100 protein-coding genes and 1 riboswitch (1 of these 101 cut by a window edge) are annotated in these 114394 nt (G+C 73.1%); of the genes, 38 read left to right on the top strand and 62 right to left on the bottom strand.

Annotated features, from left to right (window positions below; all coding sequences use genetic code 11):
- On the top strand, positions 1–24 hold the 3' end of the coding sequence (locus FLX08_RS11005) for an IclR family transcriptional regulator (RefSeq protein WP_142618519.1). The gene continues 741 nt to the left of window position 1, outside the view; only the last 24 of its 765 coding nucleotides appear in the window; its start codon lies off the left edge, out of view; its stop codon occupies positions 22–24.
- On the opposite strand, the gene FLX08_RS11000 is transcribed toward FLX08_RS11005, so the two are convergent.
- Positions 11–445 carry an OsmC family protein gene (locus FLX08_RS11000; RefSeq protein ID WP_142618517.1) on the bottom strand — a complete coding sequence of 145 codons (435 nt, stop codon included), beginning with the start codon at positions 443–445 and terminating at the stop codon, positions 11–13. The two genes, FLX08_RS11005 and FLX08_RS11000, sit on opposite strands and share 14 nt — an antisense overlap.
- 192 nt (positions 446–637) lie before the next feature.
- Between FLX08_RS11000 and FLX08_RS10995 the strand changes: the two genes are divergently transcribed.
- The gene (locus FLX08_RS10995) at positions 638–2317 is read left to right on the top strand and encodes a sensor histidine kinase (RefSeq protein ID WP_142618515.1); all 1680 of its coding nucleotides are present in this window, start codon (positions 638–640) and stop codon (positions 2315–2317) included.
- A 15-nt stretch (positions 2318–2332) separates the two neighbouring features.
- Entirely contained in the window at positions 2333–3223 is an 891-nt protein-coding gene (locus tag FLX08_RS10990; RefSeq protein ID WP_142618513.1) for a universal stress protein, read from the top strand.
- A 54-nt stretch (positions 3224–3277) separates the two neighbouring features.
- Here FLX08_RS10990 and FLX08_RS10985 read toward each other — a convergent pair whose 3' ends face one another.
- Positions 3278–3886, bottom strand: coding sequence for a CBS domain-containing protein (locus tag FLX08_RS10985; RefSeq protein ID WP_167530357.1), 609 nt, complete (start codon positions 3884–3886; stop codon positions 3278–3280).
- A 115-nt stretch (positions 3887–4001) separates the two neighbouring features.
- Here FLX08_RS10985 and FLX08_RS10980 point away from each other — a divergent pair, with 115 nt between their 5' ends.
- The 3 genes from FLX08_RS10980 to FLX08_RS10970 all read left to right on the top strand — a co-directional run bounded on the left by FLX08_RS10980 (position 4002) and on the right by FLX08_RS10970 (position 8290).
- Positions 4002–4508 carry a CBS domain-containing protein gene (locus FLX08_RS10980; protein WP_142618508.1) on the top strand — a complete coding sequence of 169 codons (507 nt, stop codon included), beginning with the start codon at positions 4002–4004 and terminating at the stop codon, positions 4506–4508.
- Between the two features lie 69 nt (positions 4509–4577).
- Positions 4578–5207, top strand: coding sequence for an MBL fold metallo-hydrolase (locus tag FLX08_RS10975; protein WP_142618506.1), 630 nt, complete (start codon positions 4578–4580; stop codon positions 5205–5207).
- A 185-nt stretch (positions 5208–5392) separates the two neighbouring features.
- Positions 5393–8290, top strand: a complete 2898-nt coding sequence (locus FLX08_RS10970; RefSeq protein WP_142618504.1) for a family 43 glycosylhydrolase — start codon at positions 5393–5395, stop codon at positions 8288–8290.
- An 8-nt stretch (positions 8291–8298) separates the two neighbouring features.
- Here the strand turns inward: FLX08_RS10970 and FLX08_RS41315 are convergent, their stop codons facing one another.
- Positions 8299–9258: a hypothetical protein gene (locus FLX08_RS41315; protein ID WP_208761382.1), complete on the bottom strand. Its 960-nt coding sequence runs from the start codon at positions 9256–9258 to the stop codon at positions 8299–8301.
- 104 nt (positions 9259–9362) lie between these two features.
- On the opposite strand from FLX08_RS41315, the gene FLX08_RS10960 reads away from it, so the two are divergent.
- Entirely contained in the window at positions 9363–9836 is a 474-nt protein-coding gene (locus FLX08_RS10960) for a GNAT family N-acetyltransferase (protein WP_142618501.1), read from the top strand.
- Between the two features lie 211 nt (positions 9837–10047).
- Positions 10048–11556: an arabinosylfuranosidase ArfA gene (gene arfA / locus FLX08_RS10955; RefSeq protein WP_142618499.1), complete on the top strand. Its 1509-nt coding sequence runs from the start codon at positions 10048–10050 to the stop codon at positions 11554–11556.
- Positions 11557–11620: 64 nt separating this feature from the next.
- On the opposite strand, the gene FLX08_RS10950 is transcribed toward arfA, so the two are convergent.
- From FLX08_RS10950 to FLX08_RS10935, 4 genes are read right to left on the bottom strand one after another with little or no spacing between them, the layout of a single operon-like run.
- The gene (locus tag FLX08_RS10950; protein WP_142618496.1) at positions 11621–12343 is read right to left on the bottom strand and encodes an ABC transporter permease; all 723 of its coding nucleotides are present in this window, start codon (positions 12341–12343) and stop codon (positions 11621–11623) included.
- Positions 12340–13293 carry an ABC transporter ATP-binding protein gene (locus FLX08_RS10945; RefSeq protein WP_142618494.1) on the bottom strand — a complete coding sequence of 318 codons (954 nt, stop codon included), beginning with the start codon at positions 13291–13293 and terminating at the stop codon, positions 12340–12342. Before FLX08_RS10945 ends, FLX08_RS10950 begins: the two co-directional genes overlap by 4 nt.
- A 33-nt stretch (positions 13294–13326) precedes the next feature.
- Positions 13327–13959 carry a hypothetical protein gene (locus FLX08_RS10940; protein WP_142618492.1) on the bottom strand — a complete coding sequence of 211 codons (633 nt, stop codon included), beginning with the start codon at positions 13957–13959 and terminating at the stop codon, positions 13327–13329.
- The gene (locus FLX08_RS10935; protein ID WP_244312548.1) at positions 13956–14291 is read right to left on the bottom strand and encodes a PadR family transcriptional regulator; all 336 of its coding nucleotides are present in this window, start codon (positions 14289–14291) and stop codon (positions 13956–13958) included. The genes FLX08_RS10940 and FLX08_RS10935 overlap by 4 nt, the downstream gene beginning before the upstream one ends.
- 184 nt (positions 14292–14475) lie before the next feature.
- On the opposite strand from FLX08_RS10935, the gene FLX08_RS10930 reads away from it, so the two are divergent.
- Positions 14476–15351, top strand: coding sequence for a universal stress protein (locus tag FLX08_RS10930; protein ID WP_142618490.1), 876 nt, complete (start codon positions 14476–14478; stop codon positions 15349–15351).
- A 71-nt stretch (positions 15352–15422) separates the two neighbouring features.
- On the opposite strand, the gene FLX08_RS10925 is transcribed toward FLX08_RS10930, so the two are convergent.
- Entirely contained in the window at positions 15423–18251 is a 2829-nt protein-coding gene (locus FLX08_RS10925; protein ID WP_142618488.1) for a glycosyl hydrolase family 95 catalytic domain-containing protein, read from the bottom strand.
- A gap of 1233 nt (positions 18252–19484) precedes the next feature.
- On the opposite strand from FLX08_RS10925, the gene FLX08_RS10920 reads away from it, so the two are divergent.
- Complete coding sequence (locus tag FLX08_RS10920) at positions 19485–22121, top strand: HNH endonuclease signature motif containing protein (protein WP_142618486.1); 2637 nt, start codon at positions 19485–19487, stop codon at positions 22119–22121.
- Between the two features lie 17 nt (positions 22122–22138).
- Here FLX08_RS10920 and tsaA read toward each other — a convergent pair whose 3' ends face one another.
- The gene (gene tsaA / locus FLX08_RS10915) at positions 22139–22558 is read right to left on the bottom strand and encodes a tRNA (N6-threonylcarbamoyladenosine(37)-N6)-methyltransferase TrmO (protein ID WP_142618484.1); all 420 of its coding nucleotides are present in this window, start codon (positions 22556–22558) and stop codon (positions 22139–22141) included.
- A gap of 86 nt (positions 22559–22644) precedes the next feature.
- Between tsaA and FLX08_RS10910 the strand changes: the two genes are divergently transcribed.
- Positions 22645–23202, top strand: coding sequence for a YceI family protein (locus FLX08_RS10910; protein WP_142618482.1), 558 nt, complete (start codon positions 22645–22647; stop codon positions 23200–23202).
- A 30-nt stretch (positions 23203–23232) separates the two neighbouring features.
- On the top strand, positions 23233–24078 hold the full coding sequence (locus tag FLX08_RS10905) for an NAD-dependent protein deacetylase (RefSeq protein ID WP_244312547.1): 846 nt from the start codon (positions 23233–23235) through the stop codon (positions 24076–24078).
- A 47-nt stretch (positions 24079–24125) separates the two neighbouring features.
- On the opposite strand, the gene FLX08_RS10900 is transcribed toward FLX08_RS10905, so the two are convergent.
- The 14 genes from FLX08_RS10900 to FLX08_RS10835 form a co-directional block, all read right to left on the bottom strand.
- The gene (locus FLX08_RS10900; protein ID WP_142618480.1) at positions 24126–24995 is read right to left on the bottom strand and encodes a sirohydrochlorin chelatase; all 870 of its coding nucleotides are present in this window, start codon (positions 24993–24995) and stop codon (positions 24126–24128) included.
- Positions 24992–25603, bottom strand: a complete 612-nt coding sequence (locus FLX08_RS10895; RefSeq protein ID WP_142618478.1) for a precorrin-8X methylmutase — start codon at positions 25601–25603, stop codon at positions 24992–24994. Before FLX08_RS10895 ends, FLX08_RS10900 begins: the two co-directional genes overlap by 4 nt.
- Positions 25564–26679: a HoxN/HupN/NixA family nickel/cobalt transporter gene (locus FLX08_RS10890; protein WP_208761381.1), complete on the bottom strand. Its 1116-nt coding sequence runs from the start codon at positions 26677–26679 to the stop codon at positions 25564–25566. The genes FLX08_RS10895 and FLX08_RS10890 overlap by 40 nt, the downstream gene beginning before the upstream one ends.
- A complete protein-coding gene (locus FLX08_RS10885; RefSeq protein WP_142618474.1) occupies positions 26676–26900 on the bottom strand; it encodes a 4Fe-4S binding protein in 225 nt (74 codons plus the stop codon). The genes FLX08_RS10890 and FLX08_RS10885 overlap by 4 nt, the downstream gene beginning before the upstream one ends.
- Entirely contained in the window at positions 26879–28651 is a 1773-nt protein-coding gene (gene cobJ / locus FLX08_RS10880; protein ID WP_142618472.1) for a precorrin-3B C(17)-methyltransferase, read from the bottom strand. The genes FLX08_RS10885 and cobJ overlap by 22 nt, the downstream gene beginning before the upstream one ends.
- Complete coding sequence (cbiE, locus tag FLX08_RS10875; protein ID WP_142618651.1) at positions 28648–29823, bottom strand: precorrin-6y C5,15-methyltransferase (decarboxylating) subunit CbiE; 1176 nt, start codon at positions 29821–29823, stop codon at positions 28648–28650. Before cbiE ends, cobJ begins: the two co-directional genes overlap by 4 nt.
- Positions 29824–29828: 5 nt before the next feature.
- On the bottom strand, positions 29829–31046 hold the full coding sequence (locus FLX08_RS10870) for a cobalt-precorrin-5B (C(1))-methyltransferase (protein WP_142618470.1): 1218 nt from the start codon (positions 31044–31046) through the stop codon (positions 29829–29831).
- Entirely contained in the window at positions 31043–31828 is a 786-nt protein-coding gene (cobM, locus tag FLX08_RS10865) for a precorrin-4 C(11)-methyltransferase (RefSeq protein WP_244312545.1), read from the bottom strand. Before cobM ends, FLX08_RS10870 begins: the two co-directional genes overlap by 4 nt.
- 83 nt (positions 31829–31911) lie before the next feature.
- Positions 31912–32646: a precorrin-2 C(20)-methyltransferase gene (gene cobI / locus FLX08_RS10860; protein ID WP_142618468.1), complete on the bottom strand. Its 735-nt coding sequence runs from the start codon at positions 32644–32646 to the stop codon at positions 31912–31914.
- Entirely contained in the window at positions 32643–33986 is a 1344-nt protein-coding gene (locus tag FLX08_RS10855; RefSeq protein WP_142618466.1) for a cobyrinic acid a,c-diamide synthase CobB, read from the bottom strand. Before FLX08_RS10855 ends, cobI begins: the two co-directional genes overlap by 4 nt.
- Before the next feature lie 7 nt (positions 33987–33993).
- Positions 33994–34608 carry a cob(I)yrinic acid a,c-diamide adenosyltransferase gene (gene cobO / locus FLX08_RS10850; RefSeq protein WP_142618464.1) on the bottom strand — a complete coding sequence of 205 codons (615 nt, stop codon included), beginning with the start codon at positions 34606–34608 and terminating at the stop codon, positions 33994–33996.
- Positions 34609–36597 carry a putative cobaltochelatase gene (locus FLX08_RS10845; protein WP_142618462.1) on the bottom strand — a complete coding sequence of 663 codons (1989 nt, stop codon included), beginning with the start codon at positions 36595–36597 and terminating at the stop codon, positions 34609–34611.
- On the bottom strand, positions 36594–40145 hold the full coding sequence (gene cobN, locus FLX08_RS10840) for a cobaltochelatase subunit CobN (RefSeq protein WP_244312544.1): 3552 nt from the start codon (positions 40143–40145) through the stop codon (positions 36594–36596). Before cobN ends, FLX08_RS10845 begins: the two co-directional genes overlap by 4 nt.
- Positions 40142–41641, bottom strand: coding sequence for a cobyric acid synthase (locus tag FLX08_RS10835; RefSeq protein ID WP_244312543.1), 1500 nt, complete (start codon positions 41639–41641; stop codon positions 40142–40144). Before FLX08_RS10835 ends, cobN begins: the two co-directional genes overlap by 4 nt.
- Before the next feature lie 111 nt (positions 41642–41752).
- Positions 41753–41876, bottom strand: a riboswitch (cobalamin riboswitch).
- A 137-nt stretch (positions 41877–42013) separates the two neighbouring features.
- Here FLX08_RS10835 and FLX08_RS10830 point away from each other — a divergent pair.
- The 4 genes from FLX08_RS10830 to FLX08_RS10815 are packed head-to-tail and all read left to right on the top strand — an operon-like array spanning position 42014 to position 48767.
- A complete protein-coding gene (locus tag FLX08_RS10830) occupies positions 42014–44710 on the top strand; it encodes an FtsX-like permease family protein (RefSeq protein WP_142618458.1) in 2697 nt (898 codons plus the stop codon).
- Entirely contained in the window at positions 44710–47169 is a 2460-nt protein-coding gene (locus FLX08_RS10825) for an FtsX-like permease family protein (RefSeq protein WP_167530354.1), read from the top strand. Before FLX08_RS10830 ends, FLX08_RS10825 begins: the two co-directional genes overlap by 1 nt.
- Positions 47153–48106 (top strand): ABC transporter ATP-binding protein, encoded by a 954-nt coding sequence (locus tag FLX08_RS10820; protein ID WP_142618454.1) that lies wholly within the window; start codon positions 47153–47155, stop codon positions 48104–48106. Before FLX08_RS10825 ends, FLX08_RS10820 begins: the two co-directional genes overlap by 17 nt.
- Positions 48099–48767, top strand: coding sequence for an ABC transporter ATP-binding protein (locus tag FLX08_RS10815; RefSeq protein ID WP_142618452.1), 669 nt, complete (start codon positions 48099–48101; stop codon positions 48765–48767). Before FLX08_RS10820 ends, FLX08_RS10815 begins: the two co-directional genes overlap by 8 nt.
- Positions 48768–48810: 43 nt before the next feature.
- Here the strand turns inward: FLX08_RS10815 and FLX08_RS10810 are convergent, their stop codons facing one another.
- Complete coding sequence (locus tag FLX08_RS10810; RefSeq protein WP_142618450.1) at positions 48811–49746, bottom strand: aldo/keto reductase; 936 nt, start codon at positions 49744–49746, stop codon at positions 48811–48813.
- 109 nt (positions 49747–49855) lie between these two features.
- Here FLX08_RS10810 and FLX08_RS10805 point away from each other — a divergent pair, with 109 nt between their 5' ends.
- The gene (locus tag FLX08_RS10805; protein WP_244312542.1) at positions 49856–50899 is read left to right on the top strand and encodes a family 2 encapsulin nanocompartment cargo protein polyprenyl transferase; all 1044 of its coding nucleotides are present in this window, start codon (positions 49856–49858) and stop codon (positions 50897–50899) included.
- On the opposite strand, the gene FLX08_RS10800 is transcribed toward FLX08_RS10805, so the two are convergent.
- Complete coding sequence (locus FLX08_RS10800; protein WP_142618446.1) at positions 50896–53898, bottom strand: FAD-binding and (Fe-S)-binding domain-containing protein; 3003 nt, start codon at positions 53896–53898, stop codon at positions 50896–50898. The genes FLX08_RS10805 and FLX08_RS10800 overlap by 4 nt on opposite strands.
- A 4-nt stretch (positions 53899–53902) precedes the next feature.
- Positions 53903–55669, bottom strand: coding sequence for a thiamine pyrophosphate-dependent enzyme (locus FLX08_RS10795; protein ID WP_142618444.1), 1767 nt, complete (start codon positions 55667–55669; stop codon positions 53903–53905).
- A 103-nt stretch (positions 55670–55772) separates the two neighbouring features.
- On the opposite strand from FLX08_RS10795, the gene FLX08_RS10790 reads away from it, so the two are divergent.
- Positions 55773–56876 carry an enolase C-terminal domain-like protein gene (locus FLX08_RS10790; protein ID WP_244312541.1) on the top strand — a complete coding sequence of 368 codons (1104 nt, stop codon included), beginning with the start codon at positions 55773–55775 and terminating at the stop codon, positions 56874–56876.
- On the opposite strand, the gene FLX08_RS10785 is transcribed toward FLX08_RS10790, so the two are convergent.
- The 3 genes from FLX08_RS10785 to FLX08_RS10775 all read right to left on the bottom strand — a co-directional run bounded on the left by FLX08_RS10785 (position 56861) and on the right by FLX08_RS10775 (position 59510).
- Positions 56861–57184 carry a hypothetical protein gene (locus FLX08_RS10785; protein WP_142618440.1) on the bottom strand — a complete coding sequence of 108 codons (324 nt, stop codon included), beginning with the start codon at positions 57182–57184 and terminating at the stop codon, positions 56861–56863. The two genes, FLX08_RS10790 and FLX08_RS10785, sit on opposite strands and share 16 nt — an antisense overlap.
- A gap of 395 nt (positions 57185–57579) precedes the next feature.
- Positions 57580–58284, bottom strand: a complete 705-nt coding sequence (locus tag FLX08_RS10780) for a response regulator transcription factor (RefSeq protein WP_142618438.1) — start codon at positions 58282–58284, stop codon at positions 57580–57582.
- Complete coding sequence (locus tag FLX08_RS10775) at positions 58281–59510, bottom strand: sensor histidine kinase (RefSeq protein ID WP_142618436.1); 1230 nt, start codon at positions 59508–59510, stop codon at positions 58281–58283. The genes FLX08_RS10780 and FLX08_RS10775 overlap by 4 nt, the downstream gene beginning before the upstream one ends.
- Before the next feature lie 180 nt (positions 59511–59690).
- Between FLX08_RS10775 and FLX08_RS10770 the strand changes: the two genes are divergently transcribed.
- A complete protein-coding gene (locus tag FLX08_RS10770; protein WP_142618434.1) occupies positions 59691–59924 on the top strand; it encodes a hypothetical protein in 234 nt (77 codons plus the stop codon).
- 72 nt (positions 59925–59996) lie between these two features.
- On the opposite strand, the gene ligD is transcribed toward FLX08_RS10770, so the two are convergent.
- Positions 59997–60965 (bottom strand): non-homologous end-joining DNA ligase, encoded by a 969-nt coding sequence (gene ligD / locus FLX08_RS10765; protein WP_142618432.1) that lies wholly within the window; start codon positions 60963–60965, stop codon positions 59997–59999.
- A gap of 133 nt (positions 60966–61098) precedes the next feature.
- Between ligD and FLX08_RS10760 the strand changes: the two genes are divergently transcribed.
- Genes FLX08_RS10760 through FLX08_RS10745 form a run of 4 tightly spaced genes read left to right on the top strand, consistent with a single transcriptional unit; the run spans position 61099 to position 64197 of the window.
- Positions 61099–61812, top strand: a complete 714-nt coding sequence (locus tag FLX08_RS10760) for an ABC transporter ATP-binding protein (RefSeq protein ID WP_142618430.1) — start codon at positions 61099–61101, stop codon at positions 61810–61812.
- Positions 61809–62498 (top strand): ABC transporter permease, encoded by a 690-nt coding sequence (locus FLX08_RS10755; RefSeq protein ID WP_142618428.1) that lies wholly within the window; start codon positions 61809–61811, stop codon positions 62496–62498. Before FLX08_RS10760 ends, FLX08_RS10755 begins: the two co-directional genes overlap by 4 nt.
- Positions 62499–62503: 5 nt before the next feature.
- A complete protein-coding gene (locus tag FLX08_RS10750) occupies positions 62504–63601 on the top strand; it encodes a sensor histidine kinase (protein ID WP_142618426.1) in 1098 nt (365 codons plus the stop codon).
- Entirely contained in the window at positions 63601–64197 is a 597-nt protein-coding gene (locus tag FLX08_RS10745; RefSeq protein ID WP_142618424.1) for a response regulator, read from the top strand. The genes FLX08_RS10750 and FLX08_RS10745 overlap by 1 nt, the downstream gene beginning before the upstream one ends.
- A 208-nt stretch (positions 64198–64405) precedes the next feature.
- On the opposite strand, the gene FLX08_RS10740 is transcribed toward FLX08_RS10745, so the two are convergent.
- Both FLX08_RS10740 and FLX08_RS10735 read right to left on the bottom strand, forming a co-directional pair.
- The gene (locus FLX08_RS10740; protein ID WP_142618422.1) at positions 64406–64855 is read right to left on the bottom strand and encodes a hypothetical protein; all 450 of its coding nucleotides are present in this window, start codon (positions 64853–64855) and stop codon (positions 64406–64408) included.
- Positions 64852–65085, bottom strand: coding sequence for a ribbon-helix-helix domain-containing protein (locus FLX08_RS10735; protein ID WP_142618420.1), 234 nt, complete (start codon positions 65083–65085; stop codon positions 64852–64854). The genes FLX08_RS10740 and FLX08_RS10735 overlap by 4 nt, the downstream gene beginning before the upstream one ends.
- Before the next feature lie 67 nt (positions 65086–65152).
- On the opposite strand from FLX08_RS10735, the gene FLX08_RS10730 reads away from it, so the two are divergent.
- The gene (locus tag FLX08_RS10730) at positions 65153–65974 is read left to right on the top strand and encodes an SDR family NAD(P)-dependent oxidoreductase (protein WP_244312540.1); all 822 of its coding nucleotides are present in this window, start codon (positions 65153–65155) and stop codon (positions 65972–65974) included.
- A gap of 7 nt (positions 65975–65981) precedes the next feature.
- On the opposite strand, the gene hpnH is transcribed toward FLX08_RS10730, so the two are convergent.
- The 7 genes from hpnH to FLX08_RS10695 all read right to left on the bottom strand — a co-directional run bounded on the left by hpnH (position 65982) and on the right by FLX08_RS10695 (position 74622).
- Complete coding sequence (hpnH, locus tag FLX08_RS10725) at positions 65982–66986, bottom strand: adenosyl-hopene transferase HpnH (protein ID WP_142618418.1); 1005 nt, start codon at positions 66984–66986, stop codon at positions 65982–65984.
- A complete protein-coding gene (gene ispH, locus FLX08_RS10720; RefSeq protein ID WP_142618416.1) occupies positions 66986–68533 on the bottom strand; it encodes a 4-hydroxy-3-methylbut-2-enyl diphosphate reductase in 1548 nt (515 codons plus the stop codon). The genes hpnH and ispH overlap by 1 nt, the downstream gene beginning before the upstream one ends.
- Positions 68521–70488 carry a squalene--hopene cyclase gene (shc, locus tag FLX08_RS10715; RefSeq protein WP_142618413.1) on the bottom strand — a complete coding sequence of 656 codons (1968 nt, stop codon included), beginning with the start codon at positions 70486–70488 and terminating at the stop codon, positions 68521–68523. Before shc ends, ispH begins: the two co-directional genes overlap by 13 nt.
- The gene (gene hpnE / locus FLX08_RS10710; RefSeq protein WP_244312539.1) at positions 70485–71825 is read right to left on the bottom strand and encodes a hydroxysqualene dehydroxylase HpnE; all 1341 of its coding nucleotides are present in this window, start codon (positions 71823–71825) and stop codon (positions 70485–70487) included. The genes shc and hpnE overlap by 4 nt, the downstream gene beginning before the upstream one ends.
- A gap of 8 nt (positions 71826–71833) precedes the next feature.
- Entirely contained in the window at positions 71834–72850 is a 1017-nt protein-coding gene (locus FLX08_RS10705) for a phytoene/squalene synthase family protein (protein WP_244312538.1), read from the bottom strand.
- On the bottom strand, positions 72825–73676 hold the full coding sequence (gene hpnC, locus FLX08_RS10700) for a squalene synthase HpnC (RefSeq protein ID WP_142618410.1): 852 nt from the start codon (positions 73674–73676) through the stop codon (positions 72825–72827). The genes FLX08_RS10705 and hpnC overlap by 26 nt, the downstream gene beginning before the upstream one ends.
- Before the next feature lie 172 nt (positions 73677–73848).
- On the bottom strand, positions 73849–74622 hold the full coding sequence (locus tag FLX08_RS10695; RefSeq protein ID WP_142618408.1) for a polysaccharide deacetylase family protein: 774 nt from the start codon (positions 74620–74622) through the stop codon (positions 73849–73851).
- 53 nt (positions 74623–74675) lie between these two features.
- Between FLX08_RS10695 and FLX08_RS10690 the strand changes: the two genes are divergently transcribed.
- A complete protein-coding gene (locus tag FLX08_RS10690) occupies positions 74676–75827 on the top strand; it encodes an MGDG synthase family glycosyltransferase (protein ID WP_142618406.1) in 1152 nt (383 codons plus the stop codon).
- Here FLX08_RS10690 and FLX08_RS10685 read toward each other — a convergent pair.
- The gene (locus tag FLX08_RS10685; RefSeq protein ID WP_142618404.1) at positions 75745–76656 is read right to left on the bottom strand and encodes a DMT family transporter; all 912 of its coding nucleotides are present in this window, start codon (positions 76654–76656) and stop codon (positions 75745–75747) included. The two genes, FLX08_RS10690 and FLX08_RS10685, sit on opposite strands and share 83 nt — an antisense overlap.
- Positions 76657–76919: 263 nt before the next feature.
- Between FLX08_RS10685 and FLX08_RS10680 the strand changes: the two genes are divergently transcribed.
- Complete coding sequence (locus tag FLX08_RS10680) at positions 76920–77351, top strand: SPW repeat protein (RefSeq protein WP_208761380.1); 432 nt, start codon at positions 76920–76922, stop codon at positions 77349–77351.
- Between the two features lie 46 nt (positions 77352–77397).
- Here FLX08_RS10680 and FLX08_RS10675 read toward each other — a convergent pair whose 3' ends face one another.
- The 7 genes from FLX08_RS10675 to FLX08_RS10645 all read right to left on the bottom strand — a co-directional run bounded on the left by FLX08_RS10675 (position 77398) and on the right by FLX08_RS10645 (position 85080).
- Positions 77398–78309, bottom strand: coding sequence for a LysR family transcriptional regulator (locus tag FLX08_RS10675; protein ID WP_142618400.1), 912 nt, complete (start codon positions 78307–78309; stop codon positions 77398–77400).
- A 72-nt stretch (positions 78310–78381) separates the two neighbouring features.
- Complete coding sequence (locus FLX08_RS10670) at positions 78382–79242, bottom strand: serine hydrolase (RefSeq protein ID WP_244312537.1); 861 nt, start codon at positions 79240–79242, stop codon at positions 78382–78384.
- Complete coding sequence (locus FLX08_RS10665) at positions 79239–80846, bottom strand: N-acyl-D-amino-acid deacylase family protein (protein ID WP_142618398.1); 1608 nt, start codon at positions 80844–80846, stop codon at positions 79239–79241. The genes FLX08_RS10670 and FLX08_RS10665 overlap by 4 nt, the downstream gene beginning before the upstream one ends.
- Entirely contained in the window at positions 80843–81616 is a 774-nt protein-coding gene (locus FLX08_RS10660; protein WP_142618382.1) for an amino acid ABC transporter ATP-binding protein, read from the bottom strand. Before FLX08_RS10660 ends, FLX08_RS10665 begins: the two co-directional genes overlap by 4 nt.
- Positions 81613–82548, bottom strand: coding sequence for an amino acid ABC transporter permease (locus FLX08_RS10655; protein ID WP_142618380.1), 936 nt, complete (start codon positions 82546–82548; stop codon positions 81613–81615). Before FLX08_RS10655 ends, FLX08_RS10660 begins: the two co-directional genes overlap by 4 nt.
- On the bottom strand, positions 82539–83423 hold the full coding sequence (locus FLX08_RS10650; protein WP_142618378.1) for an ABC transporter substrate-binding protein: 885 nt from the start codon (positions 83421–83423) through the stop codon (positions 82539–82541). The genes FLX08_RS10655 and FLX08_RS10650 overlap by 10 nt, the downstream gene beginning before the upstream one ends.
- Before the next feature lie 118 nt (positions 83424–83541).
- Positions 83542–85080, bottom strand: coding sequence for a pentapeptide repeat-containing protein (locus tag FLX08_RS10645; RefSeq protein WP_142618376.1), 1539 nt, complete (start codon positions 85078–85080; stop codon positions 83542–83544).
- 143 nt (positions 85081–85223) lie between these two features.
- Between FLX08_RS10645 and FLX08_RS10640 the strand changes: the two genes are divergently transcribed.
- The gene (locus FLX08_RS10640; RefSeq protein WP_142618374.1) at positions 85224–86087 is read left to right on the top strand and encodes an SDR family oxidoreductase; all 864 of its coding nucleotides are present in this window, start codon (positions 85224–85226) and stop codon (positions 86085–86087) included.
- 64 nt (positions 86088–86151) lie between these two features.
- On the opposite strand, the gene FLX08_RS10635 is transcribed toward FLX08_RS10640, so the two are convergent.
- Positions 86152–86691, bottom strand: a complete 540-nt coding sequence (locus tag FLX08_RS10635) for a hypothetical protein (protein ID WP_208761379.1) — start codon at positions 86689–86691, stop codon at positions 86152–86154.
- Between the two features lie 539 nt (positions 86692–87230).
- On the opposite strand from FLX08_RS10635, the gene FLX08_RS10630 reads away from it, so the two are divergent.
- The 3 genes from FLX08_RS10630 to FLX08_RS10620 are packed head-to-tail and all read left to right on the top strand — an operon-like array spanning position 87231 to position 89976.
- Positions 87231–87872: a GOLPH3/VPS74 family protein gene (locus FLX08_RS10630; RefSeq protein WP_167530353.1), complete on the top strand. Its 642-nt coding sequence runs from the start codon at positions 87231–87233 to the stop codon at positions 87870–87872.
- Between the two features lie 29 nt (positions 87873–87901).
- Positions 87902–89374 carry an APC family permease gene (locus tag FLX08_RS10625; protein ID WP_142618370.1) on the top strand — a complete coding sequence of 491 codons (1473 nt, stop codon included), beginning with the start codon at positions 87902–87904 and terminating at the stop codon, positions 89372–89374.
- Positions 89371–89976: a GNAT family N-acetyltransferase gene (locus tag FLX08_RS10620; RefSeq protein WP_142618368.1), complete on the top strand. Its 606-nt coding sequence runs from the start codon at positions 89371–89373 to the stop codon at positions 89974–89976. The genes FLX08_RS10625 and FLX08_RS10620 overlap by 4 nt, the downstream gene beginning before the upstream one ends.
- Positions 89977–90003: 27 nt before the next feature.
- On the opposite strand, the gene FLX08_RS10615 is transcribed toward FLX08_RS10620, so the two are convergent.
- The 3 genes from FLX08_RS10615 to FLX08_RS10605 form a co-directional block, all read right to left on the bottom strand.
- The gene (locus tag FLX08_RS10615) at positions 90004–90264 is read right to left on the bottom strand and encodes a winged helix-turn-helix domain-containing protein (protein WP_167530352.1); all 261 of its coding nucleotides are present in this window, start codon (positions 90262–90264) and stop codon (positions 90004–90006) included.
- A gap of 51 nt (positions 90265–90315) precedes the next feature.
- Positions 90316–91530 carry an MFS transporter gene (locus FLX08_RS10610; RefSeq protein ID WP_142618364.1) on the bottom strand — a complete coding sequence of 405 codons (1215 nt, stop codon included), beginning with the start codon at positions 91528–91530 and terminating at the stop codon, positions 90316–90318.
- Positions 91531–91933: 403 nt separating this feature from the next.
- A complete protein-coding gene (locus FLX08_RS10605; RefSeq protein ID WP_142618362.1) occupies positions 91934–92713 on the bottom strand; it encodes a DeoR/GlpR family DNA-binding transcription regulator in 780 nt (259 codons plus the stop codon).
- Between the two features lie 70 nt (positions 92714–92783).
- On the opposite strand from FLX08_RS10605, the gene FLX08_RS10600 reads away from it, so the two are divergent.
- Entirely contained in the window at positions 92784–93782 is a 999-nt protein-coding gene (locus FLX08_RS10600; RefSeq protein WP_142618360.1) for a helix-turn-helix transcriptional regulator, read from the top strand.
- A gap of 121 nt (positions 93783–93903) precedes the next feature.
- On the opposite strand, the gene FLX08_RS10595 is transcribed toward FLX08_RS10600, so the two are convergent.
- Positions 93904–94833 (bottom strand): RNA polymerase sigma-70 factor, encoded by a 930-nt coding sequence (locus tag FLX08_RS10595; RefSeq protein ID WP_142618639.1) that lies wholly within the window; start codon positions 94831–94833, stop codon positions 93904–93906.
- A 197-nt stretch (positions 94834–95030) separates the two neighbouring features.
- Here FLX08_RS10595 and FLX08_RS10590 point away from each other — a divergent pair, with 197 nt between their 5' ends.
- On the top strand, positions 95031–95774 hold the full coding sequence (locus FLX08_RS10590; protein ID WP_142618358.1) for an SDR family NAD(P)-dependent oxidoreductase: 744 nt from the start codon (positions 95031–95033) through the stop codon (positions 95772–95774).
- A gap of 52 nt (positions 95775–95826) precedes the next feature.
- On the opposite strand, the gene FLX08_RS10585 is transcribed toward FLX08_RS10590, so the two are convergent.
- Together FLX08_RS10585 and FLX08_RS10580 are read right to left on the bottom strand one after the other, a co-directional pair.
- A complete protein-coding gene (locus tag FLX08_RS10585) occupies positions 95827–96288 on the bottom strand; it encodes a nuclear transport factor 2 family protein (protein WP_142618356.1) in 462 nt (153 codons plus the stop codon).
- A gap of 12 nt (positions 96289–96300) precedes the next feature.
- Positions 96301–97824: an FAD-dependent oxidoreductase gene (locus tag FLX08_RS10580; RefSeq protein ID WP_142618355.1), complete on the bottom strand. Its 1524-nt coding sequence runs from the start codon at positions 97822–97824 to the stop codon at positions 96301–96303.
- Between the two features lie 228 nt (positions 97825–98052).
- Here FLX08_RS10580 and FLX08_RS10575 point away from each other — a divergent pair, with 228 nt between their 5' ends.
- Positions 98053–98508 carry a GbsR/MarR family transcriptional regulator gene (locus FLX08_RS10575; protein ID WP_142618353.1) on the top strand — a complete coding sequence of 152 codons (456 nt, stop codon included), beginning with the start codon at positions 98053–98055 and terminating at the stop codon, positions 98506–98508.
- A gap of 9 nt (positions 98509–98517) precedes the next feature.
- The gene (locus FLX08_RS10570; protein WP_142618351.1) at positions 98518–99330 is read left to right on the top strand and encodes a class I SAM-dependent methyltransferase; all 813 of its coding nucleotides are present in this window, start codon (positions 98518–98520) and stop codon (positions 99328–99330) included.
- Positions 99331–99388: 58 nt separating this feature from the next.
- Here the strand turns inward: FLX08_RS10570 and helR are convergent, their stop codons facing one another.
- Positions 99389–101533, bottom strand: coding sequence for an RNA polymerase recycling motor ATPase HelR (gene helR, locus FLX08_RS10565; RefSeq protein WP_142618350.1), 2145 nt, complete (start codon positions 101531–101533; stop codon positions 99389–99391).
- A 368-nt stretch (positions 101534–101901) separates the two neighbouring features.
- On the opposite strand from helR, the gene FLX08_RS10560 reads away from it, so the two are divergent.
- Both FLX08_RS10560 and FLX08_RS10555 read left to right on the top strand, forming a co-directional pair.
- On the top strand, positions 101902–102261 hold the full coding sequence (locus tag FLX08_RS10560) for a LysE family transporter (protein ID WP_142618348.1): 360 nt from the start codon (positions 101902–101904) through the stop codon (positions 102259–102261).
- Positions 102258–103001 carry an alpha/beta fold hydrolase gene (locus FLX08_RS10555; protein ID WP_142618344.1) on the top strand — a complete coding sequence of 248 codons (744 nt, stop codon included), beginning with the start codon at positions 102258–102260 and terminating at the stop codon, positions 102999–103001. Before FLX08_RS10560 ends, FLX08_RS10555 begins: the two co-directional genes overlap by 4 nt.
- Before the next feature lie 164 nt (positions 103002–103165).
- On the opposite strand, the gene FLX08_RS10550 is transcribed toward FLX08_RS10555, so the two are convergent.
- From FLX08_RS10550 to FLX08_RS10530, 5 genes are all read right to left on the bottom strand, one after another.
- Entirely contained in the window at positions 103166–103543 is a 378-nt protein-coding gene (locus FLX08_RS10550; protein ID WP_142618342.1) for a GntR family transcriptional regulator, read from the bottom strand.
- Positions 103540–104073 (bottom strand): hypothetical protein, encoded by a 534-nt coding sequence (locus tag FLX08_RS10545; protein ID WP_142618340.1) that lies wholly within the window; start codon positions 104071–104073, stop codon positions 103540–103542. The genes FLX08_RS10550 and FLX08_RS10545 overlap by 4 nt, the downstream gene beginning before the upstream one ends.
- 104 nt (positions 104074–104177) lie before the next feature.
- Positions 104178–105719, bottom strand: coding sequence for a long-chain-fatty-acid--CoA ligase (locus FLX08_RS10540; RefSeq protein ID WP_142618338.1), 1542 nt, complete (start codon positions 105717–105719; stop codon positions 104178–104180).
- Between the two features lies 1 nt (position 105720).
- The gene (locus tag FLX08_RS10535; RefSeq protein WP_167530351.1) at positions 105721–109392 is read right to left on the bottom strand and encodes a type I polyketide synthase; all 3672 of its coding nucleotides are present in this window, start codon (positions 109390–109392) and stop codon (positions 105721–105723) included.
- A complete protein-coding gene (locus FLX08_RS10530; protein WP_244312536.1) occupies positions 109385–110110 on the bottom strand; it encodes an FcoT family thioesterase in 726 nt (241 codons plus the stop codon). The genes FLX08_RS10535 and FLX08_RS10530 overlap by 8 nt, the downstream gene beginning before the upstream one ends.
- Positions 110111–110131: 21 nt before the next feature.
- Between FLX08_RS10530 and FLX08_RS41310 the strand changes: the two genes are divergently transcribed.
- Together FLX08_RS41310 and FLX08_RS10520 are read left to right on the top strand one after the other, a co-directional pair.
- On the top strand, positions 110132–110575 hold the full coding sequence (locus FLX08_RS41310) for a TauD/TfdA dioxygenase family protein (RefSeq protein ID WP_244312535.1): 444 nt from the start codon (positions 110132–110134) through the stop codon (positions 110573–110575).
- Positions 110572–111366: a thioesterase II family protein gene (locus tag FLX08_RS10520; RefSeq protein WP_167530350.1), complete on the top strand. Its 795-nt coding sequence runs from the start codon at positions 110572–110574 to the stop codon at positions 111364–111366. The genes FLX08_RS41310 and FLX08_RS10520 overlap by 4 nt, the downstream gene beginning before the upstream one ends.
- A gap of 359 nt (positions 111367–111725) precedes the next feature.
- Here the strand turns inward: FLX08_RS10520 and FLX08_RS10515 are convergent, their stop codons facing one another.
- Both FLX08_RS10515 and FLX08_RS10510 read right to left on the bottom strand, forming a co-directional pair.
- Complete coding sequence (locus FLX08_RS10515) at positions 111726–111965, bottom strand: phosphopantetheine-binding protein (RefSeq protein WP_142618329.1); 240 nt, start codon at positions 111963–111965, stop codon at positions 111726–111728.
- Between the two features lie 191 nt (positions 111966–112156).
- Positions 112157–113878: a dihydroxy-acid dehydratase domain-containing protein gene (locus FLX08_RS10510; RefSeq protein WP_142618327.1), complete on the bottom strand. Its 1722-nt coding sequence runs from the start codon at positions 113876–113878 to the stop codon at positions 112157–112159.
- Positions 113879–114394 lie beyond the last annotated feature (516 nt).

The raw sequence follows: 114394 nt of genomic DNA, 5'->3' as shown, positions 1-114394 counted from the left end.
CGGGCCGCCGTCACCCGGGCGTGACGGGGATCTCGGGCACGGCCTGGCGGACCTCGAACGTGACCCGCGGCGGCACCCGCAGCGTGGTGCAGACGGCGCAGTGCTCCAGGACCGACAGGAGCGAGGCGCGCAGCCCGTCGGGCAGGCCGGGGGCGTCCACCGACAGCTCGATGCGGTCGATCCGCCCGGGGCAGACGCCCAGGCCGTACCGCGCGGTCACGCCCACCCCGGCGGGCAGCTGCCGCTGGCGCAGGTAGCGCTCGGCGCAGCAGGCGATGCCGGCCGCCACGCTGCCGACGAACAGCTCGGCCGGAGTGGGGCCGGTGTCGCTCCCGCCGACGTCATGCGGCCGGTCGGCGCGGACCACGTGCCGCCGGATCCGGACGTCGAACCGGTCGGCTCCGCGCCAGGCGACCCGGATGACGCCGTCACGCGGCTCACTCATGACGCACCCCCGCGTCGACTCGCCTCAAGTCCGATTCGCCTCAATCCGAGTATGTCCGTGACCGACGGCGGGTAGGCGCATACGCACCGTAAGAAGCCGGTCGCAACCTGGCAAAGGGCAGGAGTCCGGAGTGTCCGATTTGCGAGACTCCAAGTGTGGGGGGCATGCGTGGCGCCCACGGGGGAGCGGACCATGATCCCGCAGACGCACCTGGACGGGCTGCTGGCCGACCTGCACACGAGGCTGCAGGCGGTCCTGTCGACGCGTGACCGGGCCCACGCGCTGCTGGAGGCGGTCGTCGCGGTGGGCGGGAACCTCGACCTGGAGACCGTGCTGCACCGGATCGTCGAGACCGCCGCCACGCTGGCCGACGCCCGATATGCCGCGCTCGGCGTGATCGGCGAGGACAACACCCTCGCCCGCTTCATCCCCGCCGGGCTGAGCGAGGAGGAGATCGCCCGCATCGAGCACTGGCCGCACGGCCTGGGCCTGCTCGGCCTGCTGATCAAGGAGCCCCGGCCGCTGCGGCTGGCCCGCATCCGCGACCACCCCGCGTCGTACGGCCTCCCCGCCGGCCATCCCCCGATGACGGGCTTCCTCGGCGTGCCCGTACGGGTGCGGGGCCGGCTGTTCGGCAACCTCTACCTGACCGAGAAACGCGGGGGAGGGGAGTTCGACGAGGACGACGAGGCGATCATCGTCGCCTTCGCCAGCGCCGCCGGGGTGGCCATCGAGAACGCCCGCCTGTACGAGGACACCCGCCGCAGGGAGACCTGGCTCCAGGCGTCGGCGGAGATCACGAGGAGCCTGCTGTCCGGCGCGGAGACCCCGCGGGTGCTGACGCTGATCGCCCGGCACGCCCGGCGGATGGCCTGCGCGGACACGGTGGCGATCCTGCTGCCGGAGGACGGCGGCCTGACGCTGCGGGTCGCGATCGCGGACGGCGTGCCCGGCCCGGCCCGGCCACGCCGCCTGCCCGTCGAGGGCTCGCTGGCCGGGCAGGCGTTCGTCCACGCGGAGCCCCGCGTGATCACCGACCTGGGCGACACCGACCTCCTCCGCGCGGCCGGGGAGACGGGAGCGGCCTGCGCCGTGCCGCTGGGCGCCCCCGGAGCGGTGCGCGGGGTGCTGTCGCTGGGCAGGCGGCCCGGCCGCGTCCCGTTCGGCGAGGCGGAGGTCCGCATGGTCCACTCCTTCGCCGGGCACGCGGCGGTCGCGCTCGAACTGGACGAGGCACGCAGGGACGCCGAGCGGCTCAGCCTGCTGGAAGACCGCGACCGCATCGCCAAGGACCTGCACGACGTCGTCATCCAGCGGCTTTTCGCGGTCGCGATGACGCTGACGGGCGCCACGCGGCTGGTGGAGCACCCGGAGGCGGCCGCGCGGCTGCGGACCGCGATCGACGAACTCGACGGCACGATCCGGCAGATCCGCACCACGATCTTCGCCCTGCGCGCCCCGGCCGGCGCCCCCGGGCTGCGCGCCCGGCTCGTCGAGCTGGTCGAGGGCGCCCGGGAGCCCCTCGGCTTCCTGCCGGCCCTGCGCATGGACGGGCAGCTCGACACCCGCGTGCCCGCCCCCGTGGGGGAGCACCTGCTGGCCGTGGCACGGGAGGCGATCTCCAACGTGGTGCGGCACGCCCACGCCACCCGCGCCGCCGTCACCGTCTGCCTGGACCAGGACCGGCTGACCCTGCTCGTGGAGGACGACGGGGTCGGCATCCCGGCGCGAGGACGCCGCAGCGGCCTGCGCAACCTGTGCGACCGCGCCGAGAGCCTGGGCGGCTCGTGCGCCGCCGGGCCCGGCGCCGCCGGGGGAACGCGCGTGTGCTGGAGCGTCCCGCTGCCGTCGACATCCTGCTCGACACGCTGAGGGAGATATCGCGCCATGACCGAGCAGCCGATCAGTGATCCGGTCGTCGAGCCGGCCGTCGATCCGGTCGTCGTGGGCACCGACGGGTCCGGCGGGGCGACCCGGGCGGTGGACTGGGCGGCCGACCACGCCGCCCTGCGGGGCCTGCCCCTGCGGGTGGTCCACGCCGTCGAGCGCCTGCCGTACGACGCCCCGCGCTATCCGATCCCCGACAGCTACGACAGGATGGCGCCCACCGGGCGGCAGATCCTCGACCACGCCGAGCGGGTCGCCCGGGACCGGCGCCCCGGCCTCGACGTGACGACGGAGCTCGCCGAGGGGCGTCCCGGCCGCGTCCTGCGCGACCAGGCCGGCCGCGCCGCCGAAGTGGTGCTCGGCAGCCACGGCGCGGGCGGCTTCCCCGGCATGCTGCTCGGGTCGGTGGGCCACCAGGTCGCCGGGCACGTGGCGGTGCCGGTCGTCGTCGTACGGCCGGCGCCCCCGGACGCGGAGGCGGAGATCGTGGTGGGGTTCGACTGCTCCAAGGAGTCCGGGCCCGCCCTGACGTACGCCTTCGAGGAGGCGCGGCTGCGCGGTCATCGGGTGCGGATCGTGTGCGCCTGGGAGCCGCCGGTGCCGTACGGGCCCGTGATCTCCACGGACCTGGACACCATGCGGCGAGCCGCGGAGGACTACGCGCGCGGCGAGCTGGAGCGGTTGCAGAGCGGATACGCCGACGTGAAGACCGAGCTGGACATGGTCCACGATCATCCGGTCTCCGCGCTCATCGCGGCGTCGTCGCGGGCCGTCCTGCTCGTGGTCGGCTCCCACGGCCGCAACGCCTTCACCGCGGCCGTGCTCGGCTCGGTCAGCCGCGCCGTGCTCGCCCACGCCCACTGCCCGGTCGCCGTGGTGAGGGCGCGCTGATCGGCCATGTCAGGATCGATCATGTCAGGATCGATCACGTCAGGATCGATCACGTCAGGATCGATCGCGTCTGGGGAGCAGACGGGCCGGCCGCACCCCCGGGGCCGTTTGCTCCAGCAGGTCGGCCACGTGCTCGGGGCCCTGGCCCTCGGGACCCCGCAGGTCGATCTCGCCGTCGCGCACGACCACCTCCCAGGCCGCGTCGGAGGGGTAGCGCTCCCGCAGGGCGGCCAGGACGGCCTCGCGCAGTTCCTCGTCCGACCTGGCCAGCAGCGCCATCAGGTCGCGGCGGCTGACCATCCCGACGACCCGCTCGTCGCGCAGCACGGGCAGGCTCTTGATCCGCTTCGCGACCATGAGGTCCGTCAGCACCCGCACGTCCGTGGTCTCCTCGACCGTGCTCACCTGGCGCGACATGACGCCCTCCACCGTGCGGGGCGGCGTGGCGCCCGGCGCGAACGCGCCGCACAGCAGGTCGATCTCGCTGACCACGCCGACCAGCTCGTCGTGGTCTCCGAGCACGGGGGCCGCCGTGATGTTGTGCTCGTACAGGACCCGGATCGCCCGCCGCATGGAGTCGTCGCGGCGCAATGTGATCGCCGGGCTGCGCATGACCTCACCGGCCAGCATGACCCACCCCCGGTCTGTCGCCGTTGTGGTCATTCCACTGCCACCCGGGCCGTACGGGCAGGTGCCGGAGGTCCCCGGCGGCCGGGTCTTTGGGCCCGTGCGGCGCCCCGGCTCACGTGGTCGGATGGAGATGGCGGAGGGAGGAACGATGACCGTAGAAGGCATGACCGCCGCCGACGTGATGAGCAGGGTGCTCGTGACCGTGAAACCGGACGAGTCCCCGCTCATGGCCTGGGAACTCATGCGCCGCGGGTCGATGCACCATCTGCCCGTCGTGGACTCCGGTTCCCGCATCCTCGGCGTGCTCACGCGGGAGGACATCGCGGCCCACTGGTCCGGCGGTCCCGCGGAGCAGTCGAGCAGCCAGGTGCGCCAGTTGCTGGGCGGGCGCAGATGCCCGCACGTGTTCCCCGACGCGTCGCTCCCGGCCGTGGCGGCCGTCATGCTGGAGTCGGGCGTGGACGTCGTCCCGGTCATCGGGACCTCTGGCGCCCTGCAGGGCCTCGTCACCGTGACCGACCTGCTCGTGGCGGTCGCGGGCAGGCGGGAGGCCGCGCCTGCGCACGAGGAGGTGTCGGGCGGGATGTTCCGCCTGGAACCGGTGCTGCCGCCCAAGCCCTCCCGTACGGCGGAGGATCAGCGGCAGGGGCCGTGACCCCCGGTCGTGAGTTCCCGCGGGTCGCGTGCAGAATAAGGTCATGTTCCGCACGGTGGTGATCATCAAGTGAGTGCCCGTATCGACCATGCCGTCACGTCGGGCACCTTCAGCCTGGACGGCCAGACCTTCGACGTCGACAACAACGTATGGGTGCTCGGCGACGACGCCGAGTGCGTGGTGTTCGACGCGCCCCACGACGTCAAGGCGATCACCGATGTGATCGCGGGCCGGCGCGTCCTGGCCATCCTCGCCACCCACGCCCACGACGACCATGTGCGCGTCGCGCCGGACCTGTCGGAGGCCACCGGGGCGCCCGTCCTGCTGCACCCGGCCGACCTGCCGGTGTGGCGGCTCACCCACCCCGGCCGCGAGCCCGACGGTGAGCTGTCCGACGGGCAGGTCATCGAGGTCGCCGGCACCCGCCTCGAAGTGCTCCACACTCCCGGGCACGCTCCCGGCGCCTGCTGCTTCCACGCGCCCGAGCTGGGCGTCGTCTTCACCGGCGACACCCTGTTCCAGGGTGGTCCCGGCGCGACGGGCCGCTCGTTCTCCGACTTCGGGGTGATCATCGACTCGATTCGCGACCGCCTGCTGAGCCTGCCGCCGGAGACCGTCGTCCACACCGGCCACGGCGACAGCACGACGATCGGCGCGGAGCTGCCGCACCTCGACGAGTGGATCCGCCGGGGCCACTGACCTCCGGACCTCGCCCGGGTCGTGAAGCCCGGGTCGTGAAGCGCGGGTCTTGACGATCACACGCCCCGCGGCCGACACTCACGAGACCGATTCACTCCGCCCCCGTGGTTCACGGGGGCGGCGTGGGTCTCGCAATGTGAGCGCTAACGAGGCCGAGGGGCGCGAGCCGCCGGCCGGGAGAGACGATGCACAGCACCCCCCGACGACGCCTCCCACGCCTCCCACTCTTCCCTCGCTTCCCTCGCTTCCCTCGCCTCGCGCTCGCGGCCGCCGCCGCGCTGTCCCTGGTCACGGGCCCGATCGTCACCCCGGCGCACGCGGCCGGCCCGGCGGAGCCGTCCGGCCTGCTGGTGCGGTACACCTTCGACGAGAAGGACGGCACCGTCGTCCACGACGCCTCCGGCCACGGCAACGACGGCACCTACGAACGGACCCCCGCCTTCGGCCAGGGCGTCGAGGGCGGGTCGTTCGCGATGTCCGGAGGGCCGTCCTCGTCCACGACCGCGCCGTACGTGAAGATCCCGAACGGCGTGCTGAAGGGCGTGAACAGCGTCACCGTCGCCGCGTACGTGAAGTGGAACGCCTCCACGACGGTGAACCAGTGGCTGTACGGCCTCGGCCCGGACGACACCAGATATCTGTTCACCTCGCCGTACAACGGGGGCAAGACCCTCTACTCGGCGATCACGGCGGGCAGCTGGCAGGCCGAGTCGAAGCTGTCCGGCGGCGCGGCCCTGCCGGGCGGCACCTGGAAGCACGTCGCGGTGACCGTCGACGGCGACAGCGGAACGGCCGTCATGTATCTCGACGGCATCGAGGCGGCGCGCGCGACCGGCGTGCCGGTCGAACCCGCCGGCCTGTACGACCCGGCGAAGGACTACTCGGGATACATCGGGAAGTCGCTCTACCCGGCCGACCCCTACTTCGCGGGTGAGGTGGACGACTTCAGGATCTACGACTACGCGCTGTCGGCGGCCGAGGTGCTCCAGGTCTCCGGCAACACGGCGGCCGTCGGCGCGGCCACGCTGCCGGAGCTCAAGGTCCCGGCGATCGTGGACGGGACGAACGACAGGATCGTCCTGCCCGTGAAGGAGGGCACCGACCTCACCCGGCTCGCGCCCGAGTTCACCCTGGTCCCGGGAGCGAGCGTCAAGCCCGCCTCCGGCACCGTGCGCGACCTGTCCGAGCCGGTCACCTACACCGTCACCGGCGGCGACGGCGCCCGCAGGACGTGGACGGTCGAGGCGCGGGTGATGAAGAGCCCGGTGCTCCCCGGCCTGTACGCCGACCCGAACATCACCGTGTTCGGCGACACGTTCTACATGTATCCGACCACCGACGGCTTCGCCGGCTGGAGCGGCACGCAGTTCCACGCGTTCTCGTCCAAAGACCTCGTGCACTGGACCGACCACGGCGTCGTCCTCGACCTCGGACCCGACGTGACCTGGGCCGACAACAGCGCCTGGGCGCCGGCGATCGCCGAGCGGAACGGAAAGTACTACTTCTACTTCAGCGGCGGCCTGGCCACCGGCAACACCGCCAAGCACCTCGGCGTCGCCGTCTCCGACTCCCCAGCGGGGCCGTTCAGGGACGCCCTGGGCAAGCCGCTGGTGGCGGCCGGGACCTACAGCGGCCAGATGATCGACTCCGATGTGTTCGTCGACGACGACGGCCAGGCGTACCTCTACTGGGGCAACGGCAACTCCTACCAGGTGCCGCTCAACGACGACATGGTGTCGTTCGACCCCGCCAAGGTGAAGACGTACAAGCCGAGCGGCTACAACGAGGGCTCGTTCGTCTTCAAGCGCGGCGGGATCTACTACTTCATGTGGTCGGAGAACGACACGCGCGACGAGAACTACCAGGTCGCGTACGCCACGGGCGCCTCGCCGCTCGGCCCGTGGACCAGGCGGGGCGTGATCCTGCAGAAGGACCTGTCCCTAGGGATCAAGGGCACCGGCCACCACTCGGTCGTGCGGGTGCCCGGCACCGGCGACTGGTACATCGCCTATCACCGCTTCGCCATCCCCGGGGGCGACGGCACCCATCGGGAAACCACGATCGACCGGATGGAGTTCGACGAGAACGGCCTGATCGAGAAGGTCGTGCCGACGCTGGAGAGCGTCGAGCCGGTGTCGGTCGCGAACGCCGGGCCGGACGCCGAGGGCCGCGAGGGGTCCCCGATCCGGCTGGCCGGATCGGCCACCGGCGCGGCGAAGTGGAGCTACGCGCCCGGCGAGGACGCCGATCCCGGCGCGACCTGCTCCTTCTCGGATTCCGGCGCCGCCGAGACCGCCGTCACCTGCGACGACGACGGGACCTACACCGTCACGCTGACCTCCGGCCGCAGCCGCGACACCGCGAAGGTGACCGTCGCCAACGCCGCTCCCGAGGCCGGAGACGTCGCGGCGCCCGCCAAGCCGGTCGAGGCCGGCACGCGCGTGACCCTGACGGTCCCGGCCACCGACCGGGGCGCGAACGACGTGCTCACCTGCACGGTGGACTGGAAGGACGGGACCACCGCGTCCGGCACGGCCGGCGACGGGACGTGCACGGCGCGGCACACCTATCGGAAGCCGGGCGTCCACGAGCCCGTCGTCACCGTCGCCGACGACGACGGCGCGACCACCACCGCGACCGGCCGCCCGGTGGTCGTGTACGACCGGGACGCCGGCTTCGTCACCGGCGGCGGCTGGATCGACTCGCCCGCGGGCGCCTTCCGCGCCAACCCCGCGCTGACCGGCCGGGCCACCTTCGGGATCGTGGCCAAGTATGTGAAGAACACGGCGGTGCCGATCGGGGCGACGACGTTCTCGTTCCAGGCCGGGCCCCTGAACTTCCGGTCCACGGCGTACGACTGGCTCGTGGTGTCGGGCGGGGAGATCCGCTATCGCGGCATCGGGACGGTCGGCGGCGCGGGGCGCTACGGCTTCGAGGTCGTCGCCCGCGACGGCGACACCCGCGACGGGGACGGCGTGGACCGCTTCGCCGTCCGGATCTGGGACGAGCGGACCGGTGACGTGATCTACCAGAACGGAGCCGGCGACGAGGCCCAGGGCGGCGTCGTCGTCCACGCGAAGTAGCGCGCGGCCTATCGCGCGACCCGGACGCCGGTGACGGCGAAGCGCTCGACCTCCGCCACGTGACCGCCGGTGCTGGCGACGAGGGTGAGCGTGCTGCCCGGAGCCGCGCGGAAGGTCACGGTGGCGGACCAGGGGACGCGGTCCCCTCCCGCCGAGACGCAGCAGCGCTCGCCGAGGGGGCGGGCGCTGCCGGTCGCGCGCACCTGCACCCGGATGCTCTCGTCCACTCCGGTGATCGTGCCGCCCAGCGTGACGGGGGAGGACACGAGGGCGCCGTACCGGGGAGTGGTGAGGGAGAAGGTGGTGTCGTCGGTGCCCACCACCTCCCACGGCGCGTCCGGCCCGGTGCCGAACCTGACAAGGTGGACGACGGCGGCGATGCCGGGCCGCCCGCCGCCCTCGCCCCGGACGCCGACGGAGACGCGGGCGTCCGCGCCGGTCACCGTACGCTCGACCACCTGGTCGACACCCGTGAACCCGAGGAAGCCCTGGGTGAAGGACAGCGCGGTCCGCTCGGCGTCCAGGTGCCAGGGCTGGTGCCCGCCCGAGCGGTAGCTCTCCTGCCAGTCCCGCGCCTGCTTCTCGTCCGCGAAGGGCCACAGCGGCTGGTAGCGGCCCGCCACGAGGGAGCCCGCGGATGGGGTGGGGGTGGCGGCCGGGCTGCTCTGCGGGGCGGTCGCCGTGCCGGTCGCCGTGTTGGTCCCTGGGCCGGTCGCTTGGTTGGTCGCTGTGCCGGTCGCTGTGCCGGTTGCTGTGCCGGTTGCTGTGCCGGTCCCTGTGCCGGTTGCTGTGCCGGTCCCGGGGCCGGATCCGCACGCGCCCGCCAGCAGGCCGAGCGCGGCCAGCACGGCGGGCGCCCACCTCGCCCACTCCGCCCCCCTCGCCCACCTGGCCCACCTGGCCCGGCCCGCCCGGCCGTCTGTCACGCCGCGAGTCACGATGCGCGCTCCCGCCACCAGAGGTTTCATTGACGAGAGCATGCCCGGCCCGATGCCGGGCATTCGCGGCGTGCCCGTCGTGCTGGGGGCGCTGTCCGAGCGGGATATACGCGGATGACGCCTAAGGTTTCCGTGTGAATGCGAAACTCCGCCTTGCGCCTGTTACCCCCGCCAACGTCGAGACGGCTATTGCTGTAAGGGTTCGCCCCGACCAGGAGCGCTTCGTCTCGCCTGTGGCGAAGTCACTGGCCGAGGCCTACGTGCATCGGGAAGTGGCGTGGCCGCGCCTCATCCTCGACGGCGACCGTCCGGTGGGCTTCCTCATGGCCTTCCTGGACATCGACTGGGACGGCAAGGGGATCGACTTCCGATCCGGCTTGTGGCGGCTGAATGTGGTGGCCGGCGAACAGGGGCGCGGAGTCGGTCGCTTCGCCGTCGAATCCGTGGCCGCCGAAATAAGGCGCCGTGGCGGCACGCAGATGTACGTCACGTGGGAGCCGGGAGAGGGCGGGCCGGAGGGCTTCTACCGGAAACTCGGGTTCCAGCTCACAGGCGAGGAGAGCGGGGGACAGGCGGTCGGGGTGCTGGATCTGACGACCTGCTCGTAGGACCACAGCCACCAGCCGCGCATAGCGGCACCTGCCCCGCGGCCAGGGCCGGTATTCCCCGGGGTGGTTCGTCATGACGCTGCCCGGCGACTGTTAGCGATAACAGCATGCGTCTCAATAGCCGAGTTTTCCGGACCGAAACCTTGACCGAGGGCGATGCGAGCGCTAACAATCGCCCCGCGAGCCCCCTGTCCGGTGAAGGAGATCCCGCGTGCTCCAGGCACAACTGACCATCGACCCCGCCCACCGTGTGGCCCCCGTACGGCGCCGCACGTTCGGCACGTTCGTCGAGCACCTCGGCCGCTGCGTTTACACCGGAATCTACGAGCCGGGCCACCCGACGGCAGACGAGGAGGGGTTCCGCGGCGACGTGCTCGCGCTCACCCGCGAGCTCGGCGTGACCACCGTGCGCTACCCCGGCGGCAACTTCGTCTCCGGCTACCGGTGGGAGGACGGCATCGGCCCGCGCGAGCAGCGCCCCCGGCGGCTCGACCTCGCCTGGCACAGCACCGAGACCAACGAGATCGGGATCGACGAGTTCATGCGGTGGTCCCGCCTGGCGGGGCTGGAGCCGATGATGGCGGTCAACCTCGGCACTCGCGGCGTGCAGGAGGCCGTCGACCTGCTCGAATACTGCAACATCCCGTCCGGCACCGCGCTGTCGGACCTGCGGATCGCGAACGGCGCCAAGGATCCGCACGACATCCGCATGTGGTGCCTGGGCAACGAGATGGACGGCCCCTGGCAGATCGGGCACAAGACCGCCCGCGAGTACGGCAGGATCGCCGCCGAGACCGCCCGGGCCATGCGCATGGTCGACCCCAGCCTGGAACTGGTGGCCTGCGGCAGCTCCGGCTCCTCCATGCCGACCTTCGGCACCTGGGAGGCGACCGTCCTTGAGGAGACCTACGACCTGGTCGACCACATCTCCTGTCACGCCTACTACGAGGAGAAGGACGGCGACCTCGCCGGCTTCCTGGCCTGCGCGAGTGACATGGAGCACTTCATCTCCACGGTCGTCTCCACGGCCGACCAGGTGGGGGCCAGGCTCGGCTCCAGCAAGAAGATCTCCGTCTCCTTCGACGAGTGGAACGTCTGGTACCTGAGCCGCGTCAAGGCGGCCGAGGCCGGGCAGGACTGGCCGGTCGCGCCGCCGCTCCTGGAGGACCACTACCACCTCGCCGACGCCGTGGCCTTCGGCAGCCTGCTCATCACGCTGCTGCGGCACAGCGACCGGGTCGCGGCGGCCTGCCTGGCCCAGCTCGTGAACGTGATCGCGCCCATCATGACCGAGCCCGGCGGCCGGGCCTGGCGGCAGACGACCTTCCACCCGTTCGCGCAGGCGGCGCGGCTCGCCAAGGGCGAGGTCGTACGCGTCGAGCCCGTCTGCCCGGCGTACGAGACGGCCGAGTTCGGCGAGGTGCCCGTGCTCCACGCGGTCGCCACCCGGGACGAGACGGAGACGACGCTGTTCGTGGTGAACAGGTCGACGGCCGAGCCGGTGGAGCTGGAGCTCGACGCGAGGGCGCTGGTCTCGGGGACGGGCGCCGTGCGGATCGCCGAGGCGACGACGCTCACCCACGAGGACGTCTACGCCCGCAACACCGCCGACGACCCCGATCGGGTGGCGCCCCGCCCCAACACGAGCTATCAGAGCGATCCGCTCCGGATCGTGCTGCCGCCGGTCTCTTGGAACGTGATCAGGCTGACGACGGCCTGACCGGCGACCGCCCCACACCCGGCCGCGCGGGGGACCGTCGTCCCCGGGCGGCCGCCGAGCCGGATCACGTGGCGTCGGTGACGAGCCGTTCGCGGTCGACGACGGCCGAAGCCGCACGCCATCCGAGCAGGTCGAGGAGGAGCAGGACCGCCCCGAGTACGAGCGCCGTGGGGAGGGTGGCGGGGACGACGCCGAAGGCGACGAGCGTGGTGATCGCAACCGTGGGGAGACTCAGGAGAAGGGCGAGCTGCCCCGCGGTGCGGGGATCGCTCGCGCGGGCCGAGACGGCGATGCCGACCCAAATGGACCATGCCGCGAGCGGCGGTGTGAACAGGAGCTGGGCGAGCAGTTCCGGGCCACGGATGAACGCCGAGGCGACCACCGGCTGGGCGAAGATCTCCACGATGGCCACGAAGAGGGCGAAGACGCCGTAGGCGACGGCGATCGAGGGGATGAAGGCGGCCAGGGCCTTGCCGAGCAGGAGTTCCTCACGGCTGATCGGTGTGGCGATCACCGGTTCGAGGGTGCCCTGCAGGCGCTCGCCGACCACCGCGTACGCGGCCAGGACGGCGGGGACCAGCACGGGGACGGCCAGCATGTAAAGCAGGGCGTGCTCGTGCCGCAGCGCCGTCGCGGCCGAGGGCGGCAGAGTGAAGACCTGGATCAGCGGCTGGATGAGGAACACGAGCGGGAGGATCGCCATCGCCAGCACGACGGCGGCGTTGCGCCGGTACTCGTGGAGCTCCTTGCGGGTGATGGCCCGCACCCGCCGCCTGCTGACGGTCATGTCGGGCTCCCCGGCTCGTCCTGGTCGATCAGCTCGAGGTAGACGTCCTCGAGCGAGTGGCGCGTCCGGCTGATCGACAGCACGTCGGCGCCCGCCGCCACCAGCGCCCGGGTCACCGCGGGTGCGGCCATCTCCGGTTCCGACACCTCCACGACGTAGCCGGCCGTGCCCTCGGGGCGCCAGCCGCGGACGCCGGGCAGACCGGCGAAGACGCGGCCGGGGTCGTCGAGCGAGCCGGCGGTGCGGACGGTGAGCGTCCGGCCGAACAGCCGCTCGCGCAGCTCCCCGGGCCGGCCGATCATGCGCAGCGTCGTGTTCAGGATCGCCACCCGGTCGCACTGCCGCTCGGCCTCCTGAAGGCGGTGGGTCGTCAGGAAGACGGTGACGCCGCGACGGCGCAGTCCGTCGATCAACGCGTGAACCTCGCGGGCGGCAACCGGGTCGAGACCGGAGGTCGGCTCGTCGAGGAACAGCACCTGCGGGTCGGCCAGCAGCGCCCGGGCCAGCGCCACCCGCTGGCGCATCCCCTTGGACAGCGCGCCGCAGACGTCCTGGGCCCGGCCGGCCAGGTTCACCGCCCGTAGGGCGTGCTCGATGCGACCGGCCGGGTCGGGGATCTCGTACAGGTCGGCGAAACACCGCAGGTTCTCCAGCACGCTCAGCCGCAGGTACAGGCCCGGCGACTCGGGCATGATCGCGATCCGGCGGCGGATCTGCGCGCTGTTGTCCGGAGTGAGCGGGAGCCCGGCGACCGTGGCGGAACCCGAGGTCGGGGCCAGCAACGTGCCGAGCGTCCGCACGGTCGTCGTCTTGCCGGCCCCGTTCGGGCCGAGGAACCCGAACACCTCGCCGAGTTCCACCTCGAAACAGACGTCGTCGAACGCGATCTGGTCACCGAACCGCTTCGACAGATGCCTGACCGACAGCGCCGGGGCGCCGAGCCCCGCCATCACCCGAGCCCCGCCATCACCCGAGCCCCGCCATCACCCGAGGCCGGCCGGGCCCGCGTGCAGCAGGAGCACGACGGCCGCGAGCTGGACAAGACACAGGACGAGGCCGGCGGTCAGATCGGCCTCGGCGTACACGGCCGAACCCTGGATCAGCCCGTGGATCAGGTGGGCGACGTTCAGCCCGGTGAAGAGGACGAAGGCCGCCCGCGCCCAGCGGTGTCCGCGGCCGCCCGCCCAGGCCAGCCAGAGGCAGAGCCCGGCCGCGACGACGGCGCCCACCGCGAGCGGGTGGAGGGCGCCGGAGAGCTCCGCGCGCCACTGCGCGGCGGTGTATGCCGGATCCCGTGCCGCTATGGCCGACCTGATGTCGTCGATCGTGGCCAGGACCACGATCGCGGTGGCGAGCTCGGCCGCGGCGCTGAGGTACATCAGTCCGATCGCGGCGCGTGCCGATCGGTTCGAGCGGGGTATCCGCGGCCGCAGGCGCAGGGACAGCGCGGCCCGCACCAGGTCAAGGCACTCCATCGGCTCCGGACGACGTCGGCCTTCGCGGGCGCCGGCCAGCAGCACCGCGAGGATCTCGCTCTCGTGCGCGTCGCGGAACGACCGGGGGTACCACCGCAGCCAGCGGCGGTAACGCCGTTCCAGGTCCGCAGCCTCGCTCACGGCGCCGCCCCGGGGGCCAGGCCCAGCCGGGCCAGCGCGGTCGTCGCATGGGATCGGACCCGGGCCGCCTCGGCGGCCAACTGCCGCGAGCCCTCAGGGGTGAGCCGGTAGTAGCGGCGCAACCGGTTGTCCACGATCTCCTCGCGGTCGACGCTGACCAACCCGTCCAGGCGGAGCCGGTCCAGGGCCGCGTACAGCGTCCCGGCACGCAACCGCACCCGCCCGCTGGAGATCTGCTCGACGTCGGTGATGATGCCGTACCCGTGCCTGCTGCCCCCCGCCAGCGCGGTGAGGATCAGGAAGGTCGCCTCCTGCATGGCCCGGTTCGTCATGTCAGCAGTATATATCGCCGGACTGCATATTGGGCGAGCGTGCCGGGCCCGCGCGGGCGGAAGTCCCTCGGCTTGAGGACTTTCGTCTGCTGCGCCGCGGGCAGCGGAGACGGTGCGATGGTGGCCGGGAGAACCAACCCCCGCGCGCGTCCGCGTACCGCTTGAAGCACAGGAGGAGACGTACATGGCCGGACAGATCGTCGTCGGCGTCGACGGATCGAACCCAGCGACGGCGGCGCTGGAGTGGGCGGCGGACGACGCGCGGCGCCGGGGAGCCACCTTGAAGATCGTCCACGTGCGCGAGCCGTGGGCGCACGAATACCCGTTCCACGCCGTCGAGGGCTTCGCCCAGTCCTACAGCGAGTTCTGCGAGGGCGTGCTCGCGGCGGCCGCCGCGAGCGCCCGGGAGATCGCCCCCGGCCTTGAGGTGACCACGGAGCTCGCCGAGGGCACGGTCGTCGAGACCCTGCGGGCCGCGTCGGCCGGGGCCGACGCCCTCGTGGTCGGCAGCCGGGGGATGGGCGGCTTCTCCGGCCTGATCCTCGGCTCCGTCGGCCTCGGCCTGGCCGGTCACGCGGAGGTCCCGGTCGTCGTGGTACGCAAACCGCACCGGGAGGAGTACCACGAGGTCGTCGTCGGCTTCGACGGATCCCCCCACTCGGAGGCGGCGCTGGAGTTCGCCTTCGAGGAGGCCCGGGCGCGGCGCGGGCGGGTGCACGCGGTGTACGCCTGGGAGATGCCGGCGTTCTCGCCCTTCGCCGTCGGCTACGGAACGGCGCTGCAGGAAATCTACGACAACGAAGTCCGGGCGGCGCGGCTGCGGCTCGCGCCGTGGCGCGACAAGCACCCCGACGTCCCGCTCGTCGAGTCGGCGGTCTGCGGCCACCCGGCCCCGGCGCTGGCCGACGCCTCGCTCGTCGCCGACCTCGTCGTCGTCGGCTCCCGCGGACTGGGCGGCGTGCGCGGCGCGCTCATCGGCTCGGTCAGCCATGCTGTACTGCACCGCGCCCACTGCCCCGTCGCGGTCGTAGGGCCCCGCGACGGGGAGAATCTGCCGTAGGCGGATCCGCAGGGCGGCAGCAGGATGTGCTGCTGCCGCCCTGACATGCCCTTCCGTCCTGCCCGGATCGGTCACACGCCGGTGATCGTCCACTGGTTGTTGGGGCTGTTGTTCGGCGTCCACATGCCGACGGCGGAGCCGGCGGCGGTGTAGCCCATGCCGTCGAGGGCGGTGCCGGTGCCGCGGTTGACGATCTGGTAGCGGCCGTTGCCGAGATCGTTCAGGCGCCACTGCTGGTTGTTGCCGCCGTTCCAGGGCGCCTGCCTGGCGTTGGCGCCGTTGGCGGTGTTGCCCCAGCTGTCGGCCACCATGCCGTTGGTGCGGTTGACGATCCGATACCAGCCGCCGCCCAGGTCGACGAGCTGCCACTGGAGGTTCGTGCTGCCGTCCCAGTTCCACTGCTTGAGGTTCGACCCCGACGCCACGTTGCCGCCGCTGTCCAGCACCAGGCCGGTGGCGGCGTTGGCGATCCGCACATAACCGGTGGGGGTGCCGCCGCCGCCGGACCCGGTCAGGCGGTAGGTGCGGCCGGCCTGGCCGGGTAGTGCGATGACGTCGGCCTCGGGTTTGGTGACGGAGACGGCGCTGCCGCTCTCGGCGTCGACCACCTGGTAGGTGCCGGTGAAGCTCCGGTTGCGCACGTTGACCGTGCCGGTGCGGTCGAATCTGACGAGGATCTCGGTGCTCCCATCAGAGCTCCAGGTAGCCCCCACGGTGTAGCCGCCGCGGCCCCGCAGGCCCTGCACCTTCCCGCTCGGCCACGCCGAGGGCAGCGCGGGCAGCACGTGCAGCTCGCCGTTGTGGCTCTGCAGCAGCATCTCGGCGATGCCGGACGTGGCGCCGAAGTTGCCGTCGATCTGGAACGGGGGGTGCAGGTCGAACATGTTCGGCGCGAGCCGGTCGGTCCGCACCAGGAGGCCGATCAGGTTACGTGCCCGGTTGCCCTCCTCCATCCGCGCCCAGTAGTTGATCTTCCAGGCCAGCGACCAGCCGGTGCCGTCGTCACCACGTAGTTCGAGGGTCCGCCGCGCGGCGTTGTAGAGCGTGGGGGTGCCGCGCTTGGTGATCTGGTTGCTGGGGTGCAGGCCGTACAGGTGCGAGACGTGCCGGTGGTTCTGCTCGGTCTCCACCCAGTCGTACAGCCACTCCTGGATGTTGCCGCGCGAGCCGACCTTCATCGGAGGAAGCCGGTCCCGGGCGGCCAGGACCTGGCTCCGGAAGCTCGCGTCCACGCCGAGGACCTCGCCGGCCTTGGCGCAGCCGTTGAACAGGTCACGCAGGATCTGGTTGTCCATCGTCGGGCCTGCGCACACGCTGACACCCGAGTGGTGGGCCAGCTCCGGGGAGTTCGAGGGGTTCGTGACCAGGTAGCCCAGGCTCGGCTCCTGCACGAGGGTGTCGAGGAAGAACTGCGCCGCGCCCTTCATCGCCGGGTAGTTCTGCCGGAGGAAGTCGACGTCGCCGGTGAACAGGTAGTGGTCCCAGATCATGGTGGCCAGCCAGGCGCCGCCGGTCTGCCACATGCCCCATAACGCGCCGTCGACGACCGAGCTGCCCCGCCACGCGTCGGTGTTGTGGTGGGTGACCCAGCCTCCGGCGTTGTACTGCACCCGAGCCGTGCGGGCGCCCGTGACCGTGAGGTCGTTGATCATGCCGAACACCGGCTCGTAGCACTCCGACAGATTCGTGGTGTCGGCGGGCCAGTAGTTCATCGGCAGGTTCGCGTTCAGCGTGTACTTGGAATCCCACGACGGGCTGAGGGAGTCGTTCCAGATGCCCTGGAGGTTGGCCGGCTGGGTCCCCGGCCGCGAGGAGGAGATCAGCAGATAGCGGCCGAACTGGAACAGCAGCACCGAGAACTGCGGATCGTTGGTGTTCGCGTGCTGCGCGATCCGCACGTCTGTCGGCTGGTCGGCCGCCGAGGTGCGGCCGAGGTCGAGTGTGGTGCGCCCGAACAGCCGCTGGTAGTCGGCGACATGGCGGGCGCGCAGGTCGTCGTACGTCCTGCCGTTGACGGCGTCGAGATAGCGCCGCGCGATGCCCTGGTAGTCGCCGCCGGTGTCCTTGTAGTTCACGTAGCTGGAGCCGATGGAGATCAGCACGGTCACGCTGTTGGCGTTGCGCACCTGGAGGGTGCCGCCGGAGCTGCTGACCGTGCCGCCGTCGGCCACGGCCTTGGCCAGCGCCAGGAATCTGACCTTGCCCGCCAGGCCACGCTGGTCGCCCGAGACGCCGTCGAGCGCCACCGTCGTGCCGTCCGGGCTGGAGCGCGTGGTCCGCTGGGGGCTGTCGAACGTCGCGGAGAACGTGATCGAGCCGCCCCTGTCGGCGGTGAGGCGGATGGCGATCACCTGGTCCGGCGCGCTCGCGAGCACCTCACGCCGGTAGCGCACGCCGTTCTGCAGGTACGTCGTGGTCGTGGTGGCCGTGGTCAGATCCAGGACACGGCTGTACTCCGAGACTCCGCTGCTGCTGCCGAAGGTGAGCCGCAGGTTGCCGACGGTCTGGTACGCCAGCTGGGCCGAGGGGTTGCCCAGCATGTTCTGGTCGATGAGACTCTGGGCCTGGCTCCACTGGTTCTGGAAGACCAGTTGCCGGATCTGCCCCAGAGCTCCCGCGCCCCTCGTGTTGCTCTGGTCGTACGGCCCGCCGGCCCAGACGGTGTCCTCGTTGAGCTGCAACCGCTCGGTGTCGACGTTGCCGAACACCATCGCGCCCAGCCGGCCGTTGCCGATCGGCAGCGCGCGCAGCCAGTCGGTGCCGGCGCTCTCGTCGTACCAGAGGGCCAGATCGTTCGCGGCGCTCACCTCGGGAGGGACCGCCACCGCGGCCCGGGCGGCCGCCGTCCACTGGAACGGCGCCAGCGCGGCTCCGGCTCCGACCGCGCCGAATCGCAGCATTTGCCGTCGGGTGAAGTCAGACAATTCAGCTCTCCAAGTCCATGGGGGGGTGAGGGACGCTCGGAATCGATTCGACAGGGCCGATGCAGGTGCGGGAACCCGAAGGTGGCCGACCGGCGCGTGCGCCCGTGCCTGAGCCTCCATGACTGCAATAGGGAAAGGGGAAACGCGGGGACATTCAGCGCTGGGCGCCATGCTTGCGGGTGAGGGAGCGCACACCATGAGGGCGTCGCGAACGGCGGGTCTCCGCCCCGCGCACCACCACCGGACAGCGGGAGACCGCCTCGCGGCTCAGTGTGAAAAACTCGGCGAAATGTGTCAAGAGCAGGATTCTGCCGAGAAAGCCCGGTGTCGCATGAATCAACCCCCGATCCCGGGTCCGCCGCAGCGCGTCTGTGATCGGGAACGCAGTCATCGGATGAAAGTTTCATTCGCCGTGCTCGCCCCTGAGTGCGGAGATTCCCTGAGGTGGCAGTTGGGCCGAGTTCACGCCCAGTCTCGATGGGGTCCGTACTATCGGGTCACTTGACACCATGCCCTCACCTCGGCTTTGCTCCGCTCCACCACCACCGGCCGATCTCCCGAGATGGAGGAGGACGAAGACGAGCCTAAAATGTTAGCGCTAACACACATCTGACACGTGCCGTGGCCGGCGCGAGTGGCCGGCCGACGACCCGCACATCGGGAACAGGTCCTACCTATCCCGAACTCAGCTCGGACGCCTGGGCATGGCGCAGGCGGCACGATCCGCACTCCATGCGAACGCCGGCGGCACCGCGTCTCGCGGGAAACCCCTGTGCTCGGCTCGGTTATCGCGTTTGCAACGAGAACGGCGGACGATTTTCGCGTTGGTGAAATCTCAAATTGATTGCCGGGTGGCTCAGAGCCGGTTTGTTCCCAGTATTCGCGCCAGTTTTATAAAGGGTGCAAAGTCTGATCCTCGCTCGATATCGCCTTAAGGTGAGATCGGCGGCACGTTCCTCGCGGGCTACCGCAGCGCGATCCTGGACGGCCTGCGCTCGGCGGACCGCCTCAAGCGAGGCATCTCGGCAGCCGCCTTCGCGGTCGCCTGCCACAGCTCCTGGCGGGGCCTGCCCGCCCGTGGCGGACTGCCCTCGTGACCAGTGCGGATCCCCCAATCTGTGATTCCAAGAGATTTCTAGTTGATCTTGCACTAGCCCCGGAGAGACGAGAAAATTAATACAAGTTTTCGAATCTCTTGATGGGGGTGTGATGGATCTGTTCGGCATCGATCCTGAGCGCCTTCGTCGTTCGAACGATGGCGACGGTGAGTGGTGGGACCGTCTGATCGCCAATTCCCCGCTGTGGTCGTCCGACGGCTCATCCGCCCGCGCACCCTTCCCGATCATCAACTTCGAGCCGCCGCAGCCCACCGCCGCGACCGGTGGCGCAAGCACGGACGCCCCGGGCACGGATGCCACCCACACCGATGCCGCCGATGCGAATGCCGCTGGCATGGACGGCGCTGGCGTGGATGCCGCCCGTGCGGACGCTGGCGGCGCGGGTGCCGCCCGTGGTGATGCCGCTGATGCGGGTGGCCGTGGTCGGGGCCATGCGCGGTCGTCGTGGGTGGTGGTGGGGTCTGTTCGTGAGGTGGCGCAGGAGCTGGCGCTGGTCCCGCTTCCCGACGACGTGGATATGTGTCTGGCTGAGGCGGAGGAGTTGCTGTTCGCCCGGGATCGGATCACCTGCGCCCTGGCCGACCGGGTAGGCCGGGTCCATCGAGCGGGGCAGGCCAAGCAGCATGGGCATGCCTCCACCCGGTCGTGGTTGCGCACTAGCGGTGGGATGACGGTGGGTGGTGCGGGCCGCCTGCTGATGTTGGGGGCGGAGCTGCCGCGGCTGCCGGTGGTGCGGGAGAAGTTCGCTGCGGGTGAGTTGGCGGCGGGGGTGGTGGAGGCCATCTGCGCCGCTGTCGCCGGGCTGACCGATGAGCAGGCCGCACTGGCGGAGCCGATTTTGGTGGAGCTGGCGGGCAAAGCCGGGGCGGCGGAGGTGGCCAAGGCCGGCCGCCATTTGCGGGCGGTGCTCGACCCCGACGGCGAAGAACGCGATGAGCAGGCCGACTACGAGCGGCGCTTCCTGCGGGTCCGCCCGGGCAAGGGCGGCGGTGTGGAAGGAGAGTTCTACATTCCCCGTGAACCCGGCGCCCGCCTGATGACCCTGTTGCACGAGTACGCCAAGAAGAAGGCCGACGGCGATGACCGCACGCTGACGGAGCGCCAAGCGGACGCCCTGATCGCCGCGCTGCTGGAGCAGAAGATCGTCACCGAACTCCTCGTCGTGGTCAGCGCCGAATCCCTCCCCACCGACCCCGAAAACACCGACCCGGCCACCGAAGACTGCACCGACCCCGCCGCTGACGGCACGGACGACCCCGCTCCCGCCGAAGCCGACGACAGTGTCTCCAGCTCGATGAGCGACCCCGACCACGCGGGCGGCACCGACGCCCCCGGCACTCCTGACGAGGTCGACACTGCAAAGGCAGAGGCAGAGGCAGAGGCAGATGCCGGTGCCGACAGGGCTGCGGCCGCCGGGACAGGATGCGCCGACGGCCCGGGTGAGGAAGCTACCGCCGACGCCTGCGCTACCGCAGAGAGCGGCCTCGGTGACGTGCGCGAAGCCGATGCTGCCCCCGCCACCGGCGCCTTCGCCGCCCCTGCCACCGGCTTCGCCCCTGCCCCTGCCCCTGGCTCCGCCGATGCCACGGCCGGACTTCGCGGTGAGGAGCCTCGCGGTTGCGGAGACGGTGAGCGCGGGGCCGACGAGCGGCGGCCCGGCGAGTGCGAGCCACGCGACACTATAAGCACCGCCTTCACCGAGTGTGACGCCGCCGAGAGCACCAGCTCTGCCGAGGGTGACGAGAGCGCGCCCGCCACGGGCGGAGACGGCGACCGTGCCGCGACTCAGACTGGATCACCGCACGCCCGGCAGGGCGCGTCGGCATGGCCTGCCGACGGTGGCGGGCACTCGGACACAGCGCCCGCGGACATAGCGTCTTCGGGCGCATCGCCATCGCAGGCGGCGTGGCCGGATCCTCCTCCCGAGGACGCCTCCGCACGTCACACCCACGCCGGGTCTCGGCCTGCGGGGGAGTGCCGGCATGGCCGGGGCGCGTGCCGGTGCGGCGGCGATGCACGCTGCTCCCACGCGACGCAGGCGCTGGGAACAGCACAGGGGGCATCGGGAACGATGCCCGGCGGGCCGGGACCGGAGCCGGAGACATCACCCGGGAGGGCATCGGGAACAGCACCGGGAGCCGGGCGAGGGACGCCGGGAGCGGCGCAAGGAGCGGCGCAGGGTGCGTCACCGGGAGCAGCTCCGGGGGCAGCTCCGGAAGCGTCGGCAGGCACGCCGCCCGGGGCGTTCCCGGGGACGGGGCTGGGGGCGTCACTGGGACCAGCGTTGGGGGCGTCGTTGGGGATGGTGCCGGGGTTGCTGCTGGCCACCGGGCAGGTACTGCCCCTCTCCAGCGTGCACCGCCTCGCCCGCACCAGCACCCTGGTCCGGATCGTCATGAACGCCGACGGACAGGTCCTGGACATGGGCCGCAAGGTCCGCCTGGCCACCCCCGCCCAGCGCAGGGCCGTGTTCGCCCGGTATGCCACCTGCTGGATCGACGGCTGCCCACTCTCGGCCACCATGTGCCAGATCGACCACGCCGACAACTGGAGCACCGGCGGCCTCACCGACCTGAAGCTGCTCGGACCGGCCTGCCAGTTCCACAACCGCGACCGATACCAGCACCCCGAGCGCTACACCCGCCGCAAAGAAGGCACCGACCGCTGGGCCTTCACCTACCACCGCCTGGGAACAGCCCGGCGAGTGCGAAACGAATCTACAACGTAAAGGGGCTCGGCAGGGTGTCAGCGCTCGACCGCATCGAGCACGGGCTTGATGTCGACCACAGGTGTGCCGTCGATGGCCTCCAGGGGGTGCACGCGCAGGCCTCGTGCCGGGTCGGTCTCCAGGACGGTGACCCGATGCAGGCCGACGGGGTTGGGGCGGTCGGGGGAGCGGGTGGCGAACACGCCGGTCAGCGGGTTGCTCGTCTCCCCGCGGGGGTGCACCCGCAGGGCTTCGCGGTCGGCCTGGTGGAACCAGGTGAGGACGAGCACCTCGTCGCCCGTCGTCACCCCGTCGAGGGCCTCCGCGACGGCGGGGTCGATCTCCAGCCAGGCGTCCGGTGCGCCCTCACGCCCCTGCCGCGGAGCCTCGGTGCGATCGGTCAGCGCGGAGCGTACGACGCCGACGGGCCGCAGGGTGAACGACGCGGGTTCGCTCATGATCCTTCTCCTTCTGGGGCGGTTGAATGCCCACGATGTCATCCGGGGCCGACATTCCCCGGCCGTTCCGCGGGAATGCCCACCAAATGGACGTCGAGGCGGGCACGTACGCGTTGGGGCCGAGGTCCGGCCGGCTCCTGGTCCTCACCGGGCGCGCCGGACTGGGCGCCAAGGCCGGGCACGATCTGACGATCGAGGTCACCCGGTGGCGGGGTGAGGCCGTGGTGAGGCCGGACGACCCGGCGAGCTGCCGGGTGACGGCGGAGGCCGAGGTGGCCTCGATGCGAGTCAGGGAGGGCACGGGCGGGGTGAAGCCGCTCACCGACTCCGACCGCGTCGAGATCGAGAAGAACATGCGCGAGAAGGTCCTCAAAGCGGATCGACACCCTCTGGTCACGTTCCGGTCGACCCGCGTCGAGGGGGATCCCGACGCGTTCCACATCGAGGGGGATTTGACCATCGCAGGCGTCACGCGGCCGGTCACGGTGTACGGCGCGCTCGCGGAGGGACGGGCACGCGGCCGGGCGACCGTCGTGCAGTCCCAGTGGGGCATCCGCCCCTACACCGCGTTTTTCGGAGCGCTCAAGCTGCGCGACGAGGTCGAGGTCATCTTCGACGTACGGCTGGGGGAGGGGCGGGGCTGACCTGTGCGCAGGTTGGGGCACCATGGATGCGTGACTGTGGCACACGACGCGGGGATTGCCGAGCGGCTGGGACTGTTGACCGATCTCGTGGCCGACGGCGAGGTGGTGATCCTCAGCGGGGCCGGCCTGTCGACCGAGTCGGGGATCCCGGACTACCGCGGAGAGACCGGACGCAGGCGCAGGGCCGAGCCGATGACCTACCAGAGGTTCGTGAGCAGCGCCCCCGCCCGCAGGCGCTACTGGGCGCGCAGCCACCTTGGGTGGCGTCACATCGTGGACGCCACGCCCAATGCCGGGCACCGGGCGGTCGCCGAGCTGCAGCGTCGTGGCCTGGTCGCGGGGATCATCACGCAGAACGTGGACGGCCTGCACCAGGCGGCGGGCGCGCGCGAGGTCGTCGAACTGCACGGCAGCCTGCACCGGGTGCGCTGCCTGGGCTGCGGCCAGCGCAGCTCCCGGGAGGCGCTCGACCGGCGCCTGCGGGCGGCCAACCCCGGCTGGCAGGCCAGCTCCGAGATGATCAACCCGGACGGTGACGCCGTCCTGGACGCGGACGAGATCGAGACGTTCCGCACCGTGGACTGCGGGGGCTGCGGCGGCGTGCTCAAGCCCGACGTGGTGTTCTTCGGCGAGAACGTGCCGCCGTCACGGGTCGATGAGTGCTACGCGCTGACCGAGCGGGCCGGTCTGCTGCTCGTCCTCGGGTCCTCGCTGACCGTCATGTCGGGCTACCGGTTCGTCCGGCGCGCCGCCGCCCGCTCGATTCCCGTCGCGATCATCAACCAGGGGCCCACCCGGGGCGACGGGGAGGCGCTGATGACCTTCGACGCCCCGCTCGGCGCGACCCTCACCACCATTCTGCGGAGCATCTCCTAGCCGGCAGCGCCTCCTAGCCGGCAGCGCCTCCTAGCCGGCAGCGCCTCCTAGGCGTGCACGTGCGCCGGGTCGTCCGGATGGTGGTGCGGATGCTGTGCGGCGCCCACCCGGTGCTCGTGGCCCGGCAGCGGCACCCGGTAGAGGCAGGTGTCGCAGTTCATCCGGATGTCGCCGCGCAGCGCCTCGTGGTAGCGCTCCAGCACGAGGCCGGCCAGCGCGGGCGCGGGCCCGATCACGTCGGCGCAGCGCACGTCGACCTCGGGGTGCGCCGCGGCCCACTCTCGTGCCTGCGCGGCCGTACGGTCCGGGAGCACGCCGCTGAACAGGAAGTAGGGCAGGACGACGATCCGGCGGGCGCCGAGCAGCCGGGCCCGTTCGAGCGCGGCCGGCACGCCGGGATCGGCGAGGCTGATGAACGCGGGCTCGACGCCGGCCAGGCCGCGACCCTCCCACAGCAGCCGGGCCACCTTGACGTGCTCGGCGTTCGCATCGGGGTCGGAGGAGCCGCGGCCGACGAGCACGACGGTCGTCTCCGGGCGCTCGGACGGGTCGAGCACCGCGTCGAGCCGCTCGTCGAGCAACTGGAGCAGGGTGGGGTGCGGCCCGAGTGGCCTGCCGTACGCGTAGCCGAGGCCGGGGTGGCGGAGCGCCTCCCGGCGCAGCGCGGCGGGCACGTCGCCCTTGGCGTGCCCGGCCGCGACCAGCACGAGCGGAACCACGCCGAGTCTGGTGTGCCCGGCATCGGTCAGCGTCGCGACCGCCGCACGCAGCGGCGGGTAGGACAGTTCGATGAACCCGCCGGCGACCGGGACGGGGGAGCGGGCGGCCACCTCCTCGACCAGGAGGTGGAAGCCGCGGACTCCGGCCGCGTCCCGCGTGCCGTGGCCGACGAGGAGCAGCGCCGGCGAGCCGGTCATAGTGAATCCTCCCAGTACAGAAGTGCGTTGACGGCGGCGGCGGCGACCGCAGAACCGCCCTTCTCACCGCGGTTGCTGACCGCGGGCAGTCCCGACGCGCGCAGGGCGGCCTTGCTCTCGGCCGCGCCGACGAACCCGACGGGCAGGCCGACGACGAGCGCAGGGCGGACGCCGAGGCGCAGGATCTCCTCCAGCGCGGTGGGAGCGTTGCCCACGGCCCACACCGCCCCCGGGCCCACCTCGTCGTACGCCAGGTGGACGGCGGCGGCGCTGCGGGTCAGGCCGTCCCGCGCGACGGCCCGCCGTACGTGGCAGACGGGCGCGACGGCGGTGATCCCGGCCGCGACCATCTCGACGTCGGTGACCACGGGGGCCCCGGCGCGCAGGGCGTCGGCGGCCCGCCGCAGGTCCTCCTCGGCGGAGACGACGAGGGCGGTCAGGTAGTCGAGGTCGGCGCTCGCGTGGATGACCCGCTCGGTCACGGCCCGGGTCAGCGGCGGCAGGCCGGAGGTGTCGGCCCGGGAGCGCAGGATCTCGTACGACCGCGCCTCGATGGGGTGCACGATCCTCACTCCGCGTACCTCCGGCCGAGCCCGGACAGCCGCCATACGAGGGCGGCGCCCGCCCAGACGACGGCGAACGCGGCGACGATGGCGTAACCGAGCATCTCGAAGTGCTCGGCGAGCGACGCATACGCCGCGAGCGGCCCGCCGAGCCCACCGAGCCCACCGAGACCGCCGATCCCGCCGAGACCGCCGCGCGCGCCGGTCCCGGCGGCAGCCTCGGTCAGGAGCCCCGCGAGGTAGACGCTCGCGATGAAGGCCGCCACGACGACGGTCATCCCGGTCGTGGCCGCGTTGTAGTAGAGCCGCCGGGCGGGGCTGCGGTGCGCCCAGGAGTAGGCGCGCGACATCAGCAGGCTGTCGGCGGTGTCGCAGGCGGTCATCCCGGCCGCGAACAGCAGGGGCAGGGTCAGCACCGCGAGGGCGGGCAGCCCGCCCTGCGCCGCCGTACCGGCCGATAGCGCGAGCAACGTGACCTCGCTGGCGGTCTCCAGGCCGAGCCCGAACAGGATGCCGACGGGATACATGTGCCACGACGACCGGATCAGCCCGCGTGCCCGGCGGCCGAGCATCCGGTTGAGCAGGCCGCGGTTGAGCAGCAGCAGCTCCAGCTCGTCCCGGTCGAGTGTGCCGCGCGTCATCCGGCGCCACAGGCCGATCACCCCGGCCAGGACGAGGGCGTTGAGCACGGCGACGAGCAGCAGGAACGACATGGCGACCACCTGGGACACCACGCCGCCGACGTGCCGGAACTCCTCGACGCCGTCCCCGGCCGCCGCCGCTCCTGCGGCGGCCGCGACGATCATGGCGAGCACCAGGACGACGGTCGAGTGGCCCAGGGCGAAGAAGAAGCCGACGCCGACGGGACGGCGGCCCCGCTGCATCATCAGCCGGGTCGTGTCGTCGATGGCGGCGATGTGGTCGGCGTCGAAGGCGTGGCGGATGCCGAGGCTGTAGGCGAGCGTCCCGGCGCCCGCGAACGCCCCGGCCCCGGCCAGGCCGTTCGCGTAGTAGAGGTAGAGCGCCCAGCCCGCGATGTGCAGGGCGGCGACGACGGCGACGATGCCGCCGATCCTGGCCCGTTCGCGGGGCGTCCAGGCCCCATGGGTTTCGACACTCACACCCGCACCTCCAGTACGGCGTCGACGGGGCATACCTCGGCGCACTCGCCGCAGCGGGTGCACCGGCTGTCGAGCACGACGAGCGAAACGCCGGATCCCTGCTGATCACTGGGCCGCTCACTGGGCCGCTCACTGGGCCGGATGGCGTGCTCGGGACAGGTGAGCAGGCAGGCGCCGCACCCGGCGCACGCCTCGGTGACTAGGTAGGCGAGGGCTGCCACGCGTACCCCCTCGGCGTCACGAAGCGGCCCGCCACGATCCTGCTGGACGTGGCGCCGACGATCACGAGGCTGCGCATGGTCACCGTGGACACGTCGAGCCCGCCGAGCGTGGTCAGCGCGACGCTCTCCCCGGGCCGGCTCGCGTCGGTCACCACGCCGGCCGGTGTGTCCGGTCCGCGCCGTTCGGCGAGGATCTCCAGCGCCCGGGGAAGCTGCCGGTCGCGCCCGCGCGAGCGGGGGTTGTAGAAGGCAACGACGAGGTCGGCGTCGGCCGCCGCCCGCACCCGCCGTTCGATCGCCTCCCACGGCGTGTGCAGGTCGGACAGGCTGATCGCGCAGTGGTCGTGGCCGAGCGGCGCGCCGAGCAGCGCACCGGCGGCGAGCATGGCGGTCACCCCCGGCACGCCGACCACGTCGAAGGTGTCGTCCGCGAACTCCGCGCCTGCCAACTCCAGTGCGGGGGCGGCCATCGCGTAGACGCCCGCGTCGCCGCTGCCGACGAGCGCGACCGCGTGTCCCTCGCTCGCGAGCCGTACGGCGGTGCGGGCGCGTTCCTCCTCCGCGCCGAGGCCCGACTCGACGACGTGTGTGCCGGGGCGCAGCAGGTCGCGGATCTGGTCGACGTACTGGTCGAGGCCGACGAGGTAGCCGCAGCGGCGCACCTCGGCGACGGCGCGCGGGGTCATCAGGTCGCGGGCGCCGGGGCCGAGGCCGACGATGGCCAGCCTGCCGCGGGGCCGCAGCCGGGCGACGGCCGCGGTCGCCATCGCCGACCTGCGCTTGGGCACCACGAGCTCGCCGCCGTCGGCGAGGGCGGCGGCCTCGGCCACGCTGGGGGTGCCGACCGCCCGGCGGACGACCTCGCTGGGGTGCGGCACCTCGACCCGGGCGAGCCGTTCGGCGGGGTGGGTGACGAGCGGCACGCCGAGCGTGCGGGCGGCCTCGACGATCCCGGCCTCGTCCGCCTTCACGTCGGCGGTGGCGAGGCGCGCGACCGAGCGGGGCGACAGCCCGGCCTCGGCGAGCGCGTCATGGATCAGCGCGAGGACCTCCCCGGCGGCGACGCCCCGGCTCGCGCCGACGCCGACGACGAGGCTCGGCGGCCGGACGACGACGGCGGGGCGCGGCGGATCGACGAGGCGGTCGGTCACCAGCACACACGGGGGACGCGGCGTGTCCGACACGGTCACGGGCAGGGGCGGCAGCGGCCACGTGGCGTCGGCGGTGAGCGTCACGCCCTCACCGTCGAGCGGCCCGTCGGGTGGGCCTTCGGAGAGGCCGTCGAGCAGGCCGTCGAGCAGGCCGTCGAGCAGGCCGTCGAGCATGGCACGGGTCACGGCCGCCACGTCGCCCTCGACCGGCAGGCCGAGCGTGTCGAGCGCGCCCGTCCCGGTGGCGTCGGTCGCGGTGGTGACGACGGGCGTCGCACCGAGCACGTCGGCGACCTCGTGCGCGAGCCGGTTGGAGCCCCCGCTGTGATCAACGCCGTGACCGCCGATCAGGGCCACGGCGAAGCGGCGTGCCTCATCAACGCAGACCACCCCGGGGTCGTGGTGCTTGCCGCCCAGCAGCGGGGCGATCAGCCGTACGGTGGCGCCGGTGGCGAGGAAGCACACGATGCGGTCGCATTCGCGCCAGGCCCGCGCCAGGTCGCCCACGGGATACGACCGGGTGTGCGGCCACGCCCGCTCCAGCAGCGCGGCGGCGGCCCGGCCGGCCTTGGTCGCGGTGACCAGTCCGACAACCGTCATCGATGCCCCCAGACGAGAAAGACGGGATTGGCGGCCACGAGCCTGGTCGCGCCGTCCGGCAGCGCGCCGAACCTGCTCGCCGCCAGCGACACGCCCCCGACCTCGTACGACGCCGCGGCCAGCGCGTCACGTACGGCGGGCAGCCGGTCGACGGCGGCGAGCGCGGCGACCACGGCCCGCGCGCCGACGGCCGCCACGTGGCTCACCACGCCAGGCCCGCCCCCGCCCACGAACACGGCGTCCGGTGCGGGGAGCCCGGTCAGGCAGCCGGGGGCCGCGTCGTGCACCACGCGCACCTCGACGCCGTACGCCGCGGCGTTGCGGCGCGTGCGGTCGCACTGGGCGGGGTCGCGGTCGACGGCGACGACGGCGGCGCCGAAGCGGGCCGCCTCGACCGCCACGGAACCGCTGCCGCAGCCGAGGTCCCACACCAGGTCGCCCACGCGGGGACCGAGATGCGCGAGGGCCAGCGCCCGCACCTCCGCCTTGGTGATCATGCCGTCGCGGTGCTCGAAGCGCTCCTCGGGCAGGCCCCACCGTTCCGGAGCCGGGCCCGGGGGCGCGGCCCAGCCGCGCGGAGACGGGCCGTCCACCAGGGACAGCACCACGTTGGGGTCGGCCCACTTCCTCCCGGCGGCCTCGCCGGGCGTGCACGCGGTGATCCGCTGTTCGGCGGCCCCGAGGCGTTCGGCGACCAGGAGACGGCGCGGCCAGCCGCGCAGGGCCGCGCCGATCTCGGCGGGCCCCGCGCCGGGGGCGGTGAGCACGGCGACCTTCGCCAGCGCCCGGCACGTGTTGACCGCCCGGCGGGGGTCGCGCCCGTGCGCGCTCACCACGACGGCGTCGTCCCAGTTGAGCCCGGCCAGGCCGAAGGCCGCCGCGACCGAGGAGACGGCGGGCGCGACCTCGACGTCCAGGCCGTGCTCGCGCAGCAGGCGGACGAGGCCGAAGAACCCGGGGTCGCCCGAGGCGAGCACGACCGCGGGGCCGTCGTGGCCCGTGAGGGCCCGCACGCCCGCCGTGACGTTCCCCAGCACCACGCGTTCCGCCTGCCGGGGGACGGGCAGCGCGTCCAGGTGGCGGGCGGCGCCGGCGACCAGCGTCGCCTCGGCCAGCCGCGCGGCCGCCCAGGAGGCGAGCGGCCGTCCGTCGACGCCGATGACCGTCACCATCCGCGTCACCACCCGCGTCCCTCCGCGCTGGAGGCGACCGGCGCGTGCCCGTCCGGATCGACCATGATCACCGACGCGGTGAGCGCGCCGTCGCAGAACCGCTCCAGCACGTCCTTGACCCGGGTGCACAGCACCCGCCCGGCGGGTTCGAGCAGCCCGGCGGCCTCCCACAGCTCGTACGCGTGCCGGGCGGTGTTGGCCTCGGCGACCCGCCCTGCCAGGGCCTCGTCGCCGCCGGCCTCCCGGGTCACCCGGGCCAGCAGGTCCTTGTCGATCTTCGACCGGGTGTAGTGGGTCATGAGCACGCCGGCCGCGAGCTTGGTCAGCTTGCCGGCCATGCCGACGAACAGCACGTCGGTCAGCCCCGCGTCGACGGCCCGGCGCAGCGCGGCCCCGGTGAAGTCGCCGACCTCGACGAAACACACGGCGGGCAGGTCGGGCCGCAGCCGCATCGCGGCGCGGTCGGTGCGCCCGCCCGTGGACAGCACGAGCGTGCGCTCGCCCTGCGCGGCCATCACGTCGATGGCCTGGACGACCGAGGAGCGCCACGACTCGGTGGAGAACGGCCGCACGATCCCGGTCGTGCCGAGGATCGAGATGCCGCCGAGGATGCCGAGCCTGGCGTTGGTGGTCTTGCGGGCCATCCGCTCGCCCTCGGGCACGCTGATGATCACGCGGACGCCGCGCAGTCCCAGGTCGACGACCTCGCCGACGGCCTGGGTGATCTGCGCCCGGGGCACCGGGTTGATGGCCGGGCCGCCGACCTCCAGGCCGAGGCCCGGCCGGGTGACCACACCGACGCCGACGCCGCCGTCCAGTTCGATGCCGGCCTCGGGCCGCCACGACACGGTCGCGGTCAGGTGCGCGCCGTGGGTCACGTCGGGGTCGTCCCCCGCGTCCTTGACGACGACGGCCGTGGCCTTCGCGTCCGCCACGTCGTACGAGTCGACGGGCAGCGTCACCCGGCCGCCGCCCGGCAGCGGCGTGTCCACCGTGGACGGGGTGTCGCCGTGCGCGAGCGCGATGCTGGCGGCCTTGGCGGCGGCGGCGCCGCAGGTGCCGGTCGTCCAGCCGGTGCGCAGTGCCCGCTTGCGCACCCGCATCGTGCGCGGCAGGTCGGGCTCGCGCAGTTCGGGACCGTGCAGTTCGGGACCGTGCAGATCCGGACCGTGCAGATCCGGACCGTGCAGATCCGGACCGTGCAGATCCGGAGCTTCGCTCATCGCGAACCTCGCAGTTCGCGCCGGGCTGCCGGGTCGGACCGGCGGTGGCCGTGGAAGTGCCCGGGGTGATAGAGATGCGAGCGCGTGCCGTGAGCCTCCAGCGCGGGCCCGACCAGCACCAGCGTGTGCTTCCACAGCCGATGGGCGCGCACGGTCGCCGCCAGCTCGTCCAGGCGGCAGTGCAGCACGAGCTCGTCCTCCCACGTGACCCGGTAGCCGACCACGCACGGCGTTCCGGGCGGGTAGCCGCCCGCCAGCAGCTCCTCCTGCAACCGGCCCGCGCGGGCCGCCGACAGGAACAGCGCCATCGTCGTGCCGTGCGCGGCGAACTCGCGCACGGTCTCGCCCTCGGGCATGGGCGTCTTGCCGCCCTCCAGGCGGGTGAGCACGACCGACTGCGCGACCTCGGGCACGGTCAGCTCCCGCCGTACGGCGGCGGCGACGGCGGTGAAGCTGGACACCCCCGGCACGATCCCGGTCTCCAGCCCGAGCGCGGCGCACCGGTCGAGCTGCTCCTGGACCGCCCCCCACAAGGCCGGGTCGCCGGAGTGCACGCGGGCCACGCGCAGACCGTCGCGGGCCGCCTCCTCATACAGGGCGACGACCTCCTCCAGGGACACGGCGGCGGAGTCGACCACCCGGGCGCCGTCGCGGACGTGATCGAGCACGCCGGGATGGACCAGGCTGGAGGCCCAGATCACGACGTCGGCCTCGGCGATGGCCGCCGCGCCGCGCAGCGTGAGCAGGTCGGGCGCGCCCGGCCCCGCCCCGACGAAAGTCACCTTGCCCCTCAAAGCAGGCCCCTCCAAAGCGGGCCCCTCCAAAGCGGGCCCCTCCAAAGCGGGCCCCTCCAAAGCGGGCCCGCTCACAGCCGGCCTCCCCGCCTCGTACGCTTCCGGGTCACCAGCAGCGCGGACAGGTAGGGCCCGGCCTCGTCCGGATCGAGCCCGGCGGCGGGCCGCACGTCCTCCTCCGGCAGCCCGAGCGACGCCCCGTAGACCGCGCCGGCCATACGGCCGGAGTCGCGGACGGCGGCCAGGACCTGGGGCAGCATGCGTCCTCCCTTGTAGGCGACGACGGTGTCGTGGGCGTCGAGCGCCCCGCGCAGGGCGTCGAGCCCCGCCGTCAGCGGCATCAGCGCGAGCGACTCGCGGCCCTCGACCAGGACGGTGCCGCTGCTCGCGGCGAGCGCCTGCATCGCGGTGATGCCGGGAACCGTGCGGACCTCCACCTCCGGCACGAGCCCGCGCACGGTCTCGGCCAGATAGGTGAAGGTGCTGTAGACGTTGGGGTCGCCGATCGTCGCGAACGCGACCGTCCGCGCGCCGGTGTCGTAGGCGGCGGCGACGGCCGCGCCCGCCGCGTCCCAGGCGGCGGCGCGGCGCGGCCCACTGCCCGGAGGATCGGTGAGGGCGAACTCCAGACGCAGCACGTCCCGCCCGGTGTGGGCGCGGACGATCCGCTCGGCGCGGCCCTCCTCGCCGGTGTCGGCGACCGGCACCACCACGACGTCCGCCTCGCGCAGCACGCGCACGGCCTTCACCGTCACCAGGTCGGGGTCGCCCGGGCCGACGCCCACCCCGGTCAGCACGGGCCTCATGCGGCGCCCTCCGAAACGGCCGCCCGCACGAGCTCGCGGGCCAGGCGCGGCGCGCCCGCCCAGTGGGGGTGGAGGTAGGAGGCGTGCACGCCGCCCCGGACGAACCCCTCCCGCTTCGGCAGCACGTACGCCGGGGACTCGCCGGCGGGCGGGGAGCAGACCGTGCGGTGGAACTCGTGCGCGCGCACGACGGTGCCGTCGGGCCGTACGGCCTCGCGGTAGCCGAGCGTCAGCCGGTCGGTCATCCGCGCCTGGGCCGGCAGCACGCCGCACATCGGCGCGCCGTCGAGCGAGGCGGCCAGGTAGAGCAGGCCCGCACACTCCGCGACGATCGGCGCGCCGCATGCCGCCAGCCGCGCGACCTGCTCCCGCAGCGGCGTGTTGGCGGCCAGGCCGGCGGCGTGGACCTCGGGGAACCCGCCGCCGATCACCAGGGCCCGGGTGCCGGGCGGCAGCGCCTCGTCGCGCAGCGGATCGACGTACGCCACCTCGGCCCCGGCGGCGGCCAGCAGTTCGGCCGTCTCGGCGTAGGAGAACGTGAACGCGGCACCGGCGGCCACCGCGACCACGGGCCGGCCGGACACCGGGGTTCCCACCGCGTCGGCGGCCGACCAGGGCACGGCCGCGAGCGGGGGCGCCGCCGAGGCCAGGCGCAGCACGAGATCGAGGTCGCAGTGCCGTGCGACCAGGGCCCCGAGGGCGGCGACGGCCCGCCGGGCCCGCGTGTCGCGCTCGGCGGCGGGCACCAGGCCGAGGTGCCGCGACGGAACGTGCACGGCCGCCTCACGCGGCAGGGCTCCCACCACTGGAATGCCCAGGGGACGCAGCGCCTCGCGGAGGATCTCCTCGTGGCGGGCCGAGCCCACCCGGTTGAGCACCACCCCGGCGATCCGTACGGACCGGTCGAAGGTGGCGAAGCCGTGCACGAGGGCCGCGACGGACGCCGCCTGGGACGACGCGTCCACCACGAGCAGCACGGGCGCGCCGAGCAGGCGGGCGACGTGCGCGGTCGACGCCTCGGAGGCCGACCCCTGACCGTGGGTGAAGCGCCCGTCGAAGAGGCCCATCACGCCTTCGACGATCGCCACGTCCGCGCCGCGTGCCCCGTGCGCGAACAGCGGGGCGATCAGGTCCTCCCCGGTGAGGAACGCGTCGAGGTTGCGGCCGGGGCGGCCGGTGGCGAGCGCGTGATAGCCGGGGTCGATGTAGTCGGGGCCCGCCTTGTGCGGCGAGACGGCCAGGCCCCGCGCGGTCAGCGCCGCCATCAGCCCGGTCGCCACGGTGGTCTTGCCCGCGCCGGAGGCGGGGGCGGCGACGACGAGCCGGGGGATCGTCACCATGCGAGCGTCACCATTCGATGCCCCTCTGGCCCTTCTGTCCCGCGTCCATCGGGTGCTTGATCTTGGTCATCTCCACCACGAGGTCGGCGGCCTCGACCAGGCGCGGATCGGCGTCCCTGCCGGTGATCACCACGTGCTGGCGGCCGGGCCGGGCGCGCAGGGTCGCGACGACGTCGTCCACGTCGAGCCAGCCCCACTTCATCGGATAGGTGAACTCGTCCAGGACGTACAGGCCGTAGGCCTCGGCGGCGAGGTCGCGCCTGATCTGCGCCCAGCCCTCGCGGGCATCGGCGGCGTGGTCGGCCTCGGCGCCGGGCCGCTGGATCCACGACCAGCCCTCGCCCATCTTGTGCCAGGTCACCGGGCCGCCCTCGCCGGTCTGCTCGTGCAGGCGGCCGAGGGCGCGCAGCGCGGCCTCCTCGCCGACCCGCCACTTGGCGCTCTTGACGAACTGGAACACCCCGACGGGCCAGCCCTGGTGCCAGGCGCGCAGCGCCAGGCCGAACGCGGCCGTCGACTTCCCCTTCATCTCCCCGGTGTGCACGATGACCAGCGGGCGGTTGCGCCGCTCGCGCGTGGTCAGCCCGTCGTCCGGCACGCCGGCCGGCCTGCCCTGCGGCATCTACGCCACCCTCCTGACGTCACGCACGACCGCGGCCAGGTGGTCGGCCGCCAGTTCCTCCAGCCGGATCGCGGTCCCGCCGAGCGCGGCGGCGAGCCGCCCTGCCAGGCCGAGCCGTACGGGGCCGTGCTCGCAGTCGACGACGACGCTCGCGACCCCGGCGAGCCGCCGGGCCGCGGAGACCGGGTCGGGGCCGGAGGTGTGCCGCCCGTCGGTGACGACCACGAGCAGCGGACGGCGGCGGGGGTCGCGCAGCCGCTCGGCGGCCAGCACCCGTCCGGCCCGGCGCAGCCCGGCGGCCAGCGGGGTGCGCCCGCCGGTGGCGAGCCGGGCCAGCCGGCCGGAGGCCAGATCGACGCTGGAGGTCGGCGGCAGCGCGACGGTCGCCTCCGCGCCCCGGAAGGTCACCAGCCCGACCTTGTCGCGGCGCTGGTAGGCGTCGAGCAGCAGGGACAGCACGGCGCCCTTCACCGCGCGCATCCGCGAACGCGCGGCCATCGAGCCGCTCGCGTCCACGCAGAAGAGCACGAGGTTCGACTCGCGCCCCTCGCGCAGGGATTCGCGCAGGTCCTCGCGGCGCAGCACCAGGCCGGAACCGTCCCGGCCCCGGCCGCGCCCACGCTGGTGCGGCGCGGCGGCGGCCAGCGTCGCCGCCAGGTCGAGCCGGCGCAGCCGCCCGTCCGGGGTGCGGGCGCCTACGGTGCGCCCGGACTCTCCGGTCGTGCGTCCGCGCCGTCCGGCGGGCCCGCCCCGGCCTGCCGCCTCCGGCGCGAGGAGCCGGGTGCGGTAGGGGGCCCCAGGGTTCACGGGGGCAGGATTCACGGGCGCCTCGTTTACGGGTGCCTGCTCGCCACCCCCGCCCGAGGGCCCACCGTCATCCGGCCCGTCGTCCGGCCCGTCGTCCGGCCCGTCGTCCGGCCCCTTATCCGGCGCGCCGCCCTCGGACGAAGTCTCCGACAACGCCTGCTCCAGCCGCTCCTCGTCGAGTCCTTGGCCGCCCGGACCATCGAAGGGACTGTCGAACGGGTCGTCGAACGGGTCGCGGCGGCGCCGGTGGGGGAGCGCGAGACGCGCGGCCGTCCGGACGTCGTCGGAGGTGACCTCGTCCCTGCCCTCCCAGGCGGCCAGGGCGACGGCCGTACGCGCCATCACGAGGTCGGCCCGCATCCCCTCGACGTCGAAGGCCGCGCACACCGCCGTGATCTTCCGCAGCGCGTCGTCGGGAAGCGCCACGGCGGGCAGCCGCTCGCGCGCCGCCGCGATCCGCATGGCGAGGTCGCGCTCGCTGCCGGCGTACGCGGCGGCGAAGCCGGCCGGGCCGGCGTCGAAGGCGAGGCGGCGGCGCACCACCTCCGCCCGCTCGGCCGGGTCGCGGGAGGCGCGCACCTCGACGGCCAGGCCGAACCGGTCGAGCAACTGCGGGCGCAGCTCGCCCTCCTCCGGGTTCATCGTGCCGACCAGCAGGAAGCGGGCCGCGTGGCGGATCGACACGCCCTCGCGCTCCACGTGGGCCACGCCCATCGCCGCCGCGTCGAGCAGCAGGTCGACCAGGTGGTCGTGGAGCAGGTTGACCTCGTCCACGTAGAGCACGCCTCGGTGGGCCGCCGCCAGCAGGCCCGGCTCGTACGCCTTGACGCCCTCGGTCAGCGCCCGCTCCAGGTCGAGCGATCCGGCCACGCGGTCCTCCGACGCGCCCACCGGCAGTTCCACCAGCCGGGCCGGGCGCGGGTGCGGGGCCAGGCCGCTCGCGTGCGGGCCGTCCGGGCACGACGGGTCGGGCGCGGCGGGGTCGCAGGAGAACCGGCAGCCCGCGACCACCGCCACCCGGGGCAGCAGGGCCGCGAGCGACCGCACCACGGTCGACTTCGCCGTGCCCTTCTCGCCCCGCACGAGCACGCCGCCGATCGCGGGCGACACCGCGTTGAGCAGCAGCGCCAGCTTGAGGTCGTCGTGCCCGACGACCGCGCTGAACGGGTATCCCACGGTCACTTGCCCGCCTCCAGGTCGCCTTCCATCTCCAGGTATGTCGCCCGCAGCCCGTCGAGGGTCTCCGGCGACGGCTCGGCCCACAGGCCGCGGTCGGCCGCCTCCAGCAGCCGTTCGGCGATGCCGCGCAGCGCCCAGGGGTTGGACGCCCGCATGAACTCCCGCACCTGCGGGTCGAAGACGTAGGAGGAGGCGAGCGACTCGTACATCCAGTCGTCCACCACCCCGGCGGTGGCGTCGAACCCGAACAGGTAGTCCACCGTGGCCGCCATCTCGAACGCGCCCTTGTAGCCGTGCCGCCGCATCGCCGCGATCCAGCGCGGGTTGACCACCCGCGACCGGAACACCCGGCGCGTCTCCTCGCCCAGCGTCCGGGTGCGCACCGCGTCGGGGACGTGCGAGTCGCCCACGTACGCCGCGGGGGACCGGCCGGTCAGGTGGCGGACCATGGCCACCATCCCGCCGTGGTATTGGAAGTAGTCGTCGGAGTCGGCGATGTCGTGCTCGCGGTTGTCCTGGTTCTTGGCGGCCACGTCGATGCGCCGGAACGCCGCCTCCATGTCCGCGCGGGCCTCCCGGCCGTCGAGGCCCGCGCCGTACGCGTAGCCGCCCCACACCGCGTACACCTCGGCGAGGTCGGCGTCGTCGCGCCAGTTGCGGGCGTCGATGAGCGGCAGCAGGCCCGCGCCGTACGCGCCGGGTTTGGAGCCGAAGACGCGGCTGGTGGCGCGGCGCTCGTCGCCGTGCCGGGCGAGGTCGGCGTGGACGTGCGCGCGCAGCGGGTTGACCCCGGCGGGCTCGTCGAGCGCGGCGACCGTGCGGACGGCCTCGTCGAGCAGCGCCACGACGTGCGGGAACGCGTCGCGGAAGAATCCGCTGATCCGCACGATCACGTCGACGCGGGGGCGGCCGAGCTCCTCGGCGGGCATGACGGCGAAGCCGGTGACCCGGCGGGAGGCGTCGTCCCACTCCGGGCGCACGCCGAGCAGGGCCATGATCTCGGCGATGTCGTCGCCCTGGGTGCGCATCGCGCTGGTGCCCCAGACCGTGAGCCCGACCGTGCGCGGATGTTCGCCGGTGTCGGCGTGGTAGCGCTCGACCAGCGAGGCCGCGAGCGCCGAGCCGGTCTCCCAGGCCAGCCGTGACGGGATGGCCTTGGGATCCACGGAGTAGAAGTTGCGCCCGGTCGGCAGCACCCCGACCAGTCCCCGCGTGGGCGACCCGGAAGGACCGGCGGGCACGTATCCGCCGTCGAGCGCGTGCAGCACGTGCGCCACCTCGTCGGTCGTCCGGTCGAGCCGGGGCACGACCTCGGTCGCGGCGAAGCGCAGCACCCGGGCGGCCTCCGGGTGGTCCGTGACCCCGCCGGCCGCCGCGGGATCCCAGCCGTGGTCCTCCATGGCCTCCACCAGCCGCCGCGCCTCGGCCTCGAACGCGTCCACCTCGGCTGTGCCGGCGTCCTGGGAGAGGCCGAGGGCCTCGCGCAGGCCGGGCAGGGCCCCGGCGGCGCCGGCCCAGACCTGGCGGGCGCGCAGCACGGCGAGCACGAGGTTGACCCTGGCCTCACCGGTGTGGACCTGGCCCAGCACGTGCAGGCCGTCGCGGATCTGCGCGTCCTTGATCTCGCACAGGTAGCCGTCGACGTGCAGCAGGAAGTCGTCGAACTCCGCGTCCCGCGGCCGCTCGTCCACGTGCAGGTCGTGGTGGAGCTGGGCGGCCTGGATCAGCGTCCAGATCCGCGCCCGTACGGCCGGCAGCTTGGCCGGGTCGAGCGCGGCGACGGTGGCGTGCTCGTCCAGCAACTGCTCCAGCCGGGCGAGGTCGCCGTAGGAGTCGGCCCTGGCCATCGGCGGGATCAGGTGGTCGACGACGGTGGCGTGGGCCCGCCGCTTGGCCTGCGTGCCCTCGCCGGGGTCGTTGACGATGAACGGGTAGACCAGCGGCAGCGCGCCGAGCGCGGCGTCGGGCGCGCACGACGCCGACAGCCCGAGCCCCTTGCCCGGCAGCCACTCCAGCGTGCCGTGTTTGCCGAGGTGGACGACCGCGTGCGCGCCGAACCCGCGGGCCAGCCACCAGTACGCCGCGAGGTAGTGGTGGCTGGGCGGCAGGTCGGGGTCGTGATAGATGGCGACCGGGTTCTCGCCGAACCCCCGGGGCGGCTGGATCGCGAGCATGACGTTGCCGAACCGCAGCGCCGCGAGCACGATGTCGGTTCCGTCCACATAGAGGGAGCCCGGCGGCGGCCCCCAGTGGGCGGTCACCGCCTCGCACACATCGGCGGGCAGCGCCGCGAACCACTCCCGGTAGGCGTGCAGCGGCACGCGGGCGGGGGCCGCCTCGATCTGCTCCTCGGTGAGCCACTCCACGTCGTGGCCGCCGGCCGCGATCAGGGCGTGGATCAGGGCGTCGCCGTCGTCCGGTGCGTCGCCCACGTCATATCCGGCCGTGCGCAGGGCGCGCAGCAGCACGACGGCGGAGGCCGGGGTGTCGAGCCCGACGGCGTTGCCGACCCGCGAATGGCGCGTGGGATAGGACGACAGCACGATCGCCAGGCGCTTGTCCGCGTTCGGCACGTGGCGCAGCCGGGCGTGCGCGACCGCGAGCGCGGCCACTCGGGCGCACCGCTCGGCGTCGGCGACGTAGACCGGCACGCCGTCGGGCCCGTCCTCCTTGAACGAGAACGGCACGGTGATAAGGCGCCCGTCGAACTCGGGCACCGCCACCTGCATGGCGGCGTCCATCGGGGACAGCCCGGCGTCGGAGCCGGTCCACACGGCGCGGGGCGTGGTCAGGCACAGCGCCTGCAGCACCGGCACGTCGAGAGCGGCCAGCGCCCCGGCGTCCCAGGCGTCCTCGTCGCCCCCGGCGCTCGCGGCGGCGGCGACCGCCCCGCCCGCGGCCAGCACGGTGACGACCAGCGCGTCCACCGGCCGCAGCAGGTCGAGCAACGCGTCACCGGCCCCGCGCAGCGACCCGCAGAAGACCGGCAGCACGTCGGCGCCCGCCGCCTCGACCGCGTCGCACAGCGCGTCGACGAACGCCGTGTTGCCCGACAGCTCGTGCGCCCGGTAGTAGACCACCCCGACCAGCGGGCGGCCCTCCCGGCGGGCGCGGCCGGGTCGTACGCCGGACTCGGGCGTGGGCCGGGGCGGCGTGAAGCCCTCGCCGGTCAGCAGGAGCGTGTCGGACAGGAAGCGGCGCAGCTCCGCCAGGTTGTCCGGGCCGCCCTCGGCGAGATAGGCCAGCGCCTGCGCGGCGACCCCCGACGGCACGGTGGACAGGGCCATCAGCGCGGCGTCCGGGGTTTGCTCGCCGCCGAGCACGACGGTGGGCCGCCCGGCCGCCAGCACGGCGTCGAGCCCCTCGGGCCACGAGCGCCTGCCGCCCAGCAGGCGGACGACGACGGCGTCCACGCCGTCCACCAGGGCGGGCACGTCCTCTGCGGCCGTACGGGCGGGGTTGGCGACCCGCCAGCCGGCCCCGCTGCGGGTCGCGGCGAGCAACTCGGTGTCGGCGGTGGACAGCAGCAGCATCCTCGGGGGCATCGTCATGGGAGGTCCTCCCGCAGCGTGATCCGGGGCAGGCCGCTGGGCACGCCGCGCTCGATGAGCCGCCACACGGCCTCGGTGTCGAGGTGCTCCTCCACCAGGTCGCCCAGGGCGTCGAGGCGGGCCTCCCGGTGCGCGGCGAACGTGCCGGTCCCCGGCAGCCAGGCCCGGCCGGTGACGGCGGCCACCTCGGCGAGGAAGGCCCGGCGGAATCCGTCGCGTTCGAACAGGCCGTGCCAGGTCGTGCCCCACGCCTGCCCGGCCCGGCAGCCGTCGAGGAACGGCTCGCCGCCGTCGACGGTCACCCGGCCGTGATGGATTTGGTAGCCCGCGACCGCGTGACCACGCCACTCGCCCTCCGTGAGCGCGAGCACCTTGCCCGGTGCGTACGCCGTCCGGGCCGGCAGCAGCCCGAGGCCGGGCACCCGGCCCGCCCGGCTCTCCACCTCGTCGTCGATGACCGTGCCGAGCATCTGGTAGCCGCCGCAGATCCCGAGCACCGGGCGGCCGCCGGCGGCCCGGCGGCGCAGCGCCTCGTCCAGGCCGCGCTCGCGCAGCCAGGCGAGGTCGCCGACGGTGGCGCGGGTGCCGGGCAGCACGACGAGGTCGGCGTCGGCGAGCTCGGCGGGGGTGGTGACCAGGCGGACGCTCACCCCCGGCTCGGCGGCGAGCGCGTCGGCGTCGGTGACGTTGGACATGCGCGGCAGCCGCACGAGGGCCACGCGCAGCACGTCGCGTCCCACCGGCGCGGTGAGCAGGCCGGGACGGCTGTCGAGGTCGAGGGAGTCCTCCACGTCGAGCCACAGGCCCGAGCGCCACGGCAGCACGCCGAGGCACGGCCGGCCGGTCGCCTGCGTGAGCCAGTCGAGCCCCGGCCGCAGCAGCGCGAGGTCGCCGCGGAACTTGTTGACCACGAAGCCCGCGATGTGCCGCTGGTCGTGCCGGTCGAGCACGGCGAGGGTGCCGGCGAAGTGCGCGAGCACGCCACCCCTGTCGATGTCGCCGACCACGAGCGCCGGCAGGCCGGCGGCGCGGGCCAGGCCCATGTTGGCGATGTCGCGGTCGCGCAGGTTGACCTCGGCGGGACTGCCCGCCCCCTCGCAGATCACGACGTCGTAGCGGTGGCGCAGGCCGTCGAGCGCGTCGAGGGCGACGTCGAGCAGGCGCATCTTGTGGTCGCGGTAGGACATGGCGTCCACGTCGGCGTGCGCGCGGCCGAGCACGACGACATGGGAGTGCCGCTCGCCCGCGGGTTTGATCAGCACGGGGTTCATCGCGGCCTCGGGCTCGACCCGGGCCGCCACGGCCTGCATCGCCTGGGCCCGCCCGATCTCGCCGCCGTCGGCGGTGACCATCGAGTTGAGGGCCATGTTCTGCGCTTTGAACGGCGCGACCCGTACGCCGCGCCGGGCCAGCCACCGGCACAGGCCGGCCACCAGCACGCTCTTTCCCGCGTCGGAGGTCGTGCCCGCCACGAGCAGGCCGCCGCCGGGCGCCACGTCAACAGGTGGAGCGCGTAACCGGCAGTGAGGCGCGTCTGCGCAGGCCTGTCCGGGCCATGGCATGTCCCCCCTGGGGGTCCGCGCCCCCGGTAGAAGGTCCGACGGCCGGAGTATCCTGGCTCCCGGATCAGCGCTCCCCTCAGCCTTCCCGCCCGTGCTGGGCAGTGGCGTGGGTGAGGGTCGCTCCCCGGTGACAGTGGCGGGACCGCGCCGGATTCACACCGGCTTCCTCCGCGTCCGTCGCTTGCGGTGGTCAACTTACACCTTCGGGTCGGATGTCCCGCAAGTACGGTCTGTCGGATATATCGGAATCGCTACGTATGTCGGGCCGGTGTGGTGTGCCCGGATCGGCTTTGCCATGATGCCCGGGTGAAACGGGGGAGGGCAGTGCTGGGGCGGCTGCCGTTGGTGATCCGGCGTGCGCTGGCCGAGCCCCTGCTGCTGGCGGCGGCGTTCGGCTCCATCCTGCTCGCCACCACGGCGATCGCGGCGCTGCTGCTGCACGCGGGGTCGGCGAGCCAGGCGGGCGTACGGCGGGCGCTCGACACGGCGCCGCTCGCCGCCACCGCCACCGTCGTCACCTCCTCGGTCACATCCGGGGACTTCGCGAAGGTCGACCAGGCCGTCCGCGCGGGCATCGCCCACGCCCATGGCGAGGTGCCCGTACGGGTCACCGCGCGCGTCGAGTCCGCCTCCTACGCGCTGAGGGGACGAGAGAAAGGCGGTCAGCCCGTCCTGACCCGGTTCGCCACGTACGAGGGCCTGGACGGCCAGGCCGACCTGGTGAGCGGCCGATGGCCCACGCAGGAAGGGACCGAGGGTACGGCGCAGGGGACGCCCCAGGCAACGGCCGTGGCGCTCTCGGAGCCGGCCGCGCGGGCGATGGGGGTCTCCACCGGCGACGCGTTCACCGTCGTCGGACGCCTGGACGGAAAGCCGGCCCGCGTACGCGTCGCCGGCGTCTTCCGGCTGCGCAACCCCGACGACCCGCGCTGGAGGGGAGAGGACCTGCTGCGCCACGGTACGCAGACCGCCGACTTCACCTCCCGCGGCCCCCTGGTCGTGCCGGCAGGCGCCTTCCTCGACCGGTTCGCGGCCGGCGCCTCGGCCCGCTGGCTCGCCGAGCCCGACCTGCGCCGGCTCTCCCCCGACCGGCTGCGGCCGGTCTCGGCGTCGGTCGCCGCGGTCTCCGCGGACGTACGGTCCGGCTGCCCCCGGTGCACCGTCACCGAGACGCTGTCCGGCACGCTGCTGCGGCTCGACCACGGCGCGCTGGTCGCCCGCTCGACCATGCTGGTGCCGGTGCTCCAGTTGCTCGTGCTGGCCGCGTACGCGCTGGCGCTGACCGCGCGGCTGCTCGCCGAGCACCGCCGCATGGAGACGGCCCTGCTGCGATCGAGGGGCGGCGGGTCGCCGCGGCTCGCCGCCATGGCGGCGGGGGAGGCGCTGCTGATCGCGCTGCCCTGCGCGCCCGCGGCGCCGTTCCTCGCGCCCGTCCTCCTGCGGCTGCTGAGCGCGTTCCCCTGGATCGAGGCCACCGGAGTGGAGCCGCCCCGCACCCCCGACGGCGGCACGTTCGCAGTCGCGGCGGTGGTCGCGCTCGCCTGCGCCGTCATGCTGGCCGCGCCGCCCCTGCTCGCCGCCCGCCGCACGTACGTCGAGGAGCAGGCGGCGCGGGGGCGCGCCGACCGTCCGGGCCTGGTGCAGCGGGCCGGGGCCGACGTGGCGCTGCTGGTCCTGGCGGCCCTCGCCGTCTGGCGCCTGCGCGGCCAGGACGCGGCGGAGACGACACGTCTCGGCGGCGAGCTCGGGCTCGACCCGCTCGTCGGGGCGGGTCCGGCGCTCGCCCTGCTCGTCGGCGGGATGGCCGCCCTGCGGCTGGTGCCCGCCGTCGCCAGGATCGCCGAGCGGGCGACGCGGTGGCGCCCCGGGTTCGGGCCGGCCGTGGCCGCACGGCAGGTGAGCCGGCGCCCGGCCCGCTATTCGGGTCCGGCGCTGCTGCTGACGATGGCGACGGCGATCGGCGTGCTGTCGCTGACCACCGCCGCGACCTGGCGCGCCGCCCAGGAGGACCGGGCCCGGCACGTCGCCGGAGCATCCCTGCGTGTCCCGGCCCTCCCCGGCGACGACGCCCGGACCTTCACCACGCTGCCGGGGGTCGCGGCGGCCGTGCCCGCGCACCGCGCCACGGTCGTCGCCGACGGCGCGGACGCCACGCTGATCGCCGCGGACGCGGCGGATCTGGGCCGGGTGCTGCTGCTGCGCCCCGACCTGTCGGAGCTGCCGCCGGCCACGCTGGCCTCCCGGATCGCCGGGTCCGCCGGGCAGCCGCTCCCGGTCGTGGCGACCCCCGGCCTGGCCGACGTCACCAGGATCACGGCCGGCACGGCGGCGATCCCGGTGCGGGTCGTGAGCGTCGTCACGGCGATGCCCGGCACGCCCGAGGGCACCCCGGCCCTGCTCGCCGACCTCACGGCGTTCCAGGGGAAAGGCGCCGAGAGGCAGGTGACGGAATGGTGGCTGGCCACAGACGGGCACGACACCGCGCGGGCCGCCCTGGACGCATCGGGACGCGGCAGGGACATCGTGGACGTGGCCGCGCTCACCGCCGGCTACCGGGACGACCCCACGGCGGCCGGTCTGCAGGGCGCGCTGCTGCTCGGCTTCGCGGCGGCGCTGGCGTTCGCCGTGCTGGGATTCCTGGTCAACGCGGCGGTCTCGGCGCGCGAGCGCAGGGGGGAGTTCGCCGTGCTCGGCGCGCTCGGCGTGAGATTCCGGCAGACGCTCGGCCTGCTCGCGGCCGAGCAGTCGTTCGTGATCGGGCTGTCGCTGGCCGGGGGAGTGGCGCTCGCCGTGGCCGTCTCCGCCGCGGTGGTGCCGCCGATGGTGACCGCCGGATACGCGACCGGAGGCGGGCTGCCGGTGCTGCTCCACGTGCCGTGGTCGCAGGTGGCGGCGCTCGCCGTCGCGATCCTCGCGGTGCTCCTCGCGATCGTGGCGGGGCTCGCGCGGTCGCTGCACCGCCGTGAGCCGGCCGCCGTGCTGCGCGCGGGGGAGGCGTCGTGATGCGCCTGCTGGGAGTGCATAAGGGCGTCGCGGCGCTGCTGGCCGCGCTGGTCTTCGGCGCCGCGCTGGTCGTCTCGGCCCTGCCCCGCATGGTCGAGTCCTCCCTCGACGCGGCGGCCAGGTCGGCTGTCGGCGCCGCCCCGCCCGGGACGACCGCGCTGGCGGTCCAGTTCACCCGGCAGTTGTTCGACCCGAGGGCGATGCGGACGACGGACCAGGTGGCCGAGGCGGACGCCGCCTGGCGCGCCCTGCTTCCCCCGGCGCTGCGCGAGGTCGCCGATCCTGGCCCGCTCTACGATTTCTCCACCTCCTCGCCGATCCTGATCGACGACCAGGCGCATCGATATCTGACGCTGAAATGGGTCTCCGGGGCGGACCGGCACGTGCGATACGTCGAGGGCGGCCCCCCGGGCCCAGGCTCCCGCACCCGCGTCGAGGTGGCCGTCCCCGCGGTCGCCGCCACGGAGATGTCGATCAAGACGGGCGACACGTTCCGCATCGGCGACCTGACCGCGAAGGTCACCGGCCTGTTCGAGCCGGTGCGTCCCGCCGACCGGTTCTGGGCGCTGGAGCCGGAGCTCACCTACGTCATCCACCACCGCGTGCCGCTCGCCACGGAGGACGACCTGATCGTCACCGCGCTCACCGACGGCGACAGCCTCGCGGGCGTCGAGCTGCCCATCCTCTTCCGATGGCTCGTCACCCCGGCGCAGGACCGCCTCAGCGCGGGCAACGCGGCGGCCGTGCTCGCCGCCACGGAGGAGTTCGGCCGCCGCCTGGGCAAGCAGGACGTCGAAGTCGCCCTGTCGACCGGGTTCGACCGCATCCTCGGGGAGTACCTGGACCGGCTGGCCGTCACGCGGGCGCTCATCACGGTGTTCCTGAGCGGGCTGGCCGTCGTGTGCCTGGGCACCGTGGCCCTGGCCGTGCTGCTGTTCGCCCGGAGGGTGCGGGGCGACCTGCTGCTGATGCGCGCCCGCGGCGCGTCCCTGGCCCGGGTCGTGCTGACCTGCGGGGGAGCGGTCGCGCTCGTGGCGGTGCCGGCGGCCGCGGCGGGCCAGGTGGCCGCGGGCTTCGTGCCGGGCGCCCCGACGGCGGTCGCACGGCTGGGACCGGCCGCGCTGGCGGCGGGAACCGTCGCGATCGCCTGCGCCGCCGCCGCGCTGGGCCGGTCCGGCGGCCGGCGGTCCGGGAACCCGCTCCGCAGGATCGTGCTGGAGCTCCTGGTGCTCGTGCTCGCCGTGGCGAGCGTCCACCTCCTGCGCACCCGCGGCCTCGACACGGGCGATGCGTTCCTCGCGCCGGCGCCCGTGCTGCTGGCGCTGGCGGTCGCGCTGGCGGTGCTGCGCGCCGGCCCGGCCGTGATCCACCTCGCGTTCCGGGCCGCCGCCCGGCGCAGCGGCGCCGTGCCGTTCCTCGGGCTCGCCGCCGCCCGGGCCGTGCCGGGCGCCGCGCTGCCGGTGCTCACGCTGCTGCCGGCCGTCGCCCTGGCGGCGTACGGCATGGCCACCGCCGGAGGGCTGGAGGAGGCCCAGCGGCAGGCGGCGTGGGAGCGGACCGGAGCCGAGATCAGGGTGGAGCGCGCGCAGGGCATCGCGCCGGAGACGCTGCGGCAGATCGCCCACGCGCCCGGCGTCAGGGCCGTCGTCCCCGCCGCGGTCGGGACGACGGTCGCCGAGGTGGGCTTCGGCGGGCGGCCCGCCACGGTCGTCGCCGTCGATCTCGACGCCTACCGCCGGCTGGTCGCGGGCAGCCCGCTCCACCTGCCGCGGCCGGGGACCGGCGCGCTGGTCTCGCCCGACCTGTCCGCCATGCGGAGCTTCGAGATCGGCTGGCCCGCGCGGACGACGGTCACCCCGGCGGGGACCGTCGACGCGATGCCGGGGGTGGCGGCCGGCGACGGCGCCCTCATCGTGCTGCCCGGGGCTCCCGCACAGGTCAACACGCTGCTGATCGCGGGAGACCCCGCCGCGGTCAGGCCGCTGCTGCCGTCCGGCGCGCACATGACCACCGTGGCGGGCGCGCACGCCGAGATCACCGGGGCGCCGCTGACGGGGGCGCTGACCGCCGCGCTGCGGGTCGCCGCCGCGGCGCTGGCCGCGTACGCGCTGGCGGCCGTCGCGATCGCCCTGACCGGCGGCGCGGCCCGTCGGGCGGAGGACCTCGGGCTGCTGCGCGCCCTCGGCCTCACGCGCGGACAGGCCGGGCTGGTCACCGTCCTGGAGGCGGCCCCGCTGCTCGTCCTGACCGCCGTCGCCGGGCTGGCGGCCGGTCTCGCCATGCCCGCTCTGATCGGAATCGACCTGTCGGCGTACGCGGGCGGGCGGCACGGCGCGCCGGCGGGCGGCGCGCTCCTGCCCGTGCTGCCCGCCGCCGTGGCCGCGGCCCTGGCCGCCGGGGTCGCCGCCGTCGCCCTCGTGGGCGCCTATTGGGGAGGAAGACGTGGACACGCTGGCTGACCTGGAGGCCCGGGCCACGCGGGGTGGTCCCGTGTTCGGCGCGGACGCCCACATCCTGTGCGACAACCTCGTGCGGATCTACAAGACCGAGGGGGCGGCCGCGGTCGAGGTGGTCGCGCTGCAGGGGCTCGACCTGCTCATCGGCCGCGGCGAGCTGGTGGCGGTCGTCGGGGCCTCGGGATCGGGCAAGTCGACGCTGCTCAACATCCTGTCGGGGCTCGACGTGCCGACGGCGGGGCTGGCCCGGGTCGCCGGCACCGACCTGCTGTCCATGACCCCCCGCGACCGGCTCCGCTATCGGCGTTCCGTCGTGGGCTTCGTCTGGCAGCAGACCTCCCGCAACCTGCTGCCGTACCTCACCGCGCGGGAGAACGTGATGCTCCCGATGCGGCTGGCGGGCGGCACGTCGTGGCGGGCCAGGTCGTCGCGTACGGACGAGCTGCTGGAGCTGACGGGGATGGCCGGCCGCGCGGACCGGCGGCCCGGGGAGATGTCCGGCGGCGAGCAGCAGCGGGTGGCCGTCGCCGTGGCATTGGCCAACGCGCCCGAGGTGGTGCTCGCCGACGAGCCCACCGGGGAGCTCGACAGCGAGAGCGCCGAGACGGTCTTCGGCGTGCTGCGCCACGCCAACCGAGAGCTGGGCGTCACGACCGTCGTCGTGACGCACGACCCGATGGTGTCGCAGCAGGTCGACCGGACGATCGGCATCCGCGACGGCCGCACCTCCAGCGAGACGTTCCGCCGCACCTCCTCCGACGGGAGGGTGGTCGCCGAGGAGTACGCGGTGCTGGACCGGGCCGGGCGCCTGCAACTGCCGAGGGAGTTCATCAACGCCCTGTCGATGGAACACCGGGTGCGCCTGGAGCTCGAACGCGACCACATCGGGGTGTGGCCCTCGGTCACCGGGGACGACGCGGAGGAAGAGACGCATGAGTGAGCCGCTGGTCGTCGTCGAGGGGCTGCGCAAGACCTATCCCAAGGGCGTGCGCGCCCTCAGAGGGGTCTCCTTCGAGGCGCACCCCGGCGAGCTGGTCGCGATCCGCGGGCGTTCCGGCGCGGGCAAGACGACGCTGCTCAACCTGGTCGGCGGCCTCGACCGGCCCGACGAGGGCCAGGTGCGGGTGGCGGGGCAGTCCGTGCCCGAGCTGCCCGAGGAGGGCCTGTTGCGGCTGCGGCGCGACGTCGTCGGGTTCGTCTTCCAGTCGTTCCGGCTGATCCCGGTGCTGTCGGCCGCCGAGAACGTGGGCGTGCCGCTGCGGCTGGCCCGGGTGCCCGCCAAGGACCGGGAGGAGCGGGTCAAGGTGCTGCTGTCGCTGGTCGGGCTGTCCGGCCAGGCCGAGCAGCGGCCCTACGAGCTGTCGGGCGGCCAGCAGCAGCGCGTCGCCATCGCCAGGGCCCTGGCCAACCGGCCCCGCCTGCTGCTGGCCGACGAGCCGACCGGTCAGCTCGACTCCCAGACCGCCCGCCAGATCATGGAGCTGCTCCGGGTGCTCGTCCGGGGCGAGGGCGTCACGGTGCTGGTGGCCACGCACGACGAGGGCCTCGTCGGTCTCGCCGACCGCGTGCTGGAGCTCAAGGACGGCGAGTTCCTCCCCTGAGGCCGGACCCGGGGGAGGGCCCAGGATAGGGGAGGGGGGAGACTCAGGCCCAGGGGAGGGCGGCGCGGCGGGCCCAGTAGGTCTCGGCGTCCTCCGCCAGCCCGGCGAGCGCCTTCTCGGTCTCGTCGTCCCAGGTCACGGCGGACGCCGCCAGGTTCTCGGCGAGCTGGGCGGTCGTGGCCGCGCCGCTCAGCACGATCCCCGCCCATGGGCGGGCGAGCACGGCGGCGAGCGCCAGCGCGTCGGGGGTGACGCCGCGCTCGCGTGCGGCGTCCACCAGCGCAGGCGGCGCACCCCGGGAGGTCAGCCTGCCGTTGGCCACGCCCTCCTTGACGATCACGGTGAGCCCGGCGGCGTGCGCCCGGGCCAGGGCCTCGCCCGCCGAGCGCTCCAGCAGGTTCCAGGTCGACTGCACCGTGTCGAAGAGCCCGGTCGCGACCGCCTTGCCGATCGTCGCGGCCTGGCGGGGGCCGGTGGTCGACAGGCCCACGCCGACGCCCCCGGCACGCAGGGCGCGCAGCTCGCCGAGCACCTCCTCGTCGTCGAGCACCCCGCTCTCCACGGTGGCGGAGTGGATCTGGTAGAGCGACAGGTGGTCGCCGAGCAGCTCCCGGGTCTCGCCCAGCTGGCGGCGCAGCCGGGCGGCCGACAGGTCCTTCTCCTCGTGGAGGCCGGCGTCCATGCGCCAGCCGCCGACGTACTCGTATCCCCACTTCGACCCGACCTCGATCTCCCCGGGCCGGATGCCCCGGTCGGCCAGCCAGCCCGCCAGGAACTCCTCCGCCAGGCCGTAGGACCGGGCCACGTCGACGTACCGCACGCCCGCCGCCCGGGCGGCGTCCAGCACCTCCCACGTGCGCGCCCGCATCGCCGCCACGTCGCGCTCACCGCCGAGGTCCTCGTCCCTGCCCAGCGTGATGTACGCGGGCCGCCCGATCGCGGCGAGCCCGAGACCCATCTCCTGCACCCACTTCCGCATGCGCACCACGTTAGGTGGATCGGGAGGCACGTGTGGCGCGGAGGTGGCCGGGGTATGCCGACAAGTCCAGCCGGCCTGTTTGTCCACTCGAGCCCGAGGTGGTGGGAGCGTGACGGAACCGGTTGCAGAGGGAGTGCGCACCGCGGCGGATGTGCTCGCCCGGACGCGCGACCTGATGGAGCCCGCCCTGCGCCATGCGGTCGACACCCTGCCCGCGCCGACGCGCCGGATGGCGGGATACCACTTCGGATGGTGGGACGCGCGGGAGCGGCCGCTGCAGGCGGACGGCGGCAAGGCGCTGCGTCCCGCGTTCACGCTCCTGGCGGCCGAGGGCGTCGGCGGTCACGTGGACGCGGCGCTGCCGGCCGCCGTGGCGATCGAGCTGGTGCACAACTTCTCCCTCGTCCACGACGACGTGATGGACGGCGACGCGGTCCGCCGCCACCGCCCCACGGTGTGGAACGTCTTCGGGCGCTCCGAGGCGATCCTGGCCGGAGACTCCCTGCTGACGCTGGCCTTCGCCGTGCTCGCGGGGAGCGGCCGCTCCGCCGGCGCGAGCGTGCGCACGCTGGCCCGGTGCGTCCAGTCGCTGCTGGACGGCCAGAGCGCCGACCTCGGCTTCGAGAAACGGGGGGACGTGAGCCTGGGGGAGTGCGTGCGCATGGCGGAGGGGAAGACGGGCGCGCTGTTCGGCTGCGCCTGCGCCCTCGGCGCACTGCAGGCCGCCGGGCTCCCGGGGGGCGCCACCACCGAGCAGGTGTCCTTCCTGCGGGTGTTCGGCGAGCGTGTGGGGCTGGCGTTCCAGATCGTGGACGACCTGCTGGGCATCTGGGGCGACCCGGCCGTCACCGGCAAACCGGTCCACTCCGACCTGCGCAACCGGAAGAAGTCCCTGCCGGTCGTCGCCGCGCTGACGTCGGGCACGGCGGCCGGCGGCGCGCTCGCCGCGATGTATCGCCGCCCGCTCGCCCAGACCGACCTCGCGCGGGCCGCGCGCCTGGTCGACGAGGCGGGCGGCCGGGCGTGGTGCCTGGCCAGGGTGGACGACCTGCTGTCCGAGGCGATGGAGGCGCTGCGGTCGGCGGAGCTGGCGCCCGGACCGGCGGCGGGTCTTGAAGCCCTGGCCCGCCTGGCCGCCGACCGCGACCGCTAACGCGTTCCCAGCACCCGCGCCGGGCCGGGCCTGCGCGCGATGCGGCACTCGGGACGTTCGTTCAGCGGGGTGCCGCGCAACCCGGCCGCCAGCAGCTCCGCCAGGTGCACCGCCCGGCGTCCCACCCCCGCCTGCTCGATCTGCGTACGGCAGCTGAAGCCGTCGGCGAGGACGACCGCGCGGGCGTCGGCGGCGCGGACGGCCGGCAGGATCTCGTGCTCCGCGCAGGTCGTCGACACCTCCAGGTGCCCGGCGGTGAAGCCGAAGTTCCCGGCGAGGCCGCAGCAGCCGCCTGCCGCCTCCACCCGCACCCCGGCACGGGACAGCAGCGCCCGGTCGGTGTCGAAGCCGAGCACCGCGTGGTGGTGGCAGTGCGGCTGAGCGACGGCGTCCCGGTCGATGCGGGGCGGCTCCCACCCGTCGGTCGCGCTCAGCAGCTCGGCGAGGGTCCTGGTCTGCTCGCGCAGCCGGGCGAAGTCCCGGTCGTGGGCGAACAGCTCGGGCGCGTCGGTCCGGAACACCGCCGTGCAGCTCGGCTCCAGCCCGACGATCGGAATGCCGCGGCGCAGCGCCGGAGCGAGGGTGCGCAGGGTGCGGCGCAGCACCTGCCGCGCCACGCTGAGCTGACCGGTCGATATCCACGTCAGGCCGCAGCACAGCGTGCGCGGCGGGATCAGCACCCGATAGCCCGCCGACTCCAGCACCCAGACGGCGGCGCGGCCGATGTACGGGTGGAAGTTGTCGGTGAACGTGTCGGGCCACAGCAGCACGGGCCCTCGCTCGCCCCCGCCGCGCGGCCCGCGGTGCCGATACCAGTCGCTGAAGCGCAGCCGGGCGAAGTCCGGCGCCGGCCGGGCCGGTTCGATCCCCGCCAGGCCCTTGGCCAGGCCCGACAGCAGGGGCGCGTGCGCCAGCGCGTTCACCACACCCGGGGCGAGCGCGGCCACGCGGGCCCACACCGGCAGCCACCCCATGGCGTAGTGGTCCATCGGCCTGATTCTGCGGGCGTAGTGGTGGGCGAGGAACTCGGCCTTGTACGTCGCCATGTCGACCTGCATCGGGCAGTCGTGCCGGCAGCCCTTGCAGGCCAGGCACAGGTCGAGCGCATCGCGTACGGCGGTGGAACGCCAGCCGTCCTTGACCACGGAGTCGGCGTGGCCGTTCAGCATCTCGAACAGCAGCCGTGCGCGCCCGCGGGTGGAGTGCTCCTCCTCGCCTGTGGCCCGGTAGGACGGGCACATCACCCCGCCGGTGTGCCGGCGGCATTGGCCGACGCCCACGCACCGCATCACCGCCCGCTGGAAGCTGCCCTCGTCGTCCGGGTAGTCGAAGTGGACGGGCGGGTCGGCGGGCGTCCACCCGGGGCCGAGCCGCAGGTTCTCGTCCAGCCGGTACGGTGCGACGACCTTGCCGGGATTCATCCGGTCGCCGGGGTCGAAGACGGCCTTGACCTGCTCGAAGGCGGTCATGATCGCAGGCCCGAACATCTTCGGCAGCAGCTCGCCCCTGGCCTGCCCGTCGCCGTGCTCGCCGGACAGCGAGCCGCCGTAGGAGACGACGAGGTCGGCGGCGCGTTCGAGGAAGGCCCGGAAGGCCGCCACCCCGTCGGCCGTCACCAGGTCGAACGGGATGCGGGTGTGCACGCAGCCCTGCCCGAAGTGCCCGTACAGGGAGGCGTCGGCGTAGTCGAACTCCTCCAGCAGGCGGCGCAGGTCGCGCAGGTAGGCGCCGAGCCGGTCGGGCGGGACGGCCGAGTCCTCGAACCCCTCCCACGTCTCGCGCATGCCGGGCACGCGGGCGGTGGCGCCGAGCCCGGACTCGCGGACCTCCCACAGCTCCTTTTCGATCTTCGCCTCGTCGATGAAGCAGACGTGCGGCGCGTGCTCGCTGCCCTTCAGCTCGTTCAGCAGGTCACGGGCCTTGTCGTCCGCCTCCTTCTGGGAGCGGCCGCCGAAGGAGACCATGAGCCAGCCGCCGCCCTCCGGCAGTCGCCTGAGGGCGTCGGGGTGCATGTGCTTGCGCCGCTCGAAGTCCACGAGCTTGTCGTCCACCCCTTCGAGCTGGAGCGGGCCGTAGCGGGCGATGCGCGGCACCGCCTCGGCGGCCACGCCGATGTCGTGGTAGCCGAGCAGGACGAGGCACTCGGCCTCGGGTACGGGCACCAGGCGCAGCTCGGCCCGCAGCACGGTGACCAGGGTGCCCTCCGATCCGACCAGCGCCCTGGCCAGGTCGAACCCGGCCTCGGGCAGGAGCTGGTCGAGGTTGTAGCCCGACACCCGGCGGGGGATGTCGGGGAAGCGGCGGCGGATCTCGTCGGCGTGCTCGTCGGCGATCGCGCGCAGCTCCCGGTAGATCCGCGCCCGAGGCCCGCCCTGGGCGACGATCCGGTCGAACTCCTCGTCCGTGGTCGGCCCCACCCACATGCGCTGGCCGTTGTAGGTGAGGATCTCCAGTCGTGCGACGTTTTCGGCGGTCTTGCCGTACGCCTGGGCGGTCGAGCCGCAGGAGTTGTTGCCGATCATGCCGCCGAGCGTGCACTGGGAGTGGGTGGACGGGCGCGGCCCGAACATCAGGCCGGTATCGGCCAGCAGCCGGTTCAGCACGTCGAGCACGATGCCGGGCTCGACCACGCAGGTGCGCGCCGCGGCGTCCACCGACACCAGCCGGTGGCAGTACTTCGACCAGTCGATGATCACGGCGGTGTTGCAGGTCTGACCGGCCAGGCTCGTCCCCCCGCCCCGCGACGTGACGGGCGCGTCGTGCTCCCGGCAGACCGCGATCGCCTCGGCCGCCGCGTCCACCGTGCGCGGCGCCACCACCCCGAGCGGCACCTGCCGGTAGTTCGACCCGTCGGTGGAGTAGGCGCCCCGGCTGCCCGGGTCGAACCTGACCTCGCCGTCCACCCGGGCGGCGAGGTCCCGCTCCAGGTCGCGCACCCGCACGTACGGGCGCCGCGGCCGGATCGTCACGGGCGGAGGAACGAGCACCTCGTCCGACATGGCGTCACCGCCCCAGTTGAGAGATCTTGTCCTTGAACAGCGTCGTCGCGATGGCCGCCTTGTGCGGCTGCCCCTTCAGGAACGCCTCGGCGAACCTGACCGCCTGGTCGCGGGCGACCTTGCCCGGCATCGGCGGCTCGTTCGGGTCGACGGCCACGTCCACCAGCGCCGGCCCCGGATGGGCGAGGGCCTGCCGTACGGCCTCGTCCACCTCCGCGGGGTCGGTGACCTTGCGGCCGTAGCCGCCGCAGGAGCGGGCCCAGGCGGAGAAGTCGGAGGACGGCGCGCCGAACCTGACCCCGTGCTCGGGATATCCCAGCACCATCTGCTCCCACAGGATCTGGCCGAGCGAGTCGTTGTTGTTCACGACCACGGTGATCGGCAGGCCGAGCCGGGCCGCGGTGAGGAACTCGGCCATGAGCATCGCGAAGCCGCCGTCGCCGATGAACGCGATCACCTGCCGGCCGGGGTGGGCGAGCTGCGCCGCGATCGCGTACGGCAGGCCGGGGGCCATCGTGGCGAGGTTGCCCGACAGGTAGAACTCCCGGTCGCCGCGGATCGTCCAGTGCCGGGCCGCCCAGGTGGCGATCGTGCCGGAGTCGCAGGTGAGGATGGCGTCGTCGGAGGCGGCCCGGTCCACGCAGCCGATCAGATACTGCGGGGCGATCGGGGTGCGCTGCGGGTTCTCCAGGGCGGCCATGTCCTCCCGCCATGCGGCCATGGCCTTCCGGTGCTTGTCCAGGTGCGCCCGGTCGTCGTTGCGGTGCAGCAGCGGCAGCAGCGCGGCGAGCCCCTCCTTGGCGTCCCCGATCATCGGCACCTCGGTCGGCATGCGCACGCCCGCGCGGGCGGGATCGGCGTCGATCTGCACGACGCGGACCCTGCCGGGCTCGGGCAGGTGCTTGGTGTAGGGGAAGTTGGTGCCGACCATCAGCAGGGTGTCGCAGTCCTCGACCAGCTCCTCGCCCGGCTTCGTGCCGAGCAGGCCGATCCCGCCCACCGCGTACGGCGAGTCGTCGGGGATGACCGCCTTGCCGGGAAGCGTCTTGATCACGGGGGCGCCCAGCGTCTCGGCGGCGGCCAGCACCTCCTCGCGGGCGTGCAGGGCGCCGGCGCCGGCCAGGATCGCGGGTCGCCGGGCCGCGTTGAGCACCTCGGCGGCGGCCCGGAGGTCCTCCTGGCGCGGCACGCCGGGCGGGGGCAGGTAGACGGGGGCGGTCGCGGGCGGCCGTGCGGGGGCGACGTGCTGGTAGGGGTCGGCGTCGGCGGGGGCCACCTGGACGTCGTTGGGCAGGCACAGGTGGGCCACCCCGCGGCGCGCGTACGCCGTGCGGATGGCGATGTCCACCACGCCAGGCAGCTGGGCCGGGTTGTCCACCACGAGGTTGTACTCGGCCACGTCCTCGTACAGCCGGTCGAGGTGGACCTCCTGCTGATAGCCGGTGCCCAGCACGCTGGTCTCCTGCATGCCCGTGATGGCCAGCACCGGCTGGTGGTCGAGCTTGGCGTCGTACAGGCCGTTGAGCAGGTGGATCCCGCCGGGGCCCGAGGTGGCCAGGCACACCCCGATGCGACCGGTGGCCTTCGCGTGCGCCGCCGCCATGAAGGCGGCCGCCTCCTCGTGATGCACCAGCACGAACCGGACACGGTCGGAGTGGCGGCGCAGCCCTTCCATGATGCCGTTGATGCCGTCACCGGGAAGCCCGAAGACGGTGTCGACACCCCAGTCGGCGAGCCGCGTGATGAGTATTTCTGAGGCGATTTCCGTCATATGTGGCGCGCTGCCCTTGGAATGGGAAGCCGAACACTCGCCCCAGGGAAAATCTTTCCTCCGATCCGGAGTCCCGGGGTCACGCCCGGGTAGGGAGACGCGTGTGATCGGGGACCTCGTGATCAGGGACCTTCACGTGTCGGCGTACCGCGTGCCGACCGACCGCCCGGAGGCCGACGGCACCCTGAGCTGGGACGCGACCACGATGGTGGTGGTCCACGCGGACGCGGGCGAGGCGGCCGGGCTCGGCTGGACCTACGCGCCCGCCGCCGCCGCGCGGGTCGTCACCGACCTGCTCGCGCCGGTCGTGTGCGGCGGCGATCCGATGGACGTGCCGGGCCTGTGGACCGGGATGGTCCGCCGGGTGCGCAACGCGGGCCGCACGGGCGTCGCCGGGTATGCGATCTCCGCGGTCGACGTGGCGCTCTGGGACCTCAAGGCCCGGCTGCTCGGCGTGCCTCTCGCCCGACTGTTCGGCCTGGCCTGGCCGTCCGTGCCCGTCTACGGCTCGGGCGGGTTCACCACGTACGACGACGACGTCACGACGGCGCAGCTCGCGCACTGGGTGCACGAGCAGGGCATCCCCCGCGTCAAGATCAAGATCGGGGAGTCCGCGGGCGCCATGCCCGCCCGCGACCTGCACCGCGTCGCGCTCGCCCGCTGCGTCATCGGGGACGCCGCCGAGCTGTACGTGGACGCCAACGGCGGCTACGGCGCGAAACAGGCCGTACGGCTGGAACGCCGGATGCGCGACCACGACGTGCGGTGGTTCGAGGAGCCGGTGTCCTCCGACGACCTGGCCGGGCTGCGCCTGGTGCGCGAGCGGTCCGACGCCGACGTCGCGGCCGGGGAGTACGGCGGCGACCTCGTCTACTTCACCCGCATGTGCGCGGCGGGCGCGGTCGACTGCCTGCAGATCGACGCGACCCGCTGCGGCGGCTACACGGGCTGGTCCGGCGCGGCGGCCATCGCCGCCGGGCACGGGCTTGAGGTGTCGGCGCACTGCGCGCCCAACCTGCACGCGCCGGTCGCCGCGGCGACCCCCAACCTGCGCCACATGGAGTGGTTCCACGACCACGTGCGCATCGAGGGCGACCTGTTCGACGGCGCGGCCGACCCCGCGGGCGGCGCCGTACTCCCGCCGGACGCGCCGGGCCACGGCCTGACGCTGCGCGCCGCCGTGGCCGAGCTCTACCGCGTCGCGTAGGCCGTGCGGTCATCCGCGACCACGTACTCGTCCTGGCTCGTGACGAACAGGTAAGGGCCCAGCGTCACGTTGTGCACCGAATCCCGTAGCGGCCGGTAGCGGTACCGCCCCGAGACGATGGCCGCCGCACTGGTGCTGGCCTCGGCGTAGACGCGGCTGTAGTCGTGGGACGACGTCCAGACGTTCAGGGGCTGGTCGTCGTCGTTGCGGACGGTCGAGACCAGGGAGAGACGTAACCGTTGCGGTCCCGCCTGAGCTCGTTGACGCGGACATCGGCCCTGGCGGGCCAGTATTCGGATTCGATCCACGGGGGAGTGCCGCTGGGCGCGGTTTCCAGGACCGGGAGTTCGCCGGTGGTCGCCGGGGCGGGGGAGGCGGGCGGCGGCGGTGCGGCGGCCGCGGCTTCGGCTTGGCGAACTGGACGGTCACCCGCCGGTTGACCCGGCGGCCTTCGGCGTTCTCGTTCGTGGCGATCGGGTCCCGGGATCCGTGTCCCCGCACCCGGTAGGTGACACCCCGCCGGGTGACCAGCCGCCGCAGAGCGGTGCTCCACCATATTGCCGAATCGCTCCGCGCATTTCCGGAGATTTGGGTGATGGGCGGCTCCCACTGCGGGCGGATGTCGCACAAGCCGAATCAAAGCCGAAATAACGCGATTTCAGCTAACCGAGATGCGGCGAAGGGACGTGAGCCGGCGGCCTTTTCAGTCGTATGTGTGGAACGGGTCGTCGAGCAGACCGGCGTCGTGGACGAGCAGCGCGATCTGGACGCGGTTGTTGAGGCCGAGCTTGGCCAGGACGCTCGACACGTGCGTTTTGACGGTGGGGACGCTGAGGTGCAGCAGGGCGCCGATCTCGGCGTTCGGCCTGCCCTGGCCGACCGCCACCGCGACCTCACGCTCCCGGTCGTTGAGCAGTGCCAGGCGCTCCCGGGCGCGGGCCCGGCGCCGGTCCCGGCCGTCCTCGGCGACCCGGGCGATGAGCCGCCGGGTCACCGCCGGGGAAAGGACCGGATGGCCGGCGGCCACCCGGCGGATGGCGTCCACGATCTCGCGCGGCGGGGTGTCCTTGAGCAGGAACCCGGCGGCCCCCGCGCGCAGGGCGCGCAGCACGTGCTCGTCGGCGTCGAAGGTGGTCAGCACGATCACCTCGGGCGCGCCGTCGCGGGCGCGCAGCGCCTCGGTGGCGGCCAGGCCGTCCATCACCGGCATCCGGATGTCCATCAGCACCACGTCCGGGCGGTGCCGGCCGGCCAGGGGCAGCACCTCGGCGCCGTCCCCGGCCTGGGCGAGGACCCGGATGTCGGGGGCGCCGCCGAGCATCATCTCCAGCCCGGCCCGCACCAGGGGGTCGTCGTCGGCGATGAGCACACCGATAGGGGCGTCGGGCACGGCACGCGGCACGGTCATGCCGGCCACGGTAGCCAGGCCCGCACGCGCCAGCCACCCGGGCCGCCGTCACCCGGGCCGCCGTTATCCGGGCCGCCGTCACCCGGGCCTGCCGGCCCGTGCTCCAGCCGTCCCCCCGTCAGCGTGACGCGCTCGGCGAGGCCGGCCAGGCCATGGCCCCCACCGGCGGCCTCCGGCGCGGCGGCGGGAGCGTCGTTGACCACCTCGACCGTCAGGCCCTCGCCGGGCGCCCCCGTCACCCGTACGCGGACCGCGGCGCCCGGCGCGTGCTTGCGGGCGTTGGTGAGGGCCTCCTGCACGACGCGGTAGGCGGTGCGGCCCGTCCGGTCCGGGACGGCGGCCTCGCGCACGCCGAGGTCGTCGCACAACTCGACCCGCATGCCGGCCCGGCCCGACTCCGCGACGAGCGCGTCAAGGTCGGCAAGGGCGGGCAGACCGGGCCGGGTGGGCGCGGACGGCTCGGACGACTCGGCGGTCGGTGCGCGCAGCACGCCGATCACCTCGCGCAGGTCCTGCAGGGCCTGGTGGGCGCTCTCCCTGATCACCCGCGCCGCCCGGGCGACGTCGGCCGGGTCGGCTCCGGGGTTGAACTCCAGCGCCCCCGCGTGCACGCTCAGCAGCGACAGCCGGTGGCCGAGCACATCGTGGATCTTGCGGGCGATGGCCTCGCGGACCTGGTGCTGCGCCTGCTCGGCCCGCAGCCTCGCCTCGGTCTCCATCCGGGCCGCGCGGTCGCGCTGCGCCAGCACGAGGCGGCGCCGGTGGTGAACGAAGAGCCCCCAGCCGACCGCCGCGCCCTGAAGGGCCAGGCCCAGTGTCAGCAGCGCGAGCGGCGGCATGTCCGGGTCGGGGCGCAGATAGGTGAAGACGACCGCGGCGACGACGCTGAGCGCGAACACCGTTCCCGAGGTCCGCGGGCGGCGGTGGACCGCGACGGAGAAGAGCGCGGCCAGCATCGGGCCCGCGATCATCTCGAAGACGGCCGACAACGCGACGAGCGTCACCGCGAGCCCGACCGGCCATCTGCGGCGCAGCCACAACGCCGCGCAGCCGAGCATGCTCACGGCCTGGTCGAGGGTGAACAGCCAGGCCGGTGGCAGGGGCGAGATGTGCAGGCGCTCCACCGACGTGTAGAAGCCGAAGGCGACGGCGAGGACGAACATCGCCGTGTCCACGAACCAGTCGCGCCGGCTGCGCCGGTGCCGGGGGGCGGCGGGGGAATCCATATCCCCCGCAGCGTACGGCCCGGCGCGAGGCCCGCGAACGGCCGAGCGCGAGGACCATACCGAAGTCGGGCCGAAGCCGGCTTCGGTCGGCGGGCACGCCGTGCACCGGCGACCTTCGCCGGACGAAAGCATGCCGACGCCCGATCCCCGCCGGGCGGGCCGGTCCCTAACGTCGGCGGCATGCGTGAAGTCATCCGGCTCGCCGGGGCGTTCCTGGTCGCCGCGGGCATCAGCGGGACCATCGACCACCTGGCCGTGCAGCCGTTCTGGGGCGCGATACTGAACGTCTTCAACCGCCAGGTCATCCCGCGCCTGGGCTTCCTCACCGGCTACGAGATCTACGCCAACCTGCTCGTCGCGGTCGTCGGCGCCGTCGTCCTCGCCGCCGCGTGGAGGCGCGATGAGGACGCGTGACCCGCGGGCGCGGTGCCGCTCGGCGTCCTGGCGGCGCGGCGCCGCATGACACGGTGCGTGAGGCGGTGCGGTTCAGCCCTCCTCTCGGACGACCTCGCTGGGCTCCTTGTCATCGCGCAGGCCCCGCCACGAGGGGTGGCGCAGCCGCCCCTCGCTCGTCCATTCGGTGAACTGCACCTCGCCGACCAGGACCGGCTCCACCCAGTGGCAGCCCTTGGCCTCCTCCCGGGTGATGCCCTCGAACGGGGGCGTGTCCCGCTCCAGCGGGGCCAGGCGCTCGCCGAGCCACCGCAGCGCCTCGTCGGTGAAGCCGGTGCCGACGCTGCCGACGTACCGCAGGCGCCCGCTTTCGTCGTTGACGCCCAGGAGCAGCGATCCGATGGTGTTCGCCCGGCGGCCCTCCCCGGGCCGCCACCCGCCGATGACGACCTCCTGCGTACGGACGTTCTTCACCTTCACCCAGTCGGATGAGCGGCGGCCGGGGCGGTAGGGCGAGGTGAGCCGCTTGGCCACGACGCCTTCCAGCCCCAGCCGCCGGGAGTCGGCCAGCGTGTGCTCGCCGCCATGGGTGAAGTAGGGCGGGACGGCCCAGTGGTGCCCGGCGTGGACGAGGTCCTCCAGGCGGCGCCGCCGTTCGGTGTAGGGCAGCGCGATCGTGGTCGCGGTGTCGACGTGCAGCACGTCGAACAGCAGGTACGTCACGGGCGTGGTCACCAGGAGCTGCCTGATCTTGAACGGGTTGCGCTGGTGCATGCGCGGCTGCAGCGCCGTGAACGACGGCCTGCCCTGCTGGTCGAACGCGACGATCTCCCCGTCGAGCACCGCCGCGTGCCCGCCCGTGGCGCCGGCCAGGCCGGCGAGCTCGGGATAGGCGACGGTGACGTCCTTCCCGTTGCGGGAGACCAGCCGCAGCCTGCCGTCCTCGACGTAGCCGAGGGCGCGGACGCCGTCCCACTTCATCTCGTGCGCGTAGTCGCTGTCGGGCTCGGGCAGCGGCCCGAGCTGGGCCAACATCGGCGCGTACGCCGGAAGGGCGGCCATGCCCTGCTGGTACCCCGGCCTGCCCCGCAGTACCCCTGACCTGGGGCGGCAGATGCCCCATCCTCCAAAAGGGGGATGGAGGGCGACGTGACGGGTGATGCCGCATGATCGGCGCCGCCGCGACCCTTGACGCATGGAAGCCATCGAGGTGACAGACCTCCGCAAATCGTACGGGGACACCCTCGCCGTGGACGGGGTGACGTTCACGGTCCGCGCCGGTGAGACGTTCGGGATCATCGGCCACAACGGCGCCGGCAAGACCACGACCGTCGAGTGCCTGATCGGGCTCAGGCGGGCCGACGCGGGCAGCGTCCGGGTGCTCGGCGAGGATCCGGCGCGCAGGCGGCGCGCCCTGGCCCACCGCCTCGGCGTGCAGCTGCAGGACAGCTCCCTGCCCGAGCGGATAAAGGTGGCCGAGGCGCTGCGCATGTTCGGCGCCTTCTACAGCGACGCGGCCGACTGGCGGCGGGTGATGGAACGCTGGGGCCTGCGGCCGCTGGCGAGGAAGGCATTCGGCGACCTGTCCGGCGGGCAGAAGCAGCGGCTGATGCTCGCGCTCGCCCTGGTCGGCGACCCCGAGGTCGTCGTGCTCGACGAGCTGACCACGGGCCTGGACCCGATCGCGCGCCGCGAGACGTGGCGGCTGATCGGCGACCTGAAGGCGGCGGGCACCACGGTGGTGCTGGTCAGCCACTACTTCGACGAGATAGAGGCGCTCTGCGACCGGGTCGCCGTCCTCGCCCGCGGTCGGGTGGTGGCGACGGGCACCGCGGGCGAGCTCGTCGCCCGCACCGGAACCGCCTCGCTGGAAGAGGCCTACCTCGCGCTGGAAGGAGCGGACCGATGAGGGCGTTCACGGCTCTGGCGGCGGCCGAGCTCAGGCTGCTGGCGCGCGATCCCGCCTCGCTGTTCTTCATGGTGGCCTTCCCCCTCATGCTGCTGGTGCTCAAGCGCGGCGACAGCGGGGCGGTGCCCGGCTATCTCGCGATGATCGCCGCTATCGGCGGGATGGGCGCGCTGCCCGGCCTGCTGGCCTCCTACCGGGAGCGCAAGGTGCTCAAGCGGCTGGCCACCACGCCGATCTCCCCGGTTCTGCTGCTCGGCGCCCAGCTCGTGGCCCAGATCGCCGCAGGACTGGCGGGCTCCGTGCTGCTGGTGGTCGTCACGATCACGGTGTTCGGCGCCGAGCCCCCCGGGAACGTCGTCCTGCTGGCCGCCGCCTTCCTGCTCTGCTCGGTGATGGTCTGCGCCCTGGGCTTCGTGATCGCCGCGGTCGTGCGCAACACCAGGGGCGCGAGCCTGATCGGCATGCTGGTCATGTTCCCCATGATCTTCCTGTCGGGCGCGGCCGTGCCCAGGAAGGCCCTGCCCGGCTCGCTGCGTCAGATCGGCGACGTCCTGCCCCTGACCCCGGCCGTGGAGGCCCTGGGGAACGCCTGGTCCGGCACCGCCGCGGTCTTCCCCCTGCTGATCCTGGCCGGGATAATCGTGGCGGCCACGGCCGCCGGCGCCGCGCTGTTCCGATGGGAGTGAGGGACGTGAACGTCTGGGAGGCGCGCTGGCTGCGCGCCTTCCACCTGCTGTACTACGCCTGCCTGGCGCTCGGGCTGGTCCTCTCGTCCGGCGAGGGCACCGGTGAGAGCGGGGTCCCAGGCCCGCTGACACTCGGAATCGTCGCGCTCATGGCCGGCTGGCACGGTTTCTTCGTCGCACGCCGGTCTCGTCTACTCGGGCGGCTCAACCCGATGGCGTTCCACCTGGCGGTCGTCTGCGCGCTCTACATCGCGCTGGTGTCGCTGGACCGGTCGTTCGACGTGGTCGTCTTCGGGCTGATGCCCCAGCCCTACCTGATGCTGCCGAGCCCCTGGTCGTACGTGGGGGCGGTGGCGACGGTCCTCAGCACGTTCGCCGCCAGGGGCTATCTGGACGACCCCGGCGCCGTGTGGCGGCTGGCCGGGAGCTCCGGCCTCGTCGTGGCGATCGGGCTGTTCGTCGACTACGTGTCCCGGCAGAGCGCGCAGAACCGGACGGTCGGGGTGCTGGAGGAGCGGGCGAGGCTGGCCAGGGAGATCCACGACACCCTCGCGCAGGGGTTGAGCGGGATCATCACCCAGCTGGAGGCGGCCGAGCAGGCGATGCCCGACCTGGGCGCCGTACAGAAGAGGATCGCGCTGGCCAAGGAGCTGGCACGCGACAACCTGCGGGAGGCGCGGCGCTCGGTCGACGCGCTGCGGCCGGGCCCTCTCTCCGGCGCGGGCCCCGAGGCGGCGCTCGCGGAGGTGGCCGCCCGGTGGTCGCGGACGTCGGGGGTGGCGGCGACCGTGTCGGTGGAGGGGACGCCCCGGCCACTGCCCGGTGAGGTGCAGACGACGCTGCTGCGGGCGGCGCAGGAGGGACTGTCGAACGCGGCCAGGCACGCCCGGGCGGGCAGGGTCGCGATCACGCTGACGTACATGGACGACGAGGTGACGCTCGACGTGTTCGACGACGGGGCGGGATTCGACCCGGACGCGCCCGGCGCGGGGTACGGCCTGGCGGCCATGCGGGAGCGGGCCGGCGGCGTCGGGGGGACGCTGACCGTGGAGTCCGCACCGGGAGAGGGAACGGCGCTGTGCCTGCGGATCCCCTCAAACTGATGATCGTCGACGACCATCCGGTGGTCCGCGACGGGCTGCGCGGGATGTTCGACCACGTGGCGGACATCGAGGTGGTGGCGGAGGCGTCCGACGGGTTCGAGGCGCTGGCCATGGCCAGGCAGGCCCGGCCGCATGTGGTGCTGATGGACCTTCGCATGCCCGGCCTGGACGGCGTCGGGGCGATCCAGCGGCTCCGGGCCGACCACCCGGAGATCAAGGTGGTCGTGCTCACCACCTACGACACGGACGCCGACGTGGCCCGGGCCATGGCCGCCGGGGTGGCGGGCTACCTGCTGAAGGACGCCCCGCGCGAGGAGCTGCACAGAGCGGTCCGCACGGCCGCCGCCGGCGGCGCGGTCCTGGCGCCGTCGGTCGCGTCCGCACTGATGGGCAGGCCCGCGGCCCAGGAGCCGAGCCCGCGCGAGCTGGAGGTGCTGCGCCTGGTGGCGCGGGGCTCGGCGAACAAGGAGATCGCCCGGGCCCTGCTGATCAGCGAGACGACGGTGAAGACGCATCTCAAGCACGTCTTCGCCAAGCTCGGTGTCGACAGCAGGGCCGCGGCCGTCGTCGTCGCCATGGAGCGAGGGCTCATCTAGGGACGGGGTGGGCGGCTTCCGCTAGGCGATCGTTCGTCCGCCGTCGACGGGGATGGTGGCGCCCGTGAGGTAGGAGGCCACGCCGCGACATCGCCCCCTTGCAGGCCGCGCTCGACTCGATCCTCGACCGCGTGCAGTCCCTTCGCCGTTGACCGGGCCGGATCAGGACCTGGTCGCAGGACCTGGTCGCAGGACCTGGTCGCAGGGGCTAGGGGAGGATCTCCAGGCGGACGTCGAGGCCCTCGTACAGGTAGGGGGTCGCGGTGATGATCCGCCAGTTGCGGCGGGTGGCGTGGACGGCCGCGTGGGCGGCGACCAGGACGTCGGGCAGGAGCGCGTCGGCGGCGGCCGGCCGGTGACGCCGCAGGCTCGTCATGATGGCCTGCGCGTACGGCCCGCCTTCGACGGCGTCGCCGGGGGAGAGCGCGCCGCTGACCACCATCGACATCCGCAGGAAGCGTTCGAGCCGGGGCTGGATGGGACCGAGCGACAACACCTGGACGGCGAGCGCGGGGACGAGGAGGGTGACGCCGTGCGCCGAGGACTGCCGCACGACGGCCCTGCCGTACATGCTCTTGCCCTCGATCAGGTGGACGACGGCGTCGAGGTCCAGCACGTGGCCGGACAGGACGCCGGCCGGTGGGACGGGGTCGGTCACGCGGCGTCCGCCTTGGCGTCGCCGTTCATCAGGCGCGCCGCGCGGGCGCTGTCGTCATCGGTGATGCCGTCCTGCCAGCCCGGCCCCCATAAATCGGCCATGATGGCCAGGTCGCCCTGGATGCGCCGCCGCTCCCGCAGCGCCGCGGCGATGTAGGCCGAGGCGTTGCCGGACGCCTGCGCCTCGTCGGCCAGTTCGTCCGGCAAAGAGATCGTAATCTTCTTGGTCATACTCGGCAGGTTACCCAGTCATACCACCGGCGGTCCACCGGTTCGCGGAAACCACAGGGGTACACCCTTGGGCGAGCGGGGTGACGAGCGGGGTGACGAGCAGGCGACGAGGGGGTGGGCGCGGATGCGGCTGGCGGGGGCACGGGTGCTCGTCACGGGGGCGTCGTCGGGCATCGGCGCCGCCACGGCGCTGGAGCTGTCGGCGCGCGGCGCGCGGCTGGTGCTGTCCGGGCGCGACCAGGACGCGCTCGCGGGCGTCGCCGCACGGACCGGCGGCGAGATGCTGCCCGCGGACCTGTCCGACCCCTCGGCCGACCTCGCCGTACGCGCCGGGCGGGTGGACGTTCTGGTGGCGTGCGCGGGCGAGGGCTGGAGCGGGCCGCTCACGCGGATGTCGGGCGGCACGGCCGAGCGCATGATCGCGGTCAACCTGACGGCCCACGTGCAGCTCACCCGGCTGCTGCTGCCCGGGATGCTGGAGCGCGGCCGGGGCCACCTCGTCTACGTCGCCTCGATCGCCGGTGTGGTGGGCGTGCGGGAGGAGGCGGTGTACGCCGCGACCAAGGCGGGCCTGCTGGTCTTCGCCGAGAGCCTGCGCTACGAGCTTCCCCCCGTCGACGGGGCCGGCGTCGACGGGAAGGGCGTCGGCGTGACGGCCGTGGTGCCGGGGGTCGTCGACACGCCGTTCTTCGCCCGGCGCGGCAGGCCCTACACCCGCCGCAGGCCCGAGCCCGTCCCGCCCGAGCGGGTGGCCCGCGCCATCGCGACGGCCGTCGAGCGCGACCGCGCCGAGGTGTACGTCCCCGCCTGGCTGCGGGTGCCCGCCCGCCTGCACGGGGCCGCGCCCGGCGTGTTCCGCGTGCTGGCCCGCCGCTTCGGCCGTCCCTGAGAGTTACCTACGTCCCGCGCAGAGCGCGCAGGGACTCGCGCAGCGAGCCGAGGGTGGCGAAGACCGCCGTCGGCTCGTAGCCGCAGTGGGCCATGCAGTTGGCGCAGCGCGGGTCGCGCCCCCGGCCGTAGGCGTCCCAGTCGGTCTCCTCGGCCAGCTCCCGGTAGCTCTGCGCATACCCGTCCGCCATCAGGTAGCAGGGCCGCTGCCAGCCGAACACCGAATAGGACGGGATCGCCCAGGCCGTGCACGGGAAGTCGGCCTTCCCCTCCAGGAAGTCCAGGAACAGCGGCGAGTGGTTGAACCGCCAGCGCCTGCGGTTGCCGCCCGCGAACGCGGCGCGGAACAGCTCCCGCGTCTGCCGCACCCCCAGGAAGCAGTCCTGGTCGGGCGCCTTCTCGTACGCGTACCCGGGCGAGATCATCATCTGGTCGACGCACAGGTCGTCGTTGAGGAAGTTGAGCACCTCGATCACGGTGCGCGGGCTGTCGCCGGCGAAGAACGTGGTGTTGGTGGTGACGCGGAAGCCGCGCCGCCGGCACTCGCGCACCGCCGCGACCGCCTCGTCGAACACGCCCTCCTTGCACACCGACGCGTCGTGCCGCTCGCGCAGGCCGTCGATGTGGACCGCCCACGCGAAGTAGGGCGAGGGCGTGAACCGGTCGATCTTGCGCGGGATCAGCAGCGCGTTGGTGCACAGGAAGACGTACTTCCTGCGCGCCACCAGTTCCTCGACCATCTCCCCGATCTGGGGGTGCATGAGCGGTTCCCCGCCCGCGATCGACACCATCGGGGCGCCGCACTCCTCGACGGCGGCCACCGCCTGCTCGACCGGCATGCGCTGCTTCAGCACGCCGGCCGGGTGCTGGATCTTCCCGCAGCCCGCGCACTTCAGGTTGCACGCGAACAACGGCTCAAGCTCGACCAGCAGCGGGAACCTCTCCCGCCGGCGCAGCCGCTGGGCCAGGATGTAGGCCCCGACGCGCAGACTCTGGCGTACGGGCATCGGCATCAGGGCCGCACCTCCTTCGGCAACGTGAACTCGACGTTCTCCTCGGTCACCCTCCGTTCCTCCGTCTCCAGCGGGCCGAGCCCGCCGAGGGCGGCCACGATGGCGTCCACCATCGCGCCGGGCGTGGACGCCCCGGCGGTCACCCCGACCGTCCGCGCGCCGCGCAGCCAGTCGAGCGCGATGTCGCCGGGGCCGTCGACCAGGCGGGCGAGCGGAGCCCCGCCGTGACCGGAGCGCGCGGCGACCTCGGTGAGGCGCAGCGCGTTGGAGGAGTTGGCCGAGCCGACGACCAGCACCAGGTCGGCCTCCTCGGCGACGGCCCGCACCGCGTGCTGCCGGTTGGTCGTCGCGTAGCAGATGTCGTCGCCGCGCGGCCCCTCGGCGTCGGGGAAGCGCCGCCGCACCGCCGCGGCGACCCGCCCCGCCTCGTCGGCCGCCAGCGTGGTCTGGGTGAGGTAGGCGACCCCGCGCCCCGGCGGCACGGCCGCCACCGCGTCCGCCACTCCCGCTTCGTCCTCGACCAGCACGCCCGCGCCGGGCACCTCCCCGAGCACGCCCTCGACCTCCTCGTGCCCGGCGTGGCCGATGAGCATGACGAGGTCGCCCCGCGCGGCGAACCTGCGGGCCTCCGCGTGCACCTTCGCCACCAGCGGGCACGTCGCGTCGACGACGCGCAGCCCGCGCCGCCCCGCCTCCTCGCGTACGGCGGGCGCGACCCCGTGCGCGGAGAAGACCGTGACCGCGCCCTCCGGCACCTCGGCCAGGTCGTCGACGAACACCGCGCCGCGCCGCTCCAGGTCGCGTACGACGTGAATGTTGTGCACGATCTGCTTGCGCACGTACACGGGCGCGCCGAACCGGTCGAGCGCGCGCTCCACGATCTCGATGGCCCGTTCGACCCCGGCGCAGAACGAGCGGGGCGAGGCCAGCAGGACCCGCCGCGGGCCGGTCGCCGCCGCCCACCGGGCCAGCACCGGGCCGATCCGGGCGAGCGTGCGCCGCGCGGCGACCGCGCCGCCCATCGTGGCGAGGTTCAGCAGCGGGGCGTCGGGGGTGTCCACGATGACCCGCACGGCCGCGAACGGCCGGGCCCCCGCGGCGGCCGCCATCGGGGCGCTCTCCATGTCGACGGCGTACGCGCCCTCGCGGGCCAGCGCCCGGCGGCCACGGCCGGTCACGATGCGCGGAGAGGTGACGAGCGGGCCGGTGCGGGCGGGCAGCCCGGCGCGCACGAGCTCTCCGGCGAGCAGCGGAGCCGACGGGCACGGCCAGACCCGGTCGCCGGAGCGGACCTCGGTGGCGACGAGCACGTCCCCGGGGCGCAGTCCGTCGTGGAGCGCCCCGCCGAAGCCGGTGACGGCGAGGGCGGCGGCGGGCGGGAGCAGGGCCGCCGCGCGCGCGGCCCGTTCGGGCCCCATGCCCATCCGGACGACCCGGACCAGCGGGTGGCCGCCGCCGGGGTCCGGCCGGGAGCGCAGGCCGCGGGCGACGGCCCGGGCCTCCATCCCCAGCGCGGTGCACACGATCAGATCGGTCAGATCGGACATGGCGTCGCCTCCGGTCCGGCCGTCTCGTGCAGGCGCAGGTAGCGGCCGAGCGCGCTGACCGGGAAGACGAGGCGGTAGAGGTGGTAGTTGATGGCGAAGTCGCCGGGGAAGCCCGTCCCGGTGTAGTAGGGCTCGTCCCAGGTGCCGTCGGGGCGCTGGCTGTCGGCGAGCCAGGCGACGCCCCGGTCCACGGACGGGCCCCGTTCCCCGGCCGCGAGCAGGCCGATGAGGGCCCAGGCCGTCTGCGAGGCGGTCGGCTCGCCCCGCCCGATCCAGGCGGGGTCGCGGTAGGAGCGCAGGTCCTCGCCCCAGCCGCCGCAGGGGTGCTGGTGCGCCTCCAGCCACGCCACGGCGCGCCGCACGCAGGGGGCCTCCGGCCGCACCCCGGCCGCGGCGAGGGCGGGCAGCACCGCCCCCGTGCCGTACACGTGGTTGGCCCCCCACCGGCCGAACCACGAGCCGTCGGGCTCCTGCGCCCGCAGCAGCCACACCACCGCCCGCCGTACGACGGGGGAGCGGGCCATCCCCTCGGCCGCGAGCGCCTCGACCACGTGCGCGGTCACGTCGGCCGACGGCGGGTCGATGACCGCGCCGAAGTCGCAGAACGGCAGCCGCAGGCACAGCTCGCGGGTGTTGTCGGCGTCGAAAGCGGCGAACCCGCCGTCGCGGCAGGCCATCCCGGCCGTCCAGCGCAGCCCCCGCTCCAGGGCCGGCCGGGCGTCGGGCCGGCCCAAGCGGCGCAGCGCGAGGATCACCTCGGCCGTGTCGTCGACGTCGGGATAGCCGTCGTTGTCGAACTCGAAGGCCCAGCCGCCCGGCGCGAGACCGGGGCGCCGCACCGCCCAGTCGCCCGGCCCACGGATCTCCTCGCGCAGCAGCCACTCGCCCGCCCGGCTCAGCGCGGCGTGGTCGGGGGGCAGGCCCGCGTCGAGGAGGGCGGTCATCGCGAGCGCGGTGTCCCAGACCGGCGACTGGCACGCCTCCAGCCGGCGCGTGCCGTCCTCTCTGATGGTGAACCTGTCCAGCCCGGCCAGGCCGGCGCGCATGACGGGGTGGCCGATGCCGTACCCGCTCAGGTGCAGCGCGATCAGCGAGTAGACCCAGGGGGGCTGGATGCCGCCCCACGAGCCGTCCGCCTCCTGCCGGGCGACCACCCACTCGACGGCCCGCCGCAGCGCGGCGCGGCGGAGCCCGGCGACCGGATGCCGTTCGTAGCGGTGCAGGGCGCGGTCGAGGGCCGCGAACGCCGCGTCCCAGCCGGTCCGCGGGGGCCGTGGCGCGGGCCGTCCCGTACGCAGCTCCGGCAGCCCGAACGGCAGCGGCCGGACCGGCCGGTGCGCGGTCACGATCGTGAGCGGGACGATGGTCTGCCGGGCCCAGCACGCCCAGTCGTACACGTTCAGCGGGCACCACGGCGGCAGGAACATGATCTCCGGTGGGATGACCGGCAGGTCCTCCCACCGCCACTGCCCGAACATGGCGAGCCAGATCCGGGTGAAGACCCGGGCCGACTCGATGCCGCCCGCCCCGCGCACGTACGCCGCCGCGGCGCGCATGTGCGGGGCCGAGGGCGGGTCGCCCGCGAGCCGCAGCGCGACGTACGCCTCGATGGTGGTGGACAGGTCGGCGGGACCCTCGTGGAAGTTCGCCCAGGTGCCGGAAAGCGTGCCGTCCGCGCGCTGCTGCGACCTGATCCACCGGGCGGCCTCGGCGGTCTCCTCCGCGGTCCGCACGCCCAGGAACTCGCGCAGCAGGAGGTCTTCGGCGTCCATGGTCACGTTGGTCTGCAGCTCGCCCTTCCACCAGCCCTCGGGCGACTGCAGGCCCAGCAGGTGGTCGCGCGCCGCCTTCAGGGCGGTCGCGGCGCGGGCGGCGCTGGTGGCGACCCCAGCGGTGACGCCGGCGGCGGCCGCAGCGGCGGCCCCGGTGGTGACGCCGGTGGTGACGCCGGTCACAGGGCGTGCTCCTTTTCGAGATGCCGCCTGGCGAGGCGGGCCGCCTGGAGACCGCTGCGCACGGCTCCCTCCATCGTGTCGGGCCAGCCCGTGTCGGTCCACGCGCCGGCGAGGAACAGCCCGGGCCACCGGGTGGCCGTGCCCGGGCGCAGCCCCCCGCTGCCCGGGACCTGCCGGAAGGTCGCCCGCCGCTCCCTGGTGATGAACAGGTCCACGACCCTGGCCGCACGCGCGGCGGGGAGCAGCCGCTCCAGCTCGGGCAGGAACACCTCGCGCATCACGGCCGTGGGCACCTCGATCCAGTGCCGCGCCGCCGACACCGAGACCGTCAGATACTGGCCCCGCGTGAGGCCGCCCGAGGCGGTCCTGTCGAAGATCCACTGCACCGGCGAGCCGACCACGGCGGCGAACGGCAGCCGCATGACGGGCCGGTCATAGACGACGTGCACGTTGACGATGGGGCTCGCCCCGAGGCCCGCCCAGGCGTCCCGGTCCGGCGCGGCCTCCGCCGGCACGAGCCGCGCGGCCTGGCCGTGCGGGGTGGCGACCACGACGGCCGACGCGTCGACGCGCGCGCCGCCCACGCGGATCGCCGGCCCCGGCAGGACCCTGTCGACCTTCGCCGCCGGCCGCACCTCACCGCCCAGCCGGGTGATCGCGGACAGCGCGGCGCCGCCGTGCAGCTCGCCGAGCGGGACGGACGGCACCCCGATGTCGGCGGCGTCGGCGCGGCCGAGCAGGGCCGTCCTGAAGACCATCGCCGCCGGTCCCAGCGCCGCCTCGTCGGACGGGATGTTGAGCGCCGCCACCGCGAACAGGTCCCACAGCGCCCGCCGCGCGGCCTCCCGCTGGCCGTTGTCGGCCAGCCAGCCGCCGAGCGCGGCCCGGTCGAGGGCGGGCTCCGCCGGGTCGAGCCCGCGCAGCGCGAGCGCGCCGCGCATCGCGCGCAGCCGGTCGGCGGGGGACAGCAGGCGGTAGCCCGCGAGCGCGGGCAGCAGGTGGAACGGCCCGGGCAGCGCGGCCCGGCGCAGCCGGCCCCGCCCGCCGTGGGGGGTGAGCACGCACACGTCGAAGCGTTCCTGCAGGCGCACCCGCCCGGTGCCGCCCAGCCGGTCGAGCAGCCCACGGTAGGCCGTGCAGCAGCGCAGGAAGACGTGCTGCCCGTTGTCGGCCGTCAGGCCGCCCCGGGCGAAGGAGTGGGTGGCCCCCCCGAGCCGGGGCCTCGCCTCGTAGAGCGTCACCGGCCATCCGGCCTCCGCGAGCGCGAGGGCCGCGGTGATGCCGGCGAGGCCGCCGCCCACCACGGCGACGGGCGCAACGTCCCTCGGGCTGCTCATCCGGCCGTTCATCGGGACGCTCCCGTGATCGCCCGCGCCGCGACCATCGCCTTCGCCCACGGGGTGAGCGACACGCGCCCGGCCAGCGCCTGGCCGGGGTCGGCGGCGATGCGCGCGAGCAGCCGCCGGTAGATGCCCGCCATCGCCGCGGTGCAGGCCGCGCTGCGCCGGTCGAGCAGCGGGATCAGGCGCATCCCCTCGGCGTACCAGCCGAGCGCCCTGCCCGCCTCATAGCGGATGAGCCGAGCCAGCCGCTCGGGCGGATCGGCGAACGCCCCCGACGCGTCCAGGTCGAGGGTGCAGCCGAACCTGCGCAGGTCGTCGGCGGGCAGGTAGACCCGGCCCGCGCACCGGTCCTCGCGCAGGTCCCTGAGCACGTTGGTGAGCTGGAGCGCCACCCCCAGGGAGTCGGCGAGCCGCGCCGCCCGCCGCAGGGCCCGCTGCTCGGCCGCCGCCCCGCCGGCGAGGCCGAACACGCCGAGGGACAGCCGTCCGATCGACCCGGCGACCTCCCGGCAGTAGCCGACCAGGTCCTCGTACGACTGGTAGCACGCGCCCGCGACGTCGTCGGCGCATCCGTCGATCAGCTCCTCGAACGCCTCCAGAGGGACGGGGAAGCGCGCGGCGGTGTCGCGCAGCGCCACCAGGACGGGGTCGGCGAGGTCCGGCAGGGTGGCCCGCAGTCCCGCGCGGGCCTGCTCCAGGGCCGACAGCCGGGCGTCCACCGGCCCGGCCGCGTCGCCGATGTCGTCGATCCGGCGGGCGAAGGCGTAGAGCGCGCTGAGCGCGCGGCGCTTGGGCGGGGCGAGCAGGCGGATGCCGTAGGCGAAGTTGCGCGCGCGGGTGCGGACGACGCGCTCGCAATACCGGTAGGCCACGGGAACGGGCACCGCTACCGGCATCGGCACGGGAATGGGCGTGAGGGGGCGCAGCGCGGGACCGGGCGGGTCGTCCCCCGCGCGATGCGGGGCGGGGCCGGGCGGGCGATCGGGAACGGGATCAGGAATCGCGCCGGGAACCGTCACCGTTCACCTCCTTCAGCACGCGCACCCACTCGCTCAGCACCGCGCGGCGGCGCGCGCGGACCGCCCCGCCGAGGACGTCGTGCCGGCCCCGCTCCAGCGCCGCGAGCGCCGCCCGGCCGCCCGCGACATAGCCGGCGACCGCGGTGCGCGCGAACCCGCTCAGCGTCTCCAGCAGCGGCATGCCCTCGTCCAGCAGGGTGGCGGCGCGGCGGGCCTGCAGCGCCACGGCCCGGCGCAGTCGCGGGGAGGTGCGCGGCGCGTCCAGGTCTGCCTCGCGGCAGCCGAACCTGCGCAGGTCCTCGCCGGGGAGGTAGACGCGGCCGCGGGCGTGGTCCTCGCCCACGTCCTGGCAGTGCTCGATCACCTGCAGCGCCGAGCAGATGCGGTCCGACAGCCGCGCCCGCTCCGGGGTGGCCACGCCGAAGACGTGCAGGACGATCCGCCCGACGGGGTTGGCGGACAGCTCGCAGTAGGCCAGCAACTGCGCGAAGGTGTCGTAGCGCCGCACCGCCTGGTCGCGCCGGTTGGCCTCCACGAGATGGAGGAAGGGCGTCCGCGGCACGCCCCGCCCGGCGACCAGCGGCCCCAGCGCCCGCACGGCGGGCAGCCGCGGGCTCCCTCCGGCGTACAGGCGGCCGAGGTCGGCCTCCACCTCGTCGAGCAGGGCGGACCGCCCGGCGGGGTCCCCCTCGTCGCCGACGTCGTCCACATAGCGGGCGAAGCCGTACACCGCCATCAGGTCGCGGCGGTACGCGCGCGGAAGCAGGCGGGAGGCCACCGGGAAGTTCTCCCGGTGCGCGGCGTCGCGTACGTCCGCTGCGGACATGCCTGAAGAATCTCCACCGCAATTCACCACAAACCCCGACAGGCCGGGCGGGCGCTTTTACGTGGGCAACCCGGCGGGAAAAGCGGCGTACTGCGCCGGACGATATTCGGAAAAAAGCGCAAAAGTGTAGCTGAAAAGGATGCTGATGACGAGCGTTCCTTTTTCCGGGCTTTTAGGCTTCCGTCCGCAGGTAAAAGCTTGCCGATGCCGGGAGCCGGTGGGGCCGTGCGCCGCCGCCGGGTACACCCACGCCGTGGGCGCCGAGCGGTCCGACACGCAGTCCGGCGGCGCGGCAGCGCGCGACCACGCCGGCGAGCGCGCCCAGCGCCGAGCGCCACGAACCCGGGGCGGAGGTGTGGTCGCAGTCGTGCAGCAGCAGCGTCGCCCCGCCGCGCAGGCCGGGCTCCAGGGTGCGCAGCACCGAGCCGGGCGTGGCCCGGCGCGTCCAGTCCTCGCCCCAGGCCGTCCACAGCACCGGGCGCAGGCCGTGCCACCGGGCCGCGACCAGCGCCTCCGCGCTCAGCACGCCGTACGGCGGGCGATACCACGAGGGGCGTGTGCCGGTGACGGCGGCGACGAGGCGTGCGGCCCTGCCCATCTCGGCCGCGACCCGGCCCGGCCGGGTGACCAGGGCGTTGTCGTGCCGCCAGCCGTGCACGGCCACCTCGTGCCCGGCCCTCGCGATGCTCCGCCCGAGCTCCGGACGGCGGTCGAGCATCTCGCCGAGGAGGAAGAAGGTCGCCCGGCATCCGAGCCGGTCAAGCTCGTCGAGGAACAGCGGGGTCGATCGCGGGTCGGGCCCGTCGTCGAAGGTGAGCGCCACGTGCCCGGGATCGCCCTCGCCCGCGAGCGACGGCAGCAGGCGGCGGACCGCGGGCAGCCAGGCGGCTCCCGGCCCGGCGTGGACCAGGGCCAGCCCGGCGACGACCAGCGCGTGAGGTCTCATCGCGTTCCAGTGTCCGTCACGCCTCCCCCCGCCCCGGAAGGAGGGTCGTGAGCATGAGGGACAGGGCTTTGATCGTCAGCGCCTCGATGGGCGCGGGCCACGACGCGGTGGCCGCCGAGCTGGCCCGCCGCCTGGCCGCCGCCGGCACGCGTGCGGAGGTCGTGGACGTGCTCGCCCTGCTGCCGCTGCGGCTGGGCGCGCTCCTGCGGTGGTGGTATCGCGGCGTGATGCTGCGGTCGCCGTGGCTGTACGCGCTGGTCTACCGCGTCTTCTTCGTCTCCCGCCGGGCCCCCTCCACCTCGCCGCTGACGGCCCTGGCCGCGGCCGGGCTGGCCCGTGCGGTGCGCCGCGTGCGGCCCTCCCTGGTGGTGCCGGTCTTCCACGTGGCCGCGCAGGCCGCCGGGCATCTGCGCGAGCGGGGACGGCTGGCCGTGCCGAGCGTGGTCGTGCTGACCGACTTCGCCGTGCACCGCCTCTGGCTGCACCCCGGCAACGACCGCTACCTGTGCCCGGACACGTCCACGGCCCTCGCGGTGACGGCCGCCCTCGGCCGCCCGGCCTTCCGCTGCGCCCCGATCGTCCGCCCCGAGTTCGCCGTGCCTGTTTCCGGCGCGCCCGGGACCGGCGCAGGTGCGGCGGCGGACGTGCGGGCCCGCATCGGCCTGCGCGACGCCGACCGGATCGTGCTCGTCTGCGCGGGCTCCTGGGGGGTCGGCAGGGTCGCGGCGACCGCCCGGCTCGTGGCCCGCTCGGGCCGCTACGCGCCCGTCGTGCTGTGCGGGCGCAACGAGCGCCTGCGCCGCCGCCTCGGGCGGCTGCTCGGCCGTGCCGGAACGGGGGTCGCCCTCGGCTGGCGGGACGACCTGGCGGACCTGCTCGCCTGCGCGTACGCGCTGGTGGACAACGCGGGCGGGCTGACCTGCCGGGAGGCGTTCGCGGCGGGAGTGCCGGTCGTCACCCACCGGCCGATCGCGGGCCACGGCAGGGACGGCGTGCTCGCGATGGCACACGCCGGGGTCGGCGTCCACGCGCGCCGCCGCGCCGACCTGCTGCGGGCGCTCGACCGGCTCGAACCCGGCCTGCCCGGGCGGGCCGCGCTCACCGCGCGAGCGGCCGCCCTGTTCACCACGGCGCCGGCCGAGTCCCTTCTTCTCCCTGACCTCCCGCTCCGGGATGAGCCCCGGCCATGTGAGCCTGCTCCCTGAGCGGGGCGTACCTCGACAGCAGCACGCTGCCGTAGGCGATGAGGGCCATGCCGGTCAGCTCGGGCACCACCCACGGGCCGGTGCGGATGTCCTCGCCGAACATGGCCACGCCGTACGCCGTGCTCGCCACGGGGTCGGTCACGGTCAGCGCGGGCTGCACGGCGACGAGCGGACCGCTGTGCAGGGCGTTCTGCAGCAGGAACAGGCTGCACAAACCGGCCGCCACCATGGCCCACAGCGACCAGGAGCCGGCGAGCGTCCGCGGGTCCGCCGGCAACTCCTCCACCGTGCGCTTCATGAGCACGGCGGTGTAGGCGAAGCCGAGCCCGGCGGCGACCCCGAGCAGCACGGCGCGGGCGGGCCCGCCGCAGACGATCGCGGCGGCCACGCAGCAGGCGAGCAGCCCGGCGGTCACCCCCGCCGAGACGACCCAGGTCAGGGGGCCGGGAAGCCGATCACCGGGGGTGGGCGACGCCGACACGAGGAACCCGGCGAGTCCCACCGTCAGCGCACCGACGGCCAGCCACGTCTGGGGGGTGACCCGAACCTGGAACATCCAGCCCCCCACGAGCATCGTGATCGGCAGTTCCGCGACCAGCAGGGGCTGGACGAGCGCGAGCCCCCCGGAGGTCAGGGCGGCCGCCTGCAGCAGGAAGCCCGCGATGAGCGCGCCGATGCCGCCCAGCCAGGTGGGCCGCCGCATGAGGTCCCACATCAGGCCGATCCGGAACGCCTCGTCGGCCGGGGCGTTGCGGGCGGCCCGGCGCTGCAGTACGGACGCGACGGCGTTGGCCGCCGCGGCGAGCAACGCCAGGACTACAGCGATCATGACCCCCAGCGCCCCGTCTCGGGCTCTCGTTGCGGCGCCTCTCGTCGAGGCCCCACCGCTACCCTGCCCGGCCATTCCCGCCGCATGTCGCCTTGAACGCTCCCAACCGTATTTGTCCGGCGATTGCCGAATAAATACGGGAATATTAATTGAAATCGAGAATGCCGAGATTTAGCGGGGTATGGCCGTTTGCGCAAACGTACGCAGCAGGAAAGGCGGAACCAGACATGGTTGGACCCACCGGCCTCGAACGTCATTCCGACGTGAGCGAGCTACGCCAGACGTACGATCGGGCGGGCTCGACGGCCCCCGCCCAGGTGCTGGAGGGGCTAGCCTTCCTGGCCGGCCTGTATCTGGCCCTATCGCCATGGATCGTCGGGTTCTTCGGATTCCGGGGCATGACCGTCAACAACCTGATCACCGGCCTCGTGATCAGCGCCCTCGCTCTGGGGCTCGCGTCCGCCTTCGGGCGCACCTACGGCATGGGCTGGCTTCTCCCGCTGCTCGGCGTGTGGGCGATCGTCTCGCCGTTTGTGGTGCGCGGGGGACGTGAGGCCACCACGACGACGATTTGGAACAACGTCGCGATCGGCATCGTGACCGTGGCGCTGGGAGCCGCCACACTCGCGATGGCGCAGGCGTACCGCCGGCACGAGCGTGGCGAGCACGGCTCGCGCAGGCTCGGCAACTGGTGACGGACCGGCGCCCGGCCCACCGCACGGTGGGCCGGGCGCCGCATGTCTACCGGAGGGTCACGCTGAGGCGGGCCGAGGCGTCCCTCAGGTAGTCGACGAACGCGCGCAGCGCGGGATTGGGATTGGTGGGGCGCAGCGCGGCGCCCACCCGCCGGTAGAGCTTGGGCCCGTCCACCTGGCACACCTGGATGCCCGCCGCGCCCTGCACGCCGAGGCTCGGCACGAGGGCCACGCCGAGCCCGGCCCGCACCAGGCCGAGCGTCACCTCGTAGTGGTCGCTGCGGCAGCGGATGGTGGGCGTCATCCCCTCCAGCGCGCCGGCCCGCTCCAGCACCGACACCGGGGTCTCGGTGCCGAACGTCGTGATCCACGGCTCGTCGGCCAGGTCGGTCAGCCGCACCCGGGGCCGGTGCCCCGCCGGATGGCCGAGCGGCAGGACGAGGAGCTGCGGCTCGTCGAACAGGTGGACGACCTCCACGCCCTTCGGCGCCTTCCACGGATCGAGCGCGTGCTCGAACACGACCAGCACGTCGAGCTCGCCGCGTTCCACGTCGGGCAGCAGCTCGTGCGGCTGCCCGAGCACCAGATCGAGCTCGACGCCCGGGTGGCGCGCGGTGAAGGACGACAACGCCATCGGCAGCAGGCGATAGCCGGCGGAGGCGAAGAACCCGATGCGCAGCTGCCCGGCGTCCGCCCGCGCCTGCGCGAGCAGGTCCTTCTCGGCGCATTCGATGAGGTCGAGCACCTCCTGGGCCCGCCCGGCGAGGCGACGGCCCGCCGCGGTCAGCCGCAGGCTGTGCGCGGCCCGCTCCACCAGCCCGACCCCCGCCTCCTCCTCCAGCCGGGCGAGCTGGTGGGAGACGGCGGAGGGCGACAGCCGCAGGGACTTGGCGGCTCCGGCGATGCTCCCGGTCCTGAAGACCTCCAGGAGCACCTTGAGGCGGTGGCTGCTGAGCATTCCCCCAGTATCGTGACACAGTATCGGTGAGACAGTATCGGCGACCCGGTGTCAGACCTGGTCATACGCGGTTCATCCGGCAGGGAGGACGGTGCCCGCAATGGCCAGACCCGCCTGCCGGATCGCCTCGACCAGACCGTGCTCGCGGCCCGCCGGCCCGTGCGCGAGCACGGCGTAGCCCTCCCACCGCGCCCCGGCCATGACGCCCACGTCGGCCCGCGTCCCGGCGTCCGTGCCGGTCTTGTTCGCCACCCAGACCCCCGCGGCGTACGGCAGGACCGCCGGCGGGTCGCGGTCCTCGGGCTCGTGCGGGAGCAGCGCGGGCACCAGCGCGCGGTCGGTGTTGTGCGCCATCCAGCCGAGCAGCAGCCGCCGCCACGGCTCGCGCCCGTACGCCAGCGACCGCATCAGGCCCGCCAGCTCGCGCGCCGTCCCCGTGGCGAAGGAGGGCGGATGCTCCGGGAGCCGGGGCTCGCGGATCTTGTCGTGGATCCGGGTCACGGTCAGCCCGAGCGCGGCGGCGGCCGCGTCCACCCGGCCGAGCCCGAGCCGCCGCAGCAGCGCGTTGGTCGCGGTGTTGTCGCTGACGGCGGCGGTGAGCAGCGCGAGGTCTCCGGCCGTCCAGTCGCGGGCCGACAGGCCGGTCAGCAGGCCCGACCCGCCCGCGTAGTCCTCGTCGAGCAGCGTCACGCGCTCGCCGGGGTCCACGACGCCCGCCGCCACGTCCTGCGCGAGCGCCGCGAGCAGCAGCACCTTGCCGGTGCTGGCCAGCGGCAGCACCACGTCGTCGTTCAGGGCGAGCACCCCGGGGACGCAGACGGCCAGCGTGCCCGGACAGGCGGCCGCCGCCCGCTCCAGCGGGCCGGGCCCGGTGCCGTTCGTCACCTCGTTCGTCACCTCGTTCGTCACCTCGTCCGTCACCTCGTCCGTCACAGGGCCAGCACCTTTCCCGGCCGGGCGCCGGTCTCCTCGCCGCCGCGCACCACGACCGCACCGCCGACGACGACCGCGCCGATCCCGGCGGGCGGCAGCAGCGGGTCGGCGAACGTCGCCCGATCGGCCACCGTCGCGGGGTTGAAGACCACCAGGTCGGCGTGCGCGCCGTCGCGGATGACGCCGCGACCGGCCAGCCCGAAGCGCGCCGCGGCCATCCCGGTCATCTTGTGCACCGCCTCCTCCAGCCGCAGCAGCCCCAGCTCCCGGACATAGCGCCCCAGCACCCGGGGGAACGTCCCGGCCCAGCGCGGGTGCGGACGCCCGCCCGGCTTCGGCACACCGTCCGAGCCGATCATCGCGTACGGCGCCGCCAGCACCCGCCGCACGTCCTCCTCGACCATCGAGTGACTGATGATCGTCACCTCGCCCGCCTCGGCCACCAGCAGGTCGGCGGCCACGTCGAGAGGGTCGGCGCCCGCCGAGGCCGCGAGGTCGGCGATGGTCCTGCCCTCGGTCTGCGGGTGGCGGGGCGCGCACGCCACCGAGATCCGGTCCCAGCCCCCGTTGCCGACCGTGTTCTCCCAGCCGGGCACGCCCTCGGCGATGGCCCGGCGCATCCGGTCGCGCTGCGCGGGGTCGCCGAGCCGCGCCGTGAGCGCCCCCAGGCCGCCGTCGTTCGCCCACGGCGGCAGCATGGCCGACAGCGCCGTGCTGCCCGCCGTGTAGGGGTAGACGTCGCAGGTCACGTCCATGCCCTCGGCGCGCAGCGCGGCGATGCGCGGCAGCGTGCGCTCGGTGCGGCCCCAGGCGTAACGGCCCGCGGTCTTGTGATGCGAGACGTGCAGCGCCGCGCCGCTCCGCTGGGAAATCTCGACCGCCTCCTCCAGCGCCTCCTCCACCCGTGACATCTCGTCGCGCAGGTGGGTGACGTACGGCTTGCCGTGCCGGGCGGCCACCGCCGCCAGCGCCACCACCTCGTCGGTGCCCGCGTACGAGCCGGGGGTGTAGATCAGGCCGGTGGACAGCCCGGCCGCGCCCTGCGTCAGGCAGGCGTCGAGCAACGCGCACATCGTGCGCAGCTCGTCGGCACGGGCGGGCCGGTCGACGGGCCCGAGCACGCCCGCACGGAGCGTGCCGTGGCCGACGAGCGAGGCCAGATGGTTGGCCCGGGGCACCCCGGCGTGGGCGGCGGCGAAACTCGAGAAGTCGGCGTACGCGCCGACGTCGCCGCCGAACGTGATCCGCGTCTCGGCCCGCATGGCGGGCAGCCGCTCCGGCAGAGCGGGGAAGAGGCCGGACCCGCAGTTGCCGCAGATCTCGGTGGTCACGCCCTGCAGCACCGAGGCCCGCACCAGCGCCGAGCCGCCGCCGGTCGCGCCGAGCAGCGTGACGCCGTCGGAGTGCGTGTGCACGTCGACGAAGCCGGGGGAGACCACGTGCCCGCGCGCGTCGACGACCTCGGCCGCGCCTGCGGCCGCGGCCTCGCCCGGAGCGAGCACGGTCACCTTTCCGGCGGCGACCCCGACGTCGGCGGGCCTGCCGGGGCGGCCGGTGCCGTCCACCAGCAGGCCGCCCCGCACGAGCAGGTCGAGGGCGCTCACTGGACCTGCCCGAGGAAGGCGCGCAGCCGCTCGTGGCGGGGGGCGGCGAGCACCTCGCGCGGGTCGCCGCGCTCGACGACGACGCCGTCGTCCATGAACACGAGCTGGTCGCCGACCTCGCGGGCGAAGTTCATCTCGTGGGTGACGACCATCATGGTCATGCCGGTCGCCGCGAGGTCCCGCATGACGGCCAGCACCTCCTGCACGAGCTCGGGGTCGAGCGCGCTGGTCGGCTCGTCGAACAGCATCAGGCTGGGCCGCATGGCGAGGCTGCGGGCGATGGCCACCCGCTGCTGCTGGCCGCCGGACAGCTGTGACGGGTAGTGGTGGGCCCGGTCGGCCAGGCCGACCCGCTCCAGCAGCTCCTCCGCCTGCCGCCTGGCCTGGGCGGCGGGCGTGCCCAGCACGGTGACCGGCCCCTCCATGACGTTCTCGATCGCCGTGCGGTGCGGGAACAGATGGAAGCGCTGGAACACCATGCCGATGCCGCGCCGCTGCCGCGACAGCTCGTGGGGGCGCAGCGCGTGCAGCCGGCCGCCGCGCTCGGCGTAGCCCATCAGCTCGCCGTTCACCCAGATCCGCCCCGAGTCGATGCTCTCCAGGCGGTTGACGCAGCGCAGCAGGGTCGACTTGCCCGACCCCGACGGGCCCACGACGCACACCACCTCCCCGGCGGGGACGTCGAGGTCGATGCCCTTGAGCACCTCCAGCGACCCGAAGCGCTTGCGGACGGAGCGGATGCGCACCATGGGCTGGTCAGGGGCGCTCATGACGGCTCCTTCGACGGCGGCGGCTCTTTGGCGGGCAGGGGCGACAGGTTGCGGCGGACCCGGGAGGACAGCCGCACGTGGCCGCGTTCGAACCGCTTCTCGACGAAGTGCTGGCCGACGCTGGCGATCGTGGTGAGGACGAGATACCAGATCGACGCGACCATGAGCATCGCGATGACCTCGAAGTTGCCGAGGTAGATGCGCTGCGCCACGGTGAGCAGCTCGGCCCCGGCGATCACCGAGACCATCGACGTGGTCTTCAGCATCGAGATGAACTGGTTGCCGGTCGGCGGGATGATCACCCGCATGGCCTGCGGCAGCACCACGCGGCGCAGCACCTGCCGGTGCGACATGCCGAGCGACTCGGCCGCCTCCCGCTGGCCCGGGTCGACCGAGCGGATGCCCGCGCGGACGATCTCCGCCATGTACGCGCCCTCGTTGATGGCCAGGCCGAGCAGCGCGGCGGTGAACGGCGTGATGACCGCGTTCGCCTGCCACTCGATCAGCTTGGGCCCGCCGAACGGCAGGCCGACGGCGAAGGTGGGGAAGACCAGCCCGATGTTGAACCAGAAGATGAGCTGCACCAGCAGCGGCGTGCCGCGGAAGAACCACGTGTAGAGGGCGGAGGTGCCGCGCAGCACGGGGTTGTCCGACAGCTGCATGACGGCGGCGAGCACGCCCAGGGCCAGGCCGATGGCCATGGACAGCACGGTGAGCTGGATCGTGACCCACAGGCCGCCGAGGATCCTGCCGTCGGCCAGGTAGGCGACGATGACGTCCCAGTGCAGGTTCTCGTTGACGATGATCGTGTAGGCCAGCCAGACGAGGAAGAGGAGGGCGACGGCGGCCCCCAGCCACCGGCCGGGCCGCACGGGGCGCACGGCCTCGATCGGCAGCTCGACGCCGGCCGCCCTCTCCGGCGTCACTTCCACGGCTGGGTGTTGACCAGCACGCCGTCGACGGCGTTGGCGGTCACGCCGTACTTGTCGAGCACGGCCTTGTAGCCGCCGTCGGCCTGCAGCTCCTCCATCGCCTTGGCGACCGCGTCGCGCAGCGCCGTCTTGCGCTTGTCGACGGCGATGCCCCACGGGCCGGCGTCGTACTGCTCGGGCAGCACGTCGTACTTGCCGGTGTCCTTGGCGTACATGACGGCGACGGGGTAGTCGACGATCGTGGCCACCGCGCGCCCGGAGTCGATCGACAGCAGGCCGGTGGGCGCGTCCTCACTCTGCATGATCTTCATCTTGGTGGCGCACTTCTCGTTCTGCTTCTCGCCGATGGCGAGGTTGGAGCTGCCCTTGGCCAGCACCACCGTGCGGCCGCACAGATCGTCGAGGTTCTTGATGCCGTCCGGGTTGCCCTTCTTCACCATGATGGCGCCGCCGGCGTTGAAGTAGTCGACGAAGTCGACCGCCGCGCGCCGCTCCTCGGTGTCGCTCATCGAGGACATCACAATGTCCCAGCGCCCGCCCTGGAGGCCGGGGATGAGCCCGTCGAAGGCCGCGTTGGTGATCGAGAACTTCAGCCCGAGCCTGGCCGCGATGGCGGCGCCGAGGTCGGGGTCGACGCCGGTGAGCTCCTGGGTGCCCTTCTTGTACATCTCCATCGGCGGGTAGCCCTCGGACGTCGCGACCCGCAGGGTGCCCGTCTCGCGCACGTCCTCGGGCACCAGGTCCTTCGCGGTCTTGCCCGTCGTCGCCGCCGCGTTGTCGCCCGCGGCGGCTCCAGACGACGAACGCCCGCAGCCGCCGGCGAGCGCCGACACGACCAGCGCGCCGACTATGGCCACATATAGGCGCTTTGTCATGGAACCTCCTGTTTTGCGAACGATTGAGCTTATGCTGGCGACAGGAGGTAACGGCCGTAACAATCGTGAACGCTTGTGGTCCTCAGCATCGAAGTCTTCGATGCTCCCTGGCCGGTCCTCAGCCCCCGAGCCCGCGCGCCGGGTGGGAGAAGGACGCCACGGGCCGTACGACACCGACCCGGACACGCTGGACGGCGGGCTTGTCCGGCGGGCGCACCCCGGCGGCCCAGCACACCGCGCCCACGGCGACGGCCGCCACCAGCACGACCCATCCGAGGGCCCGCCCCGCGCGCAGGCCGTACCCGCAGGCGAGCCAGTAGAGCGACAGCAGCAGCCGCATCCGGCCGCGCGGGCTGCCCAGCCGCCGCATCTCCATGGCGCCGAACGCGAAATCGGCCGCGACCCGCGCGTCGTCGACGCCCGGCCCCAGCCGCTCGTACAGCACCGCCAGGCGCGCCGGGTCGGGCGCGGGCTCGTCCGGACCCTGCGCTCCCCAGCCCCGCCACAGGCGCTCGTCGGCGATGACCCGGCGGCGGCCCCACCACCGTACGGGCGGCCAGCCCAGGCGCAGCCCGAGCCCGCCCGGGGGCGCGGCGAACACGCACTCCCGCAGGCGCAGGCCCTCGGGGCGGTGCAGCCCGCCGAACCCGCACGTCCGCAGGTCCGCCCCGGTCAGCGTGAGCGCGTCCGCGTCGAGGCCGTCGAGCGAGGTCACCCGCAGCCGGCCGGAGCGCCGGGTCACCTCGGACAGCCCGGCGACCCTCGCGCCGTCCAGGTCGAGCTCGGCGTCGGACAGCCGTGCGGCGAGCCGCCCCAGGACGGCCGCCGAGCGAAGCACCACACGGCACCCGCCTGTGTCGACGTGCAACCGCGCGCAGGCCCGTACGCCCGCGAGTGACAGGCGCCGCGCGATCCGCATCGGGCCGAGGTAGGCCGCCCCCTCGAAGTGAGCGCCCTGGAACTCGGCGCTCGCCCCGCAGTCCGCGTCCCGGAAGGAGACGGCCCGGTGGAACCGGGCGCCGCGGAAGGCCGCGTCCCCGTGGAAGACGGCCGCGTCGAACACGGCGAATCCGTGAAACTGCGCTTTCTGGAACGAGGCCCGCTGAAACCGGGTGTTCCCCGGGCCGCCGAACCCCGCCGCACCGAACAGTGCCGCGCCGAACCGCGCCGCGCCGAACAGGGCGTCGCCGCGCACCGTGACGTGGTCGAACGCCGCATGGCCGCGCACCCGCGCGTCGTGCAGGGACAACTCGCGCTGGAACCGGGCCTCGCGGAAGGAGACGTTGCAGAGGAACCGGGCGCCGTAGAACGAGGCGAGGCGGTCGAACCTGGCGTGGTCGAAGGTCGCGTCGGCGGCGAAGACGACGTCGCCGAAGCGGGCCGGGCCCATGAAGACCGCGCGGTCGAACCTCGCCCTGCCGACACGGCGCTCCACGCCGTCGAGGACCCGCGTGACCATCTCCTCGGGCAGGAGGGTGCCGCGCAGGTCGAGGGCCTGGCCGGGCGTCAGGCCGCGCAGGAACGCCGCCGCCTCGGCCGGGGTGAGGTGCGCCAGGCATCTCCCGTACGGCTCGTGGACGACGCCCAGGCACTCGGGCGCGGCGTCGCACGTTCTCCAGACCACGTCGAGCGGAGCGAACCGCGACCGGGAAGTCATGGCAACGTCATACCCGATGTCCCTTCTAGTTACGGTAAAGCGTGATGGATAGGTAACAGTGTGTATCCATCGGGCGAGCGCATCCACACGGCCGCTCGGCGGGCCGGCCGTTTGCCGCGGACAGGCGGGGGTAGCCGACCTGCATGTCCGAGCAGCCGAAATCCACACCGCCACCGCAGACGCAGCCGTACCCCGGCCGGACGGGCGAGATGACGCCCGAGCCGAGGGACGAGATGCGCGACTACATCGGGCGCGACCTGCTGGCGGGCAAGCGCGCCCTCGTCACCGGCGGCGACTCCGGCATCGGGCGGGCCGTCGCCGTGGCGTTCGCCAAGGAGGGCGCGGACGTCGCGATCGCCTACCTGACCGAGCACGACGACGCCGAGCACACGAGGAAGCTGGTCGAGCAGGAGGGCCGCCGCTGCCTGACCATCCCGGGCGACCTCGCCGATCCCCGTCACTGCGAGGAGGTCGTGGAACGCACCGTCCGCGAGTTCGGCGGCATCGACGTGCTCGTGAACAACGTGGCCACGCAGACGCCGGTGCGGTCACTGGAGGAGCTGCCGGACGAGCAGTGGGAGCGCACCTTCGCGGTCAACATCCACAGCTACTTCCGGGTGACCAAGGCCGCGCTGCGGCACATGCCCGAGGGCGGCTCGATCGTCAACACCTCGTCGATCAACGGGTTGCGCGGGAACAAGACCCTGATCGACTACTCCGCCACCAAGGGCGCGATCAACGCGTTCACCTACTCCATGGCGCAGGCGCTGGTCGAGCGGGGGATCAGGATCAACGCCGTGGCACCCGGCCCGGTCTGGACGCCGCTCATCCCGTCCACGTTCCCCGAGGAGAAGGTGGAGAAGTTCGGCGAGCAGGTGCCGATGGGACGGCCGGCCGACCCGGACGAGATCGCCCCCTCGTACGTGTTCTTCGCCGCCAACCGGCTGTCGTCGTACTACACCGGTGAGATCCTCGCCCCGATCGGCGGCGAGACCCTGCCCGGATGACGGCGTGCTCGCTCTGCGTCCCCTGTGCTCATCGCGCCGTTCATCGCGCCGTTCATCGCGCCGTTCATCGCGCCGCGGGGTGACGTATGTACCGGGCCCGGGTGAGCTCGGACTCGTCCGGCTCCGCCCGTCGCCGCCGCAGCAGCCGCGCGGCCAGCACACCGCCCGCGACGCACCCGGCGGCCAGCGCCGCCGCCGCGGCGAACGCCGCACCGGCGCGGGTGGACGGAGGCTCCGGCCGTACGGCGCGGGCCCGCCAGGCGCGCAGCCACATGGCCTCGGCCGCCGCGTCGAGCAGATACGTGGGCGGGATGCGGCCCGCGGGCACGTAGATCAGGTCGGCGGCGAGCAGCGTCGCCGCCGTCGCGACGCCGAGACGGCGCGCGTGGTCGGCGCCGGCGGGCGTGGACGCGGCCCTGATCTGCGTCCATCCGATCCCCACGAGCAGCCCGGCGACGGTGCGCTCCAGCCACCGGTCGGTCTTCGCGCCGAACACCTTCTCGAAGCTCTGCAGGTGCAGCAGCGGCCACAGCCCGCCCGCGACGTTGAAAAGCCCCTGGGCGCGGGCCAGGGCCGCCGCGCCCCTGTCGTCCTGGATGGTCATAGGCCGTCGATGCCCGGCGGCAAAACAGACAAACCGGGCTTGGTTCGGCAGGAGCGCCAGGGGTAGGCGCATCTGGGGGGGCGGACGCGCCTCTCTCGGATACATCGGGCGCGGGCGTATTCCGGGTCAGGTGTATCCGGGTTGGCGCAGGAACGACCGCGGGGGAGGACGCCATGCCCGGAAATATCAAGATTCGGCCACTCGGGGGAGCGGTGGGCTGTCTCCTGATGATCATCATCTCGATCGTGGCGTCGATCGTGCTCACGATCCTGGCCAACGCCCTGATCCGATGAGAGGCCCGGCACGCTCATCGCGGGCGGCGGGCCGCCTTCATCGTCCCGGTCCGATCGCCGGTCTTGGGCCGCGCCGGTCTCCGGGCGGGTTCCGTCGCCCGTCGTGACCCTGATGGAGGCGGACCGTAAGCGCATTAACCGAAAACTACGTTCCGGTTGGCACAATTCTCCTATTCCGTCAGAGATCGCAAGAACGTGAATTTGCGCGATGACAGATGGAACATTTCGCCTATATCATCGCCGACCGTGGCTGAAAGCGATCTTTCGAGCCCGTCCCTTGTCGATGACCTGTACTTTGTCCTGCACGACAATGTGACGGGGCATCCGTTGCTTCATCCCCGGCTCACGGGGCTGGCGCTCGCCGGTGGGATCCTCGGTGAACTGATGCTCGCCGAGCACGTGGCGCTCGACTTCGCGGCGGACCCCGAACGCCTCTACGTCACGGTCCAGAAGGCCACCGGCGACCCGCTCACCAGTGCGGTGCTCGGGCACGTCATCGCCGAACCGCACCACCCGATCGGCACGTGGCTCCTCTTCTTCGCCCGGACGATCTACGCCGACGTCACCGCCAGGATGATCGCCGCGAAGCTGCTCAAGCCGCCGGTCAGGCACCTGCTGAAGCAGCAGCCTGCGGCCCCCGCGGACATGAACACCGCCGCGTGGCCGCTCGCCCGCCTGAATCTCGCCATCCAGCGGCGCAAGCCGCCGGTGGACCGCGACTGCGTCCTCCTGGGGCTCCTGGCCGCGGCAGGCTGCGCCCAGCGGGTCCTGTCCGAGCACGATCCCCGCTTCGAGGCCGCCGCGACCGCCATGCTCCCCATGCCGCTGCGGAGGCTCATCGCCCAGACCAAGGTCGCCGTCGGCCAGGCCGTCATCAGCCGCCGGTGACCTCCACCCCCCTCACACGGAGTTTTCAGGTGTCCCTCACACAACAACGGCCGAGTGCCGTCACCGCCGCACTGGCCGAGGACCGGCTCGGCGTGCCGTCCATTGTGTTCTTCGTCATCTCCGCGGCGGCGCCGCTGATGGTCGTCGCGGGTTCGGTTCCCACGGCGTACACGGTGACCGGCGTCATCGGTGTCCCATTCGCATTCCTGATGCTGGGCGCGGTTTTCGCACTGTTCGCCGTCGGATATGTGACGATGGCGCGGCACGTCGTGAACGCGGGCGCCTTTTATGCCTATGCCGCACAGGGGCTCGGCCGCACCCAGGGAGTCGCGACCGCCTGGGTGGCGCTGCTGGCGTACAACGCGCTGCAACTCGGCCTCTACGGAATCATCGGTTCGGCGGCCGAGCCGCTGCTGGTCGACTGGTTCGGCGGCTCGCCGCCGTGGTGGGTGATCGCGCTCGTGGCGTGGGCGCTGACCGGCGTGCTCGGCCTGCTGCGGGTGGACGTCAACGGAAAGATCCTGTCCGTCCTGCTCGTCAGTGAGATCGCCATCGTGCTGCTGTTCGACCTCGGCGACGTGGCCCACGCCGCCCCGGCCGGCCTCAGCTTCGAGGGCTTCACCCCCGGCGCCCTGTTCGTGCCCGGCGTGGGCGCCGCGCTCGCCACCGTCGTCGCGGGGTTCGCCGGCATCGAGTCGTCGGTGGTCTTCGCCGAGGAGTCCAAGGACCGTCACCGGACCGTGCCGATCGCCACCTACCTGGGCATCGCGATCATCGCCCTGCTGTACGCGTTCTCCGCCTGGGCCCAGACCGTGCCGACCGGGCCGGACGGCATCGTCAAGGCCGCCTCGGAGCAGGGGACCGAGCTCATCTTCAACCAGGCCGCCCTCCATCTGGGCGGCGCCGTCTCGACGATCGGCTCGGTGCTGTTCGTGACCAGCAGCATCGCCTGCATGATCGCCTTCCACAACACCACGGCCCGCTACATCTTCGCCCTCGGCCGGGAGAACGTCCTGCCCTCGATCTTCGGCCGCACCTCGGCCCGCACCGCCGCCCCGATCTCCGGGTCGTTGCTGCAGACCGTGCTCGGCCTGATCGTGATCGTCGTCTACGCGGTCTCCGGCCTCGACCCGGTCACCAAGATGTTCTTCATTTTCGGCACCTTCGGCGGCCTCGGGCTGCTGACCCTGCTCACCGTCACCTCGATCTCGGTGATCGTGTTCTTCTCGCGCGACGCGCGGGGGGAGACGATCTGGCGCACCCGCATCGCCCCGGCTCTGGCGATCGTGGCGCTGTGCGTGATCATCGCGCTCACCCTGGTCAACTTCGACACGGTTCTCGGGGTCGAGCCCGACTCGATCCTCCGCTGGATCCTGCCCGGCATCTTCGTCGTCGCGATCGTCTTCGGCCTCATCTGGGGCCGGGTGCTGAAGTCGACCAGGCCCGAGGTGTACGCCAACATCGGCCTGGGCGCCCAGGCCGTCGGCGGGGGCGCCAAGTGACGATCGAGATCACCCGGATGACGGACGCCGCGGCGGCCGGCGGGCTCATCGCCGAGACCTTCCACACCGACGAGATCACCCGGTGGCTCATCCCGCAGGCGGAAGACCGGCTGCCGATCCAGCGGCGGTTCTTCACCATGTGGTCCGCGCACGCACTTGAGCACGGCGACGTCTACGGCATCCACGAGTCGGGCGAGCTGGCCGGTGTGGCGGTCTGGTTCGCCGCGCCGTTCCCCGAGATCCCGGGGGAGCAGGAGGCGATCGCGTCCTTCGCGGGCGACAACGCCGAGCGCTACCGCCTCTTCGGGGAGGTGACAGAGAAGATCCACCCCCAGGACCCGCATCACTACCTGGCGTTCCTCGCGCTGGAGAGGGCGAGGATCGGCCGCGGCCTCGGCACCCGGCTGCTGCAGGAGCATCACCGCAGGCTCGACGCGGAAGGGATCCCCGCCTACCTGGAGGCGAGCAGCGAGGCGAGCCGGCGGCTCTACCTCCGCCACGGCTACGCCGACATGCCCGAGCTGGTGCGGCTGCCCGGCGGCCCGGTCATGTACCCCATGTGGCGCGAGCCCCGCTCGCCGGCACAGGGCGCGCAGTCGTAGGTGTGGGGGCGGGCGGCGGCCGGCCTGTCAGCCGCCGCCCGTCTCCTCGGCCCGGGTGGACACGTACGCCCCCTGTCCCTCCACCGTGTAAACGAGCCCCTCGCCGCTGAGCGTCTCGACGGCGCGGCGTACGTCGTCGGGGGCGAACCCGTACTCGCGCACGAGGAACTCCTCCGACGGCAGCGGGCGATCGGGCTCGATCCGGCCGTGGACGATCTCCTCCCGGAGCATCGCCGCGAGCCGCCGGTGCGCGGGGACCGGGTCCCCGGGATCGTTGCTGACGACCACGCCCCTCCACTGCCCGGCCCCGCGCGATCCAACCATCGGGCGCCGTACGCCTCAGTCGCGGGCGGGCTCGGCGCGGCGATCGGGCGCGGGACGGGGCGAGCGCAGCGCCGGAGCGGTGAGGGCCACGAACAACGCGAGCACGGCGGGCACCAGCAGCGCGTAGGGCAGGGTGACGGCCTCGGCCAGCCCGCCGATGAGAACGGGACCGGCCAGGAAACCGGTGTAGCCGAGGCTCGCCACGGCGGCGAGCGCGCGCCCCGACTGGGCCGGGTCGCGGTGCCCGGCGGCCGAGAACACCTGCGGGATGATGCACGAAAGACCCGCGCCGAACAGGCCGAATCCGGCGACCCCGGCGACCGGCTCGTCGATGAGGATCCCGGCCGCGAGACCCGCCCCGGCGAGCCCTCCGCAGCAGCGCACCAGCGTGACCTGGCCCAGCCAGGCGGCGAGGCGGTCCCCGGCGAACCGGCCCGCCGTCATCATGATCGAGAACGCCGCGTACGCGGCGGCGGCGAAGCCGGGGGAGGAGCCCAGGTTGTCCCGCAGGTAGACCGAGCTCCAGTCGGCCGCCGCGCCTTCGCCGATCATGCAGCAGAACGCGAGGACGCCGAGGAGCAGCACGGTGGCGCCGACGCGCCGGCGTGCGGGCCGCGCTTCGGGGGAGCCCGCCTTCGCCGTCTCCCGCGCCGGGGCGTCGCGCGTCGCCCAGCGGGCGCTCAGCAGGGCGATGAGCAGGATGACCGCGCCCATCGCCGCGAAGGTGACGCCGGGGCTCATCCCGGCGTGGGCGAACATGCCGCCGGCGGACGCCCCCACGAACCCTCCGACGCTGAACACGGCGTGGAAGGACGACATGATCGACTTTCCGGACGCCCGTTCCACGACCACGGCGTTGGCGTTCATCGCGACGTCGAGCGTGCCGCAGACCGCGCCGAACACGAAAAGGGAGAGCGCGAGCGCGGGCAGGTTCGGCATGTAGGCGGGCAACACGAGGACGAGGCCCTGGGCCATGGCCACCGGCAGCATGGTCCGGTAGCTGCCGTAGCGGTCCACCAGCCTGCCGACGACCTGCATGCCGGTGATGGCCCCGGCCGCGATGCCGAGCAGTCCCAGGCTGAGCGCGCCGTCGCTCAGCCCGAGGGCCGCCTTGATGGCGGGGATCCGGCTGGTCCACGTGCCCATGGCCATGCCGGACAGCAGGAACAGCCCGTAGACGGCCACGCGAGCGCGCAGAAGCGCCGGGCGGGCGGGGGCGGACACGACCATGTGGTGCTCCTCGGGGCGGCTGGGAGGTTCATGCCGGAAGGTTCGTCCGTGTCGTAACGGGTGTCGTCGCGGGTGTCGTCGCGGGTGTCGTCGCCAGTGGGATCACGGGTGAAATTGCAGGGTGGAATTGCAGGGTGGAATGCAGGGTGGGGTCGCGAAGCCGGATCTGCCGGCGATCTGTGCGAACGATCACGGGAGGTGTTCGCGCCTCCCGGCGCGCCCGGGGGCCCGGGCATGGCCTGGAGCCGAGGCGACGGCGGACGCCGCCCGTGGGGCTGCCGATAGCGCGGAATCCGGCGCGGGTGCCTCCGGGGTCGGGTGCAGGTGCGGCCTGGGGCGATACCTGGACGTCGGCGGGCCGCGACACCGGTGACGCCGGTTTCCCGGGGAGCGGAGGCGATGGTCAGCCGACCGGAACGGAGGCGGGGACGGTGCGTACGGTGACGCCCGCGGCGGTGAGGGCGTCGTGCTGATCTCGGGGGATGTTCTCGTCGGTCACGACCACGTCGAGCCGGTCGAGCCCGCAGACGGCGCCGAAGGCCGTACGGGTGAACTTGCCCGAGTCGCACGCGACGACGACGCGGCGGGCCGAGGCGATCGCGGCCTGCTTGATGGCCACCTCGGGCAGATCGTGCGCGGTCAGGCCGTGTTCGGCCGACAGGCCGCAGCAGCCGATCACCGCGGTGTCGAACCGGAGGGCCTTGATCGACGTCTCCGTGAGCGGCCCCACGAAGTTCATCTCCCCGTGCCGCACCTCCCCGCCGGGCAGGACGAGGCGGATGCGGGGCGCGCCCGCCAGCTCCTGTGCCGCCTGCAGTGCCAGCGGCAGGATGGTCAGCCGGCGTTCGCGCACGGCTCGGGCGACTTCGAGCGCGGTCGTGCCGCCGTCGAGCAGCACGGCCTCGCCGTCGGCCAGCAGGCCGGCGACCTCCGCGGCGATGCGGCGCTTGGCGTCGATCGCCTCCCGCTCGCGCACGCCGAACGGCGGCTCCTCGCCGCGCAGCAGCAGGCTCAGGGCGCCGCCGCGGACGCGCCGCACCACGCCTTGCTGGGCGAGCTCGTCCAGGTCACGCCGGATGGTCATCTCCGAGACGCCGTACGCCAGCGCGAGTTCGGCCACGGAGACGCTGTCGGACGTACGCAGCGCGTTCATGATGGCCCGGATCCGATCGGCACCTTCCATGCGTGCATTCGAACACAGTCCATGTGCGAAAGCAAATAAATCTACTTTGTAAAGGTGGCAGACTGGTCGCATGCGCGCGAGCCGGTTGCTGTCCCTGCTGCTCCTTCTGCAGACACGCGGCAGGATGACCGCCACGGAGATCGCCGAAGAGCTGGAGGTGTCGGTCCGCACCGTCTACAGGGACGTCGAGGCCCTCTCGGCCGCCGGTGTGCCCGTCTACGCCGACCGCGGGCCGCTCGGCGGATATCGGCTGCTCGACGGCTACCGTACCCGGCTTAACGGGCTGACAGTGGAGGAGGCGTCGTCGCTGTTCCTGGCGGGGCTGCCCGGCCCCGCCGCCGAGCTCGGGCTCGCCGACTTCGCCGCGGCGGCGGAGCTGAAGCTGCTGGCCGCGCTGCCGCCCGAGCCGCGCTCTCATGCGGCCAGGATGCGGGAGAGGTTCCACCTCGACGTGCCGGGCTGGTATCGCAGCGCCGACGAGGCGCCGTTCCTCACGGAGGTCGCGGAGGCGGTGTGGGATGAGCGGGTGCTCCGGCTGCGCTACCGCCGATGGGGGCCGACCGAGGTGGAACGGCTGGTGCATCCCTACGGACTGGTTCTCAAGGGGGGTTCCTGGTATCTCGCCGCCGCCTGCTCGGGCACCGTGCGGACCTACCGGGTGGGCCGCATCATCGAGGCCGAGGTGCTGCCGGAGCGCTTCGAACGGCCGCCGGACTTCGACCTCGCCGAGTTCTGGCGCGGTTTCGCCGCGGATTTCGCCTCGCGCATGTACACGGCCGAGGCGGTGGTGCGGCTCGCGCCGGGCGCGGAGGGCCTGCTCCGATACACCGTCGGGCAGGACGTCGTCGACAAGGCGCTTGCCGACGGACGGGCGGAGCCCGGCGGCTGGACCAGGCTGACGCTGCCGATCGAGTCCCTCACACACGCCCGGTGGCTGTTCCTGCGCATGGGCGTGCTCGTCGAGGTGCTGGAGCCGCCCGAGCTGCGCGCGCTGATGGCCGAGGCCGTCGCGGACCTGTCCCGCCTGTACGGCACGGAGGACGAGTCCGCCGCCGCGGATGCTCCCTGAGGCGGTCCCTGAAGCGACCCTGAAGCGGACGGCACCCGTCCCCGATGCGGCAGGGACCCCGTGGGCAGGGACCCAGTGCGGCAGGGACCCAGTGCGGCAGGGACCCGGCGCGGACGGCGCGTCAGCGGCTCAGCGCGGTCTGGCGTTCCACATGCGTCAGCTTGGCGGGATTGCGCACGAAGTAGACCCCGGTGACGAGGCCGTCCTCGATCTGCAACGCCACCACGCCGTCGATCTCCCCGTCGATCCGCATGACGAGGCCCGGACAGCCGTTGACCTGCACCGGCTCGATCCGCACCCGGGCGCCGAACCTGTCCAGGCCGGCGGCGAGGAGACGAGCCACCTTGCCGGCCCCCACGACGGGGTGGGCCAGCGCCTTCTTGATCCCGCCGCCGTCGCTCAGGAGGACGACGTCGGGGGCGAGGATGTCGAGCAGACGTTGCAGGTCACCGGTCTCGACGGCACGCCGGAAGGCGTCCAGCGCGTCGCGGGTCTCGTCCGGGGTGACGGCGTCGCGGGGGCGGCGGGCGGCGACGTGGGAGCGGGCGCGGTGGGCGATCTGGCGGACGGCGGCCTGGCTCTTGCCGACGGCGTCGGCGATCTCGCCGTAGTCCAGGTCGAACACCTCGCGCAGCACGAACACCGCCCGCTCGGTCGGCGACAGCGTCTCCAGCACCAGCAGCATCGCCATCGACACGCTCTCGGCCAGCTCGACGTCCTCGGCCACATCCGGCGCGGTCAGCAACGGCTCCGGCAGCCACGGCCCGACGTAGGACTCCCTGCGCCGGCCGAGCGCGCGCAGCCGCATCAACGCCTGCCGGGTGGTGATCCGCACCAGATAGGCACGCTGATCCCGCACCGTATCGAGATCGACGCCCGCCCAGCGCAGCCAGGTCTCCTGCAGCACGTCCTCGGCGTCGGCGGCCGAGCCGAGCATCTCGTAGGCCACGGTGAACAGCAGCTTGCGATGGGCGACGAACGCCTCGGTGGCCCGGTCCACCGACTCCCCATGAGCGAGCGGCCCGGCCGCGCCCACCTGTCCCTCGCCCATCGCCGGCTCCTGCCCGATCGCTCCCGACTGTGCCACACGCACAAGATGCCTGCACTCGGCATTCTGTGACCACGGTGACAGGTGGCGTACGTCACACAACCGCGCCGTCACAGGCTGCGGTGCCCCGGCATCTCGTGTTCGTCAGGACGCCGCACGGACGATCCGAGCGGCACGCGACTCCACAGAAGTGAGGACGGATGACGAATTCGGAGCAGACCTTCGTGCTGGTCACCGGAGGCAACAAGGGTCTCGGTCTCGAAGCGGCCCGCCGGCTCGGGACGGAGGGATGGACGGTATTCCTCGGCTCGCGCGACGAGAGCCGGGGACGGGCGGCCGCCGGCAAGCTGGCCGCGGACGGCGTCGAGGTGGTCGTGGTCCCGCTGGACGTGACATCGGACGCGTCGGTGGCCCGCGCCGTACGGCTCGTCCGTGAGCGCACCGACCACCTGGACGTGCTGATCAACAACGCGGGCGCGCCGGGAAGGGTCACCCCGCCCGCGGAGACGACGGCGGACGAGATCCATTCCGTCTACGACGTCAACGTCTACGGACCGATCAGGGTCACGAACGCGTTCCTTCCCCTCCTGCGGGCGGCGCACAGCCCCCGGGTGGTGATGGTGTCGAGCGCCGCCGGGTCCTTCGCGGTCGTGACCGATCCGGAGCAGCCCGTTTCGAAGATGCACGAACTCGCCTACACCTCGTCGAAGGCGGCACTGAACATGATCACCGTCCGGTACGCCCAGGCACTCCCGGAGATCAAGTTCAACGCCACCACTCCCGGGGAAGTCGCGAACCACACGTTCGCCGCCACCGACATGAACAACCACACCGGTCAGCTGACGGTCACCGAGGGCACCGACTCGATCGTCGGACTCGCCATGATCGGTCCCGACGGGCCGAGCGGAATCTTCACCGACCGCCTCGGCCCCGTCGGGTGGTGACCGCCGGACGCCGGCCTTCTGCAGTGGTGACGCAAGCGGGCCGGCTGGATGATCAGGTTTCTCGGGCCCGCTGGGGCAGCGCCGCCTCGCGTTCGAGTGAGATATCCCGGAGGAGCGCGGTGTCCTGGTAGAACGACCGCTTCTTGGTGATCTTTCCGTTCGTCACGTCGACCAGCTCGAGAACGGTCATCCTCCACGGGGTGCCGTGGATGTCGGTGCCACTGTTCGTGGCCACCACCACGACGCGGGTGGGGCCGTCGGCGATGAGCTCGTCGACGCTGATAGCCGAGAGGTCCAGCCCGGTCAGCTCGTGCATCCGGTGCCGCGCCGGCCCGATGGCGGCTTCCCTGTGGACGCCGCTGTCGGGGTGGCCCCAGTTGAGCTCGACCTCCTGCTCGTCGGTCAGCTCGTCGATCGTCGCGAAGTCCGGGCCACCGGGCCGGAGAACGGCTTCGTAGAAGCGGCGGACCACTTCCTTGTTCAGCTCGGGCCGCGTGGGGTTCGCGTTCGGCACGGAGGTCTCCTCTCAGGGGGTCGGGTCGCCGAACCAGCGGGCCGCGGCGCGCCGGAACGCCTCGGGATCGGGGTCGGGTCCGCCGGTCCAGGCGACGATGCCGTCGGGCCGGATCAGCAGGGCGCCGAATCCGAGGTCGTCGCGCACCGGCCCGGCCGCGTAGCGGATCCGGCCCTTCCAGCTCGTCGCCGCGTCGTGCAGGCACTGGCCGGTGGTGAAGTCGAGCGCGACGCCGTGTCCTTCGCACAGCAGGTCGCCGAGGCGGGTGCCGTCGGCGAGGCGGAAGTCCGGGGCGGTCCGGCCGACGAGCGGGTGCTCGCCGCCCAGGTCGTAGCGGTGGAACAGCCCGGAGGTGCTGCGGAACACGTGCGTGGTGCCGTCGCGGGTGGCGAGCAGATCGTGGACGAGGCGTCGCAGGGCCGGGGCGTTGGGGCCGGGGTTCATGGTCGCGACCTGGGCGCGTGACCAGTCGAGGATCGCCGCGCCGACGGGGTGGCGTTCGGCGGTGTAGGTGTCGAGCAGGTCGTCCGGCGCGGTGCCGCGGACGGTGGCGGCGAGTTTCCAGCCGAGGTTGACGGCGTCGCCGATGCCGAGGTTGAGGCCCTGGCCGCCGAGCGGGGAGTGGATGTGGGCGGCGTCGCCGGCGAGCAGGACGCGGCCGTGCCGGTAGGTCGTGGCCTGCATCGCGCGGTCGGTGAAGCTGGAGGCGAGGTGCACCTCGGTGATGGTCGCGCCGGTGCCGGAGACCCGGCGCAGGACCGTCTGGAGGTGTTCGCGCGTCAGCGGCTGCGAACGGTCGAAGGCGCCGCCGTCGAAATCCATCATGCCCAGGTGTCCCTCGAAGGGCGTTCGGAGGTACATGCCGGTCGGCGTCAGGGTGAAGCCCAGGCGCAGCGTGTGCGGATCGGCGAAGGTGACGTGGGCGACGTAGCCGGTGAACAGCGGCGGGGTGCCGGCGAAGCGGAAGCCCGCGAGCTCGCGCACCGTGCTGCGCCCGCCGTCGCATCCCACGAGCCAGCGCGCCCGGTGGTCGCGCCCGCCGGCTCGTGCGACGACGGTGTCGCCGTCCTGGGCCACGGCTTCGACGGCAACACCCCGCATCACCTGTACGCCGAGCCGGGCCGCCCGCTCGGCCAGCACCGTGCAGACCGCGTCGAGGCTGGTCATGACGCCCTCCATCGCCGGGCCGGGCAGCCGGAACGCGAGGGCGGCGGCGTCGATGCCGGCCGGGTCGAGCGGCATGCCCGCGAAATGGCTCACGACACGAGGAGCCGGCGCCTCCTGCGCGCCGGGGTCCGCGCCGACCTGCGACCCGTCGGCGCCTGAGGCTGTCAGCAGTTCTTCCAGCATCCCGCGGCGGTAGAACGTCTCCACCGATCCGGCGTTCAGGCCCCGCATCCCCAGCGGGAGCGTCTTCCACGGCGAAGACCGCTCCTCGTCCCGCTCCAGCACGAGGACCGAGCAGTCGGCAAGCGCCAGCTCACCGGCGAGGAACAGGCCCACCGGACCGGCACCCACGATCACGACGTCGTACACCTTGAGGCTCCTTCGACCAGGGCCACCCGGCGGAAACCCCCAGGAGGCAGCTTTTGGAGCATCGCTCCAATCGTGGAACCGTACTCCACCTTGGAACAATGCTCCAAACCGCGCCGTTCCAAGCGGATTGACAGTGATAGACATTTCAGTCAGAGTTGAAACAACTAGCAATCAAGCATGGAGCACGCCATGTGAACCGGCACACGATCGGCCGAGGAGGACGCGACGATGAGCACTGAGGCACAGCAGGACCGGCTGCTCCGCTGGGTGGAGCGGGTGGCGGCCTTCTGCGTCGAGGAGTGGGGGCTGCCGCCCATCACCGGACGCATCCTCGGCTGGCTCATGATCTGCGATCCCGCCGAGCAGTCCGCCGGCCGGATCGCGGAAGTCATCCAGGCCAGCCGGGCCTCGCTCACCTCGAACATGCGCTTCCTCACGGCCATCGGCCTGGTCAAGAAGGTGAGAAAGCCCGGCGATCGCGTCTCCTACTACCGCATCGAAGACGACGCCTGGCAGAAGGTCATCCAGCGCAAGCTCGAAAGCCTGAGCGCGTTCGGCGAGATCGCCGACGAAGGGCTCGACATCGTGGGCGGCGAGGGGCGCCGCACCGAGCGGATCAAGGCCGCCCACGACTCCCTGACGTGGCTGCAGGACCTCGCGGCCCGTCATCCGTTACACCGTTAAGGAATCCCCATGCACCGCGTGCGCCCCCGACTCGGGCTGATCCAGGAAACGCTGCTGCTCACTCTCCACGCCAAGGCCCTGGACGCCGGGCGGCCCAGCCCGATCCTCGGCGACACGCTCGCCGCCGACCTGGCCGGCACCATCGACTACGACTTCGGCAAGCTGAAGGTCAAGCCGAGCCTCGTCGTCAGCACGGCACTGCGCACCAAGAAGCTCGACGACGTCGTCCGCGCGTACGTGGCCGCTCATCCCGGATGCGTGGTGCTCGACCTCGGCTGCGGCCTGGACACCAGGGTGTTCCGCTGTGATCCTCCGCCCGGCGTCGACTGGTACGACATCGACTTCCCGGAAGTGGTGGAGCTGCGGGCCGAATGCCTGCCCGGCCGTTCCCACCTGGTCGGAGCCGACCTCACCGGCTCCGAATGGATCACAGCCATCCCCGGCGACCGTCCGGCGATGATCGTCGCCGAGGGGCTGTTCCCCTTCATGACCGGCGACTCCTTCCAGGCGCTGACCCGCGCGCTGACCGGCCGTTTCCCTTCGGGCGAGCTCGCGCTCAACGGCTACACCCGCTTCGCCGCCTGGACCATGAAGTATCACCCGACCATCAAGGCACTCGGCGTCAAAGCCGCCCAGGGCTTCGACGACCCGCACGAACCGGAGTCCTGGCACGCCGGCCTCGAACTGGTCGAGGAGCAGTTCATCACCCGCGCGCCGGAAACCGCCCTGTTCCCGCAACCCCTGCGCGCGCTGACCCGTCTCATGGCCCGCAGCACGGCCTTGTCCCGGCAAGGGGCACGCATTCTCCGCTACCGGTTCTGAGCCCCGCGAGAGGAGCGGCCCGGGCGTCGCGGCATCCACGCCGTACGCGGGCGAGACGTCAGCTCGTGAGGATGACGAGCCGCTGGGTCGCCCTGGTCATGGCGACATAGCGGTCGACCGCTCCTTCGATGCCTTCGCCGAACTTCTCCGGGTCGACGAGGACGACCAGGTCGAACTCGAGCCCCTTCGACAGCTCCGGGGACAGCGAACGGACGCGCGCGCTGCCCTGGAACGCGGGATGGCCGATGACGCAGGCGATCCCCTCGGCGTTGGCGGCGAGCCAGCTGTCGAGGATCGAGCGCAGTTCCGAAACCGAGCCGTGTACGACGGGGACGCCGCTGCCGCGGACGGAGGCCGGCACGTTGGCGTCCGGGAGCACGGCCCGGATGACCGGCTCGGCCTCCGCCATGACCTCTTCCGGCGTCCGGTAGTTGATGCTCAGGGAGGCGAGTTCGATCCGGTCGAGCCCGATCCGCTTGAGCCGTTCCTGCCACGACTCGGTGAACCCGTGCCTGGCCTGGGCGCGATCTCCGACGATCGTGAAGCTCCGGGACGGGCAGCGGAGCAGCAGCATCTGCCATTCCGCGTCGGTGAGCTCCTGCGCCTCGTCCACGACGACGTGCGCGAACGGGCCGGCGAGCCGGTCCGGATCGAGCGTGGGCAGCTCGGACTCGTCGACCAGATTGCGCTGGAGGTCCTCCCGGCGCAGCTGCGTCACCAGGCCCTCGCCGTCGTCGTCGGCTTCGATCAGGTTCTCGACGACCTGCGCCATGTGCTCGCGCTGGGCGGCGAGCGCGGCCTCCCTGCGTCGCCTGTGCCGCGACGCCTCCGGGTCGCCGAGCCGCTGCCGCGCCGCGTCAAGGAGCGGCAGGTCGGAGACCGTCCAGGCCTGGGCGTCCGCGCGCTGCAGCTTCCGCACCTCCTCGGGGCTGAGCCACGGTGCGCACAACCGCAGGTAGGCGGGCACCGACCACAGGTCTCCGACGAGGTCGGCCGGCTCGATCAGCGGCCAGGCGCGGTTGAAGGTCGTGAGCAGGTCCCTGTCGCGCAGCAGCGACGTGCGGACCAGGTCGGCCGGCGCGTCGCCGTCGTGCTTGTCCACCAGGATGGTGAGCAGTTCCGCCCAGATCTGGTCACGCGCCTCGTTGTGGGGAGTGCCCGGGTCCGGTGCGTCGAACGCCTCGGCCCAGTCGTCGGCACTGAGCGGGATGCCGGACCAGGGGGTCGTGACCGTCATCGGCGTGGTGGGCGGATTCTCGTAGAACCTGACGGCAGGCTCGATCGCCTTCACCAGATCCGCGGACGACTTCAGGCGGGCCACGTCCGGGTCGGTCTCCACCGTCGCGGCCGCTCCCTCGGGGACGAGGTCCCGCAGGGTGCAGGTCTGCACGCCCTCCTCACCGAGGCTGGGCAGGACGTCGGCGACGTACGCCAGGTAGGGCTGGTGCGGGCCGACGAACAGTACGCCGCCCCGGCGGTGACCGAGGCGAGGGTCGGAGTAGAGGAGATAGGCGGAGCGGTGCAGGGCGACGACGGTCTTCCCCGTGCCCGGACCGCCGTCGACGACGAGGGCGCCCTGTGACCCCGCGCGGATGACGGCGTCCTGGTCGGCCTGGATGGTGCCGAGCACGTCGCGCATCCGCGGTGACCGGCTGCCGCCCAGGCTGGCGATGAAAGCGGACTGGTCGTCGAGCGCGGCGTGCCCTTCGAACCCGTCCGGGGTGAACACCTCGTCCCAGTAGTCGCTGATCCGGCCCCGGGTCCAGCGATACCTGCGGCGGCTGGCGAGCCCCATCGGGTTGGCGTGGGTGGCGCCGAAGAACGGCTCGGCCGCGGGGGAGCGCCAGTCGACCAGCAGCCGGCGACCGGCGCTGTCGGTGAGGCCGAGCCGTCCGATGTACACGGGCTCGGGATCGTCCTCGCCGACCATGTGCCCGAGGCACAGGTCGAGGCCGAAACGACGCAGCACGCGCAGGCGGGCGGTCAGCCGATGGACCTCCAGGTCCCGGTCCATCGCCTGCCGGCCCTTGCCGCCGGGCGCCTTGAGCTCGGCGTCGAGGCGACCGGCCAGGTCGGCGATCGACTGTTCGAGGCTCTCCGCGATGGCCGCGAAGTGCCGCTCGTCGGCGGCGACCAACCTCGGATCGGCCTTGTGAGAGAGGCGGCCGGGAAGGTCGAACGCGCTGGTGGGCAGCGGGTTCACGTCATCAGCTCCGATCTGGGTCGCTAGCGACCGTTCAACGCACCACGGCGCCCGAACCGGCGTGACGAAGTCCCCGCGCGGCCCGTGCGTCGACGGCAACGCGCACGTCGCGTCCCCCGTTTTCCGCAGGCGCTGCTTCCGGCCGACGATTGTGGAGCATGGCAGGGGTCTTGCCGCAAGCCCCCCTGGGCGCTATACGTTGAAGATGGAGGGGAAGGATAGTCCCCTTTTCTCCTTTTCGCGCTGCGGAGGCACAGCCACCTGCCGGCGGTGCACCGGCTGGTAAAGCGGTTGCGGCGTTCGGGCCCCGCCGAAACGATGTGCGCGTGATTTGGATCGCTTTTGTCGGTTCGTGTTTCCTGCTCGCGATGATCCCGGGTGTCAGCACCGCGGTGATCCTGAGACAGACGCTCAGGTCCGGGCGCTCGTCCGGTGTGGCGGCGCTCCTCGGCAACGAGACGGGCATCTTCCTGTGGGCGATGGCCGCCGTGTTCGCGATGTCGTTCCTGCCGCAGTTCGTGCCCCAGGGCGCCCATGTGCCGCTGACCCTGACCATGCTCGCGGTGGTCTGGGTGGTCGTGGACGTCGTCTGGTACGTCGGGGTGATCTGGCTGATCGGCCGGGCCGGTGCCGTGCTCGGCAGGCCCGCGGTCCGCCGCCGTTTGGAACAGGTGTCGGGGACGGTCCTGGTCGCCCTCGGCGTCCGCGTCGCTTTGGAGGCCCGATGACCGTCTGGCATGAGGAAACCGGCTCCGGCGAGCCCGTCGTCCTGCTGCACTCCAGCGTCGCCGACTCGGGCATGTGGGACCCCCAGTGGAAGCCGCTGGGCGAGCGGTTCCGCGTCATCCGGCTCGACTTCCGGGGGCACGGGCGCACGCCGTGCGTCGCCGACGGGCCCTACACGGACGCCGGCGACGTCGCGGACCTGCTCGCCGCCCTCGGGCTGCGCCAGGTCAGGCTCGTCGGATCGTCGTACGGCGGGCGGGTCGCGCTGGAGCTCGCGACCGGGCATCCCGGCCTCGTCTCGCGGCTCGTGCTGCTGAACGCGGGCTGCGGCCTGCCGCCCACTCCCGACCTCGAAGCGTTCGGGACGGAGGAGGACCGGCTGATCGAGGCGGGCGACGTCGGGGGAGCGGTGGACCTCAACGTCCGCACGTGGCTGGGCCCCGAGGCGGACGAACCGGTCAGGGCGCGGGTGGCGGCGATGCAGCGGCACGCGTTCGAGGTGCAGCTGGCCGCCGAGCCCGAGCCTGAGCGGCGCAGGGATCCGATCGACCTGACGGTGGTCACCGCGCCCACGCTGGTGGTCACGGGTGGGCACGACCTGCCGTACTTCCGGGAGAGCGGACGTCACCTGGCGGAGGAGCTGCCGGACGCCACGCTGCTCGAACTCGACTGGGCGGGTCACCTGCCGAGCCTGGAGCGCCCCGCCGAGGTCACCCGTCTGCTGAGCGAATTCCTTCCGTGATCTACGCTGTAAAGGCGCTCGGTTGTTCAGAAAACCAGGCACTCCTGGCGGTGGTTGGTGCTGTCGGCACCGCACCTGGAACCTGAAGCGGCTCGGACGCCGCCTGATCGGCCGCTACGCCCGCGTCGTGCGCCCGGCGTCATGACCCCGCGGCCGGGTCGCGGTCATGACGAGGCCGGTGCTGCCGCGCCGGACGTCAGAGCCGCCTGTACGATGCGGATCGCCTCGCCTGCGTCGATGCCGACGCTGGCGATCACGGCCGCGTAGTCGGCGGCGGCCCGGCGGGCTCGCTCCCGGCCCTCCTCGCCGGCGGCCGACACGAACGAGCCCGCCCGCCCGCGCGTCTCGATCAGCCCCGCCTCCTCCAGCTCCCGGTAGGCCCGGCCGACCGTGTTGACGGCCAGGCCGAGGTCGGCCGCGAGGTGGCGGATGGTCGGCAGCCGGGTGCCCACGGCCAGCGTGCGGTCCTGGATCTGCCGGGCGAGTTGGGCCCGCAGCTGCTCGAACGGCGGCACCGGCGAGGCCGCATCGATGACGATCATCGGACGCTCATGGCCCGCCGGGCCACCGTCGCGCTCGACGGCGTCCTGGTATGGAGCGCGACGCACGCGACCAGGCCCAGGATCAGGTAGGCGACCGAAGCAGCGCTCCACCAGCCGGGCGCGGTGCCGAACAGCAGCACCATGGGCAGCGACCACTGCACGTTCGGCGTGGTGAGGTCGCGGGCGTCCTCGACGCGCATGATGACGTCGGCGGTCAGCGACTGTGCCGGCAGCAGCCCGGCCACCAGCGCGGTCAGGGCCAGCAGCGGCAGCGGTCGATGCGGCTGGAAGCCGCCGAAGGCGGAACTGGCGAGCCGGTCGTAGGCCGCGGCGAGCGCGCTCGCGAGGATCAGCACGGCCAGGATGACGTGAGCGGCGCGGCGGGCGCGTCTCCGGACCGCCAGCCGGCTGGCCAGCAGCGGGGTCGGGCGGGCGCCGGCCAAGTCGTGCCGGGCCAGCCACGTGCCCGCCAGTTGCAGATCGGCCGCACGCGCCGGCGGGCCGGCGTCCGGTAACGGTTCACGGGTCATAACGCCCCCTTTGTCGCAAGCTTTGTAGCAGCATGGTGCGTCATAACTTGCGACAAAGTCAACGCCCTGTGGGCCCTCGTCGTCCCCGTGGCGCGCGCCCCGGCTCAGCCGACGTTTCGGTCGCGGTCGGCCCAGAACGGTTCCCGCAGGAGGCGGCGGAGGATCTTGCCGCTCGGGTTCCGGGGGATCGAGTCGGCAAACGCCCAGCTTGTGGGGATCTTGTAGGCGGCAAGGGCGGTGCGCAGGCCGAGGGTCAGGGTGCGAGGGGTCGCCGTCGCGCCGGGGGCCAGGACGACGACCGCGTGGAGCCGTTCGCCCCAGCGGTCGTCGGGGATGCCGACGACCGCCGCCTCGGCGACGGCGGGAAGTCCTTCGAGGGCCTTTTCGATCTCGGCCGGGTAGGCTTTCTCGCCGGCGACGATGACGACATCCTTGATGCGGTCGCAGATATAGACGTGCCCTTCCGCGTCCAGGTAGCCGGCGTCGCCGGTGCGGATCCAGCCGTCGTCGACGGTCTCCTCGGTCGCCTGGGGGAGGTTCCAGTACTCCGTCATGCGCGCCGGGGTGCGGATGCGGATCTCCCCGATCGACCCCATGGGCAGCGGCTCGCCGTGTCGGTCGGTCACCACGACGTCGACGCCCGGGTACGGACGGCCCGCGGCCTTGAGGAGTGCTCCGCCCCGGGTGTGGGCCTCCGGGGGGAGACAGACGGCCGTGTTGCCGGTCTCCGTCAGACCGTAGATCTGGGCGAAGTCGCAGCCCATGAGGGCGAGGCAACGCCCCAGCAGGGCCTCCGAGATCGGCGAACCGCCGTAGACCACCTTGCGGAGCGTGGCGAAGTGGGCCGGTGTGGCGTTGCGTTCGGTGGTCAGCATGTGGAGCATGGCCGGGACCATGCAGGTGGTGGTCACGCCCTCGTCCCGGATCAGCCGGAGGACCTCGCCGCTGACGAACGAACGCAGCGCGATGTTGGTGACCCCGGCGTTCAGTCCCTGCACCGCCCACCACAGACCGCCGATGTGGAAGCCGGGCAACCCGATCAGGCTCCGGTCACCGTCCCGCCAGTCGATCCAGTCCAGTCCGGCGCGGTCCAGCATCTCCCGTACGGCGAAGAAGGTGCGGTGGGCCAGGACGACGCCCTTGGGCAGCCCTGTGGTGCCGCTGGTGTAGATCTGGGCGACCGGGGTGTCGGGGCCGAGGGGTGCGGTCTGCGGCATGGAGATCGGGGCGGCGGACTTCCAGGTCTCGAGGTCCTCCAGGACGACGAGCCGGCCGAGGTCGGGCAGCGCGGGGGCGAGCTCCTCGACGGCGGCCAGGAACTCCTTCTCCACGAACAGGAGCCGGGCGGTGGAGTCGGCCAGGATGTGCCGGATCTCCGCCGCGGTGAGACGCCAGTTGATCGGAACGAGGACCGCGCCGGTCTTCGCGCAGCCGAACAGCACGTCGTAGTAGTGCGTGGGCTCCTTGCCCAGATAGGCGACACGGGATCCGGCGCCCAACCCGGCGGCGTGCAGCGCGGCCGCGGTGCGGTCGCTCTCGTGGTCGAGCTCGGCATAGCTCAAGGAGTGGTCCTCGCACCGCAGCGCCGTGCGGTCCGGGAACATCCGGGCATTGCGCCGGATCGATGCGGCAAGGGTGGTGGGCATCTCAGACTCGTTCCGTGGACGGGGCGGAGGGCGCCTTCGCCGCGAGGGCGGTGGCCAGGGCTTCGACCGTGGCGTTCTCGAACAGGGTCCGCGCCTCCAGGGGGACGCGGAACGCCGTCTCCGCGGCGCTCTTGAGCTTGACGGCGATGAGCGAGTCCATGCCCAGTTCGAAGAACGACGCGTTCTCGGGGATGTCACCCGGGTCATCGAAGCAGAGGAGCTCAGCGACGCGGGAGAGCAGGAAGGCGCGGGCGATCTCCGTGCGCCGCGGCTCGTCCAGCTCGTTCCAGGCGGCTGCGTCGATCGCGGGCGTGGCGCCGGTCGTCCGGTTGGTGTCGATCGGCCCACCGGCACCAACCGGACGGGGGCCGGCGACGGACACACGCCGGAAGGACAGGCCGCTCATGGCGAAGACCACGGCTCCCTCCTCGTCGAGGAGCGTGAGATCGGCCCCGACCCGCTGTTCCTCGCGGGCGATCACACGCAGCACGCTCCGCAGGGACGTGCCCCGTGGTTTGCGCAGCAGCCGGGCGCGCTCCGCGCTGACGAGTACGTACGCGAAGCCCTCCGTCCGCCGGTCCGCGAACAGGGCCGCCGCGCTCTGCAGGGCTCCGGCGAGCAGGGCGGGGTGCAGGAAGTCGGACGACGCGGGTCGGCGTCCGTGGATCTGGCCCACCACTGTTGTCCCGTCGCCATCCTCGCCGTACCGGACGGCCCGCTCCAGGGTCTGGAATGTCGGCCCGTACCTCGCCCCGTGATCGCGGTAGTAGGCGCTCAACTCGTCCCGGGACAGGGTCAGGCCGGCTTCCCCGGCAGGGATGTCCGGGCGTACGACGGCCAGGTCCGCAGCGTGGCCGATACGTGCGGTGACATGTACTCGTTCCACGGAGGCCTCCGCCGGGCCCAGCAGGCTGCTGATCTCGACCTGCCGGGTGCCGTCGGGCTCGGCGCGTACACGGGTGCGCACGGACACGAACTCGGCCGAGAGGAAGAGCGGTTCGTGGAAGGCGAGATCCTCGACCGGCCGGATCGTCTCCCCGAACAGCGCGTCCTGGACGGCGAACAGCATCTCGACGAAGCCGGTGCCGGGGAAGACGGAGGTGCCGTTCAGATCGTGCTCGGCGAGGTACGACGGCCGGGAGGCGTTGATCCGGGACACGAAGACGGCCTCTGTGCCGGCCGGGGATGGCGTGGGGGGCGCCTCGCGGCCCAGCAGCGGGTGGTACTCCGCCGGATCCGGCGAGGCCCCCGTGTCCGCGGGGGCTGGAAGCCAGTACGGCTTGCGGTCGAAGGCGTACTTCGGGAGCGAGACGCGGGCGCCGGCCGTGCCCTCGTGCCAGGCCGTCCAGGAGATCGGCACCCCGGCGTTGTAGAGGCGGGACACGGTGAGCCGCATCGTCTCCCCGCTCAAATCGCCCCGGTGCAGGCTGCCGAGCCACAGATGGCCGTCGTCGGTCACGCACTCGCGGCCCATGCCGAGGAGTTCCGCCCCGGGGCCGACCTCCAGGAAGATGTGCCGCCCGCGCTCCTCGACGGCGCGCACCGCATCCGCGAAGTTCACGGTGGAGCGCAGATGGCGCAGCCAGAACTCCGGTGTGCTCATCTCGCCGTTGGCAGCCATCCGGCCGAGCACGGCGGAGGCGATGGGGAACTCCGGCTCGCCGAACCGGATCCCGTCGAGCACCGCGCGGTACTCCTCGGCGATCTCGTCCATCAGCGGGGAGTGCGAGGCGCACGGCACCCGCAGTAACTTCACCTTGACGCCGCGTGCCTCCAGGAGCGACGCGACCTCCGCGACGGATCTGCCGGCACCCGAGATCACGCACTGGGTGGGGCCGTTGACGGCGCCGAGGGAGGCGTCTGGGCGGCCGGCGAGGAAGGGCAGCACCTCCTCCCGGGAGGCATCCACCGCGGCCATGGACCCGGCGGAGGTCCGGTCCAGGAGTGTGCCGCGTGCGGACACCAGCCGGACGGCGTCCTCCAAGGTGAGGACGCCGGACACCGCGGCGGCGACGATCTCGCCGAGGCTGTGCCCGAGCAGGACCCCGGGCCGTACGCCCAGCGACAGCCACAGCCGGGCCAGCGCGTATTCCAGCGAGAACAGGCGCGCCGTCAGGACGGTGGCGCTCTCCACCTGTTCGCGGTCCGGGGGTCCGTCCGTCAGGATGTCGTCCCGCACCGAGTCCACCAGCGGAGCGAACAGCTCGTCGCAGCGATCGAGGTGCTCCCGGAAGACCGGGAACCTCCGGTACAGCGAGAGCCCCATGCCCGCGTACTGCGAGCCGCCGCCGGCGAACATCAGGGCGATGTTCTTGCGGCCCGCCGACGGGCGTGGCCCCGCGGGCCGGGCGCGCCGTCGGTCGATGAAGTCGACCAGCTCCGCCGCGGTCGTCACGGGTGCGGATACCCGCCAGAGGTGGTGTGCGCGGCCGACGTTCGTGGTGCGGCAGATGTCCGCGACCTCATCGTCGGTTCGGTCCGCCATGAAGGCCGCGTAGGCGTCGAGTTGGAGCTGCAGGGACCGGGCGCTCTTCGCGGACAGGGTGAAGATGCCGGGGACGGGACCGGACTCCCGATCCCGTGCCTCGGGCGCCGGTTCCCGCTCGTCCGCCTCTTCGAGGACGACGGAGGCGATCGTACCGGTGGCCCCGTAGGAGTTGACGAGGGCGAGGCGGGCGCCGGCGGCCTCCCACGGCGTCGCGGTCACCGGCACCCGCACCGGGATGCGCTCCCAGGGGATCTTGCGGGACGGTGTCGTGAAGTTGATGTGCGGATAGACCGTGCGGTCGCGCAGCTGAAGCACGGTCTTGACAAGCCCTGCGAGGCCCGCCGTGGACTCGAGATGACCGAAGTTGGTCTTCACCGACCCGACCAGGACGGGATTGTCCTTGGTATGGGAGGCGGAGAACACCTCGGCGATCCCGCTCATCTCGATGGGGTCCCCGAGCGCCGTGCCGGTCCCGTGCGCCTCCACGTACTGGATGTCGGCCGCGTCGAGCCCCGCATCGTCGAGCGCAGCCCGCATCAGCAGGGCCTGAGCCTCGCCGTTCGGTGCCATCAGCGCGGCGCTCTCGCCGTCCTGACGCACGGCGGAGCCTCGGATGACCGCGAGGACCCGATCGCCGTCCCTGCGGGCGTCGGCGAGCCGCTTGAGCGCGATCACGGCGGCGCCGTCGACGCTCATGCTCGGCCCGCGCAGGCCGAGGAAGTACGAGATGCGGCCCGAGGCTCCGCAGTGGAACATGCCGGTGCCCGCGTACAGTTCGACCTGGTCGACCGGAAGCCTGGCGATCTCCATGGCGTAGTCCATGCCGGTGACGGCGACATACACACCGGTGTCGCCGTGGCGCAGGGATGTGGGGTCGATGCCGGCGTCCTCCAGCGCCTCCCAGGCGGTCTCAAGGGTCAGCCGGTGCTGCGGGTCGACCCAGGCGGCCTCCTTCGGCGAGATGTTGAAGAACCCGGCGTCGAAGCCCTCGATGGAATCCAGGTAGCCGCCCGCCGCCGTGACATCCTCGGGGAGTCCTGGCAGCCGCCCCTCGGGCAGCGGGCCGATAGCCGAGCGGCCCTCCCGCAGGAACCGCTGGAATCCGGCGGGTTCGTCGTTGCCGCCCGGGAAGCGGATCCCCATGCCGACGATCGCGATGGGCGCGTTCTCGTACGTCCTAGGCATCGGTGATTCCCGCGGATCGGGTGACGACGTCATCGAGGTGCTCCAGGAGATGCGCGATGGTGGGGTTGTTGAACAGGCGGGTGGTGTCGACCTCGCAGTCGAGGCGCCGCTCCAGGGCCTCCTTCACCTCGGTGAGCTGCAGCGAGGTGAGCCCGAGGTCGAAGTAGGTCTTGGTGGTGTCCAGTTCCTCGGACTCCTCCATGAACATATGGTTGCGGAACTCCTGAAGCACGACCCGTTCCAGGAGCCGTTCCCGGTCGGCGCGCGCGAGGGTGGGCAACTGGTGCAGGGGCAACGGTGGGTCGGTGATGGCGAGTTTCACGGTGCCCTCGGAGAGACCACCGGCGGCGTCCTCGAAGCGGCAGGCGGTGCCGAGGACGATCAGCGGGCGGGCGCTGTTGCGGACGGTGACCCGGCGGAGTTCGAAGACGCCGGAGAAAGAGGCGGCGTCGATGGGGCGACGGAACCGGCTCTGGAAGTCGGTGATGAGGATGTTCGGAAGCTGGCGCTCCCAGTAGTCGTCGAGTGTCCAGGCGTCGAAGGGCTCCACGAGCGACTCCTTGACGGCCTTGGCGATGAGGAAATACGCCATCTGGTTGTAACAGATGTTGAATTCCACCGAGTTGAAGTGCCCGGTATCGGTGATGTAACAGGACTCGGGTATCTCGAAGGTGCAGTGCAGGCTCAGGGCCCCGTCCACCGGACTCCGCTCGACCATGGCGGTCCTCAGATAGCGGCAGTGCTCCTTGTACGGCGTGAGAACTCGATCCAGCAGGTCGTGGTCGGTTTCCAGCAGGGTCGTGTTCAGCCCACGGACGTCTTCCGGCCGATCGGGGAGGTGCTCGCCGAGATCGAGCGGGAGACCCCCGACGTCTTCCACCCGACCGTTGTCGTCCACCCGGTGACCGGCGAGGAGATCCTCTACGTGAGCGACGCTCTGGCCCACGAGCTGCTGCACGAGGACGGCACCCCGTTGGACGGTTCCGTGCTGACGGAGCTCCTGGAGGCCACCGGGCAGCGGGACATGACGTTCACCCACGAGAACATCCATCTGCAGACCTTCGACGAAGGCGACCTGCTGATCTGGGACAACCGCTCCCTGATCCACCGGGCGCTGCACACCACCACTCCCGAGCCCGCGGTCTCGTTCCGGGTCACCGTGATGGACGGCCACGCCTGGTGATCACCGAGCGCCCGTCGGCCCAGGGGGCCTCTCCTGCCTCCCCCTGGCTGCTGTGCCGTCGGCGCAACCCCGACGCGCGGATACGGATCTACTGCTTCCCGCACAGCGGCGGCTCGCCCGCCGAGTATCTGTGCTGGGCCGACGACCTGCCCGAGGCCGAGATATGGGGCGTGCAGCTGCCCGGGCGAGGCGGCCGGCTGGCCGAGGCCCCGCACCTGGAGGTGCGTGAGGCCGTCCGGGCCTTCGTCCGCGCCGTGGAGCCGGTGGCGCCGTTCGCCTTCTTCGGGCACAGCCTGGGCGCACTGCTCGCTTTCGAGGCGGCGCGACTGCTGGTCGCGCGAGGCGGGCGGGCGCCGGCGCATCTGCTGCTGTCGGCGATGCCCGCGCCCCAGCTGGAATTCGCCCGGCCGGACGTGGGCAGGTTGCCGGACGCGGAGCTCCTCGCCTACGTGGACGTGGCGTACGGGACCGTGCCCGCGGCCGTACGCGAGGACCCCGAGCTGGTCAAGCTGGTGGCGCCCGCCTACCGGGCCGACCTCACGATGGTCGCCCGCTACCGCTACGAGCCCGCCGAGCCGCTGGACGTGCCGATGACCCTGCTCGGGGGCGCCGACGACTCGCTCTCCGGCGAACTCGACGGGTGGCGCGCACACAGCCGCCGCGAGCCCGGGCTGCGGCTCTTCCCCGGCGGACACTTCTACCTGCGAGATCGGCATCACGAGGTCATGTCGACCATCCGGCGAGCCGTCCTTTCGCATCCCGAGGACCTGCCCGTGGACAGAGAGGAATAACCCATGGATCCCCTGGCCGAAGCCGTCATCGCGGACGCGCCGCCCGCGGCACTCGAGCGGACGCCCCTCCCCTCCACCTACACGGCGGCACATCTGCTCGCGACCGACACCGCTCTGTTCGACGGCGACCCGGACCCCGATAACGTACTTCATCGACATGGGCCGCGCCTATGCCGCGCTCCCGGACCGGCTCAAGAGAGCGGTGGCCGGGACCAGGATCAGCGGGGTGAGCCCGGGCCATCGCTTCCCAGAGCCGACCCGCAGCAGTGGCACGATCTCGATGTCTTCGCCCGCTGCAACCAGTACATCGCGGGCGGAGGCGGCGCCTCGGGGCGAGAAGAGCACCCCGACGCGCGGCCTCACTGCGCCATCGCCTTCCCGGCGGCGTTGAGGACCGCTGACAGCGTTCCTTCGACGAACAGAACATCGGCCGGGATCTCGATGCCCAGCTCCGACTCGATCCGCTCAAGCAGTTCGATCGCCAGCAGCGAATGCCCTCCCAGCTCGAAGAACCCGTCCTCGGGCAGGGCCTCCTCCACGCCCAGCACGTCACACCAGTGGGCTTGGATGATCGCTTCAGGAGATTGCGCAGACATCATGAGAACTCCATGCCAAAGTTCCCCATTCGCTGATCTGCGAGAGTCGATCGGGGCTTACCGTAAACAGGCCGTCCATATGTGACAACAGCCCTCCCGGATCGTGAGATCGCGGAGGACAGCGGCCACAGTGGCGCTCTCAGCGGATATGACGATCACGGGATGGACGCCTGACTGCTCATGCGAAGCAGCCGCTAGCGGGGGACCAGGCCGTCCGACATCCCGCCGCCCTGGAGCGGCGGAAGGGCACTGCCGCGCATCCGCCGGAGCAGCCGGGCGGTGACCGGCCTGACCTTCGGGTGGGTCCCTTCGTTGCGGTCCGTCTCGGCCTGCCAACGTGAACGGCGCTCGGCCTCGGTCGCCGGATCGTTGAGCTCGATGCAGTCCAGCGTGTCCTCGTTGACGTCCACGACGATCGTATCGCCGTCCTCGACAAGGGCGATCGGCCCGCCCTGCGCCGCCTCGGGCGATACGTGACCGATCACCAGGCCGACCGAGCCGCCCGAGAAGCGGGCATCGGTCATCAGCGCGACGGTGATGTCGCGTTGCCTGCAGAGTGCCGTGATCCGCGAGGTGGGATCGAGCATCTCAGGCATGCCCGGTGCTCCGCGCGGCCCCTCGTACCGGATCACGGCGATGTCGCGGTCCTGAAATCCTTCCGGCTCCGTGGTCAGTGACTCCAGGAGCGCCTTCTCGCTGTCGAACACGCGAGCACGGCCGACGAACCGGCCGTCCTCCATTCCGCGCTCGACACCCGCGAGCTTGATGACGGCACCGCCCTCGGGCGCGAGATTGCCGCGGAGCAGCCTGAGTCCGCCGGTCGGCTTGAACGGCGCCGAAACCGGACGGATCACATCCCCGTCGGGTGCGACCGGGCTGAGGCGCGCGACCTGCTCGGCGAGCGTTTCACCGGTACAGGTCAGGCAGGAGCCGTCGAGCACGCCCGCGGCGAGCAACTCGTTCACGATCACCGGCAGGCCGCCCTTGGCGTCGATGTCGACCATCGAATAGCGCCCGAAAGGCCAGGCGTTCACCAGCACGGGCAGCTTGCGTGCCATCCGGTTGAACTCCTCCTGGGTGATCACATCGCACCAGTAGTCGATACCCGCGGCACGCGCCAGCTCGGGCGCGTGCAGCACGACGTTGGTGGAGCCGCCCATGGCGATGGCGACCAGGGTGGCGTTGCGCAGGGCCGCGGGGGTGACGATGTCACGCGGTCTGATGCCGCGCTCGGTGAGCAGCTGGAGCACGTCGAGCAGTTCGCCGGGGAACTCCTTGATGCGGCGTGGATCCTCGGAGGCTGGGCTCACCATGTGCAGCGGTTCCATGCCGCACGTGGCGATGAACGACTGCATGGTGTTGTACGTGAACATGCCGCCGCAACTGCCGTGGCCCGGCGAGGCCTCCAATGCCACCCGCCGCCGTTCGGCCGGCGGCGCGGCCCCCGCCTGGTAGCAGTAGATGATGTCGATCGGCTTACCGGTGCGGGAGTCGATGCCGGGGCGGATCGAGCCGTCGGACATGATCACCGCGGGGACGTTGCGCTCCAGGATCGCGGCGAGGGTCCCTACCGGAGGCTTGTCGCAGGCAACGACGGCTATCACGCCCTGGACGTCGCTCCCCTCGAGGTGGAGACACACACCGTCGTTGGTGGTTTCCCGGCCGATCAACGAGTAGCGCATCTGGGGTGTGCCATTGCGCTGTCCGTCGGAGATCCCGCCCGAGAAGTTGGGTGCGATCACCCGCACCGGGAGATCGGCGTCAACCACGCGGCGACGTAGTTCATCCTGGATCGCCTCGACCTTCGCGGGGACGCCCGCGTAGCAGATGCTGTCGCCCAGGTTGCCGATGAGTCCCCAGGCCGGACAGTGGATCTTGTCGGGATCCTGGCCCAGCAGTCGCGCCGTGGCGACCATTTGAGTATCTTGCCCCGGCTTCCATTCCGCTGCCTCGTGCACCGCAATCCTCCGTAGCGCTCGCCCCAGGATGTCGACATCGGGGCGTTCGAGAATTGGCCCTTTCGACCTGGGGTCCGGGTCAGCGTAGCGGGTCAACGAAGTCGACGGGTATTGACCTGGATTCGCCGGTCAAAGACCGGCTGGTGATCTGTTATCTGCCGCCGGCCGCGCCGCGCTCGCCGCTGACGATACGTCAAGTGATGTCCTGGGGGCCGCATCTTGGTCGCGACATCCTCCTCGCCGCACCCTGTCGGACGTCTCTCCGATTATCGGGGCAAATCGGACGAACTGACGGCTCCGCCCGTGATCGCGGTCCCAGTGAATAGGGGGCTGAGCTGAGGGTTCTCAGATGGTGAGAATGCGACGACATTGCATTGACTGCGATTTTATGACTCAACATAAAATTTCGCATGCGCCTGCTGGATCTCTAGGCCAAGCCACTAGCCACAAGCCACAAGCGTCGTGGCTCTTAGC

Origin of the sequence: Microbispora hainanensis (assembly GCF_006874475.1) — a bacterium.
GTDB classification, from domain to species: Bacteria; Actinomycetota; Actinomycetes; order Streptosporangiales; family Streptosporangiaceae; genus Microbispora; species Microbispora hainanensis.
This window is presented reverse-complemented; position numbering and strand designations above follow the sequence as displayed.

What these genes read in the sequence shown, in the direction of transcription:
- FLX08_RS11000 (WP_142618517.1), bottom strand. Translation starts at nt 445, where the DNA reads ATGAGTGAGCCGCGTGACGGCGTCATCCGGGTCGCCTGGCGCGGAGCC.
- FLX08_RS10995 (WP_142618515.1), top strand. Translation starts at nt 638, where the DNA reads ATGATCCCGCAGACGCACCTGGACGGGCTGCTGGCCGACCTGCACACG.
- FLX08_RS10990 (WP_142618513.1), top strand. Translation starts at nt 2,333, where the DNA reads ATGACCGAGCAGCCGATCAGTGATCCGGTCGTCGAGCCGGCCGTCGAT.
- FLX08_RS10985 (WP_167530357.1), bottom strand. Translation starts at nt 3,886, where the DNA reads ATGACCACAACGGCGACAGACCGGGGGTGGGTCATGCTGGCCGGTGAG.
- FLX08_RS10980 (WP_142618508.1), top strand. Translation starts at nt 4,002, where the DNA reads ATGACCGTAGAAGGCATGACCGCCGCCGACGTGATGAGCAGGGTGCTC.
- FLX08_RS10970 (WP_142618504.1), top strand. Translation starts at nt 5,393, where the DNA reads ATGCACAGCACCCCCCGACGACGCCTCCCACGCCTCCCACTCTTCCCT.
- FLX08_RS41315 (WP_208761382.1), bottom strand. Translation starts at nt 9,258, where the DNA reads ATGAAACCTCTGGTGGCGGGAGCGCGCATCGTGACTCGCGGCGTGACA.
- FLX08_RS10950 (WP_142618496.1), bottom strand. Translation starts at nt 12,343, where the DNA reads ATGACCGTCAGCAGGCGGCGGGTGCGGGCCATCACCCGCAAGGAGCTC.
- FLX08_RS10945 (WP_142618494.1), bottom strand. Translation starts at nt 13,293, where the DNA reads ATGGCGGGGCTCGGCGCCCCGGCGCTGTCGGTCAGGCATCTGTCGAAG.
- FLX08_RS10935 (WP_244312548.1), bottom strand. Translation starts at nt 14,291, where the DNA reads ATGACGAACCGGGCCATGCAGGAGGCGACCTTCCTGATCCTCACCGCG.
- FLX08_RS10930 (WP_142618490.1), top strand. Translation starts at nt 14,476, where the DNA reads ATGGCCGGACAGATCGTCGTCGGCGTCGACGGATCGAACCCAGCGACG.
- FLX08_RS10925 (WP_142618488.1), bottom strand. Translation starts at nt 18,251, where the DNA reads ATGCTGCGATTCGGCGCGGTCGGAGCCGGAGCCGCGCTGGCGCCGTTC.
- FLX08_RS10920 (WP_142618486.1), top strand. Translation starts at nt 19,485, where the DNA reads ATGGATCTGTTCGGCATCGATCCTGAGCGCCTTCGTCGTTCGAACGAT.
- tsaA (WP_142618484.1), bottom strand. Translation starts at nt 22,558, where the DNA reads ATGAGCGAACCCGCGTCGTTCACCCTGCGGCCCGTCGGCGTCGTACGC.
- FLX08_RS10910 (WP_142618482.1), top strand. Translation starts at nt 22,645, where the DNA reads ATGGACGTCGAGGCGGGCACGTACGCGTTGGGGCCGAGGTCCGGCCGG.
- FLX08_RS10900 (WP_142618480.1), bottom strand. Translation starts at nt 24,995, where the DNA reads ATGACCGGCTCGCCGGCGCTGCTCCTCGTCGGCCACGGCACGCGGGAC.
- FLX08_RS10895 (WP_142618478.1), bottom strand. Translation starts at nt 25,603, where the DNA reads ATGGCGGCTGTCCGGGCTCGGCCGGAGGTACGCGGAGTGAGGATCGTG.
- cobJ (WP_142618472.1), bottom strand. Translation starts at nt 28,651, where the DNA reads ATGACGGTTGTCGGACTGGTCACCGCGACCAAGGCCGGCCGGGCCGCC.
- cbiE (WP_142618651.1), bottom strand. Translation starts at nt 29,823, where the DNA reads ATGGTGACGGTCATCGGCGTCGACGGACGGCCGCTCGCCTCCTGGGCG.
- FLX08_RS10870 (WP_142618470.1), bottom strand. Translation starts at nt 31,046, where the DNA reads ATGAGCGAAGCTCCGGATCTGCACGGTCCGGATCTGCACGGTCCGGAT.
- cobI (WP_142618468.1), bottom strand. Translation starts at nt 32,646, where the DNA reads ATGAGGCCCGTGCTGACCGGGGTGGGCGTCGGCCCGGGCGACCCCGAC.
- FLX08_RS10855 (WP_142618466.1), bottom strand. Translation starts at nt 33,986, where the DNA reads ATGGTGACGATCCCCCGGCTCGTCGTCGCCGCCCCCGCCTCCGGCGCG.
- cobO (WP_142618464.1), bottom strand. Translation starts at nt 34,608, where the DNA reads ATGCCGCAGGGCAGGCCGGCCGGCGTGCCGGACGACGGGCTGACCACG.
- cobN (WP_244312544.1), bottom strand. Translation starts at nt 40,145, where the DNA reads ATGACGATGCCCCCGAGGATGCTGCTGCTGTCCACCGCCGACACCGAG.
- FLX08_RS10825 (WP_167530354.1), top strand. Translation starts at nt 44,710, where the DNA reads ATGCGCCTGCTGGGAGTGCATAAGGGCGTCGCGGCGCTGCTGGCCGCG.
- FLX08_RS10815 (WP_142618452.1), top strand. Translation starts at nt 48,099, where the DNA reads ATGAGTGAGCCGCTGGTCGTCGTCGAGGGGCTGCGCAAGACCTATCCC.
- FLX08_RS10810 (WP_142618450.1), bottom strand. Translation starts at nt 49,746, where the DNA reads ATGCGGAAGTGGGTGCAGGAGATGGGTCTCGGGCTCGCCGCGATCGGG.
- FLX08_RS10800 (WP_142618446.1), bottom strand. Translation starts at nt 53,898, where the DNA reads ATGTCGGACGAGGTGCTCGTTCCTCCGCCCGTGACGATCCGGCCGCGG.
- FLX08_RS10795 (WP_142618444.1), bottom strand. Translation starts at nt 55,669, where the DNA reads ATGACGGAAATCGCCTCAGAAATACTCATCACGCGGCTCGCCGACTGG.
- FLX08_RS10780 (WP_142618438.1), bottom strand. Translation starts at nt 58,284, where the DNA reads ATGACCGTGCCGCGTGCCGTGCCCGACGCCCCTATCGGTGTGCTCATC.
- FLX08_RS10775 (WP_142618436.1), bottom strand. Translation starts at nt 59,510, where the DNA reads ATGGATTCCCCCGCCGCCCCCCGGCACCGGCGCAGCCGGCGCGACTGG.
- FLX08_RS10770 (WP_142618434.1), top strand. Translation starts at nt 59,691, where the DNA reads ATGCGTGAAGTCATCCGGCTCGCCGGGGCGTTCCTGGTCGCCGCGGGC.
- ligD (WP_142618432.1), bottom strand. Translation starts at nt 60,965, where the DNA reads ATGGCCGCCCTTCCGGCGTACGCGCCGATGTTGGCCCAGCTCGGGCCG.
- FLX08_RS10760 (WP_142618430.1), top strand. Translation starts at nt 61,099, where the DNA reads ATGGAAGCCATCGAGGTGACAGACCTCCGCAAATCGTACGGGGACACC.
- FLX08_RS10755 (WP_142618428.1), top strand. Translation starts at nt 61,809, where the DNA reads ATGAGGGCGTTCACGGCTCTGGCGGCGGCCGAGCTCAGGCTGCTGGCG.
- FLX08_RS10745 (WP_142618424.1), top strand. Translation starts at nt 63,601, where the DNA reads ATGATCGTCGACGACCATCCGGTGGTCCGCGACGGGCTGCGCGGGATG.
- FLX08_RS10735 (WP_142618420.1), bottom strand. Translation starts at nt 65,085, where the DNA reads ATGACCAAGAAGATTACGATCTCTTTGCCGGACGAACTGGCCGACGAG.
- hpnH (WP_142618418.1), bottom strand. Translation starts at nt 66,986, where the DNA reads ATGCCGATGCCCGTACGCCAGAGTCTGCGCGTCGGGGCCTACATCCTG.
- ispH (WP_142618416.1), bottom strand. Translation starts at nt 68,533, where the DNA reads ATGTCCGATCTGACCGATCTGATCGTGTGCACCGCGCTGGGGATGGAG.
- hpnE (WP_244312539.1), bottom strand. Translation starts at nt 71,825, where the DNA reads ATGAGCAGCCCGAGGGACGTTGCGCCCGTCGCCGTGGTGGGCGGCGGC.
- hpnC (WP_142618410.1), bottom strand. Translation starts at nt 73,676, where the DNA reads ATGTCCGCAGCGGACGTACGCGACGCCGCGCACCGGGAGAACTTCCCG.
- FLX08_RS10695 (WP_142618408.1), bottom strand. Translation starts at nt 74,622, where the DNA reads ATGAGACCTCACGCGCTGGTCGTCGCCGGGCTGGCCCTGGTCCACGCC.
- FLX08_RS10690 (WP_142618406.1), top strand. Translation starts at nt 74,676, where the DNA reads ATGAGGGACAGGGCTTTGATCGTCAGCGCCTCGATGGGCGCGGGCCAC.
- FLX08_RS10685 (WP_142618404.1), bottom strand. Translation starts at nt 76,656, where the DNA reads ATGATCGCTGTAGTCCTGGCGTTGCTCGCCGCGGCGGCCAACGCCGTC.
- FLX08_RS10675 (WP_142618400.1), bottom strand. Translation starts at nt 78,309, where the DNA reads ATGCTCAGCAGCCACCGCCTCAAGGTGCTCCTGGAGGTCTTCAGGACC.
- FLX08_RS10660 (WP_142618382.1), bottom strand. Translation starts at nt 81,616, where the DNA reads ATGAGCGCCCCTGACCAGCCCATGGTGCGCATCCGCTCCGTCCGCAAG.
- FLX08_RS10650 (WP_142618378.1), bottom strand. Translation starts at nt 83,423, where the DNA reads ATGACAAAGCGCCTATATGTGGCCATAGTCGGCGCGCTGGTCGTGTCG.
- FLX08_RS10645 (WP_142618376.1), bottom strand. Translation starts at nt 85,080, where the DNA reads ATGACTTCCCGGTCGCGGTTCGCTCCGCTCGACGTGGTCTGGAGAACG.
- FLX08_RS10640 (WP_142618374.1), top strand. Translation starts at nt 85,224, where the DNA reads ATGTCCGAGCAGCCGAAATCCACACCGCCACCGCAGACGCAGCCGTAC.
- FLX08_RS10635 (WP_208761379.1), bottom strand. Translation starts at nt 86,691, where the DNA reads ATGACCATCCAGGACGACAGGGGCGCGGCGGCCCTGGCCCGCGCCCAG.
- FLX08_RS10610 (WP_142618364.1), bottom strand. Translation starts at nt 91,530, where the DNA reads ATGGTCGTGTCCGCCCCCGCCCGCCCGGCGCTTCTGCGCGCTCGCGTG.
- FLX08_RS10605 (WP_142618362.1), bottom strand. Translation starts at nt 92,713, where the DNA reads ATGGAAGGTGCCGATCGGATCCGGGCCATCATGAACGCGCTGCGTACG.
- FLX08_RS10600 (WP_142618360.1), top strand. Translation starts at nt 92,784, where the DNA reads ATGCGCGCGAGCCGGTTGCTGTCCCTGCTGCTCCTTCTGCAGACACGC.
- FLX08_RS10595 (WP_142618639.1), bottom strand. Translation starts at nt 94,833, where the DNA reads ATGGGCGAGGGACAGGTGGGCGCGGCCGGGCCGCTCGCTCATGGGGAG.
- FLX08_RS10590 (WP_142618358.1), top strand. Translation starts at nt 95,031, where the DNA reads ATGACGAATTCGGAGCAGACCTTCGTGCTGGTCACCGGAGGCAACAAG.
- FLX08_RS10575 (WP_142618353.1), top strand. Translation starts at nt 98,053, where the DNA reads ATGAGCACTGAGGCACAGCAGGACCGGCTGCTCCGCTGGGTGGAGCGG.
- FLX08_RS10570 (WP_142618351.1), top strand. Translation starts at nt 98,518, where the DNA reads ATGCACCGCGTGCGCCCCCGACTCGGGCTGATCCAGGAAACGCTGCTG.
- FLX08_RS10560 (WP_142618348.1), top strand. Translation starts at nt 101,902, where the DNA reads ATGATCCCGGGTGTCAGCACCGCGGTGATCCTGAGACAGACGCTCAGG.
- FLX08_RS10555 (WP_142618344.1), top strand. Translation starts at nt 102,258, where the DNA reads ATGACCGTCTGGCATGAGGAAACCGGCTCCGGCGAGCCCGTCGTCCTG.
- FLX08_RS10550 (WP_142618342.1), bottom strand. Translation starts at nt 103,543, where the DNA reads ATGATCGTCATCGATGCGGCCTCGCCGGTGCCGCCGTTCGAGCAGCTG.
- FLX08_RS10545 (WP_142618340.1), bottom strand. Translation starts at nt 104,073, where the DNA reads ATGACCCGTGAACCGTTACCGGACGCCGGCCCGCCGGCGCGTGCGGCC.
- FLX08_RS10540 (WP_142618338.1), bottom strand. Translation starts at nt 105,719, where the DNA reads ATGCCCACCACCCTTGCCGCATCGATCCGGCGCAATGCCCGGATGTTC.
- FLX08_RS10535 (WP_167530351.1), bottom strand. Translation starts at nt 109,392, where the DNA reads ATGCCTAGGACGTACGAGAACGCGCCCATCGCGATCGTCGGCATGGGG.
- FLX08_RS10530 (WP_244312536.1), bottom strand. Translation starts at nt 110,110, where the DNA reads ATGGTCGAGCGGAGTCCGGTGGACGGGGCCCTGAGCCTGCACTGCACC.
- FLX08_RS10515 (WP_142618329.1), bottom strand. Translation starts at nt 111,965, where the DNA reads ATGATGTCTGCGCAATCTCCTGAAGCGATCATCCAAGCCCACTGGTGT.
- FLX08_RS10510 (WP_142618327.1), bottom strand. Translation starts at nt 113,878, where the DNA reads ATGGTCGCCACGGCGCGACTGCTGGGCCAGGATCCCGACAAGATCCAC.